94 protein-coding genes and 7 pseudogenes (1 of these 101 running past the window's edge) are annotated in these 115343 nt (G+C 62.4%); 55 read left to right on the top strand and 46 right to left on the bottom strand.

All coding sequences use genetic code 11. The features are described 5' to 3' along the window. Positions 1-259, top strand: partial view of a DUF2865 domain-containing protein gene (locus tag VGV41_RS03565; RefSeq protein ID WP_326862277.1) — the end only. 827 nt of this gene lie to the left of the window's left edge; the window shows 259 of its 1086 coding nt (coding positions 828-1086); the start codon falls outside the window, past its left edge; its stop codon occupies positions 257-259. A 111-nt stretch (positions 260-370) separates the two neighbouring features. On the opposite strand, the gene VGV41_RS03560 is transcribed toward VGV41_RS03565, so the two are convergent. Both VGV41_RS03560 and VGV41_RS03555 read right to left on the bottom strand, forming a co-directional pair. Then, the gene (locus VGV41_RS03560) at positions 371-2134 is read right to left on the bottom strand and encodes an NAD+ synthase (RefSeq protein WP_326862276.1); all 1764 of its coding nucleotides are present in this window, start codon (positions 2132-2134) and stop codon (positions 371-373) included. Positions 2135-2203: 69 nt separating this feature from the next. Next, the gene (locus VGV41_RS03555; RefSeq protein ID WP_326862275.1) at positions 2204-3148 is read right to left on the bottom strand and encodes an omptin family outer membrane protease; all 945 of its coding nucleotides are present in this window, start codon (positions 3146-3148) and stop codon (positions 2204-2206) included. 220 nt (positions 3149-3368) lie between these two features. On the opposite strand from VGV41_RS03555, the gene VGV41_RS03550 reads away from it, so the two are divergent. Next, the gene (locus tag VGV41_RS03550; protein WP_326862274.1) at positions 3369-3860 is read left to right on the top strand and encodes an ureidoglycolate lyase; all 492 of its coding nucleotides are present in this window, start codon (positions 3369-3371) and stop codon (positions 3858-3860) included. A 51-nt stretch (positions 3861-3911) separates the two neighbouring features. Here the strand turns inward: VGV41_RS03550 and VGV41_RS03545 are convergent, their stop codons facing one another. The 4 genes from VGV41_RS03545 to rpiA all read right to left on the bottom strand — a co-directional run bounded on the left by VGV41_RS03545 (position 3912) and on the right by rpiA (position 8065). After that, positions 3912-5300: a class II 3-deoxy-7-phosphoheptulonate synthase gene (locus VGV41_RS03545; protein WP_326862273.1), complete on the bottom strand. Its 1389-nt coding sequence runs from the start codon at positions 5298-5300 to the stop codon at positions 3912-3914. Positions 5301-5385: 85 nt separating this feature from the next. After that, positions 5386-6771 carry a glutathione-disulfide reductase gene (gene gor, locus VGV41_RS03540; RefSeq protein ID WP_326862272.1) on the bottom strand — a complete coding sequence of 462 codons (1386 nt, stop codon included), beginning with the start codon at positions 6769-6771 and terminating at the stop codon, positions 5386-5388. 51 nt (positions 6772-6822) lie between these two features. Next, on the bottom strand, positions 6823-7344 hold the full coding sequence (locus VGV41_RS03535) for a DUF2059 domain-containing protein (RefSeq protein ID WP_326862271.1): 522 nt from the start codon (positions 7342-7344) through the stop codon (positions 6823-6825). A gap of 22 nt (positions 7345-7366) precedes the next feature. Beyond that, complete coding sequence (gene rpiA / locus VGV41_RS03530; RefSeq protein ID WP_326862270.1) at positions 7367-8065, bottom strand: ribose-5-phosphate isomerase RpiA; 699 nt, start codon at positions 8063-8065, stop codon at positions 7367-7369. Positions 8066-8213: 148 nt separating this feature from the next. Between rpiA and VGV41_RS03525 the strand changes: the two genes are divergently transcribed. The 5 genes from VGV41_RS03525 (at position 8214) to VGV41_RS03505 (ending at position 13186) form a co-directional block, all read left to right on the top strand. Then, positions 8214-8885 (top strand): HAD-IA family hydrolase, encoded by a 672-nt coding sequence (locus tag VGV41_RS03525; protein WP_326862269.1) that lies wholly within the window; start codon positions 8214-8216, stop codon positions 8883-8885. 127 nt (positions 8886-9012) lie between these two features. Beyond that, a complete protein-coding gene (locus VGV41_RS03520) occupies positions 9013-9531 on the top strand; it encodes a hypothetical protein (protein ID WP_326862268.1) in 519 nt (172 codons plus the stop codon). Between the two features lie 148 nt (positions 9532-9679). After that, positions 9680-10732 carry a GTP 3',8-cyclase MoaA gene (moaA, locus tag VGV41_RS03515; RefSeq protein WP_326862267.1) on the top strand — a complete coding sequence of 351 codons (1053 nt, stop codon included), beginning with the start codon at positions 9680-9682 and terminating at the stop codon, positions 10730-10732. 186 nt (positions 10733-10918) lie between these two features. Continuing rightward, complete coding sequence (locus tag VGV41_RS03510) at positions 10919-11500, top strand: TRAP transporter small permease subunit (protein WP_326862481.1); 582 nt, start codon at positions 10919-10921, stop codon at positions 11498-11500. A gap of 24 nt (positions 11501-11524) precedes the next feature. Then, a complete protein-coding gene (locus tag VGV41_RS03505; protein WP_326862266.1) occupies positions 11525-13186 on the top strand; it encodes a TRAP transporter large permease subunit in 1662 nt (553 codons plus the stop codon). Positions 13187-13262: 76 nt separating this feature from the next. Here the strand turns inward: VGV41_RS03505 and VGV41_RS03500 are convergent, their stop codons facing one another. The 4 genes from VGV41_RS03500 to apbC all read right to left on the bottom strand — a co-directional run bounded on the left by VGV41_RS03500 (position 13263) and on the right by apbC (position 18228). Beyond that, on the bottom strand, positions 13263-14348 hold the full coding sequence (locus VGV41_RS03500) for a TRAP transporter substrate-binding protein DctP (RefSeq protein ID WP_326862265.1): 1086 nt from the start codon (positions 14346-14348) through the stop codon (positions 13263-13265). A 206-nt stretch (positions 14349-14554) separates the two neighbouring features. Next, positions 14555-15643: a TRAP transporter substrate-binding protein gene (locus tag VGV41_RS03495; protein WP_326862264.1), complete on the bottom strand. Its 1089-nt coding sequence runs from the start codon at positions 15641-15643 to the stop codon at positions 14555-14557. A 169-nt stretch (positions 15644-15812) separates the two neighbouring features. Further along, positions 15813-16901, bottom strand: a complete 1089-nt coding sequence (locus tag VGV41_RS03490; protein ID WP_326862263.1) for a TRAP transporter substrate-binding protein — start codon at positions 16899-16901, stop codon at positions 15813-15815. A gap of 193 nt (positions 16902-17094) precedes the next feature. Beyond that, positions 17095-18228, bottom strand: coding sequence for an iron-sulfur cluster carrier protein ApbC (apbC, locus tag VGV41_RS03485; RefSeq protein WP_326862262.1), 1134 nt, complete (start codon positions 18226-18228; stop codon positions 17095-17097). 178 nt (positions 18229-18406) lie between these two features. On the opposite strand from apbC, the gene VGV41_RS03480 reads away from it, so the two are divergent. Continuing rightward, the gene (locus tag VGV41_RS03480) at positions 18407-19279 is read left to right on the top strand and encodes an NAD(P)-dependent oxidoreductase (RefSeq protein WP_326862261.1); all 873 of its coding nucleotides are present in this window, start codon (positions 18407-18409) and stop codon (positions 19277-19279) included. A 21-nt stretch (positions 19280-19300) separates the two neighbouring features. On the opposite strand, the gene VGV41_RS03475 is transcribed toward VGV41_RS03480, so the two are convergent. Both VGV41_RS03475 and VGV41_RS03470 read right to left on the bottom strand, forming a co-directional pair. After that, entirely contained in the window at positions 19301-20044 is a 744-nt protein-coding gene (locus VGV41_RS03475) for an MBL fold metallo-hydrolase (RefSeq protein WP_326862260.1), read from the bottom strand. A gap of 1 nt (position 20045) precedes the next feature. Next, entirely contained in the window at positions 20046-20657 is a 612-nt protein-coding gene (locus VGV41_RS03470; RefSeq protein ID WP_326862259.1) for a glutathione S-transferase, read from the bottom strand. A gap of 165 nt (positions 20658-20822) precedes the next feature. On the opposite strand from VGV41_RS03470, the gene VGV41_RS03465 reads away from it, so the two are divergent. From VGV41_RS03465 to VGV41_RS03455, 3 genes are all read left to right on the top strand, one after another. Next, positions 20823-22409 (top strand): HAMP domain-containing sensor histidine kinase, encoded by a 1587-nt coding sequence (locus tag VGV41_RS03465; protein WP_326862258.1) that lies wholly within the window; start codon positions 20823-20825, stop codon positions 22407-22409. A gap of 87 nt (positions 22410-22496) precedes the next feature. Further along, positions 22497-22676, top strand: a complete 180-nt coding sequence (locus tag VGV41_RS03460; RefSeq protein WP_326862257.1) for a DUF1289 domain-containing protein — start codon at positions 22497-22499, stop codon at positions 22674-22676. Between the two features lie 196 nt (positions 22677-22872). Continuing rightward, positions 22873-23382, top strand: a complete 510-nt coding sequence (locus VGV41_RS03455; RefSeq protein ID WP_414705057.1) for a TIGR02281 family clan AA aspartic protease — start codon at positions 22873-22875, stop codon at positions 23380-23382. Between the two features lie 9 nt (positions 23383-23391). On the opposite strand, the gene VGV41_RS03450 is transcribed toward VGV41_RS03455, so the two are convergent. Beyond that, positions 23392-24219 (bottom strand): sulfite exporter TauE/SafE family protein, encoded by an 828-nt coding sequence (locus VGV41_RS03450; RefSeq protein WP_326862256.1) that lies wholly within the window; start codon positions 24217-24219, stop codon positions 23392-23394. A 37-nt stretch (positions 24220-24256) separates the two neighbouring features. Continuing rightward, the gene (gene dusA, locus VGV41_RS03445) at positions 24257-25273 is read right to left on the bottom strand and encodes a tRNA dihydrouridine(20/20a) synthase DusA (protein ID WP_326862255.1); all 1017 of its coding nucleotides are present in this window, start codon (positions 25271-25273) and stop codon (positions 24257-24259) included. Between the two features lie 189 nt (positions 25274-25462). Here dusA and VGV41_RS03440 point away from each other — a divergent pair, with 189 nt between their 5' ends. Continuing rightward, entirely contained in the window at positions 25463-26506 is a 1044-nt protein-coding gene (locus tag VGV41_RS03440) for a site-specific integrase (protein ID WP_326862254.1), read from the top strand. A 918-nt stretch (positions 26507-27424) separates the two neighbouring features. On the opposite strand, the gene VGV41_RS03435 is transcribed toward VGV41_RS03440, so the two are convergent. Genes VGV41_RS03435 through VGV41_RS03425 form a run of 3 tightly spaced genes read right to left on the bottom strand, consistent with a single transcriptional unit; the run spans position 27425 to position 30171 of the window. Then, entirely contained in the window at positions 27425-27736 is a 312-nt protein-coding gene (locus VGV41_RS03435; RefSeq protein WP_326862253.1) for a very short patch repair endonuclease, read from the bottom strand. Between the two features lie 2 nt (positions 27737-27738). Continuing rightward, positions 27739-29400 (bottom strand): DUF2357 domain-containing protein, encoded by a 1662-nt coding sequence (locus VGV41_RS03430; RefSeq protein WP_326862252.1) that lies wholly within the window; start codon positions 29398-29400, stop codon positions 27739-27741. A 9-nt stretch (positions 29401-29409) separates the two neighbouring features. Then, positions 29410-30171, bottom strand: a complete 762-nt coding sequence (locus VGV41_RS03425) for a hypothetical protein (protein ID WP_326862251.1) — start codon at positions 30169-30171, stop codon at positions 29410-29412. A gap of 1 nt (position 30172) precedes the next feature. On the opposite strand from VGV41_RS03425, the pseudogene VGV41_RS03420 reads away from it, so the two are divergent. Together VGV41_RS03420 and nucC are read left to right on the top strand one after the other, a co-directional pair. Then, positions 30173-30835: pseudogene (locus VGV41_RS03420) on the top strand (CBASS oligonucleotide cyclase); the annotation flags it as partial. 47 nt (positions 30836-30882) lie between these two features. Beyond that, positions 30883-31594: pseudogene (nucC, locus tag VGV41_RS03415) on the top strand (CBASS effector endonuclease NucC). Between the two features lie 9 nt (positions 31595-31603). Here the strand turns inward: nucC and VGV41_RS03410 are convergent. Together VGV41_RS03410 and VGV41_RS03405 are read right to left on the bottom strand one after the other, a co-directional pair. Continuing rightward, positions 31604-32635: a nucleotidyl transferase AbiEii/AbiGii toxin family protein gene (locus VGV41_RS03410; protein WP_326862250.1), complete on the bottom strand. Its 1032-nt coding sequence runs from the start codon at positions 32633-32635 to the stop codon at positions 31604-31606. After that, positions 32635-33447, bottom strand: coding sequence for a type IV toxin-antitoxin system AbiEi family antitoxin domain-containing protein (locus tag VGV41_RS03405; protein ID WP_326862249.1), 813 nt, complete (start codon positions 33445-33447; stop codon positions 32635-32637). The genes VGV41_RS03410 and VGV41_RS03405 overlap by 1 nt, the downstream gene beginning before the upstream one ends. Positions 33448-33716: 269 nt before the next feature. Here VGV41_RS03405 and VGV41_RS03400 point away from each other — a divergent pair. Continuing rightward, positions 33717-34274: pseudogene (locus VGV41_RS03400) on the top strand (ArdC-like ssDNA-binding domain-containing protein); the annotation flags it as partial. Between the two features lie 760 nt (positions 34275-35034). Here the strand turns inward: VGV41_RS03400 and VGV41_RS03395 are convergent. Further along, positions 35035-36699, bottom strand: coding sequence for a DUF3987 domain-containing protein (locus VGV41_RS03395; protein ID WP_326862247.1), 1665 nt, complete (start codon positions 36697-36699; stop codon positions 35035-35037). 428 nt (positions 36700-37127) lie between these two features. On the opposite strand from VGV41_RS03395, the gene VGV41_RS03390 reads away from it, so the two are divergent. Together VGV41_RS03390 and VGV41_RS03385 are read left to right on the top strand one after the other, a co-directional pair. Next, positions 37128-37424 (top strand): pyocin activator PrtN family protein, encoded by a 297-nt coding sequence (locus VGV41_RS03390; RefSeq protein ID WP_326862246.1) that lies wholly within the window; start codon positions 37128-37130, stop codon positions 37422-37424. 503 nt (positions 37425-37927) lie between these two features. After that, positions 37928-38695 (top strand): hypothetical protein, encoded by a 768-nt coding sequence (locus VGV41_RS03385; RefSeq protein ID WP_326862245.1) that lies wholly within the window; start codon positions 37928-37930, stop codon positions 38693-38695. On the opposite strand, the pseudogene VGV41_RS03380 reads toward VGV41_RS03385, so the two are convergent. Beyond that, positions 38692-39458, bottom strand: a pseudogene (locus VGV41_RS03380) (IS5 family transposase). The gene VGV41_RS03385 and the pseudogene VGV41_RS03380 overlap by 4 nt on opposite strands. 282 nt (positions 39459-39740) lie before the next feature. Here VGV41_RS03380 and VGV41_RS03375 point away from each other — a divergent pair. Genes VGV41_RS03375 through VGV41_RS03365 form a run of 3 tightly spaced genes read left to right on the top strand, consistent with a single transcriptional unit; the run spans position 39741 to position 42307 of the window. After that, positions 39741-40742: an ABC transporter substrate-binding protein gene (locus tag VGV41_RS03375; RefSeq protein WP_326862244.1), complete on the top strand. Its 1002-nt coding sequence runs from the start codon at positions 39741-39743 to the stop codon at positions 40740-40742. A gap of 3 nt (positions 40743-40745) precedes the next feature. Next, complete coding sequence (locus VGV41_RS03370; protein WP_326862243.1) at positions 40746-41537, top strand: ABC transporter ATP-binding protein; 792 nt, start codon at positions 40746-40748, stop codon at positions 41535-41537. After that, positions 41534-42307, top strand: a complete 774-nt coding sequence (locus tag VGV41_RS03365) for an ABC transporter permease (RefSeq protein ID WP_326862241.1) — start codon at positions 41534-41536, stop codon at positions 42305-42307. The genes VGV41_RS03370 and VGV41_RS03365 overlap by 4 nt, the downstream gene beginning before the upstream one ends. A gap of 250 nt (positions 42308-42557) precedes the next feature. On the opposite strand, the pseudogene VGV41_RS03360 reads toward VGV41_RS03365, so the two are convergent. From VGV41_RS03360 to VGV41_RS03325, 8 genes and pseudogenes are all read right to left on the bottom strand, one after another. After that, positions 42558-42743: pseudogene (locus tag VGV41_RS03360) on the bottom strand (glutathione S-transferase); the annotation flags it as partial. Positions 42744-43070: 327 nt separating this feature from the next. After that, positions 43071-45440 carry a xanthine dehydrogenase family protein molybdopterin-binding subunit gene (locus VGV41_RS03355; protein ID WP_326862240.1) on the bottom strand — a complete coding sequence of 790 codons (2370 nt, stop codon included), beginning with the start codon at positions 45438-45440 and terminating at the stop codon, positions 43071-43073. Then, positions 45433-45939 carry a (2Fe-2S)-binding protein gene (locus VGV41_RS03350; RefSeq protein ID WP_326862239.1) on the bottom strand — a complete coding sequence of 169 codons (507 nt, stop codon included), beginning with the start codon at positions 45937-45939 and terminating at the stop codon, positions 45433-45435. Before VGV41_RS03350 ends, VGV41_RS03355 begins: the two co-directional genes overlap by 8 nt. Continuing rightward, the gene (locus VGV41_RS03345; protein WP_326862238.1) at positions 45936-46832 is read right to left on the bottom strand and encodes a xanthine dehydrogenase family protein subunit M; all 897 of its coding nucleotides are present in this window, start codon (positions 46830-46832) and stop codon (positions 45936-45938) included. The genes VGV41_RS03350 and VGV41_RS03345 overlap by 4 nt, the downstream gene beginning before the upstream one ends. Before the next feature lie 109 nt (positions 46833-46941). Further along, positions 46942-47721, bottom strand: coding sequence for an ABC transporter permease (locus VGV41_RS03340; RefSeq protein WP_326862237.1), 780 nt, complete (start codon positions 47719-47721; stop codon positions 46942-46944). A gap of 4 nt (positions 47722-47725) precedes the next feature. Then, positions 47726-48556: an ABC transporter ATP-binding protein gene (locus VGV41_RS03335; RefSeq protein ID WP_326862236.1), complete on the bottom strand. Its 831-nt coding sequence runs from the start codon at positions 48554-48556 to the stop codon at positions 47726-47728. Then, positions 48553-49593 (bottom strand): ABC transporter substrate-binding protein, encoded by a 1041-nt coding sequence (locus VGV41_RS03330; protein WP_326862235.1) that lies wholly within the window; start codon positions 49591-49593, stop codon positions 48553-48555. Before VGV41_RS03330 ends, VGV41_RS03335 begins: the two co-directional genes overlap by 4 nt. A gap of 162 nt (positions 49594-49755) precedes the next feature. Continuing rightward, positions 49756-51483, bottom strand: coding sequence for an FAD-dependent oxidoreductase (locus tag VGV41_RS03325; protein WP_326862234.1), 1728 nt, complete (start codon positions 51481-51483; stop codon positions 49756-49758). Positions 51484-51688: 205 nt separating this feature from the next. Here VGV41_RS03325 and VGV41_RS03320 point away from each other — a divergent pair, with 205 nt between their 5' ends. From VGV41_RS03320 to VGV41_RS03300, 5 genes are all read left to right on the top strand, one after another. Beyond that, positions 51689-52345: a TetR family transcriptional regulator gene (locus VGV41_RS03320; RefSeq protein ID WP_326862233.1), complete on the top strand. Its 657-nt coding sequence runs from the start codon at positions 51689-51691 to the stop codon at positions 52343-52345. A 248-nt stretch (positions 52346-52593) separates the two neighbouring features. Next, positions 52594-53064, top strand: a complete 471-nt coding sequence (locus VGV41_RS03315; RefSeq protein ID WP_326862232.1) for a cupin domain-containing protein — start codon at positions 52594-52596, stop codon at positions 53062-53064. A 103-nt stretch (positions 53065-53167) separates the two neighbouring features. After that, the gene (locus VGV41_RS03310; RefSeq protein ID WP_326862231.1) at positions 53168-54595 is read left to right on the top strand and encodes an aldehyde dehydrogenase family protein; all 1428 of its coding nucleotides are present in this window, start codon (positions 53168-53170) and stop codon (positions 54593-54595) included. Between the two features lie 103 nt (positions 54596-54698). Then, positions 54699-55505 carry an aspartate dehydrogenase gene (locus tag VGV41_RS03305; protein ID WP_326862230.1) on the top strand — a complete coding sequence of 269 codons (807 nt, stop codon included), beginning with the start codon at positions 54699-54701 and terminating at the stop codon, positions 55503-55505. Positions 55506-55515: 10 nt separating this feature from the next. Then, positions 55516-56427, top strand: coding sequence for an alpha/beta hydrolase (locus VGV41_RS03300; protein WP_326862229.1), 912 nt, complete (start codon positions 55516-55518; stop codon positions 56425-56427). 811 nt (positions 56428-57238) lie between these two features. Here VGV41_RS03300 and VGV41_RS03295 read toward each other — a convergent pair. Then, the gene (locus VGV41_RS03295; protein ID WP_326862228.1) at positions 57239-59647 is read right to left on the bottom strand and encodes a glucan 1,4-alpha-glucosidase; all 2409 of its coding nucleotides are present in this window, start codon (positions 59645-59647) and stop codon (positions 57239-57241) included. Positions 59648-61010: 1363 nt separating this feature from the next. Between VGV41_RS03295 and VGV41_RS03290 the strand changes: the two genes are divergently transcribed. Further along, the gene (locus VGV41_RS03290; protein ID WP_326862227.1) at positions 61011-63812 is read left to right on the top strand and encodes a PAS-domain containing protein; all 2802 of its coding nucleotides are present in this window, start codon (positions 61011-61013) and stop codon (positions 63810-63812) included. A 382-nt stretch (positions 63813-64194) separates the two neighbouring features. Here VGV41_RS03290 and VGV41_RS03285 read toward each other — a convergent pair whose 3' ends face one another. The 4 genes and pseudogenes from VGV41_RS03285 to VGV41_RS03270 all read right to left on the bottom strand — a co-directional run bounded on the left by VGV41_RS03285 (position 64195) and on the right by VGV41_RS03270 (position 69049). Then, entirely contained in the window at positions 64195-64548 is a 354-nt protein-coding gene (locus tag VGV41_RS03285; RefSeq protein WP_326862226.1) for a hypothetical protein, read from the bottom strand. A gap of 74 nt (positions 64549-64622) precedes the next feature. Then, the gene (locus VGV41_RS03280) at positions 64623-65090 is read right to left on the bottom strand and encodes an Hsp20 family protein (RefSeq protein WP_326862225.1); all 468 of its coding nucleotides are present in this window, start codon (positions 65088-65090) and stop codon (positions 64623-64625) included. A 456-nt stretch (positions 65091-65546) separates the two neighbouring features. Beyond that, positions 65547-66501: pseudogene (locus VGV41_RS03275) on the bottom strand (IS110 family transposase). A 238-nt stretch (positions 66502-66739) separates the two neighbouring features. Next, positions 66740-69049: an FdhF/YdeP family oxidoreductase gene (locus VGV41_RS03270; RefSeq protein WP_326862223.1), complete on the bottom strand. Its 2310-nt coding sequence runs from the start codon at positions 69047-69049 to the stop codon at positions 66740-66742. Positions 69050-69196: 147 nt separating this feature from the next. Here VGV41_RS03270 and fdhD point away from each other — a divergent pair, with 147 nt between their 5' ends. Together fdhD and VGV41_RS03260 are read left to right on the top strand one after the other, a co-directional pair. Next, positions 69197-70012 (top strand): formate dehydrogenase accessory sulfurtransferase FdhD, encoded by an 816-nt coding sequence (gene fdhD, locus VGV41_RS03265; protein ID WP_414705051.1) that lies wholly within the window; start codon positions 69197-69199, stop codon positions 70010-70012. A gap of 162 nt (positions 70013-70174) precedes the next feature. Then, positions 70175-70420, top strand: a pseudogene (locus VGV41_RS03260) (alcohol dehydrogenase catalytic domain-containing protein); the annotation flags it as partial. A gap of 861 nt (positions 70421-71281) precedes the next feature. On the opposite strand, the gene VGV41_RS03255 reads toward VGV41_RS03260, so the two are convergent. Next, positions 71282-71494, bottom strand: coding sequence for a hypothetical protein (locus tag VGV41_RS03255; RefSeq protein WP_326862222.1), 213 nt, complete (start codon positions 71492-71494; stop codon positions 71282-71284). A 1314-nt stretch (positions 71495-72808) separates the two neighbouring features. Between VGV41_RS03255 and VGV41_RS03250 the strand changes: the two genes are divergently transcribed. Beyond that, positions 72809-73657 carry a cyclopropane-fatty-acyl-phospholipid synthase family protein gene (locus VGV41_RS03250; RefSeq protein ID WP_326862221.1) on the top strand — a complete coding sequence of 283 codons (849 nt, stop codon included), beginning with the start codon at positions 72809-72811 and terminating at the stop codon, positions 73655-73657. Further along, positions 73633-73980 (top strand): class I SAM-dependent methyltransferase, encoded by a 348-nt coding sequence (locus VGV41_RS03245; protein ID WP_326862220.1) that lies wholly within the window; start codon positions 73633-73635, stop codon positions 73978-73980. Before VGV41_RS03250 ends, VGV41_RS03245 begins: the two co-directional genes overlap by 25 nt. A gap of 198 nt (positions 73981-74178) precedes the next feature. On the opposite strand, the gene VGV41_RS03240 is transcribed toward VGV41_RS03245, so the two are convergent. Both VGV41_RS03240 and VGV41_RS03235 read right to left on the bottom strand, forming a co-directional pair. Then, positions 74179-74451 carry a hypothetical protein gene (locus tag VGV41_RS03240; RefSeq protein WP_326862219.1) on the bottom strand — a complete coding sequence of 91 codons (273 nt, stop codon included), beginning with the start codon at positions 74449-74451 and terminating at the stop codon, positions 74179-74181. 710 nt (positions 74452-75161) lie between these two features. Next, entirely contained in the window at positions 75162-75350 is a 189-nt protein-coding gene (locus tag VGV41_RS03235; RefSeq protein WP_326862218.1) for a hypothetical protein, read from the bottom strand. Between the two features lie 1651 nt (positions 75351-77001). Between VGV41_RS03235 and VGV41_RS03230 the strand changes: the two genes are divergently transcribed. Beyond that, positions 77002-78447 (top strand): peptidoglycan-binding protein, encoded by a 1446-nt coding sequence (locus tag VGV41_RS03230; RefSeq protein WP_326862217.1) that lies wholly within the window; start codon positions 77002-77004, stop codon positions 78445-78447. A gap of 372 nt (positions 78448-78819) precedes the next feature. Here VGV41_RS03230 and VGV41_RS03225 read toward each other — a convergent pair whose 3' ends face one another. The 3 genes from VGV41_RS03225 to VGV41_RS03215 all read right to left on the bottom strand — a co-directional run bounded on the left by VGV41_RS03225 (position 78820) and on the right by VGV41_RS03215 (position 81173). Next, complete coding sequence (locus VGV41_RS03225; RefSeq protein WP_326862216.1) at positions 78820-79869, bottom strand: AI-2E family transporter; 1050 nt, start codon at positions 79867-79869, stop codon at positions 78820-78822. Positions 79870-79911: 42 nt separating this feature from the next. After that, entirely contained in the window at positions 79912-80688 is a 777-nt protein-coding gene (locus VGV41_RS03220) for a glycosyltransferase (protein ID WP_326862215.1), read from the bottom strand. Positions 80689-81005: 317 nt separating this feature from the next. Further along, positions 81006-81173: a hypothetical protein gene (locus VGV41_RS03215; RefSeq protein ID WP_326862214.1), complete on the bottom strand. Its 168-nt coding sequence runs from the start codon at positions 81171-81173 to the stop codon at positions 81006-81008. Positions 81174-82105: 932 nt separating this feature from the next. Between VGV41_RS03215 and VGV41_RS03210 the strand changes: the two genes are divergently transcribed. The 3 genes from VGV41_RS03210 (at position 82106) to VGV41_RS03200 (ending at position 86880) form a co-directional block, all read left to right on the top strand. Next, complete coding sequence (locus VGV41_RS03210; protein WP_326862213.1) at positions 82106-82849, top strand: phosphorylase; 744 nt, start codon at positions 82106-82108, stop codon at positions 82847-82849. Positions 82850-83477: 628 nt separating this feature from the next. Beyond that, entirely contained in the window at positions 83478-83840 is a 363-nt protein-coding gene (locus tag VGV41_RS03205) for a hypothetical protein (RefSeq protein ID WP_326862212.1), read from the top strand. A 1438-nt stretch (positions 83841-85278) separates the two neighbouring features. Further along, complete coding sequence (locus VGV41_RS03200) at positions 85279-86880, top strand: NAD(P)/FAD-dependent oxidoreductase (RefSeq protein ID WP_326862211.1); 1602 nt, start codon at positions 85279-85281, stop codon at positions 86878-86880. Positions 86881-86958: 78 nt separating this feature from the next. On the opposite strand, the gene VGV41_RS03195 is transcribed toward VGV41_RS03200, so the two are convergent. The 5 genes from VGV41_RS03195 to VGV41_RS03175 form a co-directional block, all read right to left on the bottom strand. After that, on the bottom strand, positions 86959-87231 hold the full coding sequence (locus tag VGV41_RS03195) for an isochorismatase family protein (RefSeq protein WP_326862479.1): 273 nt from the start codon (positions 87229-87231) through the stop codon (positions 86959-86961). A 154-nt stretch (positions 87232-87385) separates the two neighbouring features. Further along, positions 87386-88249, bottom strand: coding sequence for a sugar phosphate isomerase/epimerase family protein (locus VGV41_RS03190; RefSeq protein ID WP_326862210.1), 864 nt, complete (start codon positions 88247-88249; stop codon positions 87386-87388). Beyond that, positions 88249-89439, bottom strand: a complete 1191-nt coding sequence (locus VGV41_RS03185; protein ID WP_326862209.1) for a dihydrodipicolinate synthase family protein — start codon at positions 89437-89439, stop codon at positions 88249-88251. Before VGV41_RS03185 ends, VGV41_RS03190 begins: the two co-directional genes overlap by 1 nt. 20 nt (positions 89440-89459) lie before the next feature. Next, entirely contained in the window at positions 89460-90611 is a 1152-nt protein-coding gene (locus VGV41_RS03180) for a Gfo/Idh/MocA family oxidoreductase (RefSeq protein WP_326862208.1), read from the bottom strand. Positions 90612-90691: 80 nt separating this feature from the next. Then, positions 90692-91345, bottom strand: a complete 654-nt coding sequence (locus VGV41_RS03175) for a TetR family transcriptional regulator (RefSeq protein ID WP_326862207.1) — start codon at positions 91343-91345, stop codon at positions 90692-90694. A gap of 234 nt (positions 91346-91579) precedes the next feature. Here VGV41_RS03175 and VGV41_RS03170 point away from each other — a divergent pair, with 234 nt between their 5' ends. Next, the gene (locus tag VGV41_RS03170) at positions 91580-92689 is read left to right on the top strand and encodes an NAD-dependent epimerase/dehydratase family protein (RefSeq protein WP_326862206.1); all 1110 of its coding nucleotides are present in this window, start codon (positions 91580-91582) and stop codon (positions 92687-92689) included. Further along, positions 92676-93560 (top strand): GNAT family N-acetyltransferase, encoded by an 885-nt coding sequence (locus tag VGV41_RS03165; RefSeq protein WP_326862205.1) that lies wholly within the window; start codon positions 92676-92678, stop codon positions 93558-93560. Before VGV41_RS03170 ends, VGV41_RS03165 begins: the two co-directional genes overlap by 14 nt. Before the next feature lie 6 nt (positions 93561-93566). On the opposite strand, the gene VGV41_RS03160 is transcribed toward VGV41_RS03165, so the two are convergent. Beyond that, the gene (locus VGV41_RS03160; protein ID WP_326862204.1) at positions 93567-94568 is read right to left on the bottom strand and encodes an ABC transporter substrate-binding protein; all 1002 of its coding nucleotides are present in this window, start codon (positions 94566-94568) and stop codon (positions 93567-93569) included. A gap of 85 nt (positions 94569-94653) precedes the next feature. On the opposite strand from VGV41_RS03160, the gene VGV41_RS03155 reads away from it, so the two are divergent. From VGV41_RS03155 to VGV41_RS03065, 19 genes are all read left to right on the top strand, one after another. Then, positions 94654-95334 carry a TetR family transcriptional regulator gene (locus VGV41_RS03155; protein WP_326862203.1) on the top strand — a complete coding sequence of 227 codons (681 nt, stop codon included), beginning with the start codon at positions 94654-94656 and terminating at the stop codon, positions 95332-95334. 66 nt (positions 95335-95400) lie between these two features. Further along, positions 95401-96462: a dihydrodipicolinate synthase family protein gene (locus tag VGV41_RS03150; RefSeq protein WP_326862202.1), complete on the top strand. Its 1062-nt coding sequence runs from the start codon at positions 95401-95403 to the stop codon at positions 96460-96462. Between the two features lie 29 nt (positions 96463-96491). Continuing rightward, positions 96492-97256, top strand: a complete 765-nt coding sequence (locus tag VGV41_RS03145) for an ABC transporter permease (protein ID WP_326862201.1) — start codon at positions 96492-96494, stop codon at positions 97254-97256. Positions 97257-97266: 10 nt separating this feature from the next. Next, on the top strand, positions 97267-98031 hold the full coding sequence (locus VGV41_RS03140) for an ABC transporter ATP-binding protein (RefSeq protein WP_326862200.1): 765 nt from the start codon (positions 97267-97269) through the stop codon (positions 98029-98031). A gap of 494 nt (positions 98032-98525) precedes the next feature. Beyond that, positions 98526-100832, top strand: coding sequence for a recombinase family protein (locus tag VGV41_RS03135; protein WP_326862199.1), 2307 nt, complete (start codon positions 98526-98528; stop codon positions 100830-100832). A gap of 683 nt (positions 100833-101515) precedes the next feature. Next, positions 101516-102724 (top strand): amino acid ABC transporter substrate-binding protein, encoded by a 1209-nt coding sequence (locus VGV41_RS03130; RefSeq protein ID WP_326862198.1) that lies wholly within the window; start codon positions 101516-101518, stop codon positions 102722-102724. 34 nt (positions 102725-102758) lie between these two features. After that, positions 102759-103622, top strand: a complete 864-nt coding sequence (locus tag VGV41_RS03125; protein WP_326862197.1) for a branched-chain amino acid ABC transporter permease — start codon at positions 102759-102761, stop codon at positions 103620-103622. Then, positions 103619-104566, top strand: a complete 948-nt coding sequence (locus tag VGV41_RS03120; RefSeq protein ID WP_326862196.1) for a branched-chain amino acid ABC transporter permease — start codon at positions 103619-103621, stop codon at positions 104564-104566. Before VGV41_RS03125 ends, VGV41_RS03120 begins: the two co-directional genes overlap by 4 nt. Further along, positions 104563-105297 (top strand): ABC transporter ATP-binding protein, encoded by a 735-nt coding sequence (locus VGV41_RS03115; RefSeq protein WP_326862195.1) that lies wholly within the window; start codon positions 104563-104565, stop codon positions 105295-105297. Before VGV41_RS03120 ends, VGV41_RS03115 begins: the two co-directional genes overlap by 4 nt. A 65-nt stretch (positions 105298-105362) precedes the next feature. Further along, positions 105363-106028: an ABC transporter ATP-binding protein gene (locus VGV41_RS03110; RefSeq protein ID WP_326862478.1), complete on the top strand. Its 666-nt coding sequence runs from the start codon at positions 105363-105365 to the stop codon at positions 106026-106028. Positions 106029-106321: 293 nt separating this feature from the next. Then, positions 106322-107164, top strand: a complete 843-nt coding sequence (locus VGV41_RS03105) for an isocitrate lyase/phosphoenolpyruvate mutase family protein (protein WP_326862194.1) — start codon at positions 106322-106324, stop codon at positions 107162-107164. 24 nt (positions 107165-107188) lie between these two features. After that, complete coding sequence (locus VGV41_RS03100) at positions 107189-107686, top strand: carboxymuconolactone decarboxylase family protein (protein WP_326862193.1); 498 nt, start codon at positions 107189-107191, stop codon at positions 107684-107686. 491 nt (positions 107687-108177) lie between these two features. Beyond that, positions 108178-109794, top strand: coding sequence for a cytochrome c oxidase subunit I (gene ctaD, locus VGV41_RS03095; protein ID WP_326862192.1), 1617 nt, complete (start codon positions 108178-108180; stop codon positions 109792-109794). Positions 109795-110635: 841 nt separating this feature from the next. Next, positions 110636-110950: an HNH endonuclease signature motif containing protein gene (locus tag VGV41_RS03090; protein ID WP_326862191.1), complete on the top strand. Its 315-nt coding sequence runs from the start codon at positions 110636-110638 to the stop codon at positions 110948-110950. 10 nt (positions 110951-110960) lie between these two features. Continuing rightward, positions 110961-111536, top strand: a complete 576-nt coding sequence (locus VGV41_RS03085) for a hypothetical protein (protein ID WP_326862190.1) — start codon at positions 110961-110963, stop codon at positions 111534-111536. 131 nt (positions 111537-111667) lie between these two features. After that, the gene (locus VGV41_RS03080; RefSeq protein WP_326862189.1) at positions 111668-112069 is read left to right on the top strand and encodes a hypothetical protein; all 402 of its coding nucleotides are present in this window, start codon (positions 111668-111670) and stop codon (positions 112067-112069) included. 2 nt (positions 112070-112071) lie between these two features. Then, complete coding sequence (locus VGV41_RS03075; RefSeq protein ID WP_326862188.1) at positions 112072-112842, top strand: metallophosphoesterase; 771 nt, start codon at positions 112072-112074, stop codon at positions 112840-112842. Then, positions 112839-115055: an AAA family ATPase gene (locus VGV41_RS03070; RefSeq protein WP_326862187.1), complete on the top strand. Its 2217-nt coding sequence runs from the start codon at positions 112839-112841 to the stop codon at positions 115053-115055. The genes VGV41_RS03075 and VGV41_RS03070 overlap by 4 nt, the downstream gene beginning before the upstream one ends. Before the next feature lie 45 nt (positions 115056-115100). Next, positions 115101-115343 (top strand): exonuclease domain-containing protein (locus VGV41_RS03065; RefSeq protein WP_326862185.1); only part of this gene is annotated, 243 nt, incomplete at its 3' end.

Here is a 115343-nt window from a genome sequence, read left to right as displayed (position 1 = left end):
CGGCGAGAGTTGGTCGGAGGCGCTCAAGGCGCTCGGCCCGGACAACACCGTGCAGCCGGGCGATGTGGTCGTGACCGACGAAAACGCCAAGCGCTTCTCGCAGCCGCGCGGCGCCGACGGCAAGCCGATCAAGGCGGGGACGCCGCAGGCGACCCAATCGGAGTCCACCCGATCCGCGCTCGCCGACGCGCCCGGCCAGGTCGATCCGACCAAGCGCAAGGTGCGCACGGTCGGGCCGACGTTCCTGCCGTCGAATTGACCCTGTGTCCCGCTCGTCCCCGCGAAAGCGGAGACCCAATTGTGAATCGGCGCCGGATTCCCGCTGTCGCGGCAATGAGCGGAGACATGTCAGCCGGTCGTCATGAATGCGCTACACGTCCGCGGCTTCGCTGCGCGCCGGCTTGCCGGTGACGAGCGAGACATCCGGCATCGGCAGCGGCGTGCCGGGATCGCGGAAGCGGTTGGTGATCGGATAGCGGCGATCGCGGCCGAAATTCTTCAAGGTCACCTTCACGCCGGGCGCCGCCTGCCGCCGCTTGTATTCGGCGATGTGCAGCAGCCGCTCGATGCGTGCGACCGTCTCACGTTCGAAACCGGCTGCGACGATCGCCGAGATCGGCTCCTCGCGCTCGACCAGCCGTTCGAGGATCGGATCGAGGACGGCGTAAGGCGGCAGCGAATCCTCATCCTTCTGGTTCTCGCGCAATTCGGCGCTCGGCGGCCGCGTGATGATGTTCTCCGGGATCACCAGGCCGGAGGGCCCGAGCGCGTCGTGCGGTTTCCATTCGTTTCGTAGTCGCGCCAACCGGAAGACCTCCGTCTTGTACAGGTCCTTCACCGGATTGAAGCCGCCGTTCATGTCGCCGTAGAGCGTCGCGTAGCCGACCGACATTTCCGACTTGTTGCCGGTGGTCACGACCATCAGATTGAACTTGTTGGAGATGGCCATCAGCAGCGTGCCGCGTGCACGCGCCTGCAGGTTTTCCTCGGTGACGTCGCGCGGCAGACCGGAGAACGCCGGCTTCAGCGCCGCCTCGAAGCCTTCGACCGCCGCGGCGATCGGCAGGGTCTCGTAGCGCACGCCGAGCGCCCGCGCGCAGGCCGCAGCATCGTCGAGCGATTCCTGCGAGGTGAAGCGGTACGGCAGCATCACGCAGCGCACCCGCTCGGCGCCGAGCGCATCCACCGCCATCGCCGCGACCAGCGCCGAGTCGACGCCGCCCGACAGGCCGAGCACGACGCCGGGAAAGCCGTTCTTGTTAACGTAGTCGCGCAGGCCCAGCACGCAGGCCGCATAGTCCGCCTGGTCGGCCTCGACGCTGTGCACCACCGGACCGCCCTCGCAACGCCAGGTGTCGCCGCTGCGCACCCAACTGGTGGTCGCGACGCATTCGACGAAGGCGCCGAGCTGGAATGCGAGCGAGCGGTCGGCATTCAGACCGAACGACACGCCGTCGAACACCAGCTCGTCCTGCCCGCCAATCTCGTTGACGTAGACCATCGGCAGGTTCTGCTCGGTGACGCGCGCCACCGCGATATTGAGGCGCACGTCGCTCTTGTTGCGCCAGTAAGGCGATCCGTTCGGCACGATCAGCAGTTCGGCGCCCGTCTCGGCGAGACACTCGACGACGTTCTCGTAAGTCGCCGACTCTTCCGTCCAGATGTCTTCGCAAATCGGAATGCCGAGCCGCACGCCGCGGAAATTCACCGGGCCGGGCACCGGCCCGCGCTCGAACACGCGCTTCTCGTCGAAGACGCCGTAGTTCGGCAGGTTGACCTTGTAGCGCAGCGCGGCAATGGCGCCGCCGTCGAGCAGCGCGACCGCGTTGTAAAGCTTGCCGTTGTCGACCCACGGCGTGCCGACGAGCAGCGCCGGCCCGCCGGACGCAGTCTCCCGCGCCAGGCTCTCGATCGCCGCGCGACAGGCGGCCTGGAAGGCCGGCTTCAGCACCAGGTCCTCGGGCGGATACCCGGCGATGAACAATTCCGGAAAGACGACGAGGTCGGCGCCCTGCCCCGCTGCCTCGTCGCGGGCGCGCAGCGCCTTTGCCGCATTGCCGGCAACGTCGCCGACGGTGGCATTGAGTTGCGCGACGGCGATCGCCAGACGCTGGGATGTGGATGCTGCGGCCATGGCCAACCTGTACCGCCTCGGCCTTGTGCCGGGCAATGGGGAATGGCCGGGACCTGCCCGGCGTTCCGGTCAGAGGTTGTCGAAGCGGTAGCTGCCCTGGAAGAAGACGCCGTAAATGTCGGCCTTGAAGTCGAGCGGCTGGGCCGTGCCGCCGGCGGCGACGTCGGTGAAGTCGGCCGTGCCCTGGCTCTGCATGTGCCAATAGCGGCCGCCGAGGCCGAGGCTGATCGCTTCGGTGAGCTGGTAGGACAGGATCGCCTCGAGCTGGTAGCCCCAACCGTGACCGCTCTGCGGGATGGGGCCGGCGAAGTCGGTGCGCAGCAGATGATTGTCGCTGCCGCTGAGCCAGACGTAAGGCAGGTAGGCGCCCTCGAGATCGATGCGCCACTTGTCGTAGATCGGGAGGTCGGCGTTGAGGCCGACGCGCACGCCCTGCCAGGTGTCGTCCTCCACGATCACCGCCGTGCTGTCGGGAATCGAGGGCGTGCAGACGCTGGTGTTGCCCGCTGTCTGCGTGCAGCCGAACGCCTTCAGGCGCCAGTGCATGTAGTGATAGCCGACGAAGCCGTCGAGGCGGAAGTCGCGGCCGCGCAGGATCGCGCCGCCGATATCGGTGTCGATGTAGGCGAGCGACTGGTTCTGCAGCGTGCTGTTCGTGCTGGAGTACGGCGTGAGCGCCGGCGGAAAGTCCTCGTCCTGCAGACTGCCTTTGGTGAGCAGGCCGCCGCCGATATAGCCCTTCCAGAACAGGCCGCTGTCGTGATCGATGCGGCCGTACAATTCGAGCGAGTGCGACTGCAGCCCGCTATAGGTCAGGCGCGAGTTGAGCGTGTCGCGGGTGAGACCGTAGAGGTCCTTGCTGGTCGAGCCCATGCCGTACCAGTAACGGCCACCGACGGTCGCGGTGAAGGCGGGCTTCTCCGGCTCGAGGATGAACGGATTGGCGGCAGCCGCGCCGATGCCGCCGGCCAGGATCGCCGTCATCAGGCTCAGTATTGCCGCGGATTTGACCATGTGCACTTCCCGTCGCCCATCCATGGGGCCCAAGTGTTGCGGGAAGGCTTTGCGCAGACGTTACAATTTAAGCGGGTTCTGCAAGGAACGCGCCGCATCGCTAATGAACCGATAAGGCGCAGCCGCTAGCGTAAACGCCTGCTGAAAGTAAACGGCCGGCGATCTTGACCGAATGCGCGCCCGTCGTCTTCTATGTCCTCGACAGAGGCCGAGGGACGCCATGCTCGTGCGCGCGCAAGAACTGCGACCGGAGACCTTCGCGCCGTTCGGAGAGGTCATCGAACCGCGGCGGACCGGCGAGCAATTCGATCGCTCGAACCCCTATACGCCCCACACCGAACATGGCCACGTGCCGCTGGTGCTGACGAACGGCGAGCCGGTCTTGCGTATCATGCACCAGCGCCTGCGGGGCCTGAGCTTCGGCAAGATGGCCCGCCACATGCGCGTGAGCCAATGTCTCGGTGCCATCGGCGGCAAAGACTGGTATCTCGGCGTCGCCGCGCCAGGTAACACCGTGACTTTGGACAAAGTCGCGGCCTTCCACATCCCCGGCGATCGCATCGTCAAACTGCATGTCGGCACGTGGCATGCCGGCCCGCACTTCACGCACGACGAGGCGATGTTCCTCAACCTCGAAAACACCGACACCAACTCGCGCGATTTCGGCGAGGCGATCCTGGCGGAAGAGTGCGTCATCACGCCCGCCGCGTGAGTGAGATCGCGGCAGGCGTCATTTTGGCAGCGTCTGAAACGGACGTCGCGCTTAAAGCCCTGCCGCCGCCGGCATCGGCTGGACGCGGTTCGAGCGCTCCTTCTTGAGCAGTCCGGCCAGCAGGAAGGCGAGATCGATCGCCTGCTCGGCGTTGAGTCGCGGATCACAGGCCGTGTGATACCGGTCGTTGAGATCCTCGTCGGTGATCTGGCGCACGCCGCCGGTGCACTCGGTGACGTTCTGGCCGGTCATCTCCAGATGCACACCGCCGGCATAGGTGCCTTCGGCCTGATGCACCTCGAAGAAGCTGCGCACTTCCTTGATGATGAGATCGAAGGGCCGCGTCTTGTAGCCACTCGCCGAGGTGATGGTGTTGCCGTGCATCGGGTCGCTCGACCAGATGACGCGGCGGCCTTCACGCTTCACGGCGCGGATCAGGGTCGGCAGGGAATCGCCGATCTTGTCGGCGCCCATGCGGACGATCAGCGTCAGCCGCCCGGGCTCGTTGTCCGGATTGAGGATGTCGATCAGGCGCAGCAGGTCGTCCGGCTTGCTCGACGGCCCGCACTTGAGCCCGAGCGGATTCTTGATGCCGCGCGCGTATTCGATGTGCGCATGATCGAGCTGACGGGTGCGGTCGCCGATCCACAGCATGTGGCCCGAGGTCGCGTACCAGTCGCCGGTCGTGGAATCGACGCGCGTGAACGCTTGCTCGAAGCCGAGAAGCAGCGCCTCGTGACTGGTGTAGAAATCGGTCGTGCGCAGCTCGGGATGGCTCTCGAGGTCGAGGCCGCAAGCCTGCATGAACTCGAGCGCTTCGCCGATGCGATCGGACAATTCGACGTAACGGCGCGACTGCGGACTGTCCTTGACGAAGCCCAGCATCCACTGGCGCACGCTGGCGAGATTGGCGTAGCCGCCCTGCGCAAAGGCGCGCAGCAGGTTCAGCGTGGCCGCCGACTGGCGATAGGCCTCGACCTGCCGGCGCGGGTCGGGCATGCGCGCCTCCGGCGTGAAGGCGGCGTCGTTGATGATGTCGCCGCGATAGCTCGGCAGCTCGATGCCGTCGCGCTTCTCGACCGGCGAGGAGCGCGGCTTAGCGAATTGGCCGGCGATGCGGCCGACCTTCACCACCGGCAACGCGGCCGCATAAGTGAGCACGACCGACATCTGCAGGAACATGCGGAAGAAGTCGCGGATGTTGTTGGCGCCGTGCTCGGCGAAGCTCTCGGCGCAGTCGCCGCCCTGCAGCAGGAAAGCCTGGCCGTCGGCAACGCGGGCGAGCTGCTTTTTCAGGCTGCGAGCCTCGCCGGCGAAAACCAGCGGCGGAAAGGTCGCGAGCTGCTTCTCGACGTCGTCGAGCGCCCGCAGGTCCGGGTACTCGGGAACCTGCTGGATCGGCTTCTTGCGCCAGCTATCGGGCGTCCAACGCTCGGACATTTCAGCATACTCCAACGGCTTCGGGCGGCCTTATACACGACCCCCGCCCACCGTTACCACAATTTCAGCCGGTCGAATGCAGGCCCTATTCGGCCGCCTGGCGCCGCCAGGTCATGGCCTTTTCGCGCATGGTGACGAGCTCCTCGGCCGCTGTCGGGTGCACGGCCATGGTGGCGTCGAGGTCGGCCTTGGTCGCCCCCATTTTGACCGCCACGCCGAGGAGCTGGATCAATTCGCCCGCGTCGGGACCGACCAGATGGCAGCCGACCACGCGGCCGCTGATGCCGTCGACGAGGATCTTCATGAACGACCGGGTCTGGCGGCCGGACAGGGTCGCCTTCATCGGCCGGAACGAGGTCTTGTAGACGTCGACCACCTCGAGCTGCTCGCGCGCCTGCGCCTCGGTCAAGCCGATGACGCCGACTTCCGGCTCGGAAAACACCGCCGTCGGCACGTCGGCGTGATCGACGCGCGTCGGCTTGTTGCCGAAGACCGTATCGGCGAAGGCGTGGCCCTCGCGGATCGCCACCGGCGTCAGATTGACGCGGTTGGTGACGTCGCCGACCGCGTAGATGTGCGGCACCGATGTTTGCGAATAGGCATCCACTTCGATGCCGCCGTGTTCGTGGATCTTGACGCCGATCTTGTCGAGACCGAGCCCCATCACATTGGGTCGGCGGCCGATCGCGAACATCACCTTGTCGGCGGCGATCTGTGTCTGGTCGGAGAGATGGGTGACGAATTCGTCGCCCTGCTTATCGATCGCGGTCACGGTATGACCGCAGGTGACGGTGATGCCGCGCGTGCGCATCTCATTGCGCAGGTGCTCGCGTACGTCGTCATCAAAGCCGCGCAGGATGTTCTCGCCGCGATAGACGAGCGTCACCTTGCTGCCGAGGCCGGCGAAGATGCAGGCGAACTCGACAGCGATGTAGCCACCGCCCTGGATGACGATGCGCCGCGGCAACTCCTCAAGATGCAGCGCTTCGTTCGAAGAAATCACGTGCTCGAGGCCGGGGATCTTGGGTCCGTAATGCGGCCAGGCGCCGGTGGCGATCAGGATATTCCTGGCGCGCACGCAGGCGCCGCTGGCGGTGAGGCGCACGGTGTGCCCATCCTCGAAGATGGCGCGGCTCTTGACCAGTTCGACCTTGAAGCGTTCGAGCGTCGACTTGTACGCCGCCTCGAGGCGATCGATCTCCCGATCCTTGTTCGCGATCAAGGTCGGCCAGTGGAAGACCGGCTTCTCGACGCTCCAGCCGAAACCGGCGGCGTCCTCGAAATCGTCGGCGAAGCGCGATGCGTAGACCAGAAGCTTCTTCGGCACGCAGCCGCGGATGACGCAGGTGCCGCCGACGCGAAATTCCTCGGCGATCATCACCCGCGCGCCGTAGGAGGCGGCGATACGGGCCGCCCGCACGCCGCCCGAGCCCGCACCGATCACGAACAGGTCGACGTCGCGCTCAGCCATTGCCTGCATCCTGCCTAAAAGAGCATGCGCCGGAACCGTCCGGCGCTGGCATCACATCGGATGACCGCGCTTCTTGAGCTCGTCGCGCATCTTGGCCGTCACTTCCGTCGAGAGCTTGTTGGCCCAATCCTGCGCGAATTTCATGCTTTCGTTCGCGACCGTCGGCTGCTCCTGCAGCAGCTTCTTGCCGACCGGAGTCTCATAGAAGGCCAGAATGGCCTTGAGCTCCGGCTCGGTGAAATGCGTCGCGTATTCGTGCGCCACTTCGTCGGTGATTTCGACGAACTTCGGCGAGAGGTCCGTCCGCAGCTTCGCGGCGATTTCGTTGAGATCCTTCTGCAGCATCGGGTTCTGCTGCAGGTAAAGGAGCTTCGACTGTTCGATGACGCCGGCGATCAGCGGACTGAACAGCGCGGTCGCGCCGGTCGCGGTGACGAGCTGTTTCGCCGTCGCCAGCGCGGCGGCAGAGGGCTTGGCCCCCTGCCCAAAGGCCGCCGGCGAAGTCGCCGCAAGCGCGAGCGCCAGGGCGCCGGTCGACAGCGTGCGGTTTATCGCTCGCATGACGTTTTTCATCTTATCTCCATTGGTCGAGGCCTCAGCGTCGCTCGATCGTTCTGACGCCATCAGGTCCGCCGACGATGACCATCGCGGCAAGCCCGATGAAAAGTCCGTGCTCCATGACACCCGGAACGCCCGCAAGCGCGCGCGCAAGGGCGGCCGGATCCTCGATCCGGCCGAGCGCCGCGTCGACGATCCAGTGGCCACCATCCGTGACGAAAGCATGGCCGTCGCGCCGCTTGCGGAAATCGAGCGGGCCGGCCGTCTGGAGGCCGTCGATGGCCGTCCGCACCGCCCGCAACGTCGCCCCGGCACCGAAAGGCGCGATCTCCACCGGCAGCGGGAAACGGCCGAGGACGGGCACGCATTTGCTCTCGTCGGCGATGACGATCATGCGCGCCGAGGCCGCCGCCACGATCTTTTCGCGCAGGAGGGCGCCGCCGCCGCCTTTGATCAGCGTCAGATCGGGCGCGATCTCGTCGGCGCCATCCACGGTGACGTCGAGCTCGGGCAGTTCGTCGAGCGTGGCGAGCGGAATGCCCCATTGCTGGGCGTCGTCGCGCGTGGCCTCAGAGGTAGGGACCCCGATCACGTCGAGGCCGTTGCGCACCCGCTCCCCGAGAAGCTCGACGAAATGCCGGGCAGTCGAACCGGTGCCGAGCCCGAGCCGCATGCCCGGCCGGACGAAGTCCAAAGCCTTGGCCGCGGCAGCGCGTTTCTGAAGCTCGGCGTTCATGGGCACCGGCAGGGCATTCGTTGAGGATCGGGGCTGATCGCCGCCTATCTAGCCTCGATTGGCGGGCCTGAATAGCCGAAAATCGGCGCTCAGCCTTAACCGCGAAAGGGCTTGCCAGCCCTGCCGACGGCAGGTAGCGAGGCCCCCCATGCCGCTTCCGCTCCTCGTTTTCGACCTCGACGGCACGCTCGTCGACACCGCTCCCGATCTCGTCGACACGCTCAACGTCGTGTTCGAACGCGAGGGCATGCCGCCCGTGCCGTATGACGATGCACGCATGATGATCGGCGGCGGCGCCAAGGCCATGCTGGTGCGCGGCCTCGAAGCGGAAGGCCGCGCGGTCACGTCCGAACTGCTCGACCGGCTGTTCGGCGATTTTCTGGCCTACTACGCCGATCACATCGCGGTGCGCTCGCGCCCTTTCCCCGGTTTGATCGACGCCCTCGACGTCCTCGCCACCCGTGGCCATAGCTTTGCCGTCTGCACCAACAAGCTCGAAGCGCTGTCCGTTCTGCTTCTGAACGAGCTCGGCCTTGTCGGCCGCTTCGCGGCGATCTGCGGCCAGGACACGTTCGGCATTCAAAAGCCCGATCCGGAAGTCCTGCGCCGCACCATCGCGAGCGCGGGCGGCACGCCGGAGAACGCGGTTATGATCGGCGATTCCGCTACCGACATCCGCACCGCGCAAGCGGCCGGAATTCCCGTGATTGCAGTGGATTTCGGCTACAGCGAGCGGCCGGTTATCGAATTCGGGCCCGATCGGGTGATCAGCCATTTCACCCAGTTGCCGGGCGAGATCTCGGCGCTCGCGCGCGCGTAAAATGGGCGGCCGCAATTATGGTTAACGCGGTAAGGTTAATGGCATCCTGAATATTGCTTGGATATGACAAGGTTCGTATCTTGCCGCCGGGCGGGCGGTGTGCACCTGGCGTGGGGACGACTCTGATATGTATCGAGTGATTGCGATCGTTGGCGGTGCGCTTGCTCTTGCGGCGTGCTCGTCGAACAGCGAATTCCTCAATCTCGACGCCTTGAAGCCCGGTCCGGTGATGGACACGGTGCGTTTCGAGTCCGAGCCCCCGGGGGCGGAGGCCAAGACGTCGAACGGCCAGACCTGCCGCACGCCCTGCGCGCTGGCCCTGCCGGCGGATGCGCCGCTCACGGTCACTTTCACCCTCGACGGTTATCAGCCGGAGAGCGACCAGCTCGAGGTGATCAACATGGCCGGCTCGCCGCCGCAACTGCGGCCGAACCCGGTCCTCGCCGAGCTCACCCCTGCCCCGCCGCCGCCGAAGCCGGTGAAAAAGAAGCCGGTCCGGCGCAAGCCGGTGGCGAAGAAGCCGGCCCCGAAGAAGCCTGTCGCGGCCAAGCCGGCGGCAGCCGCACCCGCGCGGGCTCCCGCCGCTGCAGCGCCCGCCCCGGCTGGGTCGCCGTGGCCGTCGGCCCCGCCGCCGCCGCAGCGCTAAGCTCTCGAATACCGCGAATTGCCGACGGCCCGCATGCCAATGCGGGCCGTTTCCTTTCGGATAGAGTCCCGCCGCGCGCTATGGCCTTTGCCCGCCATAATTCCTATATCTGGCGGAGAAGACGACAAAAACGGCCCGGGAACCCGGAATGGCAGCAACGGACACGAATTCGGCGATTGTTCTCGATCGCGCGGCCGCCGCGCCGCAGCCGCTCATCGACCCGTTCGCCCGCGCCATCACCTATCTGCGCGTCTCGGTCACGGATCGCTGCGACTTCCGCTGCGTCTACTGCATGTCGGAACACATGACGTTCCTGCCCAAGGCCGACCTGCTCACGCTGGAGGAGCTCGATCGGCTGTGCAGCGCTTTTATCGCCAAAGGCGTGACCAAGCTGCGCCTGACCGGCGGCGAACCACTAGTACGCCGCGGCATCATGACCCTGGTTGAATCTTTGTCGCGACACCTCAAGAGCGGCGCGCTCAAGGAACTGACGCTGACCACCAACGGCTCGCAACTCGAGAAGTATGCTGCACAGCTCAAGGACTGCGGCGTCGACCGCATCAATGTCTCGATCGACACGCTCGATCCGGACAAATTCCGCGCAATTACGCGCTGGGGCGATCTCGGCAAGGTGCTCGCCGGCGTCGACGCGGCGCAGAAGGCAGGCTTGAAGGTCAAGATCAACGCGGTCGCGCTGAAGGGCGTGAACGAGGACGAACTCGCCGACATGACGGCGTGGGCCAATGGCCGCGGCATGGACCTCACGCTGATCGAAGTCATGCCGCTCGGCGAAACCGGCGAATCCCGCGTCGACCAGTACCTGCCGCTGTCGCTGGCGCGCGCGCGGCTGGCGGAGCGCTATACTCTCGAGGATATCGACTATCGGACCGGCGGGCCGGCCCGCTACGTGCGCGTGAAGGAAACGGGCGGACGGCTCGGCTTCATCACGCCCCTCACCCACAACTTCTGCGAATCCTGCAACCGCGTGCGGATCACCTGCACCGGCACGTTGTTCATGTGTCTCGGCCAGAACGACGCCGCCGACCTGCGTACACCGCTGCGTGCATCGGAAAGCGACGTGCCGCTCTACGCCGCCATCGACGAGGCGATCGGCCGCAAGCCGAAGGGCCATGATTTCGTCATCGACCGGCAGCACCAGCGGCCGGCCGTCGCCCGGCATATGAGCGTGACCGGCGGTTGAATCGCCGGCCCACTGCCGGCCGCACAGCCCAGCCCAATTTGCCATTGACGGCAAAGCCCCCGATCGGATTAGGTGGCTCGCTTGGCTGTGGGGAGCCAAGCCGTGGGGACATAAAGCAAAAATAACCCGCCGGTCGCAGGCCGGCGCGCTGAGGGGAGTATCGTCTTGAGCGCCCTCGACACAGTTCTGAAGGCGTTGCTGCCGCTCACGCGGACGATCGATGCCATCAACACGTGGCTCGGCAAATACCTCGCTTGGCTGATCCTCGGCGCGGTCATCGTCTCGGCGGTCAACGCCACCGTCCGCAAGGTGTTCGACACCTCGTCGAACGCCTGGCTCGAGCTGCAATGGGTGCTGTTCAGCATCGTGTTCCTGTTGTGCTCGCCGTGGACGCTGCTCGCCAACGAGCACATCCGCATCGACATCGTGAACCAGATGCTGCCGAAGCGCGTGCGCGACTGGATCGACGTCGTCGGCCACGCCTTCTTCCTGCTGCCGCTGACGATCGTGCTGATCGTGACCAGCGTGCCGTTCTTCCTCGTGTCGTACGGGCAGGACGAGCAATCGCTGAACGCCGGCGGCCTGCCGCAGTGGCCCTCGAAGGGCCTGATCATGGTCGCCTTCGGCCTGATGTTCATCCAGGGCATCTCGGAATTGATCAAGCGGATCGCGATCATGCGCGGGCTGATGGACGACCCGCACGCGGCGCAGAAGAGCTCGCTCGAGCTCGAGGCCGAAGAGATCATCGAGGCGATGGCAAAGCACTAGTTCCGAGCAGGGTCCGGGGGTCGCATGGAGGCATTTTTCATCGCGAACATGGCGCCGATTATGTTCGGCTCCCTGGTCGTGTTTCTGCTGCTCGGCTACCCGGCGGCCTTCTCGCTCGGCGCCGTCGGCCTGCTCTACGGCATCGTCGGCATCGAACTCGGGCAGTTCGCGCCGAACTTCCTGCAGGCCTTGCCCGACCGTATCTACGGCGTGATGAGCAACGACACGTTGCTCGCGATCCCGTTCTTCACCTTCATGGGCCTCGTGCTCGAGCGTTCCGGCATGGCCGAGGACCTGCTCGACACGATCGGACAATTGTTCGGCACGGTGCGCGGCGGCCTCGCTTACGCCGTGGTCTTCGTCGGCGCGCTGCTCGCCGCGACCACCGGCGTGGTCGCCGCCTCGGTCATTTCGATGGGCTTGATCTCGCTACCGATCATGATGCGCTACGGCTACGACCGGCGCGTCGCCACCGGCGTCATCGCGGCCTCCGGCACGCTGGCGCAGATCATCCCGCCCTCGCTCGTGCTGATCGTCATGGCCGACCAGCTCGGCCGGTCGGTCGGCGACATGTACGAAGGCGCCTTCATCCCGGGCCTCGTGCTTTCGGCCATGTACGCCTTCTACGTCTTCCTCGTCTCGATGATCTATCCGATGGCGACGCCGGGCCTGCCGGCCGAAGCCGTCGGATTTCGCGAGGCGAACGGCAGCCGCGGCTTGACCTCTCTCGGCATACTCGCGGTCGTCAGCGCCGTCATCGGCTATCGCGCCGAAGGCTTTTTCTATCCCGACGCGCACGGCGCCGACTTCGTCGTGCTCTGCATGTTCTTCGGCATCGTCTTTGCGTTCGGTACCGCCGTCGTGAACTGGCTCACGGCCCGGTTCATCGGATTCCGCTTCCTCTCGCACATGGCGCAGCAGACCACCTTCGTGATGGTGCCGCCTTTGTTCCTGATCTTCCTCGTGCTCGGCACGATCTTCATCGGCGTCGCCACGCCGACCGAAGGCGGGGCCATGGGCGCGGCCGGCGCATTAATCCTCGGCGGCATCAAGCGGCGGCTGTCCTGGGATCTCGTCCGTCAGGCCGTCGAATCGACGGCCAAGCTCTCCTCGTTCGTCGTGTTCATCCTGCTCGGCGCGCGCGTGTTCTCTCTCACATTCTACGGCGTCAGCGGCCACATCTGGGTCGAGAACCTGCTGACCTCCCTGCCCGGCGGCCAGATCGGCTTCCTCATCTTCGTCAACGCCTTCGTCTTTGTGCTCGCCTTCTTCCTCGACTTCTTCGAACTGGCGTTCATCGTCATTCCGCTGCTCGGCCCCGCGGCCGAACACCTCGGCATCGACCTGATCTGGTTCGGCGTCATCCTCGGCGTGAACATGCAGACCTCATTCATGCATCCGCCGTTCGGCTTCGCGCTATTCTATCTGCGCTCGGTGGCGCCGCGTGATCCGTACCTCGATCGCGTCACCGGCAAGCGCACCGAGGGCATCACCACCGGACAGATCTACTGGGGCGCCATGCCGTTCGTGGTCATTCAGGTCATCATGGTGCTTCTGGTGATCTCGTTCCCGGCGATGGTGATGCACTACAAGGGCGCGGAGTCGAAGATCGACCCGAACAAGGTGAAGATCGATATCCCGCAGGTCGAATTGCCGCCGCTCGACTTCGGCCCGCCGGCAAAATAACGCCGTCGCAGGGGCAAAAATAGAAAGCGCCCCGAAGCGGGAGGCTTCGGGGCGCTTTCTCTTTTGCAACGGGCGATTAGCTCAAATGGCGGATCATGAACGAGTCGTAGTTCAGTTCGGCCACCCGGAACCAGGGATAGGCCGCGCCCTGGAAGGCCTCCATCGACTCGTAGACCTTCTTGAAACTGGCGTTGGTTTTCGCGATCTCATCGTGCAGTTCATGCGCCGCCTTCCAGCAGGCCTCCATGATCGCCGGCGAGAAGGCGCGCAGCTGGCTGCCGTTGGCGATCAGCCGCTTCAGCGCAGGCGGGTTCTGCAGATCGTAGCGCGCGATCATCCAGTCGTTCGCGTAAGCCGCCGCGTGCTCGACGATCGCCTGGTAATGCTTCGGCAGCGCGTTCCATTTATCGTTATTGATGAAAAGGTTGATCATCGATCCGCCTTCCCACCAGCCCGGCGTATAATAGTATTTCGCGACCTTGTAGAAGCCGAGCTTCTCGTCGTCGTAGGGGCCGACCCACTCGGCCGCGTCGAGGACGCCCTTCTCCAGCGCGGGATAGATGTCGGGAGCGCCTAGCAACTGCGGCACGCCACCGAGCTTCTGGATGACGCGGCCCGGGAAGCCGCCGATCCGGAATTTCAGGCCCTTGAGGTCGTCGACGGTCTTGATCTCCTTGCGGAACCAGCCGCCCATCTGGCAGCCGGTGTTGCCGCACAGGCGCATGGTCACGTTGTATTTCTTGTAGAAGTCGTTGAGCACCTCCTTGCCGCCGCCGCTGTAGTACCAGCCCTGGTTCAGGCGCTGGTTCGGGCCGAAGGCGACCGAGGTGCCGAAGGCGAAGGTCGGGTCCTTGCCGAAATAATAGTAGGATGATGTGTGCGCCATCTCGACAGTGCCGTTCGAGGCGGCATCGAGCGCCTGCAGCGCCGGGACGATCTCGCCGGCCGCGAAGGTCTGGATCTGGAATTTGTTGTCGGTCGCTTCTGCCACCGATTTGGCGAAGACATCGGCCGCGCCGAACAGGGTGTCGAGTGACTTCGGCCAGCTCGCCGTCAGGCGCCACTTCAGCTCCGGCATCGACTGGGCGATGGCAGGCGCCGCAACGGTCGCCGCCGCGGCGGCGCCGATGGCCGATGTCTTCAGGAATTCACGACGCTTCATTTCATTGCCTCCCTTGTCTGTTTCGTGGGGCTGACGCTGCTTGCGGTGCCGCTCTTATTGGCCGATGGCCTTGCCCGCGACAGAACGTCGCCGGTTGAGCCAGTCTGCACCGGTTGCCCGGAGCTTGTCAGTAGGCGGCTACCGCGCGCACCGACAAAAAAGGCCGGCCCGAAGGCCGGCCTCTGGCTCCTGACGCGACCGCGGTCTCAGCTGCGGCTGCGCGTGCGGATCTGGAAGCTGTCGAAGCCGTATTCGGCGACCTGCCACCACAGATACTCGTCGTTGCGGTAAGCGGCGATCGCCTCCAGCACCTTCTTGTAGTTCGGGTTCTTGGCCGACTCCTCGGCGTTCACCTCGTTGGACGCCTTGAGACAGGCTTCCATGATCGGCAGGCTGAACGGCCGCAGTTGCGTGCCGCCGGCCACCAGACGCTTGAGCGCCTGCGGGTTGCGCGAGTCGTAGCGCGCCTGCTCCTCAACATTGGCGAAGCCGCAGGCCGCCTCGAGGATGGCCTTATAGCTCTTCGGCAGCTCGTTCCACTTGGCTAGATTGATCAACATGTGGTTGGTCGTGCCGCCTTCCCACCAGCCGGGATAGTAATAGTACTTCGCAACCTTATAGAAGCCGAGCTTCTCATCGTCGTACGGGCCCACCCATTCGGCCGCGTCGATGACACCCTTCTCGAGTGCCGGATAGATGTCGCCGCCGCCGATGAGCTGCGGCACGACGCCTAGCTTGGACACGGTCTTGCCGGCCCAGCCGCCGATGCGCATCTTGATGCCCTTGAGATCGTCGACCGTCTTGATCTCCTTGCGGAACCAGCCGCCCATCTGGCAGCCGGTGTTGCCGGCAAGCAGCGCCTTGCAATTGTATTTGCCGGCGAAGTCGTCGATCAGCTTCTGGCCGTCGCCGTCGTAGAACCAGGCGTTCTGCTGACGCGAATTGAGGCCGAACGGGAAGGCGCAGAACAGCGCCCAGGTCGGGTCCTTGCCGATGTAATAGTACATCGCAGTGTGACCCATTTCGACGGTGCCGTTCTGCACGGCGTCGAGCGCCTGCAGCGGCGGCACGATCTCGCCGCCGGCGAAGGTCTGGATCTGGAATTTGCCGTCGGTGGCCTCCGATACGTATTTGGCCACGGTCGTGCAGGCGCCGAACAAAGTGTCGAGCGACTTGGGCCAGCTCGCGGTCATGCGCCATTTGAGCGACGGCGATGACTGCGCGATGGCCGGCGCAGCGACGGCGGTTGCCGCGAGGCCTACGCCCGCGGTCTTCAGAAATTCGCGTCTTTTCATTGTGTCCTCCCTTGGAATCCCCTTTTCGGGGGCCGGACTGCTTCAGATTCGGCCTCGGCTGTCGGTAAGGATAGACCGCCAACGGGGGAAAACCAATTGTCGGAAAGCAATGAAAAACCCCGCCGGGGCCACCCGGCGGGGCTGGTTAGCCAGGCTGCAGCCCCGGGGCTCAGCCGTGGGCCCGCATCCGCACCATGAAGGCGTCAAAGCCCAGTTCGGCGACCTGCCACCACAGGTATGCGTCGCCACGGAAGGCCACCATGCTGTCGAGCACCTTCTTGAACTCGGCGTTCTTGGCGCCGACCTCGCTGTAGGTGGCCTGGGTGGCCTTGTAGCTCGCCTCCATCACAGGCTGCGGGAACGGACGCAGCAGCGCGCCGTCCGCGACCAGACGCTTGAGCGCCTGCGGATTGACGGCGTCATACTTCGCCTGCATCCACACATGCGCCCTATCCGAGGCAGAGCGAACGATCTCCTGATAGGCCTTCGGCAGCGAGTTCCATTTGTCCAGGTTGATGAAGTTGTGCAGCATCGCGCCGCCTTCCCACCAGCCCGGGTAATAGTAGTACTTCGCGACCTTATAGAAGCCGAACTTCTCGTCGTCATAGGGACCGACCCACTCGACGGCGTCGATCGTGCCCTTCTCCAGCGCCGGGTAGATATCGCCACCGGCGACCTGCTGCGGCACCGCGCCCATCTTGCTGAAGATCTGACCGTTCAATCCGGCGGTGCGGAATTTCAATCCCTTGAGATCGTCGACGGTCTTGATCTCCTTGCGGAACCAGCCGCCCATCTGCGTGCCGGTGTTGCCCGCCGGGAAGGCGATGAAATTGTATTTCTTGAAGAAGTTGTTGGCGAGATCGAGCGCGCCGCCGAAATACATCCACGACGTCTGCATGCGCGAGTTCAGGCCGAACGGCTGCGCGGTGAACAGTGCGAAGGTCGGGTCCTTGCCGACGTAGTAGTAGGACGCGGTGTGCGCCATCTCGACGGTACCGTTGCCGACGGCGTCCGCGGCCTGCAGGCCGGGCACGATCTCGCCGGCGGCGAAGGTCTGGATCTGGAATTTATTGTCGGTGGATTCGGCGACCGCCTTGGCGAACACCTCGCTCGCGCCGAAGATCGTGTCGAGCGAACGCGGGAAGCTCGAGGTCAGGCGCCACTTCACGGCGGGAGCCGATTGCGCGATGGCCGGCTTCGCGACGGCCGTCGCGGCGAGACCCGCGCCGGCTGCGCCCAAAAATTGTCGGCGTTTCATTGAATTCCAAACTCCGGTTTTTTCTGAGATGCCCGCCGGGACCGGCGGATTGCGCGTGACAAAGCAGGTCGGGGCCGCCGATGCCAGAGGCATCGGTTGCACACAGAGCATGCACGCCATGCAGGATTGAGCGGGCGCGTCGATCGGCGCCCGCGGCGCACTCAGCTACCGCGCATAATTCCGGAGACGGCGCTTACGCTTCGATGACGATCTTCGGCGCCGCGCGCTGCGGCCCGCCTTTGATCTGCGCCAGCACCTTTTCCGCGATCTCACGATAGATCTTCGCGTGCGGCCCATCCGGCTCGGTCGCCACCACCGGCAATCCGGCATCGGACTTCTCGCGGATCGTCATGTGCAGCGGCACCTCGCCGAGGAACGCCACACCCTGCCGCTCGGCCTCGTGCCGCGCGCCGCCGTGACCGAAGATGTCGGAGCGCGTGCCGCACTCGGGGCACAGGAAGTAGCTCATGTTCTCGACTACGCCGAGCACCGGCACGTTGACGCGGCGGAACATGGCGACGCCGCGCCGCGCATCGATGAGCGCCAGATCCTGCGGCGTCGAGACGATGACGGCGCCCTTCAGCGGCACCTGCTGCGCCATGGTCAGTTGCGCGTCGCCGGTGCCGGGCGGCATGTCGACCACGAGCACGTCGAGCTTGCCCCACTCGACCTCGCGCAGCATCTGCGTGATCGCCGATATCACCATCGGCCCCCGCCAGATCATCGGCGTGTCCTCATCGACGAGGAACCCGATCGACATCACGGAGAGGCCGTAACGGTCGATCGGCTTGAGCCGGTTCCCGCCGATCGTCTGCGGTTTCTCCTTGATCGCGAACAGCTTCGGAATCGACGGCCCGTAGATGTCGGCGTCGAGGACCCCGACCTTCAGCCCCAGATCGCGCAGCCCGAGCGCGAGGTTGACCGCCGTGGTCGATTTGCCCACCCCGCCCTTGCCGGAAGCAACCGCGATGATGGCGTCGACGCCGGGAATGCCCGGCTGCGCTTTGTCGGCCGGGTGCGCATGGGGGCGCTGCTGCGGCGCCGCGGCCGGACGCCCGCCCGGAGCAGGCTTGGCCCCACCGGCCTTTTCGGCCGTGAGCGCAACCAGCGCCGACTGCACCCCGGGCACCGCCTTGACCGCGTCCTCGGCGCGCTGGCGCACCGGCTCCCACGCCTTGACCGCGGCGGCATCGACGGTGAGCGAGAAGAACACCTTGCCGTCGCTGACCAGCACGTCCGACATGACGCCGGCCTCGGTCAGCGGCCTGCCGTCGGGCGCCGCCACCTGCGCGAGGGCTGCCAAAACCTGTTCATTGCCGACCGCCATGATGTCCGTTCCTTGATGTTTGCCGCGGATGGCGCCACCCGGGCGCGGCCACCATAGGCGGGACCGCAGGCGGGTCAATCCGCGCATAAAACCCGGTTGACGCGCCGCATCCGGCGATGACCTATTGCGGCAACGGCTGCCGGACAAGGTTCGGCCGACAACGCGAGGGAGAACGACGATGGCGAAGGTGGCGTTTCTGGGCCTGGGCGTGATGGGCTACCCGATGGCCGGGCATCTCAAGGCCAAGGGCGGCCACGAGGTCACCGTCTATAACCGGACCGCCAGCAAAGCCGACGCCTGGGTCAAGCAGTTCGGCGGCAAGTCGGCGCCAACGCCGAAGGCCGCAGCGCAGGGCCAGGATTTCGTGATGTGCTGCGTCGGCAACGACGACGACCTGCGCCAGGTCACGCTCGGCAAGGACGGCGCCTTCGGAATCATGACCGAAGGACAGGTTTTCGTCGACCACACCACCGCCTCCGCCGAGATCGCGCGCGAGCTTTACGATGCGGCGAAGAAAGGCGGCTTCGACTTCGTCGACGCGCCGGTGTCCGGCGGCCAGGCCGGCGCCGAGAACGGCGTGCTGACCGTGATGTGCGGCGGCGACGAAGCGGTGTTCAACAAGGCCAAACCGGTGATCGATGCCTACGCCCGCGCCTGCAATCTGATGGGCGCGCCGGGCTCCGGCCAGCTTGCCAAGATGTGTAATCAGATCTGTATCGCGGGCGTGGTGCAGGGGCTCTCGGAAGCGCTGCACTTCGCCAAGAAGGCGAACCTCGACGTCGAGAAGCTCATCGCCACCATTTCCAAGGGCGCCGCGCAGAGCTGGCAGATGGAGAACCGCTACAAAACGATGGTGGCGGGCAAGTTCGACCACGGATTTGCGGTGGACTGGATGCGCAAGGACTTAAGTATTTGTCTCGGTGAGGCGCGCAAGAACGGCGCCAGCCTCCCGGTGACCGCGTTGGTCGACCAGTTCTACGCCGAGGTGCAAAAGATGGGCGGCAAGCGCTGGGACACTTCGGCGCTGCTGGCGCGGTTGGAGCGGCAGTAGCCGCGCACGAGGCGGCTGGCGTCAGAACTCCAGTTTCCGTCCATCCTCGGCGAGCAAGACACCCCCTGCCCGCACCTCGTCGAGGCGCGCGAGCATGGTCGGATTCATGTGCGTGAGCATGGTCCGCTTTGCACCGAGGTCACCGAGCCGCTCCTTCAGGATCTCCCAGCTCATGTGGCCGGTCAGTTTTCCGGCATGGGCGTAGCATTCGCAGATGAAGAGGTCGGCGCCGCGCGCGATCGGCAATAGCGCCTCCGTCCATTCGGTGTCGCCCGAATAGGCGAACACCCTGTCGCCGTCCGAAAGGCGCAGCGCCGTCGACGGGGCGCCGGACTGGTGGACCACTTCGGCCGTCGTGATCGCATGGCCGAGCACCGCGTCGGCCACCCCGGGCGCGATCTCCTGCACGCTCCAGGCAAATTTCCACTTCGACCCGGTCGACCTGGGGAAGAACACATCCATGAGCGCGTCGAGCCGCGCGCGCGTCCCCGGCGGTCCGGCGATCAAGAGCGGCCGCTCGCGCCGCGACAGGAACTGCGCATCGAGCAACAGGAACGGCAAGCCGCCGAAATGATCGCCGTGCAGATGCGACAGCACCACGGCGTCGATACGGTTCGGGTCGAGCGCAAGCGCCTTCAGCGCCGGCAGCGCCGAGGCGCCGAAATCGACGGCCAGCGTGCCGCGCGCCGTCTCCAGCCAGAAGCAGGTATTGCTGCGCCCTCCCGACCCGAAGGCGTCGCCGCTGCCGACGATGGTGAGCTTCATATCACGCCTTCGCGCTCGGCCGCGCCGCGACCTCGGCGTGCCAGCGCTTCACATTCACCAATTCGTCCGGCACGGCAATGCGCGTCGGCTTCATGAAATCGATCGCGCACAAGGCAGTGATATCCGCGACGCTGTAGTGATCGCCGGCGACGAACGCGTGCCTGGCGAGCTCGGCATCGAGGATGCGCAGGAAGTCGATGACACGCGGCCGGTTGGCCTCTGCCCAGGCGGGCACCTGCGGCACTTCCAGCTCCTTCATCGCTGGATGCGTATGGCGGAAGACGTGCGCGACCGTGAACAAGAGGTTGAGCTCGCAGCGTCGGTTCCACATTTCGACGATGGCGATCTCCTCGGCGCCGGTACCGAACAGCGCCGGCTGCGGCCGCAGCGCCTCGAAATAGCGACAGATGGCGATTGACTCGGAAATGATCGTGCCGTCGTCGAGCTCCAGGGCCGGCATGCGCTGCAGCGGGTTGATGGTCGTATATTCCGGCGTCAGGTGCTGCTTCGCCATCATGTCGACCTGCTCGGTCGGCACCTCGATACCCTTCTCGGCGAGAAAAATGCGAACCCGGCGCGGATTGGGCGCCAACCTGCTGTCGTAGAGCTTCATGTACGGTCCCCGATCCCCATCGCCTGCGCCAAACCGACCATGGCGCACCGGCGCTGTCAAAGCCGCGGTTAAGATTCGTTAACCAGGCGCTTTAGGACCCTCTTAAGCTTGGTCTTAAGGATTATCGGCGAGGGTCAGGCTCCGATCCGTAGCATCGCGTCGATTATGCCCATTCCCGGCGAACAGCCCGATCTGAGCGCCCTGCCCCCGGAGACTTCTCCGGTGAAGCGGCGGCTCGCGGCCCAATACGTGCGCGAGGCGCGCGATCGGCTGACTTCGTCCAGCGGCACGCGACCGGCGTTCGATGTCGAACTGCTGCGGCTCTATGCGCAGACGCGGCTCTCGGCATCGCTGGTCATCCTCCTGCTAGTCGCCACTCTCGGCCTGTTGTCCGCGCTGTGGACCGGCGCGGTCGCCGCCGGCGCCTGGACGGCGTCGGTGCTCGTCATTCATGCAGTCATCATTACCAAGTGCCGGCAGTTTCTCGACACGCCCGCGAGCGAGGTTTCCAGTCACGCAGCGCGCACGCGCTTCATCATTCTCGACCTCTTCTACGGCCTCGCCTGGATGTTCGTTCTCATCCATCCGATCGGCTGGGACGAGAGCTCGAGCACGTTCATGCTCTTCGTCATGCTGCTGGTGGTCGCCGTCTCCAGCATGGTGGCCTCGAGCCTGCCGATCGCGGCCTTCGCGGCGACCTTCCCGGTCAGCTCGGCCGTAGCGCTCGACTTCGCCCTGCAGGGCACGTTGCGCTCGACGATCCTGGCGGTGATGGCGGTGACGGCGCAGGGCTATTTCGCCGTGCTCGCCTACCGGCTCTATTCGACCAGCCTCGCCACGCTCGAGGCGCGGGCGGAGAAGGACGCGCTGATCGGCGAACTGGAACAGGCCAAGGCCATCTCCGACGAGGCGCGCCGGCGCGCCGAGGCCGCCAACATTTCCAAGTCGCGATTCCTCGCGCAAATGAGCCACGAGCTGCGCACGCCACTCAACGCCATTCTCGGCTTCTCCGAAGTGATGAAGACCGAGGTATTCGGCGAACACTCGATCCCCGCCTACAAGGAATATTCCGCCGACATCCATAACTCCGGTGTGCACCTGCTCGGGCTGATCAACGAAATCCTCGATCTGTCACGCATCGAGGCGGGACGCTACGAATTGAACGAGGAATCCGTATCGCTGCCCGGCATCGTCGAGGACTGCCACCACCTCCTGAAGCTGCGCGCCACCAACCGCGGCATCACCATCCACGAGATGTTCGAGACCGAATTGCCGCGGCTGTGGGCGGACGAGCGCGCGATCCGCCAGATCTGCCTGAACCTCCTGTCGAACGCGATCAAGTTCACGCCGCAAGGCGGCGAGATCTGGCTGAAGGTCGGCTGGACGGCGTCGGGCGGCCAGTACATGAGCGTGAAGGATACCGGGCCGGGTATTCCGGAAGAGGAAATTCCGGTCGTGCTCGCCTCCTTCGGCCAGGGCTCCAACTCGATCAAGTCGGCCGAACAGGGCGCGGGCCTCGGCCTGCCGATCGCCAAGAGCCTCGTCGACCTGCATGGCGGCACGTTCCAGCTCAAGTCGAAGCTGCGGATCGGCACCGAAGTCATCGTGACCTTCCCGCCGGAGCGCGTGGTGGCCGCCATGGCGCCGATTTCCGAACAGGCGGCGCCGCCGCTTGCGCCGAATGCGCCGGTCCTGACGCCGGAAGAGAAGCGCCGCCTCAGCCGCCGCCCCCTGTTCCGTGTCGGGACCTGATGCGCGCCACGTTGCGACAATCGCGCGATTGCCTTCCCGTGCGCGCCGATTATGGTCACTGCGGATTCGAAGCTCAGTCACCCGCTTATGCAAACACCCTGCGTCAAAATCTGCACCCTCGACGCCCGCAGCGGGCTTTGTCTCGGCTGCGGCCGCACGCTCGACCAAATCGCCCGCTGGGGAAGCATGAGCGAGGCCGAGCGGGCGCGCATCATGGCGGAACTGGCGCAACGCGCCGCGCGCGGCCCGGTCGCGACTGCGGGGTGATCGCGTGAGCCGGCGTCTCACCTGGTCACTCGTCCTCGGCGTCGCGATGTCGCTGACCGCCTTGATTGCGAGCAGCGATCAGGACGCCATCACCAACCTGCTGCGGCATGACGTCAGCGCGCTGACGCTGAAGGCGGCGCTCATCGTCTGCGCCAGCGGCCTGCTGCTGGTGATCTTCAAGGACCGGCTGTCGTCTGTGATCGAGGCCGCCCTGTTCTGGGTCGTCGTCGGCCTCCTGCTGGTCGTCGGCTACAGTTACCGCCTCGAGCTGCGCCAGGCGGCAGATCAGGTGATCGCCGAATTGATGCCGGGCCATGTCGCCGGGCACGGACGCAATGCCGAGGTCGTACGCGGCCGGCGCGGCGATTTCGCCGTGGCGGTCCACATCAATGGCGCCAAGGTGGCGATGGTGATCGATACCGGCGCCACGGCCGTGGTGCTGACGCAGGAAGCCGCGCGGGCGGCGGGGCTGCCGATCGAGGTGCTCGACTATACGGTCAAGCTCGACACCGCGAACGGCCGCACCCGCGCCGCGCCGGTGACGCTCGACCGGCTCGCCGTCGGCAACCTGACCGAACGGCAGGTGCCGGCGCTGGTCGTGCAACACGGCCAGCTGCACAATAACCTGCTCGGCATGAGCTTCCTCAACCGGCTGGAAAGCTGGGAGGTGCGCGGCGACAAACTGCGCATGCGCGGCTACCCGTGAGCGCCGCGCTCAAAGCAGGCTGACGAAAAACCGTCCGGCGGCGAGCAGTAGGAAAACGCCGAAGGCGATCTCCAGTTTGCGCCGCGGCAGCCAGTGGGCGAGCCGGACGCCCCAACTCGCGGTGAAGCTCGACACCGGGGCCATGAGCACCACGCCGATCAGCGAGACAAAGCCGATCGACAGCGGCGGCAGTTCGGGACGGTACGACCAACCGGCGATCATGTAGCCGATCGTGCCGGCGATGGTGATCGGAACGCCGAGCCCGGACGAGGTCGCGACCGCCTGTTGCAGCGTCACGCCATAGAAGGTCAGCACGGCATTGGAGATCGAGCCGCCGCTGACGCCGACCAGCGACGAGAACAGCCCGGTGAGGAAACCATAGAAGGACTGCAGGCTGCGCCCGGGCAATTCCTTGCCGAGGCTGAAGCGATGCGTGCCCCAGAGCATGCGGGCGGCGATGAACAGGGCAAACAGCAGGAAGGCGATCTTGAACACCGCCGCCGGCGCGAAGCTTGCGGCGATCGCGCCGAGGACGACGCCGCCGACCGCCGGCAGCCACCACAAGCGCAACACTTCCACGAGCACGGCGCCGCGTTGCTTGTGCCCAAAGTAGGAGCGAATCGTCGTCGGCACGATGATGGCGAGCGAGGTGCCGATGCACAGCTGCATCCGCACATCCTCGGGCACGCCGAGCACGCGAAAGACCTCATAGAGAACGGGCACGATGATCGCCCCGCCGCCGATGCCGAACAGGCCGGCAAGGATGCCCACGAGGACGCCGGCGCCGACGATCCAGCCGGCAAGGAGAGTGATCTCGCTGATCGGATAGCCCAGCACGGCGGAAATCCCGGAGCGCCCTGCGACGCGGAAAAGATCAGGCGGCGATGTGCGCCAAATCGGCCCCACTGTCCAGTACGTGCGCCAGTGCTTCCACCAGGACCGCGGCGGAAGCATTCGGCCGCACGCCTTCGGTAGCGAGATGGCGGCGGAAGGCGCGCGCGCCAGGCACGGCGCGGAACAGGCCGAGCACGTGCCGCGTGATGGCGTGCAGGCGCACGCCCTTCGCCGTCTCGCGTTCGATGTACGGGACGAGCGCCAGGGCGGCGTCTTTCGGCGATGCAGAGGGCGCCGCCTCGCCGAACAACAGCGGATCGACGCTGAGCAGCCGCCACGGCTCCTGATAGGCGGCGCGGCCGAGCATCACGCCATCGAGGGGCCCGATTTCGGCTTGCGCCTGCTCGAGACTGGCGATGCCACCGTTGAGGATGATCTCGAGATCGGGATGCGCCGCCTTCAGGCGACGCACCAGCGCGTAATCGAGCGGCGGCACCTCGCGGTTCTCCTTCGGCGACAGGCCCTTCAGCCACGCCTTGCGCGCGTGCACGATCAGTGCATCAGGAGCAGCCGCCCTCACCGTCTCGGTGAAGCCGAACAGCGCCTCCTCCGGATCCTGGTCGTCGATGCCGATGCGGCATTTGACCGTGACCGGAATATCGACGGCCGCCTTCATCGCCGCGACGCAATCGGCGACGAGCCGCGGCTCGGCCATCAGGCAGGCGCCGAAGCGGCCTTCCTGCACGCGATCCGACGGGCAGCCGACGTTCAGGTTGATCTCGACGTAGCCGAAGTCGGCACCAATGCGGGCGGCGCGGGCGAGCGCCTGCGGGTCGCAGCCGCCGAGCTGCAGCGCGACCGGCTGCTCGAACAGATCGAAGCCCATGAGACGCGCACGATCGCCGTGCAGCACCGCGCCCGCCGTCAGCATCTCGGTGTAGAGCAGCGCGCGCCGGGTCAGCAGGCGGTGGAAGAACCGGCAATGCCGATCGGTCCAGTCCATCATCGGGGCGACCGAAAATCGTCGATTCACGGAATTACGCGTTTTTTCGTTCATCTACAGCATCTTGCTTAATTTTTGCGCCCCTCGGAGCCTGCTCGTTTTAGCTCGTTTCCGGCCGGTTTTCTCCCATTTTTCGTCGCTCAGTACGACATCCGGTACGACACGGGGGAAAAGTCGTACCGAAAACCTGTTCATGTCGTACCGCTTTTTGCTAGTCTTAGGAACCAAATCGGACATCGAGTTATGGGAACGATTGTAGAGCGTAAACGCAGCGATGGCTCGACAGCCTTCACCGCCCAGATCGTGGTGAAGCAAAACGGTCGGATCGTCCACCGGGAAGCCAAGACTCTCGATCGCAAACAGGCCGCCTACGCCTGGCTGGAAAAGCGGGAAAAGGAGCTCAAGGCCCCAGGCGGTCTCGACCGGAAAGACGATGTTCCATTCCGGAAAGTGATCGCCCGCTATCTGGATGAATCCGAGGGCAGCATGGGGCGTACCAAAGCCGCCTACTTGAAGAAAATGATGGAGAGCGACCTCGGCTCAATCAACTGCAGCGAGATGACGAGCGACAAACTTGTCGCCTTCTCGCGCACGCTTCCCGTTAAGCCGCAGACGCGGGCCAACTATTTCTCGCACCTGTCCCCCATTTTCGCGATCGCCACGCCGGCCTGGAAATACCCGCTGTCCAAACAGGAATTCGAGAACGCGCTGGAGTCAATGAAGCGGCTGAAGCTCATTGCTAAAAGCGCCGAGCGCGACAGGCGCCCTACTCTCGCCGAGCTCGACCAACTGATGGAGCATTTCGGCGAGAGACGATTCGACTCGGCCCCAATGCAGAAAATCATCGCGTTCGCGATCTTTTCCACGAGACGGCAGGAGGAAATTACGCGCCTGCAGTGGGACGACATGGATGGCGACCGCATCCTGGTCCGGGCCATGAAGGATCCAAAAAACAAGCAACAGAATAACGTTCGGTGCGAACTCACGCCTGAGGCGCTGCAGATTATCAATTCGATGCCGCGCATTGATTCGGCTATTTTTCCCTTCACCGCCGACGCGATCAGCTCTGCCTTCACGAAAGCAAGCAAGATTCTGGGTATCGAAGATCTGCACTTCCACGATCTTAGGCACGAAGGCATTTCACGCTTATTCGAGATGGGACTTACAATCCCGCAGGTCGCCGCCATTTCAGGACATCGAAGCTGGTCGAGCCTCAAAAGGTACACACACATCCGGAGGGGCGGAGATAAGTACGCTGATTGGCGATGGCTATCTGAGAGTGCCTGACGTCCGAGCCAGGCGGCCCAAAACTCGACTGCAAGTCGTAGGCTTGCATGGGCGTAGTGGGTCAGCGCTTTAATGAATCCGCCCGCGGGCGCTGAAAAGACCGGATCCGTCGCGGGACGACGGTGCGGCCTGTCACCGTAACGTCCAAGTAACGGATTCAAAATTGCCGAAATGCATACGATCGACGCCGAATTGCGGACTCGCGGCTGGATGAGTGCCAAATACGATAATCACTTCGGTGACGCTGGGAGTCTTGCTGGGAGTGCCCGCGCTCTATTAGACTTGGCGCAGGTTCATTGGGGCCAAGGTGCAGACGCTGGGCGAATGATCCCCACTCGATCGTCTCAATGCATCGTAACGCGCTGATTTATAAGCGCAAAATATTTCTTCTGACGGTCTAAATTCGACCGTCGGTCCGTCAAATTTCTTCGCTTTTGATTTCAAAGGGAAAAACGCGCGATTCAAATTTCGCGCGGCTTCGACAACTATCGCTATCGATCGGTCGATCGGTCGATTTTCTCTGTCCACCGTCACCAAAGGGCCTACATGCGGCTCAGAGAAAAAGACCGTCAGACACTACCATACCGAGGCGCCTATGTCAGCTTTGATCGGGGCGCTGGCCGGTTCCGCAACGCGATCGACTTTCCTTCCGCCTCGAGCTGTTCCGATCAGCCGCATAATCCAGCGGGAAGGAGAGATGATACATTGCCTCGGACGACTGACTGAGACGATCGAGGAGTCGGATCACCCGAGCTCCATAGAATGCTCTGCTCCGGCCGGCGGGCAGCCCGCCAACTCGGCTTCATGCGCTTCGCCTCTGATGAAGGCGGCGCAGTAATCTATGACTTCCGAGATTGGCCTGCGTGCCGGGCCCTTCACGCTGCACTCCCACACTGTCAGCAGACGCCAGCCGGCACGCTACAGCGCTTGGGCGGTACGAACGTCGCGTTCCCGATTACCGGAAATCTTTTTGGCCCAAAATTCTGGCCGCGTCGCCGGCATTCTGAAGAGTGGGCAGTCATGGCCGTGCCAGAAGCAGCCATGTATCAGGATGACCGCATGATATTTCGGAAACACAATATCCGGCTTGCCGGGAAGCTTTGCCCCATGCAACCGGAAGCGTAGACCTGCCGCATGCAGGCCACGCCGCAGCAGCATCTCGGGTTTGGTATCCTTTCCCCGGATACGGCTCATGTTGAGTCGACGCTGCTCTGAGGTCAGTACATCCACTGTTAAGAAGATCCCGTTGCATCGGCGACGATCTGCCGGAGCGCCGCCGCGATCTCTCCCGCCGTCATGCCGGGACGCAGTGTCACCGCGCCGAAGCGGAAGCCGACGCGGTAATCCGGATGAAACAGTCGCCCCGGCATGGGCGTCTCCCTGTACCCGGTCGCGAGCGCCGGCAGATGCGGCGTCAGCAGATAGGCAGCGGTGACGATACCCGCGATAGCCCCGGATTCGACCTCCCGCACGAGCGCGTCTCGATATGTGTGGATCGAGCTGAGCGCATCATTTAGCCCGTCATCGATCCGGTACTTTGCATCAAGAACGATAAGCCGGCCGGCCACTCCGGCTGTGGCGGGTTCATGCGCAGCGACAACGTCCGGCGCCATGATGCGGCTGTAGGAGCCGCGCCGGTCGGGTTCGATCCAGAATTCCCGATACTGTTTTTGAAAGCAGAGCTTCCAGCCCGAGCCGACGGGTACGGTGACAGCGCCAGCGGCCAGCGTCACACCACCGGCAGCATCGCCGATAAAGAGATCGCGAATATCGAGCCCGGCCGGCCCGTACTCTTCCGCCGCCGCGCGCACGAGGCGCAGGAAACACCACAGCTCGTAAAGCTCGAAGGTGCGCGCAAGCGGCAGGTTGAGAAAATCGCCGAACACGGCGGCGATCCCCAGATTCATATTCTGCCACAGGCGGTAGAAGGCACGGTAAGCCGGATCATTGCGGAACAGCGCCGAGAGTGTCAGCCGCGGTGCGGCATCTCCGGATTCGGCAAAGGGCGCTTCCTTCGCGAGTTGACCCACACGGCGGGAAAGCCGCCGGCAGCGTATGGCCCATGCCGCTGCACCGTGCCGAAGCTCCGTGTCATCTTCGGGCCGGCTGCGCTCGAGCTGTTGCGCCGCCGCTTCCAGCCAACCCGACCAGTTTCGCAGACACGCGCCCATCTGGCGATGTTCGGGGAGATCGAGCGAACTGAGGCGCTGGCGGACGCGAATGCGTTCCGGCAAGGCGCCCTTCAGCGCCGCCGGCAGGCGTGATGGTTTTGCCGATTCATGGACGATCCGCCCCGAGCGGAACGAGCGCAACACTTCGAGCCCGGTGGCGCGATTTGCGCGATGATACGGCAGCACCGTTTCCTCCGCCGTCAGCATCCGGCGCGGATTGCGCGCGATGGCAGCAACGGCGGTGTCCAGTTTCTCGATCCGCGAACGCAGGAATTCCAGCCGGGCGATGGCCGGCGGACGGCCGCCACTCCCGCGCGCGACGGCCTTGCGAAAACTGCTGAGTGAGAACAGCGCAAAGGTATCGTCGAGAATTTCGCGCACCATCGCGTCGAAATCATCGCGGGTGAGCTTGCGCCTGTCCGGGTCTGTTATGACCTCGAAACGACGCGGCGCATGGCCGGCAAATCGCAATTCCGCCTCGACCAGACCGGCATGAAAACCCGGCGACCAGCGCCAGCGTGCCGTGTCCGGCGCGCGGGCGCGGAGCGCTTCGAGCGGAATGTCGTCAATCAGCAGGTCGGCATTTGCCGCGTCAGGACTGTCGTGCAGCTCGAACAGATAGCTGCCGGTTTCCTGCACCGAACCGGGCGCAACCGTTTCGGGGTCCGGCCAAACCCGCCATGCCGCGAAGGTCGTCTCGCTGCGCATGAGCAGAGCCAGCATCGGCGATCCTCACCGGCTGGCTTGAAAGGAGCCGAACTCATCAAGATCGGCGGTCAGCTTCGCAATGAAATCCTGCGAGCGAGGCAGACCGTCCAAGACCTTCGAGAGGCCGGTCAGAAGCGGGCGCTGGCGTTCGCCGCCGCGCAACTTCACCAGCACCTTCTGCACCATCAGATCATCGGTGACGCCGGCGGCGCCGGCCGCCAGATGCGCGGCGCTGAAGGCGTGATACCGCACGGCCTCTTCCGCGACGCGGTAGCCGATGCCAAGCCCGTGCGCGATCATGATTCCCTGCACCGCGACCAGATGGTTCTCGCAGGCGGCACGCGCGTCTTTCAACGCCGGCTCGCGGGCTTCAAGACCGGCAAGGAAACCGGGCAGATCGACCGCCGACATATCGATAACCACCGCCCGATCGAGAACCTTATCGCTGACCGGGTTCGTCGTCTCATCGATGTTGATGGTGCCAGCGATATACAGATTTGGCGGCAGCGGAAGGGCCGCCGGTACAGTCGTTCCGTTTGAGCCTTCTAGCGGCACGCCGTGGGCATGGAGCTGAAGCGCTTCCTCTGTCTCGATCGCCGACAGAACGTCCGAGAAATAGTATTCGACCCGCGCCAGATTCATTTCATCGAGCACGACGAAAACGGGCGAGCGCCGGTGCGCAGTTGCCAGCAGCACCGCTTCAAGGAATGTCGGGACCATGTACCGGTTCGACAGCACGTCGTAATAGCCCGTCAGCCCCGTGGGGTCGGTCCATTCGGGCCGCACGAAGGCGCCGTCGGTCGTCTTGACCGACTTTCACAATGCGCTGGTCGAGAAATACGGCGACAAGGCCAAGAAGCAGAACCGCTCAATCAATGTGGACTTCGGAGTGAAAGCCGACGCCGAGGACAACACCGACTATCGCGTCATCAGCGTCGATGTCGTCCCGGCTTTCGACAAAGACGATGATTTCGAGATTCCCGACAATGAGGTCGGCAAATGGACCGAGACCAACCCGAAGGTCCATGCTGAAAAGGCAACAGCCGCGCATCAGGCCTATTCCAGCGAGTGGAAGGGGTTGGTGCGGATGGTCAAATACTGGAACAACAATCCCAAGCATGGCGAGAAACCTGTGAAACCCTCGTTCCTGCTCGAGGTCATGGCGCTTCAGTGCCTTCATGGCGGCTGGGGCGGCAGTTTCGATCGCGAGATGCAGGGGTTCTTTGCGACGTTTGCCGATCGGATCTTCGATGAATGGCCGGATCCCGCCGGCCTCGGCCCGGCAGTCAGCAATGGGATGGATTCGGCACGCAAGACTCGGGCGCGCGACCTTCTGCGTGCGGCGGAGCGCCAAGCGACGCTCGCGATCGATCATGTCCGCCGCGGCCGGAATGGCGAGGCGCTCAGAGCCTGGCGCGAGCTCTTTGGTCCGAAATTTCCGTTGTCCTGACGGGCGCGGATCAACTCCTGTAGAGGTCTTCGATGTCAGAATAGTCCCTGTCCCAGCTTCTCTCCTCGCTGCACGAAGATATTCAGCAGCGTCTGGCGACCGTGCGGAAGACGTTCAGCCATCCCGGCACGAAGGGTGACGCCAGCGAGAATGTCTGGATCAGCTTGCTGGAGACATACCTGCCGAAGCGCTATCAGGCGGCGAAGGCACATGTGGTGGATAGTCTCGGAAATTTCAGTCAGCAGATCGACGTGGTCGTCTTCGATCGCCAATATTCACCCTTCATCTTCACCTATGAGAATGAGACCATCATTCCTGCTGAAAGCGTTTACGCTGTCTTTGAGGCCAAGCAGACAGCGGACGCCGCTCTCGTCGCTTACGCGCAGGAGAAGGTCGCCAGCGTTCGGCGCTTGCACCGCACGAGCCTCCCCATTCCCTACGCGAAGGGCGTGTATCCGGCCAAACCGTTGATTCCGATCTTGGGAGGCCTTCTGACGTTCGAGAGCGAGTGGAGCCCGGCGCTGGGGCCGTCATTTGGAAAGGCGCTAGCTGCGGAGGTCGGTGACGGACGCCTCGATCATGGCTGCGTCGCATCGCACGGCCATTTCTTCTTCGATCAAACCGCTGCCCGCTACACGTTCGTCAGCGAGAACAAGCCGGCGACGGCGTTCCTGTTCAAGCTGATTTCACAGCTTCAATTTTAGCGGGACCGTACCAATGATCGACGTTGAAGCTTATGGTCAATGGCTGACCAAATAGCTCCCTCCCCTACCGCGAAGACTCTCCGCGTGCCCGCCCGGCTCGTCTCGTACGTGGCGCCAACAACTTGTCGCCCGATTTCCACGCTTTGACGTTCTGTGCTTTCCACCGTAGGGCCGGACTGGCTTCTATCGAGGCGCGCACGTTTTCCGGCACCTCCAGAGCGGACGCGTCTATCTCACCTCGTTCCAGCACGGCATCCAGAAATGCCATCTCCCCGGCCGTGAACTGAAACAGCGGCGCGAGCTTCTCCCGGCATTCTGCCGTGACGCTCTCGATCCAGGCCGCCGGACCGCCGAAGGCATCGAAATACCGATCGTGCAGACACATGGTCAGCTTGCCGGTGATGTCGCCGACCTCGCATCCAATCTCGTCCGGCGAAGCCGTGCGCCAGTCGAAGCTCTTGGCGCTCGCGCCGATCATCAAGGTGGCTACCTTGATCTTCGCCCAGTCGAGCTCCGGCATGGCGATGATGCGGTGCGCATCGAACAGATCGCGCGCGGTGCGCCGCGTGGCCAGCGCGACCATCTTGCCGGCAACGATCTCATGGATGTCGAGAACCGGCACGTTCGTGGCTTGAAAGGGTCCGATAGCCGTTGATGGCATGCGAGCCACACCGTAGAGCGGTCCGCGATAGAGGTAATTGATGTCGATCTCGATGGTCCCCGCCCCGCCGAGCGCGGAGGCATAACGGTAGATCCATTTCCCGCCGGCGTGTTCGGACGGCTCACGCCGCGCGGCATAGCCCTTTGATTCCATCAGCCGCTCGATCCGGTCCTCCAGTCCCGGCCGATCGACATCCATCTGCTCTTTCTCGAGCGCGCCGACATAGTTGACGTCGATATCGACCGAGAGGCGGTCCAGATCGGAATGGAAGACGTTGAGCGCCGTGCCCCCCTTCAAGGCGATCCGCGGACTGATCAGCGTGTCGGCACCGAAGGCGTCAAGAATATCGATCAGCCGGATCACCCGCTCCAGGGTGGCAGGCTGAAGCTGCCGCTCGGCCGCGATGTCCTGGAGGGTTTCTCGCGACGCAGCCATCAGACGCCTTCAAAGGCGGCGTCGACCACCTGCGCCGGGAGAAGCACGCGCCACGGCTCGACGAACACGGCATGACCAGGTTCAGCGCCCAGCGCATAGTGTTTCGATCGCGGAAGCCGTGATCGCAGGCGCGCCAGGACATCGTCGGCAACGCCGAGCGCGCCGCGCCGCCTCTCGAGCCACCAGCCGGAAACGGAGGCGAGCGAGCGGTTGTCCAGCAGTTCGACATAGTCGGCAACCTTCGCCGGATCGAGATAGCGCACCAGGTCCAGCGACTTCAGGACTTCCTCGGCGCCGCCGGCGAGGTCCGGCCGGTGCAGGACGTCGACGACCGTGCGTTCGACCGCGGTCACGCGGACCGTTACCCCCTGCCGATCCATGGTCACGGTCAGATAGTCGGTCTTGCCGGCCGCGGCCAGCGCCTTCGGCGGCGCGACGAAGCGGCAAGCCCCAAACGGCAGATCCACGCGTTCGGTCCGTCCGGCGCTTACGAGCTGGACTTCGCTGAACTCGGAATAGGCTATGCCATGCAGCTCAAGGGCGGAGTGAAACCCCAAGACGCCATCGGGACGCAGCTTGCTCGCCGCGGCGAAGCGGTCGATCACCATCCGCTCCGCCGGCAGATGGGCGGGCACTGCGGCAAACACCTCGCGACTGACGCGCTTGATGTTGCCGGCCCGCAGATGATGCCGCAGCAGGCTCGTAACATTGGCCCCGCCGGCCCGGTGGCCGAAGGCCGCCGCGAACTCAGCCCGGGTGAACACCGGATGAGCCGACAGGAAGCTGGCCGTTTTGTGCTGGCGAGGTTGCATAGCCAGTCTACGATTCTATGCGAAAGAGGGCAATAAATAGCCATTCTGATGCATATTTGTCAACGAACGCTTGTCGCACGGACGGCCCGGCGGCCCGGGCTTATCGTCGCAAAAATTGCGCAATATGGGCTATAAATTACCCTTTCTATCGCTCTTTCTTAAACCAACGCTCACCCCGCAACGCCCCGACAGGGAGAATGCAGACCGGTTTTCCGTGACGGGTTGAGGGCTGGGAGAGAGGCTCCCGGCGCCCGTCGCGGAGATCCGCGATGTCCAGACACACCGCTCGCGCTCGTTCCGGCTCCGACCGGACGAGCCTCTATGACGAAATCACCACCAAGATCATCGCCACCAAGATCATCGGCGAGCTGGAGGCCGGCCGCGTGCCCTGGGTCCAGCAGTGGGGGACGGCAGCGGCGAAGGCGCCGCTCGCCATGTCGGACGCCGCCACCAGCCGGCAATATTCCGGGATCAATGTGCTGATCCTTTGGGGCTCGGTGATCGAGCACGGTTTCCCCGTCCAGGGCTGGGTCACCTTCCGCCAAGCGCTGTCGCTCGGCGGCGGCGTTCGCAAGGGAAGTCCGGCACTACTGTCATCGATGCCGCCGCTTCGTCCGGATGAAAACAATCGCGCGCAGGAGACCGGCGAGGAAGCTCAACCGATCCCTTTCCTGGACCGCTTCACCGTCTTGAACATGACGCAGTGTGTGAGCGTCTGCCCGACGCTCTCGCGGTCACTACGCCGTCGGCGGAGCCGGTCGGATATCGAGCCAACGGTCAAGACGCTGATCGAGGCGACGGGCATCGATTTACGGATTGGCAGCGAGCCTTTCACATGCTCGCGCACGCCCCTCGCCTGTCGAGCGGATGACTGGCGCCGCACCGCGTCCGCAGCACGGGCCGCCCACGCATGAAGTCCAAGAACGTTAAGGATCGACTGAGCTGGCCAGGGTCCGAAACAGACGCGAGTGCGGAACGATTTTTTTTCGGCCCCCCGTTACTACGGGAAAAAGTAACGGTTGGTTTGGGAAAAGTAACGCCAATTTCGCGCGATTCTTCGCCGATTTAGGCGGCATCAAAAAGGCTGTAACGTCTGGTTTGATCGGAAGAAGACACCTTTGCTTCCTCGTTGTGCGCGGCGCCATCGCCTTTCAGCCAAAAGCGGAAGCGCCGCCTCTGCGCACGGACTGGCATAGCGCGCGCAGGCGAGGCCGTTCGTCTTTCTCGCTAATCGCACGACCAGCGCCTAGACGGCCGCTTCACACAATCGATGAGCTTCATTCGCCCCTAGATCGCAGCGCTTTTGCTGCGTCCCTTCCCGAGACCGCCCTTCGGACAGGCGTGGGGGCGGGCACTTGCTCATTGCAAATCGATCGTTCGACATGGCGCCCTCGCTCCCGGGGCAGGCCGCCGCTTGAGCGGCCAAGACGAGAACCCCGCCGCGCAGCGGAATTTCTTATTGGCCAACGAAAAACCCCCGCCGAGCCGGGCGGGGGGAAACGGGTTCGTCCGGAATTGTCAACGGGCCCTGTGGTCCATTTCTACGCGCGGAGCTCGCACGAGCCTCGTTGACAATCCGCCGACGGGTTACGAGCGCCGCGGGTCATCCGCGAGATTCGGCAGCCGGTATTGCGGCGTGAACAACAAGGTGCTCGGCCTCCACCTCTCCGGCCGCTTCGACTCCATCTCGACAAGGCCCAGTTCAGAGAGGAGCTCCAGTCCCTCGTCGACGGCGGCGGTGGTGCCCACGGAGCGCTGCAGACCACGAACGAGCTCGCGGTGATCGAACGCCGTTCGTTTGCTCCCGTGCTTCTGGACCCAGCTGATAACGAACCTCGCCGCGGTCACCTGCGCCGACATGCTCGTCGGGGACAGGACCCGTGTGCCGGCCGCGGCTACATAGTGCGAAACGAGCGTCGCCGCGCGTTCGATCGTGTCGGGGCGCAGTTCAGAAGGGACCTCACCCCCTTCCAACATGTTCTCGGCGACATGCAGCACCGCAGCCAGGCGGACGACGAGGTCGGGTAGCGCTTCCCGCCAAGCCGCGAAAGGGTGCTGCAGATCGGGGCCGAGCTGGTCGAACTTGTCCTTAATGCGCCCGAGAAGTCGCGCCGCACCGGGCTGAAAGACGAGCACCCGCGGCTCGTCCGAGAACATCCGCAAGCGGCCCAATAGCACTGTAAGGGGCTCGATAAACGCGGGCTGCATCGGACCGGTGCCCGTTTCATTGCAGGGCACGAAGACGGTGCTTCGCAGCGCCTCCGGCGCCGCGCGGTGGAGCGTCAGGGCGTCCGCGAAGCTGACCATCCCGATCACGCCCGCATCCGCCGAGCGCACGCGCATAGTTCCGTTCTGGTCCGGGACCAGCAGCCGGTCGCCCCGCGCGGCGGCGTTCAAGAGTTGGGCGACGGCCTTTCCTGTTGCGTTCGAGCGCGTCCCCACAATCGTCGGCAACGTCGATTCCTGGACGACGAGGACACCCCGATCCCCGCCCAGCGCCGCCATCACCTTGTTCGGCCTCGCATCGCTGAGCACAAACGCCGACGGCAGCCGTTCGGCAGCGCCTTCGGAGCGGCACGTGGATACGATCGGCGCCGTCGGCAGTCCCAGGGTTCGCGCATCAAGGGCGGCGCGAAGAACCAATTTCTCCCGGGCGGCGGCGACCGCCTGATCGACGCGCCGCGCCGCCATGGCCGCGCGCCACTGTTCCGTCTCGCGCGCCCCGCATTCGTGCGCCGCCTGCAGGACGGCCGACGTTCCGGACGGCCATCCCGCGCCGTCCTTGACGAGACCGACGCGCAGGACGATCGAGCCGCCTTCGGCCTCGTCGCAGCGCCAGACCGAAGCAGCTGCCGCCGAGATCGTCGCAAGGGCCGGGAACAGGACTTCCGGCGCGGTCCGGCAGGGGCCGAACAGGTTCTGCAACGCCGCCGACAACGTATTCTCCTTGATCACGCCGCCAGCCGGCGGCGAGAAGCACAGTGCGGTCGCGACCGCTTCCTTGCTCGCAAGCAACGGAGTCGCGGTGCTGGCGAGCAGTTCGGACCGGCGCCCTTCTCCCGTCGCGGCGATCACCTCGCGCCCGGCCAAGGGCAGGCTCGGCTTCGTTTCGGGCGCGACGGCAGCGTCCGTGCGGGTGCGGTCCTCCGCGTCTTCCTTGGCAGTGGGCGCCAGCGTGATCGGGTCCTCGCCAACGGCCTTCTCCGGATCGCCGGCCACGAGCGGCAGCGACTCTTGATCTTCGTCGTGCATGCTTCTCTCCTGTGGGATGTGAAACCTTGAGTCCGCGCACGAGCAGGGGAAAGTCGCCACAGGTAGTTTGAGAGCGCCGGGTCTTGGCGCGCGTTGCCGGACGGCAGCGCCGCCTTCGCACCACTGGGCGAGTCGATTTTAAGCTCGCAAAATCGGCGCTCGGCGCGGCCGTGATGAACCAGGCCGGGCCGACACTGTGGCGATCAACGTCGCTGTGGATTGCGATCTGACCAGGACCGCAGAGCACGTCAGACGAAGCCACTCAATTGTGGCAAGTGGATCCGGAAAAACTATGTCGTTGATTCCGATTCATAATTTTGGATTCTGCTCTAATCGGACGAGAGGCGCCATGGTTTTCCCCGTAAATCGTCGCGGGCCGTGAGGTCGAGGCTGGCGCCGTGGGGAGACCTGTGCCCAAGTTAATATGCATGTCGTCGCGCGATATGCACGTGTCCTCAGTCCCGGTCATCTTCCTGCTGCTGGCTCAGTACGGGGGCAGGCCGACCGTGCCGCTCGAAACGGTGGTGGCGGACTACTTCTCGCATCTGACGGCCGAGAAATTCTGCCGCAAGGCCCTGCGTGGCGAGATCGACATTCCGATCATTCGCATTGAGCGCAGCCAGAAATCGCAAAAGCACATCGCCTTGCGCGACTTGGCCGACTACCTCGACAACCGCTGGAACGAGGCGATCAAGGAGCGCGATGCCCTCTGCGGGCAGAAATAGAAGTACGACGCTGGTACGACGCCGCTTCACTAACTCCTGTTGTTTCCAGCGCAGGACGCGCCCCCCGTCCCGTCATCAATTGCGGTCCCGGGACCTGCGCCGCGTCGGCCAGGATGACCGAGGACCGGTTGGGCTCTCGACCACATCGCCCTTATTTCGTTAACAGCCATTAACCGTACTGCGCACCGCCGTGGAATTCCCGACGCCCGCCCTTGACCGCGGAACGATCCGAACTACCTTTAGTTTTGCTGACGAATTTTTCCGCGTTCGCGCGGGTAAACCATAAGGCCGACGTGGCCTCCTCCGCGTTCGCGCGGGTCAACGCGCTCCGCTTTGCTTGCGGGTGCGTGGCAATTCGTCTGGCTAAACCCCGGACAATTTTCGCTGAAGACGAGCCGCTCCCCGGAGCAGCAGTCCTCTGACCGCGCATACGGCAGCTCTGCCGCCAAGACGCGTAACAGGAGTAAGGGAGTCAACTAGTGATCAACTAGTTGGATCGCCACATGGACGCACGGACCGAGGATAAGAATTTTGACAACTTCCGGCGGCGGCTATCGCCACAGGAACTCGATGCCTTGATGCGGGCAAACGACCACAAAAAGGCGACAGCCTACGTCCCTGCTGTTCGCCCGCGTTCGAAGGCGGCGGAGGCGCAGGACGGCTACCGAGTTCGGCAGCAAGCCAAGGCGAGGGATCAATTCAACGTAACGACGACGACGGACCCGCTGAAGCGCGACATCATGCGGAGGTGCATCCAGACGATCGAGTACGACCAAGTCGGCGCCGCCGCGCTTGAGGCTGTGCTCGACGACCCGACGATTGCGGAGCTCGCCAGGCAAATCCGGTCGCGACGGCGGCCTGGAGACACCGCGAACGACAACAACAACCCGGGGGCATCCGGACAGCGACAGGTGACCGATCTCGTTCACGCGCTGCTCGACGACGCTTCGCTCCGCGATCTCGTCCACGACCTCCTGGAATGCGACCGCGCCGCGATCGATGCTGTCGCGCAGACGATCGGGTCGCCGCATGGACCGCAGGTGTTGTCTCGCGTTAATGAACTCGATGAAGAAGAATTCGCGGGGCTTTTGAGGATTCTGAATCATCACCAGCGCGGACCGCTCCTCAAGCACTGCGCGCACCGGGGCATCGGCATGGAGCTGCTCATCGGCATTTATCACCCCGAAGCCCCGGACCTTGGCCGCAAGCTGCAGGAGCTGCCGGCCCTTTGGCAACGGCTTTTCCGGTATTTGACCCGCAATCTGGGCTAGGGCGTGGACTCATAAGTCTTAAGCCAAATTCGGGTTGAGGCGATTAGGACGGCGGCGAGGAAGTTGCGTGCCAGCTTGTCGAAGCGCGTGGCGATACGTCTGAACTGCTCGAGTTTGCAGAAGAAGCGCTCGATCAGGTTGCGTTGTCGATTGATGGCAGGATCGACGCTGCGCCGGATAATGCGTCGTGAACAACTCGGAATGTTGGGCCGGGCTCCCGAGCGCGCAATCAGGTCGAGAACGGCGTTGCTGGCGTAGCCTCGATCGGCCACGACGGCGACCGGTACCGACAGACCTTCCAGGAGTTGAGGCACCGCGCCCATGTCGGAGGCTTGGCCGGGCGAGATCAGCAGGCGCACCGGCAGGCCATCCTGATCGACGACGGCGTGGATTTTGGTGCTCAGTCCTCCACGAGAACGGCCAATGGCGTGATCCGGACCCCCTTTTTTCCGCCCGCGGCGTGCTGGTGAGCTCGGATGATGGAAGAGTCGATGAACTGCATGGACTGAGGCGATTTCGCCGCCAGCGTTTCGAATATCCTCAGCCAGACTCCAGCCTTCGCCCATCTGTTGTAGCGGTTGTAGACGGTCGTGTAGGGCCCATAGCGTTCTGGGAGGTCCCTCCATGGAGAGCCTGTACGCAGAACATAGAAGATGCCGTTCACCACCCGGCGGTCATCCACACAGGCCACCCCGCGTGGTTTGTTCGGCAGCGACGGTTCGATCAGCGGCCATTCCGTTTCACTGAGATCATAGCGTGCCATTGCAAGACTCCCTCTAGGAGCCTTGAATCAACTCGCAGCGCGCTCAGCAAGCGTAATGAGTACAGGACCTAGGCGACGAGCCGGATTGTTTGAATGATTTGGCGCTTATTACCGGCGTGTGTCAGGCGGCGACTTGTCGCAGATGCCCGGCCTCCTCATCCCAATTCGCGCCCCGCGCGCGCGTCCCTCTGCCGCCCCACCCCGTTCAGGTTCAATACGGAACAAAGTCAATTTGGTTATGCTTTCCGGGTCAGGGCCACTGTCTTGGTTCGGATGGTTCACATGCAAATGCGCGCGAAGATGACACTCGTCGGAGCGGCTGTCGGTGCTCTATGGGCGTTCGGAACTCCACAGGCCCACGCACTTGAGACCGTCAAAGTCACACAAGCTGTCGCCAGTTTTTCATTCCTACCAGCGGACTACGCCAAGGCCGCCGGATATTTCAAGAAAGAAGGTTTGAACGTTCAACAGATCGCCACTCGCGGTGGTGGCCCGGATATGGCGGCGCTCGTATCTGGAAACGTCACTTTTAACTTTGGCGTCGGCGTTTACGAGATCAACGCGCTGATCCAAAACCAGCCGCTCGTCAATGTCCTCAATATGGAAGATCGCCCCTCGATCAGCGTGGTCCTAAGCAGGGCGGCCGTAGCAAAAGCCGGCCTGAAGCCGAGCGCGTCTCTCGCGCAGCGCGCCGCCGCACTGAAGGGCCTGAAGATCGGAATTACCCGTCCAGGCTCACTCACCGACAAGGAAATACGCCATCTTGCAAAGATTGGCGGACTGAAGAAAGGAGACATCAAGATCGTCGCGATCGGCCGTCCGCAAAGCATGATCGCCGCCCTGAAGCTCGGGCAAATCGATGGCTTCTCGATTTCCATTCCCTACGATCGCCTGGCCGTCGACAAGATGCTGGCCGTCGAGTGGATCAACAATCCGGCTGGTCAGGACAACTCCGTCGACCCCTTCATGATGTCCAGTCTGGTGACTACGCCTCAAATGGTGAAGCAGCACCCGGACCTTATACGAAAGATGGTCAAGGCACTGCGTCATGCCATGCAGGACATCATCACAAAGCCAGTACCTGCCATCAGGAGCGTGATCGCGCATGAATACTCCAAGATCGATACGCATACCCTCGACGTATCGATCGCCGCGGCCAAGAAGCTGATGAACCCGACCGGTAAGGTAACGCTCCAGATGGCGCAGAACACGGTCGCGTTCGATGGACGCGGGGCCTCGGCCCAGGCGCTCTTCAAGACCTTCGACTCTCAGTTTCTAAAGTAGATTATGGCCGATCGCGCCGCCGTTGAAGTACGCGGTGTTTCACGAACCTTCAGGGGCCCCCGCGGCGAAATGGTGGCCCTGAAGGACGTGAACCTTACTATCGGGGCCGGTGAGTTCGTTACGGTGGTGGGCCCGTCCGGCTGCGGAAAGTCAACTCTTCTCAATCTCATCGTCGGTTTGATCGAGCCCACACAGGGCGAGCTCTGGTACGCGGGCGAGCCCTATCGCGGCATCAACCACGACATCGGCTATGTCACCCAGGCTGACAATCTGTTCCCGTGGCGCACGGTGCTGCGAAACGTAACCTTCGGCCTTGAAATGCGGCACATCGGTACACGGAAAGACCGCCGGCGGCGCGCCCTGGAACTTCTGGACCAAGTCGGGCTGCAGGGCTTCGCAGGCCACTATCGCCACGAGTTGTCCGGCGGGATGCGGCAACGGGTGAACATCGTTCGGACCATCGCCTATAATCCGAAGGTCATCCTCTTGGACGAGCCGTTCGGTCCGCTGGATGTGCAGAACCGGCTGCAGCTTCAGGACCTGCTGCTCAGGCTTTGGCAAAGCCGTCCGGGCACGACCGTAATTTTTATTACGCACGATCTTACCGAGGCCATCGCGCTTGGCGACCGGGTGGTTGTCATGAGCGCGCGACCAGGGCGCGTTCGCGAGGTCTTCCCCGTGACGTTGCCGAGACCGCGGGACATCTACACTATTCATACAAACCAGATTTTCCGTTCCCTTTACGACAAGGTGTGGGCGCACCTTGCCGAAGAAATGCGGGTGACGACGTCGTGAAGGGCGCGAGGCTCATATTCTGGCGCTTGTTGGTCGTCATTATCATTCTCGGAACATGGCAGGGATTGTCCGGGCCGGTTTTCAGCTCATTCTGGGTCTCGCGGCCTTCAACCATCGTCATCTGGCTGCGCAATGCGATATTGAACGGTACGCTTGGCTCCGATCTTCTGATCACGGCAAAAGAGACGGTTTATGGATATCTGGTCGGCGCAGCAGGCGGCCTGATGTTGGCCTTCGTGCTGGCTCAGAGCGAGCGTGCGGCTCTCGTGCTCCGGCCATTCATTCTGGCAATTTACGGGATACCGCGCATCGCGCTGGCGCCGCTTTTCGTTCTCTGGTTCGGAATTGCATTGACTTCGAAGGTCATGATGGCCGCTTTGGTCACGCTGCTGCTGGTCTTCTTCAACACATATGAAGGCATACGCAGCGCAAATCCAGAATTGAGAAATGTCGCTCTGGTAATGGACGCCAACCGGTGGCAGCTTTTCTGGAATGTGACCTTGCCCGATGCGAGCCCCTGGATACTTGCCGGCTTGCGCATCAGCATACCGCAGGCCCTCGTCGGTGCAGTCGTGGCGGAATTCATCGCCTCGACCGGCGGTGTCGGCTATCTCATCATGGACACTACCAGCACGCTGGATTCAGCAGGCACAATGGCCGGAATTATTATTCTAATGCTAGTTGTCCTTCTCCTTGGTACAATTCTGGACCGCATAGAAGGTAGACTGCTGCGCTGGCGGCCGCAGCAGAACGGTACTCGCAAGCGATAGCCCGCATTTGCGAGGCACTCCTGATGTCAACGTGCCGCCAATCGCGCGAGCAGGTCCGATCGGCGCTAGGAAGCGGATTTACGCGCGCGGGCGGCTTAGTCCGGCTCGGGCCATATGCGGACGTGAGCAAGTGCTGAACACGGCTCGCGACGATCCTGATGCACTATCATCCGCGCGCTGATCCGAAGCGTGCGCGCGAACATTGAAATGACACGCGTGACTGTGAATGTCGCAAAACTACTAGGCACCTCTAGGCCGCCGTCACTTGCAGCCCGCGCTGCACCGCCGGACGCGCGAGGCCCCGGTCGAGCCAAGCCTGCACATGAAGAAAGCGAACGAAACCGACAAGTTCGCGCGTTTCGTAAAAACCGATCAGATTGCGCACCCAGCCGAGTAGCGAAATATCGGCGATGCTATAGCCAGCGCCCATCACCCAAGCAAATAGGGGGTAATCGTCCACCCGGCCCACCCGATCGAAGTGTGTAGGCCGCGCCGCAATGGCTGCAGCGCCCTCGCGACGATCGTCGAGTCGATCGACATCATCAGCCAGCGCGAAAGCGACGAACGTGATCACCACGCCGCCGTGAAGGGGTCGGCTCTCGACGCGGGACGTGGACGGCTCGCCAGACAGGCAAGGCACATGTTGGACGCTCATGCGCGTCTCATATCAGCCCGTCGCGACCCGTATGCCTACGAATCCGCAGGGCAGCTCCGCTGGTGTGCTTCGCGGAGGGTATCGTCGTGCGCGACCGTGTGCGACAGGCTACGGTTGGGACGGCCCATTCAAGACTGCTCGAACGATCTGCTCGGGCTTGATCGGCGTGGCGTTGAATTCCACCTTCAGATGCGACAGCGCATCGGCCACGGCGTTGGCGATGACGACAGGCGGAGCGATCGCACTGCCCTCGCCGACGCCCTTTACGCCAAGTGGATTGAGCGGCGACGGCGAATGCATGTGGATGAGGTCGAGATGCGGCGCGTCGCTCGCGCCCGGCACCAGGTAGTCCATGAACGAACCCACCAGCAACTGTCCATCGGAATCGTATGTCAGTTCCTCGAGCATGGCGCCGCCCAGCCCCTGGATCGCGCCGCCGTGAATCTGACCGTCGACCAGCATCGGGTTAACCACCGTGCCGCAGTCGTGGACGATCACGTATTTCTTGATGTCGATGCGCCCGATTTGCGGATCGACCTCAAGAATGGCTGCGTGCGTGGCATAGGCCCAGGTGACGGTCTGCGGCTCGAAATATGCGGTCTCCTCGAGGCCCGCCGGCATGCCGTCAGGACGTCCGTGATCCCAGCCCGGGCGCGCCGCCTTGGCGATCTTCGCAAGGCTGACCTCGTTGCCCGGGACACCGAGGATGCCGACGCCGCCGCTACGCAGCTCGAGATCGCCGGCCGAGCATTCGAGCATGTTAGCTGCGATCGCGAACACCTTCTCGCGCAATGGCTCGCTGGCTCGGTGGATAGCGCCGGAGAGCGTCACCGTGCTGCGGCTGGCGATCGTGCCAAACCCGATCGAGATCGCCGATGTGTCGGCGAGGGCAATGACGACGTCCTTCGGCTCGACTTTCCATTCGTCGGCGACAATCTGGGCGAAGATCGTCTCCATCCCCTGCCCCTGCGGACAAGCGCCGCCGGCGACATAGAGCTTGCCGGTCGGATCGATCCGGACGGTCGCGCTCTCGAAGGGACCGACCCCGGTACCTTCGACGTAGCAACCGAGGCCGAGACCGAGATAGCGGCCCCCGGCGCGCGCGGCGCGTTGCTGCTCGCGGAAAGGCTCGACCCCGCCGATCGCCTCGAGCGCCAGCCTGAGGGATTCCGGATAATCGCCGCTGTCGTAGACGATCGACTCACCGTCGCGATACGGAATGCCGAGATGATATGGCATCTCCGACGCCGGAATAAGGTTGCACCGCCGCACCTCGGCCGGCTCGAGCTTGAGCTCGGCGGCGATGAGATCCATCGCACGCTCCATCGCGAAGCTCGCTTCCGGGCGTCCGGCGCCGCGGTAGGGCGCATTCGGCACTTTGTTTGTCACGACGATGCGAGAGCGGACCGAGAAGTTGTCGAACTTGTACGGACCCGGCAGGTGCACGGCGGTGTTGTAAGCGATGCCCGAGCCGATCGGATTCCACGCGCCGCAATCGACGTAGAAGCTGTCGCGGAAGGCGAGCAGCCGGCCGTCATCGCCGAAGCCGACCTCGACATCGTGAATCTGGTCACGCGAGTGACAGGCGCTGACGAAGTGCTCGTGACGGTCCTCGATCCATTTGACCGGACGACCGATTTCACGCGCCACAAACGGGATCAGGAGATCCTCGGGGTAGACGTGCCCCTTCACACCGAAGCCGCCGCCGACGTCCAGCGCCACGCATCGGATGCGCGCTTCCGGCATGTTCAGCACCGTCGACGCTTCGCGCCGCAGCCAATGCACGACCTGGCAGGAAGACCAGATATTCACACTGTCCGTGCGCGCGTCGTAGCTGCCGACCACTCCACGGCATTCCATCGGAATGGCGGCATAACGGTGATGGTAGAAGCGGCGCTTCAGACGGTGCGGCGCCGCGGCAAGCGCCGCCTCGGTATCGCCCTTCTCGACCGCGAAGTCGCCGATCAAATTGGTCCCGTACTGCTCGTGAAGGACGGCGGCGCCTTCGCCAAGGCCTGCCTCCGGATCGACGACCACGGGCAGCGGCTCAAGATCGACCTCGACCAACTCCGCCGCATCTTCCGCCTGGTAGCGCGTTTCGGCGACGACAATGGCGATTGCCTCACCGACGTGGCGCACCTTGTCGAATGCGAGCAGCGACTGCTGTGGATTGAGGAAGGTGTGTTGCACGCGAGTCGTCCATTTGCGCGGTAGCGCGAGCTGCGTGTCGGGCACTGGCGGCAACAGCTCCATCAGATCGGGACCGGCGATCGCATAGACCACGCCGGGCGCGGTGCGTGCGCGCGACAGATCGACTGAGCGGATGCGCGCATGCGCCACCTGGCTGCGGACGAATGCGGCATGCAGCATGCCGGGCAGTTTGAGATCCGCAACGTACTCGCCCCGGCCGGTCAACAGCCGCTGGTCCTCGCGTCGCAGCATGGATTTGCCGACGAACCCGCCCTTTGCCTCAGACATTGGCCACCGCTCCCGCCGCTTTCTGCGCCCGCATCTCCGCCGCGGCGGCGAGCACCGCTTTCACGATGTTCTGGTAGCCGGTGCAGCGGCAGAGCACCGCGGACAGGGCCTCCCGCACCTCGGCTTCGGTAGGCGACGCGTTCGTATTGAGGAAGTCGATCGCCACCGCGAGCATGCCCGGGGTGCAGAACCCGCACTGCAGCGCGTGGTTCTCGTGGAAGGCCTTCTGCAGCGGGTGGAACGTGCCGTCCTTGGCGATCCCCTCGACCGTCACGATCTCGGCGCCGTCGGCCTGCACGGCGAGCATGATGCAGGAGCGCGACGCTTCGCCGTTGAATAGGATCGTGCAGGCGCCGCACACCCCGTGCTCGCAGCCGACATGCGTGCCGGTGAGATCGAGATGATCACGCAGGAAATCCGCGAGCAACGTGCGCGGCTCGCAGCGCCCTTCGTAGGCGCGGCCGTTCACCGTCAGGCGAACATCGACCGGTTTCGTCATCGCGTTGCCTCCGCATGTTGCGCCGGGCTGGCCGCAGTCATGCCAATGGCTCGTCCGAGCGCCCGCGCCGTCAGCACGCGCGTCAGGTGCCGGCGGTAGTCCGCGCTCGCGTTGCGGTCCTCCAGCGGCTCGATCGCCGCGGCTGCCGCGTGCGCTGCCGCGTCTACCGCGGCGCGGTCCGCGGCCCGGCCTTCCAGCGTCGCTTCGGCTTTGGTGAGACGGCGCGAGCACGCGGACACGCCGGCGGTGGCGATCCGGGCTATTTGGCACACGCCGCCGTCCAGCACGACCATTGCCGCCACAGCGGCGATCGCGAAGTCGCCACGCCGCCGCGAGAATTCCTCGACCGCGAAGCGCGCGTCGCGCGGCATTAACGGCATACGAATTTCGGTGATGATCTCATCGGCATCTATGACCGTCGTCATCGCGTCCTGTATCAAATCGGCGGCCGCGACCGTACGCTTACCTCTGGCGCTCCTCAGGCTCACTTCGCCGCCCAGCGCCTGCAGCACCATCGGAATCTCGGCTGCGGAGTCCGCATTGGCGATCGAGCCGCCGATCGTGCCTCTCGACCGCGTCGGCAGATGGCCGACCATCCGGATGGCCTCGAGCAACAACGGCACGTCGCGCGCGACGATCGGCGAAAACTCGATGGCGCGCTGACGGGTCATCGCGCCGAAACGCACCATGCCGCCTTCGGACTTGATGTAGGACAGCTCGGCCACGCGATTGAGGTCGACGACGATCTCCGGCGTCGCCAGACGGAAGTTCATCATTGGCAGCAAGGTCTGTCCGCCGGCGAGCACACGGGCATCCCCGCCGTGGCGCGCGAGCAGGCTTGTCGCTTCCTCCACGGTTGCCGGCGCGTAGTAATCGAAGAGGGCGGGTTTCATGCGAGCTTATCCAAGACTGCGGCACCTGATGGGAATTGTGTCGGACCAATGTAACTGAATCTGCCTGGGCCGGCGCGTCGATGCACTCGCCCGCATCAGCAGCCGCGGCTTACCGCCCCCTATCACTACGCTGGGATATGTGCCACGGCAGCGTCCACCGCTCAAATAGTTCAACGACGAAGAACACGATCGTGCCGAGGATGCCGAGCAGCAGGATGGCGGCAAAGGCGCGGGCGCTGTTGAAGGTTGCCTGACTCGTCAGGATGACGTTGCCTAGGCCCCGCTCGCCAGCGACAAACTCCCCGACGATGGCGCCGATCAGCGCGAACGAGATACCGATCTTCGCGCCGGCGAACATGCTCGGCAGGGCGTTCGGGAAGCGCACCTTCATCATAATGTCGCGCCGCTTTGCCTTGGCCGAACGCGCGAGGTCGATCATTTCGTCGTCGACGGCGCGCAGGCCGGCCGTGGCGTTGATGACGATCGGGAACACGGCGATGATCGCGGCGATGGCGATCTTCGGCGCGCCACCGGTGCCGAGCCAGATCACGAATAGTGGCGCGAGCGCCACCTTCGGCACCGCGTTGGTCGCAACCAGCAGCGTGTAGAAAGTGCGGTCGAGCCAGCGTGAGGATACGATGGCCATTGCGGAAAGAATGCCGCCGATCAGCGCGATGGCGAAGCCGACCAGCGTCACGTAGAGCGTGTAGACCGACTGCTCGCTGAAGAACAACGGGTGCTGCACTATGTCGGCGACGACGATCGAAGGCGCCGGCAAAAGGAACGAGCGGATGCCGAACAGCCGCACCGAGCCTTCCCAAAGCAGAACCAGCGCCGCCAGAACGATGACGACTGTGCGCGCATATTCCGACCGGCGCCACAGGTTCATGACATCACTCGGCCTTGACGAGCCCCATGGACGCGAAGAGATGGCGGATGTGATGGACATACTTTCCGAAATCCTCGGTTTGACGGATGCTCAGCGGGCGGGGACGTGGAATGTCGATCGGCACGATCTCGGCGATGCGGCCGGGGTTGCGCGCCATCACCACGACGCGATCGGCCAGGTAGACGGCCTCGTCGATGCCGTGGGTGATGAACATCACGGTCTTGCGGGTCTGGTACCAAAGTCGTTCCAGCTCGGCGTTGAGATCGTCACGAGTCATGGCGTCGAGCGCGCCGAACGGTTCGTCCATCAGCAGCAATTCAGGGTCGACGATCAAGGCGCGGCAGATGGCCACGCGCTGGCGCATGCCACCCGACAGCTCCCATGGATAACGGTTTGCGTAGCCGTCGAGGCCGTAGTTCTTCAGGAGTTGGAGCGCCCGTTCCTCGTAGTCCCGGCGGCGCAGTCCGCGAAACTCGACGACGATCAGCACATTGTCGAGGATCGTCCGCCAGTCCAGCAGCACGTCGCGCTGAAACACGACCGCCATGTTGTCCGGCGGCGCGACGACGGGCTGCTGCTGCACCTCAATGTTGCCTGAGCTGATGGGCTGCAAGCCGGCGACGCATTTCAGGAGCGTGCTCTTGCCGCAGCCAGACGGCCCGACCACGCTAATGAATTCGCCGGCAGCGATATCGAGATTGACGTCGCGTAGCGCGGTGATTGGATTGCCATCGACCGCGTAGACTTTATCGACATTAGCGATCGAGATGTACGGCAAGCTGCGGCCCGCATGGGCCGCGGGTGCCGAGTGCTTCGGGACGAGGCCGACTGTCACGACTTGATCAGATCATTGGTGTAAAATTCGGCGATCTTGGCGTCAGTCTTCATGAGGCCCACCTCGGACATCGAGGCGACTGCCTGCTTCCAATCGTCGACCGACTGCCAGCCGAGCGGCTTGCTTACTGTGTGCGGTGTGTTGAGGAACTCTTTGCACAGCACCGTCTGGCCTTTGAGGATGGCCGGATTGAGCTGCTTGTTCGGCCGGTCGGTGATGATCGCCTGCACGGCCTCATCGACATGCGCCGGCGCGGCGAAGATGTAGTTCCAGGCGCGGCTCTGGTTGTTGGCAAGCCTGGCCAGTTCGTCCTTGCGCTTGGCCAGTGTCGCGTCCGTCGCGATGAGGCCATAGCTCGGAAACATGATGCCCACATCGGCGGCCAGGAACGAGCGGGCCGGGCGCGCTTCCGCGACGTAGGGCTCGCCGAATTCCTTCAGCGACATGAAGCCATCGGCGCCGCCCGCGGCGTAGGTCGAGACCATGGCCGCCGGCGACACCATCACGACGTTGACCTTTCCCGGCCCCTCGCCGCGCTCCAGACCAATGCGCTTGATGTAGCTGTCGATGAACGGCGCCCAGGGGCTGTTAGCGAAGCAGACGAGCTTCTTGCCCGCGAGTTCCTTGGCCGACTTCAGACCCTTCTTCTTGTCGACGAGAACGGCGAGGTCGCCTTTACGCAGATACCCGGCAAAGGAGGTCACGGGCAGGCCCTGCGCCCGGGCGATCGCCATCGGGCCGAGCTGCACGAGGCCGACGTCGACCCTGCCGGCGGCAACTAGATTGATGGTGTTCAGGGTGCCAGTACCGTCCTGCAGGTCGATATTGAGGCCATCCTTCTTGAACCAGCCCTTCACGTTCGAGAGATGCAGCGCCGAGTGCACCCCCCAGGGCGCGAAGTCGACCCGCACAGACAGCGCGTCGGCGGCAAAGGCGCGGCCCCCACCAACGAGGAATGGCGCCGCCAGAAGACCGCCCGCGACCGCGCGGCGGGTGAGCCCGATGGCCTGCTTGGTATCGCGATTGTCGGTCGACATTGATGATCTCCCCTTGTGTACGGCGCGTCGCTTGGCTGACGGCCACGGCATTTTCATGCTCTGCACGAAACATAGAAGCTAACTGTCTAGTCAGTCAACTGCAGAGCGTATGCGTCTCAACGAGGCAACAAGCGTGCCAGCAACGGCGCGGCTGGAAGGCGTTCAGGAGCGGCGCGCCAGGCGTGCGGCGATATCGCGCGCGGCGGCGTAACCGAAGGAAATTGCCGGGCCGATGGTGATGCCCGGCCCCGGATAGTTGCCGCCCATCACCGAGTGCATGTCGTTGCCGCAGGCGTACAATTTGCCTATGGCACTCCCGTCGCGGCGCAGCGCCGCGGCGTTCTCGTCGGTCACAAAACCCGTGCTCGCGCCCATGTCGCCCGGATAGAGCCGCACGGCGTAGAATGGCGCCGTTTCGATCGGCCCTAGGCAGGGATTAGGCGTGTGCGCTGGATCGCCGGCGGTGATGCGCTGGTAGTCCGTCGTGCCGCGGCCGAAATCCTCGTCGACCCCATTCCGCGCGAGGCCTTTGAAGCGCGTCACCGTGGCGCGAAGATTGGCGGCATCGATGCCGAGCTTGCGCGCCAGCTCTTCGAGCGTCTGCGCCTGCGTGAGATAGCCGTCCTTCAGGTACGGCCCGCGCCCGCTGCGTCCCGGCCGCACCATGCCCAGACCGTATTTGCGCAGCGCCGTCTCGTCGGCGATCAAATAGGCGGGAATGCTCGGCGAATTGGCATTGCCCTCGAACAGCCCCTGCCCGAACGGATGATACGACAGCGCCTCGTTGAGGAAGCGGTTGCCGGCCTGATTGACGGTGATGATGCCGGGCCGGCCGCGATCGAAGATGAAATGCGGGAACACCGCGGTCGTCCCGTCCGGCCGCTGCCGTACCGAAACCGGCGTCCAGAACGCGGAGTCGCGGCCGTCCTCGCCGTAATAGGCGCCGGTCTCGAGCAGCAGATCGTGCAGCTGACCGGTGTGGCCGGGCGCGCCGGGGCAATAGTCCGGGACCGGTTTGCGCAGCATTTCCTGCCGCCGCACCGGGTGGCGGTTGAACCCGCCGGTCGCGGCGATCAGGCCGCCATTGACCGTGAGGCGGCGCCTCGAGCCGTTCTGCGCGACCGTCACCGCGTCGACGCCGTCGGCGCCGCAGGCGATCTCCTCGACCGACGCGTTCAGCAGAATCGGCACGTTGCGCTCGCTGAGCGAGATCAGCAGCCGTGCGATCAGCGCATTGCCCATCATCAGCCGCGTGCCGCGCTTGTGCGTCAGCCGGTCCATGGCATGGCGCGCGAGGATGCCGGCCGAATGCCGCAGCGCTTTCACCGAGCGCGTCATCGCCAGAAAGCTCAGCACGTCCTCCTGGTTCACCATCATGCCGCCGAGGATCGTGAACTCGGGAATGGGCTCGCGCACGATGCCGAGCAAGCCTTTTAGCGCACGCCCGTCATACGGCACCGCCTCGAGCACCCGCCCCTTCAGCGTCGACCCGGGCAGGCTGCTGTTGTAGTCGGGATGCAAGGTGCGGGCGCGGAAGCGCACCTGCGAGTTCTGCTCGAGCAGGGCGACCGCCTTCGGGCCGTGCTGCAGGAACGCCATGCGCATCCATTCCGGTGACTCGTTACCCACCGAATGCCGCAGATAGAGCGCGGCTTTCTCGATCGAATCGTCCGCGCCGACCTCCGCGGCATGATGCGTATTCGGAATCCAAGCGCTGCCCGCGGAATACGCACTGGTGCCGCCGACGCGATCGGTGCGCTCGATCAGCACCACACTCAGCCCCGATATCGCGGCGACCAAAGCGGCGGTCATGCCAGCCACGCCGGAGCCGACGACGACGACGTCGAAGGCCTGGCCGTCATCAAAGCCGGTCAAATTCGCAGGAATCATCGCTCTCTCCCCGTGCCGCCCGGCCTTGCCGCGGCCTCCGCTGTTGAACAGACATTCAACATATTTCGCCAGTCTTGGTAAAGGCCGCCGGCGCAAATGCGCCGCCGCGGGCGCCGGCGGACGAAACATTTGCACCGAGCACACCAAGATTGATATGGAAGAGCAGCATTCCCGTGCCAACTGACAATCATTGGGGGATACCGGCGTGGCACCTCGGCACAACGATCCCGCTCGCACCCGCGAACAGATTCTCATCCGAGCGACCGAAGAATTCGCCCGGCTCGGCTTCGAAGGCGGCCGCGTCGACCGGATCGCGGCGCGCTGCCGGCTCAGCAAGAACATGCTGTATTATTATTTCCAATCGAAGGAACGGCTGTTTGTCGCCGTACTCGAGCGCATGTACGAAACAATGCGCAACCAGCAGAAGGACCTGGCCCTGCGCACCAGCGACCCCGTGGTCGCGCTGGAGCAACTCATTCGCCATACCTTCATGGCCATGCAGAGCGATCCCTCGGTCATCCGCCTGATGAACGAGGAGAACAAGCACCGCGGCAAATATCTGAAGAAGTCGCACCGCGTACGCGAGCTATACGAGCCGTTGCTCGAAACCATCGCATTCATTCTTGATCGCGGCAGCAAGGACGGCGTGTTCCGCACCGGCCTGGACCCGGTCACCGTCTATCTGACGTTTTCATCGCTTTGCTACCATTACCTGTCCAATCAATACACGCTCGAGGTCGCTCTTGGCCGCGACATGGAGTCGGACGCCGCGCATGCGCGCTGGCTGAACCATGTCGTCGAGGTGGTGATGCTGCACTGCTTGACCTCAGTGCAGACCCTGCCCTCGCGCAAGATCGCCTGACCCGCATCTGTCCGCTGGGCGTGCCGAAGTTGCCTACTGCATCGGCTATCGACGCGCATGGCGACGCCTGACCGCGGGCAGCGCCGGCACTTCTGCGCACAATTCACGCGTCCTTCGACACGCCGGCTTCTTGACTAGATAGTCAAGACGGATATGCTCACGGCCACACCAACACGAGGAGTCCTTCGATGGGCATTGCCAGACATCCGCTTCCACCAGAGCTCGTAGGCGTTTCGATGGAAGACGTCATGTCGCGCTACACCGCGCGCTTCGCCGATCGTAAGGCCGATTGGGCCGCCTTCGAGGACGCGAAGATCGAAGGCTACAAGCGGGCGCAGCATCGCTTCATTGGCGCCGGCGGCTCCGGCAAGCACGGCGACCCGAGCGTCATCCCGGCAAAGAACTTCACGCTTTCGATCATGTTCGTGCCGCCGGGCCAGGGCAACGCCGCGCACACCCATGAAGTCGAGGAAGTATTCTTCGTGCTCCAGGGCCATCTCGACGTCTTCGTCGAGGACGGGAAAGGACACCGCGTCACCAAGCGGCTCGGCCCGTGGGAATGCGTCTCCTGCCCGGCCGGCGTCATCCACGGCTATCAGAACGACAGCCTCGAGCCGGTCTACTTCCAGGTGATGCTCGGTCGCGGACAGCCCGAGACGATGGGTTACGCCGACGACGAACTCTACAAGCGGCGTGACGCCCACCTGAAGTCGGCCTGACGCGCCGATTGCGCGATACGAGACAAGTGCTTCGAGCGGTCTGCGCCCGATGCATCGTTGGAAGCCCGGCGTCCTGCGCCGCCGCGGCCGCACGGAGGGATTCATGAGCACTGTTCCGGACATCACCTCCTTCGTCGGCGGCGAGCCCCTCACCGGTACCGGGGGCTTCGATTTCGTGCGTCCCCTCGACGGCAAGGTCATCGGCCGGATCGTCGAGGCGGGACCGGATGGCGTCAAAGCCGCCGTGCGGGTGGCGTCGGCGGCCTTCGCGGCCAACCGGAAGGCGCCGGTGCATCAGCGCGTGGCCTGGCTGAAGGCCGCGGCCGCAGCGCTGCTCGGTTCGGCCGAGGAGATCGCCGCGGTGATTTCCGAGGACGTCGGCAAGCCCATTCGCAGCTGCCGCTTCGAGGTGCGGCGCGGCGCCGAGTTCTTCGAGGTCTGCGCCGCCGCCCTGCCCCAGCTCAATGGAGAGGTGCTACCGCTCGACAGCGCCGCCGCCGGCACCGGCCTGTTCGGCTTCACTCGTCACATCCCCTACGGAGTTGTCGCTGGCGTCACGCCGTTCAATGCGCCGGTGAACCTGCTGGTGCAAAAGGTCGCGCCGGCCATCGCTGCGGGCAACGCGATCATCGCCAAGCCGGCGCCAGCCGGCACGCGCACCGCGCTCATGCTGGCGCAATTGTTCGAACAGGCTGGTTGGCCCAAGGGACTGTTCACCGTGCTCACGGGCGACAAGGCCACGGCCGGCGCCCTGTGCGCGCATCCCTTAGTGCGGGCCGTTTCCTTCACCGGTGGCACCGCCGGCGGCGAGGCACTGGCCCGCCTGGCCGGAGCCAAAAAGTTCGTCGCCGAACTCGGCTCCAACGCGGCCAATATCGTCCTCGCCGATGCCGACATCGTCGATGCCGCGAAACGCATCGCCGCGGCCGCCTTCGAAGCCAGCGGCCAGCAGTGCATTTCGGCGCAGCGCGTGCTGGTGCACGAGAGCATAGCCGACGCCTTCCTCGCCCGCTTCGTCGACGCCGCCAAAGCCATGAAGGCCGGCCACCCCGACGATCCGCAGACCGACCTTGGGCCGATGGTCAACAGGGCCGCCGCGCAACGCGTTATGGAAGTATGCGGTGACGCGATCGCGCACGGCGCGGTCTACGCGCTCGAACCGCGCCGCGACGACGCGCTGGTGACGCCGGGCATTCTCTGCAAGGTGCCGCAGACCGCCCGGCTCTGGCGCGAGGAGATCTTCGGACCCATCGCCTTGGTCGTTCCCTTCGCCACTATCGAGGACGCGCTCCGCCTCGCCAACGACTCCCCGTTCGGGCTTCAAGGCTCCGTCTTCACGCGCGATATCAAGTCGGCCTTTTCGTTCGCGGACGACTTCGATGTCGGCGCGTTGTGGATTAACGAGGCCAGCCGGTTCCGTCTCGACGTCTATCCGTTCGGCGGCGTGAAGCAGAGCGGCGTCGGCCGCGAAGGCGCACGCTATGCGATCGAAGAGTTCTCGCAGATCAAGTTCGTCGGAATTCGCCCTTGACGCCGCGTAGCGTCAGGAGTGGCTTGGTTGCCCGCGCTTCCGGTCAGCACGACGGATTATAGTGGCGTGGGCTTAAGCGGCGGCAGGTAGGATGCAAGCTCACATGGACAAGCGCACCCGTGTCGTCTTCATCGGCTGGGGCGCGATCAATTCACGCGTGGGCGCGCTGCTCGCCCAGCGCAGGACCGCGATCGACATCGCCGGCATCGCCACCATCGACACGCCGGAGGGCCGCGCGGCCTTGCCGGCCGGCGTTCGCTTCATCGGCTCGCCCGATGATCTGACCGCGGCGAACCCGGATCTTGTCGTCGAAGCTGCGGGCCGGGCCGCCATCGAGCAATGGGCGCCGGCGGCGCTCGCCGCCGCGCCGGAACTGATCATCGCGTCGACCAGCGCCTTCTGCGACGATGGCCTGCTAATGCGGCTCGTCGATCTCGCCGAGAAGACGGGCAGCCGCATCCACGTGCCCTCCGGCGCCATCGGCGGCATCGACGCGCTCGCCGGCGCCGCCGTGCTCGGCCTCGACGAGGTCGTCCACCAGATCGTCAAGCCGCCGCGAGCCTGGAAGAACACGCCGGCCGAGAAGCTGCTCGATCTCGATGCGCTCGGCGAGCGCAAGGTGTTCTTCTCCGGCACGGCGCGCGAGGCGGCCGCCTCCTATCCGCAGAACGCCAACGCGACCGTCGTCACCTCGCTCGCCGGCCTCGGCCTCGACAGGACGCGCGTCGAGCTGGTCGCCGATCCTACCGTGAGCCTGAACGGCCATCACATCGCCGCGCGTGGCGCCTTCGGCCGCATGACGATCACGCTGGAGAACCGGCCGCTCGCGACCAATCCGAAGTCGTCCGAGCTGACGGCGCTCAGTCTGGTGCGGCTCATCGAGCAGCACGTGCATCGGCTGGTCGTCTAGGCAGCCGCGCATGGCCGACATAGGACAACCGGAGATTCCCGCCGCGCTACGCGCTTACATGGCGGACGTCGGCCCGCACTGGTCGCCGGCGGCGCACGTCAAACCCACCATCGAGAAATTCAGCGCCCTCCATCGCTCTCGTCCAGAGGACCATCTCACCGTGCGCCGCGACATCGCCTATGGCAACCACGAACGGCAGCGATTCGATATCTATCTCCCGAACGACGGCACCACGGCACGCGCTGCGCTGCTGTTCGTGCACGGCGGCGCCTTCCTCGACGGCCACCGCAACCGCACCGAGGAGATTTACGCCAATGTGCCGCGCTATTTCGCGCGCCACGGGATCGTCGGCATCAATATCAGTTATAGACTCGCCGACGCAGTGCAGTATCCCGGTGCGAGCGAGGACATTGCTGCCGTGGTGGCCTGGACGCGCGCGCATGCGCGCGAGTTCAGCATCGACCGGAACAGACTGTTCCTGATGGGGCACTCCGCCGGCGCCGCGCATACCGGTAGCTATGTCTACGACAAGAGGCGGCATCCTTCGGATGGTCCGGGCGTTGCCGGGCACATCGTGCTGAGCGGCCGCGTGCGCGCCGAGGCGAGGCCCGAAAATCCGAACGCAAAAAAGGTCGTCGCCTATTACGGCAGTGACGACGCCGACGTCCTCGACAATCTGTCGCCGGTGAGCCACGTCGGCGCAGGCAGCGTCTCGACCTTCGTCGCGTGGGGCGAGTTCGAGAACCCGCTCATCGACCTGCACTGTGCCGAATTGGTCTACCGGCTCGCGGATGCGAAGCGGCGCACGCCGCCGCTGATGTGGCTAGCCGGGCACAACCACACCACGACCATGGCGCATATCAACACGGCCGAGGACGCGCTCGGCTGTGCCTTGCGCGCGTTCATCGCCGACCCGCGCTAGTCGCTACTGCGACGGTGGGCGGGCCTCGCATGCGCTAACCTGTCCCGGTTCTTTATAAGGCTCGTGACCATGCCGGCACTACAGAAAGGTGCATCGGGGATGTACAGCATGCGTGCGCAATGACAGAGGCGATCGCGGAGGCAAGCATAGGTGACACCGAGCGGCGTGCGCCCAACTCTCGCGAGGGGACCTCTCGTACTTCGGCGCCTTGGTCCGCCTCGGGTCAAACCCAGACATTCGCACGTACGCTTCATAGGTCCGCAGTGACCGCGGTAGCAGACCTGTTCGCTATTCATCCAAACCGGCAGTCAGGGGATCGCCGCGGGTCCACTGCAGCTTGAAGAAGCTGTTGGCGCTCTCGACGAGCGGGCCACTTCCCCCGTCTGCAATCGCAGCCGAATAGACTAATTCGCCTTTGTGCCTCTAGATCGGGCCAAGGTTATGCACGGTGGCGCGGGCTATTCGTACGTAATCAGTCCTGCAAAGCCCTCATCCACATGATCCTGATGATGGCAGTGGAAGAAGTCGGCCCGGGAACGCTGGCGATGAAATTCACCTCGGCGAACGAATGTCCCCGTATGCTTAGCGTGTCCTTCATCAGTCCGGACATCTCAGTGTCGTACGGGCGCCCCTCCCGCAGCCGCAACACGGGGCCCGGCTCCTTCCTGACTTTCGGCCCCGGCGCCAGTTCGAGATTGGTCGGAGCGATTCGGGCGGTGGTCGGCTTTGGGTGCGGGCTGGGCTCGGCCCATGCCGCTCGCCAGCATAGCTGCACCGGCCCCAGTACCAGCCTTTCTGGCCACGGTCGGCATCAGGCCATTGCGCTTGCAACACGAACAACAAAATTCGTCCCTTCCCAGCTTTTGCGGCCGCTCCAATAAATCGTGAAAACTACGTCTTTCTCTGCGCGCAAGGCCCGCGTCGGCAGATCGCAAATGTATGTTCCGAATCCGGTTGCTTTTGCGCTCACTTCGTCGAAAGTCCGCCAGCCATCCGAGGACCACCGGACGGTGCCAGACTCTAGCAATTCGACGCGCAAAATACGCCCTTCGACCAAACTCTCGATTTTCGAGGTCATTCGCCACGACTGCGCAAAGAGCTTTTGGTTATTCTGAATATATCGCCGCGCGGCCTGCAATGGCATATCGAAGACTGCGCCATCTCTGATCGACCTTAGCAACTTTATGTGCTCGGCATGCGCCCATGCGAGCGGCATGGCGCTGCCGGCGGGGCGACCGAGAAACAGTTCCCGCTCTGGTATATCTTTGGCGTCCCATATTTGCTCCGGTATCAACCCGCCATCGCTGCTGGACGCCTCCAAGGCAGCGAGAAGCCGTCGCGCCTCGTCGATACGGCCGAGGGCCAATTCGTAATGTGCGCGCTCTCCCGTCAGCAAAGGCCAGAGGCGCCCAGTGCCAGTTCCATCAAACGGCGAACCGTCCTCATGTTCGCCGTAGCCGTCATCGTTATAGCGATACCAATACGGCCCGGCGGGAAGTTCGCGCTTTAGGACCGCGTCGATGGCGGTCACGGTATTCCGGATGCGCGGGTCGTCTGCTGCGCGCAGCCCGAAGCGAACCAGCGCCAGTGCATCCGGACTGATGAGGCTATCCGCTTCCAGAGACGCATTGGTATCAGCGCGATTACGGATCGCGACCCGGCCCCGGAGAGGGTCGGCACCGTTGCCAGTCGAGTCACCGATGCGGATGTAATATCCTTCGATGCCCAGCCTGCGCGACAACTCGGTATCCGTGGCGTAGGTCCACGTCTCGATTTGCTCGTTCCACCCGTCCGCCACCTCGCGCAGATATTGCGCCGCAGAGGGATCGCCGGCGGCCTCGATCGCGTCAGCCGCCACCAGCAAGGCGGTAACTTCGACAGCGAGTGTAAAAGGTGAATATCCGCCGTCTTCCTCCCAGCGATCCTGATTGGTTGCGGGGCCGTGACGAACGATATAGCCGGCGGCGGCTTCAATCATCTTGCTGTAACGAGCGGTCGCGGACGCATCGATGGCGCCGGCGCGCAGCAACATGTCGTAAAGCAGGATAGGGAAGCCGGTCTCGTCCATCTGGATGCCTCCCCAATAAGGCCGGCCGTCCAGCCATGAATTTTGCGCCCAGTGTCCATCGGCTTCCTGCACGGCCATCAGGTAACCGAGAACGGCTTCCGCCGCTTCAGTCGCACCGGCAGCGAGGAGCCCGCCTGCGACTTCCACAAGATCCCGCGGCCAGACCAGATGATAGCCGCCAAGGTCGTCGTCCCCTTTGGACGAACCCCAAGGGACCGACAGGCTCGCAATGATCGCGCCCGATGCTGCGTCCCGGTGGGAGGCTAAAACCAATGTGCTGACGCGGTACCGATTGAGCCCTTTTGCATCGCGCGGCTGGTCGAGCGGTATGAGCTTGCTCTGCCACTGCCGCCAACCGGTTCGGAAAGCCTCCAGCGCAGCGGGCGCACCGCGCTGAATGCTGATCAAAGAGCGGAACGCGGCCTCTTCGGCTTGTGCCCCAAAGCCGATCGCAAGCAATGCACGGCCATTGCCCGCGGTGAGGTCCAGGGTGCCAGATATGGCGACATTGCCGTTTTCGCCGCGCTGATATTCGGACCGCAAACCTTCGCCCCGGCGCAGCGTCTGCCAACCGTCCGAGACTCCGACAAAACCGGCGGAGCGCGCCAGCCAAGGCACCGACGATGCCACCGCCAAGAAGGTTCCGCGCCCTTCTGCGAAAAGCATCCCGTGGCCTTTGAAATCACCATACCACGCTGTATTGCCAGAACCGGCATTCACCAGATGCGGCGCGACAAGCGCATGCAGAGCGTAGTCAGATGTTTTGCCGATCAGCGCTTCAAAGACGATGTCCTGGAGAACCACCTCGCGGTCGGGATCGGAAAAAATGGTCTTGGTGATACGGTACCGTCCGTCGCGAGCGGTATGGATCAACCGATAGGCGGGAACGCCATCCTCAAGCATTTCACCGGTTTGAATGGTGTCCCGCTTCTCCTCGGAAAAATAGCCGTCCGAAGTGACGATGAAGCCGAAATCGCGGATGCACGCTGTGTCCAGCCGAGGGGCATAGATTTCATTGAGGATGCCATGACTGATGGTGAACCAGACGCGGCTTTTTGCGTCGGCCGCGGTCCCCACGGCACTCTTGGCGCTCGACGTCCAACGGGAAGAAATGCCCGGAGCTCCCGGCGGCACAATAATACGATCTGTCATGTCGATCTTGCTTTATGTCTGATAGAATGTGCGGGTCTGGTGTGCGGCCATACAGGCCTCAAGCAGCTACGCGAATGAAATGTAGAGCACGAACACTGCAAAAGACTACCTAGCAGCCCAGGTTCGCTCGAATAATTAAAGATAAGTAATGACCAATTCCGTTACTCGCGCCCCCGCGTCTCCTGCCGATCCCGACACGCGGCCGTTGCCGCGCGTCCCTTATCGAATCGTGCTCACACTTGAAAACATCGAACGACGGATTGTTCCGGGTCGACGAACCGACGGATTGGATGTGCGGGGCGCTCGGTGTCTCGCGCGGCGGGTTCTATGCGTGGCTCAAACGCCCTAGCCAAACACCACGTGACATCGAGCGCTTCTACAATGCAAGACGCCGACACTCGGCGATCGAGCTATCTAAGCCCTATGGAATTCGCGCGCAGGGCCGGGGTCGCTTAGGTCGGTGTCATCCAAACCGGGTACAGGCCAAATGGGGCTGGTAACCGTCGCAGAGACGCGACAGCTGCTCATGCAGAACGGGGCACGATAACCGGTGCCGCTGCCACAACAAGAAATTTGAAACAAACGATCAAAGCACCGAGGCCGAACGCAACGAAGCCTCCGGTAAGCACTTCGTATAAAATACGAAGATGGTCGAGCATGGGATAAGTCATTTTGATGTACCTCTGCCGCATCAACTTGCCAACAACTATAAAGTTCCACGACGGATGCGAGGCTGTCGCACAGCACGACGTATAGCTCCAATCTCAAGAATCCCGCGCCGTACCGAAGACGAGATCGTCCTTATCGCCCCGAAAGGTAGAACGCCTACTCGTCGAGACGCTTATCCTTATGTAACTAACGGGAGGTCGTTGAGCGGCCGGCCGCTTTGAACGGCCCAAGCGCCGTTCCCGGTCGTAGAGACCGGCAGTGGCCGAGCGAAGCGCCCTCCCCGCGAAGGGGGTCGGCGCTTGTTAGACAATTTCGCCACCAAATCGGTATTCAGCAAACGTTTCCAAACCAAGATCCGAACTTTCCACATCGATCCGGCCACCGAGGCTACCGACAACGGCGCTCTGAAAGCGGGCTTCTTAGGGCCTTGGCCGGGCGCCAGTTCCCGATCGCGCCCGTTGGTCCAGAACTCCGGTTCCGCTGCGCGTCGAACCGGTAGGGTTTCCGCTGGAAAGACGGCTAATAATTCGTAAAACTGCGTCACTTAAGACCAAATCAATTCCTGATCCCATACGATCGCGCGTGCGCCGTTCCTAAATAGAAACGGCCGCTGGGATCGCATATGTCGAGGGCGAATCGAACCATTCAACACCCGTTCGAAAGCTGCACGGACGTGCCGCTCTTGCGAGACGCCTTGAACAGCATCTCGCACGGCCTGGCGGCCTTCGACCGCAGGGAGCGGCTACTTTATTGCAATGACAGATATATTGAAATCTACGGTCTTTCGCCTAGGCAGATTAAGCCTGGCATTGCTCTGAGTGAGCTCATCGTCCTCCAAATTAAAGCTGGCAGAGCGGCGCCATCGATCAGCACTGATGAGTATCTTCGATCACGGCTTAAAATCGCACAGGCGAACCGCTACTCGGAGACGATGGTCCCCCTCCGAAACGGCCAAACCATATGTATCCGCCACATTCCGCGCGCTGTCGGTGGGTGGGTCGCTACGCACGAGGACGTTACTGACCAACAAAACTGGGCACATGCTCTTGCCACTGCCAATGTAGATGCCGAGGAAGCTCGGGAGAAAGCCCAGGCCGCACACTCGCTTCTGATAGATGCGATCGAAATGATTCCTGAAGGGATCGCAGTTCTGGACAAAGACGATCGGTTTGTTCTCTGGAATTCCAAATATCGCGAAATGTATGGCATCAGCCGCGATACGATCGCTGCTGGCGCGCGCTTCGAAGATGTGTTGAGAGCCGGCCTTCAGCGCGAGCAATATCCCGATGCAGTCGGACGCGAGGATCAGTGGCTTTCAGAACGACTGGCCCGCCATTTTCAGTCCGCAGCTACGCATGAGCAGCAGTTGGCTGGCGGCGCCTGGGTCCGGGTCCATGAGCGCCGAACGAGCAACGGAGGAAGCGTCGGCATCCGCGTCGACATTACTGACCTCAAAGCGCGAGAGCGGTCACTTAAGCTCCTATTCGAAAGCAACCCGCTGCCCATGTGGGTCATCGAGGTCAATACGGCCCAATTCCTTGCTGTTAATGAGGCAGCCGTCCGGCACTACGGCTACAGCCGGGAGCGCTTTCTGCAATTAACGTCCATTGAACTTCGCCCGGCGGACGAGCGCGACCAATTCACGGATTTCCTGCACTCAGGCGAAATGAGCGGCGGACGACGGATATGGCGGCATCTGAGGGCCGATGGGTCTGAGATGCTCGTCTCGGTCTATTCGACGGATCTCGAATTTGAGGGTCGACAAGCCAGGATCTGCGCCATCATCGACGTTACCGAGCTTAAGCGCGCCGAAGCTGACCTCGTTAGGCAGAAAATGCTTACCGAGGCAGCAATCAGCAATATGTCTCAAGGCCTGCTGATGTTCGACGCTAGCGGTACTCTCGTCCTCTGCAACTCCCGCTACATCGAAATGTATCGGCTTTCACCAACCGTCGTAACGCCCGGCTGCGCTTTCCGTGACCTCGTCCGCCACCGCAAAGAGCGGGGCGTGTTCAACGGTGATATCGGCACGTACTGTGATGAAATTATACGTGCGATGACAGATGGGAAGACAATCGCCCGCACGATCGAGCTTCCGGACGGCCGCTGCATTCACGCCGTCAGCACACCTATTCCAGGCGGCGGCTGGACCGCGACCCATGAAGACGCGACCGAACGACACAGGGCGCAGGAGCGTATCGAATACCTCGCACAACACGATACGCTCACCGGTTTGCGAAACCGGGCTTGTTTCAACGAATTCCTGGCCCAATCACTCGACAATGCCTCCAGAATGGGCGAGGGAGTCGCGGTCCTTTCTATCGACCTCGATCGATTCAAGGAGATAAACGACGTATTCGGCCACGCGGCTGGGGACGAACTTCTCTGCAAGGTGGCCGCGCGGTTCCAGAATGCCGCTGAAGGAGCATTCATTGCCCGTTTGGGCGGCGATGAATTCAGCATCGTTTTGGACAAGGACCAGAATGCGGACAAGGCGCAGTATGTTGCATTTAAACTGCAGAGGGCCTTCGCCGAACCCGTCGAGGTTGCCGGAAGACCAATCCGGATCGCGATCAGTATTGGCGCGGCGATCTACCCGAATGACGGCTGTGATGCGGCCGCGCTCCTGGCCAATGCTGATGCCGCGCTTTATCGCGCCAAACGAGAGGGCCGCGATTCCGTACGTTTCTTTGCGCCGGAAATGGACGCGAGACTTCGCGAAGATCGGGTGCTGCAGCTCGAGCTTAAGTCCGCGATCGAGCGAAACGAACTGGAGCTTTTTTATCAGCCACAAGCCAGACCGAACCACGAAATAGTCGGCTTTGAGGCTTTGGCGCGTTGGCACCACCACTCACGAGGTGCGATTTCTCCCAAGGTGTTTATCACGCTCGCGGAAGATAGCGGGTTGATTTTATCGCTTGGTGAGTGGGTGTTGCGAGAAGCCTGCCGAGAGGCCGCGTCGTGGAAGAATCCGCTCCGGCTATCGATCAATCTCTCTCCCGTCCAATTCCAGCACGGCGACATTGTGGCTGCCGTCCATCTGGCACTGCTGGACACTGGACTGAGTGCCGACCGGCTGGAATTGGAGATCACTGAAAGCGTTTTGATTGGAGACTTTCAAAGAGCAATCTCAGTTTTGCGGCGCTTGAAGGCACTGGGAGTACGGATTGCGATGGATGACTTCGGGACGGGATACTCTTCCCTTTCCTATCTGCAGTCATTTCCCTTCGATCGCATGAAGATTGATCGGACATTCGTCAGCCGGTTATCGGATGGAGCCCAATCAGCCGCTATCATCAAAGCCATAATCGGACTCGGACGCAGTCTTTCGCTGCCAATAACGGCGGAGGGGGTTGAAACTGCGGAGCAATTTCGGTTCCTCGCCGCGGAGGGATGCAGTGAAATGCAGGGCTACCTCATTGGCCGCCCAAGCCGCATCGATAAGTATGCGGACATAGTCGGAAAGCCAAGGCAGGCAGCAGCCAAGGCTAACTGAGTCGTAAGGGCAGCCTCGACGGAGCAGGTCCATCCGCGCGCAAATATCCATAACTGGACGTCACAGCTCAGCTAGCGTTTAGATCCTCCGCTGAGGACGCCCTGGGCACGTAATAACGCTCGGAGCCGCTGCTGGAACCACCGGACAAAGATGTAAGCGGCCTAGCCCCACCTGGGTCAGATCCGGGTGTTGGCGTTGAGGACGTACGGGTCTCCAGTGCTCCAATTGCGGCTGCCGGCTCTTGCATGCGCAAGTTCGCCTTGCGCCGAAGCGGAGGGCAAGTCCTCCGGACGTTCCTCAAACTGATGCAGCCTGTCATATGGAGTTGATGGCTCACGGCCGTTCCGCATCGGCGGCGTGCGGCCGTGACCCACCGCGTTTCCTAGGAGACGAAAATGCCGCCGCTGCCGCTCTCTCCACGACCGTAAAGATCGCGGATACGGCGAACCCGATTCACAAGCTTGCCATAGTCCGTGCGAGCATGCGCCTCCCCGTCGAGGACCTTCAGCGCCTCCATGATATCGTCGAAGGAGACGAGTTGTCCGTTGCCGTGCTGCCGCAGCCCGGGCGCAGCCTCGACCGCACAGGCGTCTGAGGCCCAAGACGCGAGAACCGCCCGCTTCTCGTTCAGCGTCAGATCGCCGTCCCGTAGGACCTCGCTTGGGTGGCCATAGGCGGCCGCCGGATGCAGCAGACTGTTGATGTCGAAAGTCGTGTCGGATTTGTTTTCTGCCATAGTCATCTCTCCACAGCGTGGGAGCGTGCCCGGGCATCGGCCGGACCCGCCCCGTTCGGCCATCGCAGCCACGCTCAGGCGTCCTGGTGCTCGATGGTGCGGACGTTATCCTGCGGCGCGGCCGCGCTGGTGATTGCGATCCGCCGCGGCTTGAGGGCCTCCGGCAATTCACGGACCAGCTCGATCTGCAGCAGACCGTCATTCAGCGAAGCCCGTTTCACCTCGACGTATTCGGCCAGGTTAAATCGCCGCTCGAATGGCCGCGCGGCGATGCCGCGATAAAGGTACTCGCCGCCGGCGACATCCTTCTCCATGCGGCCGGTCACGATGAGCGTGTCGCGATCGAGGGTGACCGTGATCTGCTCGGGCTTGAAGCCGGCGACCGCGAGCGAGATGGAGTAGGCGTTCTCGCCGGTCCGGGTGATATTGCAGGGTGGATAGTTGCCCTCCGGCTCCAGCCGGAGACTTTGATCGACCAGGTCAAACAGACGATCGAAGCCGACGCTGGTGCGCCAGAAGGGATCGAGATTGAGGGTTCTCATGGCCATATTCTCCATTGAGCAACATGGGAATGAGCAGCGCGCCGGACCCTGCCGGCGCCCGCGCCGGGCCCGGTGGGCACCCGGCGGGCGACGATTTGGGTTCACCTTGCGGGATTTCAAGGGTTGCCGTTCAAAAAACTTCTCCGGGCCGGCGCTCTGGAAGACGCCCAGCCGGTCGGCACAAGCCGCTCGCTCCCAGAGCTAAATTCGGCGGCCGCGAGATGGGCTTATACCGGCTGTCGCCAACCAGGGTGAGCAGGTCTGATCTTCGCGAAGGAGCGGACCTCACGGCATCGGCGTCTTGGTCCGCCTCGCGGCCGCGTGTGGACGGCTTCGAGTCGGCAATGGTGCGGCCCGAGTGGGTTGTCCTGATCGCCGGATCGAGCGGCTCTGCATTACGTGCTGTTAGCCCTCCCCAGCCTTCACATCACGCCGAACGACCCGGCGCGATCGCGTTCAGACTGCTAGAGCAGCCGGCTCACTGTGCCGCTCACCTTTGACCATCAGCGCCCAAGCCATCCTCGCGATCTTGTTCGCCAGCACGATAGCCGCGACCTTCTTCGGCCGGCGCGTCAACAACGCCGCGAGCCAAGGTCGACGTTGAGTGCCGTGGATCTTGGCGTATCGGATGACGGCAAGGCTCCGATGGTGGACAGGGTTTGCAAGTAACGATCACCTTGTTTGGTGACCCCGCCCAGCCTCGGATTGTGCCACTCGAATGCTGCGTCGGCACCAAGCCGATCAAGGCCGAGAAGTCACGCCCTGAACGGAAGGACCTCGGATCAGCGATACTGGCCGCCAGTGCTGTGGCCAGCGCGGGACCCATTCCCGGGATCTCATTGAGGCGCCTACTGGGGCTCATTCGGGCGATGCCACTGTAAGATCTTTCCGTCGAACTCCAGAATATGCGCTTTCAATGCGCGCAGTTGATCAAGTGCTACTATTGGTGCGCGAACGGTCCTTGCAAGTCGAGTATCATCTTTGCTGGCGACTACGCCGAGCAGGGCGTTGATCACTGAAGTCCGCTGACGGATAAGCGAGCTGCGCGTCCGATGAAGGACAAGCTCACTCTGCTGCTCGATCGTCTTCTTCGGCGCAACCCGCATGTTCGGCCGCACGACCGCTTCGCAGATCGCTTCGCATTGGTGCAATTATTCTTCTGCCGTTTGACATTCGGTCTCACGTAGGCTGGCGGGATCAACCGCTCCGTATGGCCTAGCGCCTGCAGCTCCCGCGATCAATGATGCGAGGTCGCGCAGGCCTCTCTATTCCAACTAAGCAGGGAGGCAGTTTCGCAAAGAATCCAAGCACATAGCGCCGCTTCAACTGGCGCCGGATGATCACGGTCCCTGCCGTGGAGCTGAAAGACTTATTTAGCGATATCGAGACCAATTGTCGTGATCGTCTGCATCAGCTACTCCGGAGGGTGAGCGTTTAAAAACATCCACTTTGATGCCACCGAAGTGCCGGTGGAGGAGCCGTCCACAGCATCAGGAGGTGACATGATATCGAATCGAGAATTACCACTGATGCGATCGACTAAAGATCGAGCAGTCTCACTACCCGGCGAATAGGACCGCTCTTGCGGACCATCCGCGCGAAACTCGGCAGAGCTGACCGACCTCTCGAATCGCTGCGCCTTCCGTCTCCTAGCCGTCGCTGCGATGCTGGAGCGCGATGCGGACGGGAACGGACTTTGCGGCAGGGACCTTGCTTTCTTTCGCATAGTGCCAAAGCGGAATAAGGACATTGCATTCTGGATAATAGCCGAGGACGCACTTTTCCGGGATGTCATACTCCATGACTTGCAGATCGCCGTACTTGCGTTCGATTCCGTCATTGGCAGCGGTCGAAAGCATGACGCGGTCGCCGACGCGAAGTCCGAGCTTAGAAATATCGGCTCTGTTCATCAGAACCACGTTGCGGCTACCTTTGACGCCACGGAATCGATCGTCCTCCGTATAGACGGTGGTGTTGAATTGACCGTCGGCACGAGTAGTCATCAGTTGATAGATATCCGGCCCCTGCTCGACGCGATTATTGAGACTCTCGGGAACCGTGAAGTTCGCCTTGCCGTTCGGAGTTTTCCACTTGCGTTCGCGCGCCCCGAGCGGGCGTGGAAACCCTCCTGGTGTGAACAGGCGATTGTTGAAATCCTTGAACTGATCCGGATAGGTCGCCTCGATCGCGTCGCGGACGAGTGAGTAGTCGCCGACCCACTTTTCCCAATCCACGTTCGGGTTCGTCGACAGCGTAGCCTTGGCGAGACCGGCAATAATCGCGGGCTCGGAGAGGACGTGTTCGCTCACCGGCTCGCGCATGCCCCGCGAGCCGTGGATGCATGCTGTCGAGTCCTCCATGGACACCGCCTGGGGGCCCGTCGCCTGGTTGTCGATCTCGATGCGACCGAGACAAGGCAGGAGGAATGTGACCTCGCCGGGAAGCAAGTGCGTCCGATTCAATTTGGTGGCGATCTGCACCGAAAGCCGCATTTTCATCCATGCGGGCTCCATCAACGATCGCTCGGGGATGGCGCGTGCGAAGTTGCCACCAAGGCTGACAAAACCTTTGACGCTGCCGTCGAGGATACCCTTGCAGGCATCAACCGTCGTCAGACCGTCCTCGTGCGGCGGCTCGAATGCGTAAAGTTCCTTGAGTTTGTCGAGCGGCACCAGCTTGGTCTTCTCCGATATGCCGACAGTGCGCTGACCCTGCACATTGGAATGGCCGCGGACGGGAGAGATGCCGGCCCCCTCCTTGCCGATATTACCGCGTAGCAGCAGGAAGTTCACGATCATCTTAACCGTCTCGACCCCGAACTCGTGCTGGGTAATACCCATACCGTAGTTAGCGATTACAGCATCGGCATTCATGTAGGTAGTCGCTGCATCCCGTAATTCGGCCTCGGTCACACCGGATGCTTGCTCAAGTGTCTCCCAATCTTGGGAGCGACAGAATTCTGCAAACTCCTCGAATCCATGCGTATGGCGCGTTATAAACTCGACGTCGATTTTGCGCGCACCGCCCGCTGACCTTGCCGCATCGTCGGCCTCAACGACCGCTTTGCAGATGCCAATAATGGCCGCGATGTCGCCGCCGCAGCGAACCTGGCAATATTGCGAGCTGATCCGTGTGCCGCCTGCCACCATCTGCATCGGGCTTTGTGGATTGACGAAGCGTTCCAGACCGCGTTCTCGAAGCGGATTGAAGGTCACGATGGGAACGCCACGCTTCGCCGCTCTCTGCAACGGGTGAAGCATCCGAGGAGCGTTTGTTGTGGTGTTGTGGCCGAAGAAGAAAATGCAGTCCGTTTTATCGAAGTCGGGCAAAAGCACGGTGCCGACGGGAACGCCGATCACTGGCGGCAGTCCGACGGACGTCGACTCGTGACACATGTTTGAGGAATCGGGGAAATTGTTCGTGCCGTACATCCGACCGAACAACTGATACATGTAGCTCGCTTCGAGTGAAGCGCGTCCCGACGTGTACATGATGACCGATTTCGGGGCAAGCTTCTTGAGCTGCGCGCCGATTTCGGTAAACGCACTATCCCAGCTCACCGGCAGATATTTGTCGGTTCCTGCGTCATAGCGCAGCGGGTGCGTCAGCCGACCATGCTCTTCGAGCATGTGATCGGACCACTCACGCAGTTCCGCGACGGTATGTTTGGCAAAGAATTCGGGTGTAGTGCGCTTGTTGGTGATTTCCCACGCCGTTGCCTTGGCGCCGTTTTCGCAGAATTCGAATGTGTGAGGCTCGGCCGGTTTCGCCCATGAGCAACTGACACACATAAAGCCGTCCGGCTTGTTCTGCTTCATCAGAATTTCGGGTCCGAGAAGCGGGATCTCCTCCTGCGTCAGAATGCCCGCCAGCGCTTCCACGGAGCCCCAGCCGCCGGCGGCGCTCGGTTGGCTTTCCTGTTCCGCTTTGCGCGGCGGCCTTTTGGCTTTCGGCGCCATGGTCTCGACCTCGTCGCTTTTTTTTGGCGTCGCCCTCCGATAACGACGTCTTGTGGCGAATAAGGTTTCGGATGGCTGGAGACCAATAATGGGAACTTGCTCCGGCGCTCGCGCGTCGAATAGACGGCGACGATTCAATGGCCTCTCATGCAACCCGTCGGCGTTCCGACTGCCACCTTGCTCGCCCCTTGCGTAGAATACCGCGCCTCCGCGGCGAAACGGCGGACGCGGGAGCTTGCCGAGGAAACTCCGGTGGCCCTCGTCTACGACGGCTCGACTGAGGCCGTCATGATGGCAACCCCAGCAGATCTCGAAGACTTCGCGCTCGGCTTCAGCCTGACGGAAGGACTGATCGAAAGCCCCTCCGAGATCGGCGAACTCACGATGCTGCACAGCGAGGCCGGCATAGAGCTGCGAATGTGGCTCGCCGGCCCCAGCGCGAATGCCTATCGCACGCGCCGACGGCGTCTCACGGGTCCAACTGGCTGTGGGCTCTGCGGTATCGAAAGCCTCGCCGAAGCAATCAGACCCTCACGCGTTGTCGGCAAAGGTCGTCATTGGCAAGCAGCCGACGTCGCCGCAGCGATAACGATGCTCGCCGAGGGGCAAACGCTGCACCGACAGACCCACGCCACCCACGCAGCGGCCTTCTACAGGCACGGTAGCGGAACCGCCATCACTCGGGAGGACGTCGGCCGCCATAATGCGCTCGACAAGCTCGGTGGTGCCATCGCGCGCAGTCGCGCTGACGCAAGCCAAGGCGCGCTCGTAATCACCAGTCGCGTATCGGTCGAAATGGTACAGAAGGCGGCTGCCATTGGCGCCCCGCTTCTCATCGCGGTTTCAGCGCCAACTGCGCTTGCGGTTCGTACGGCAGAGGCCGCCAATATTACCCTCATCGGGGTGGCGCGGCATTCCGATTGGGAACTGTACACCCATCCCCACCGCGTTCTGCTCGAATGACACCGCAACCGAACAGCCGGCCTGAACGCGCTTATCAGAACGCACCCGGCTCCAATGTGCCTTCACCGACCCACCGCGACGGTGCACCCTGCCTTGTTGTCTCTCCGGAACGATCTCGGGGTCGCTGACTTTGCCAGAGAGGCGATCGACGACAGAACCCAAGTGAAAGCACTCGCCTGGCACGGCAAGCATGACATCCGTTGCGAAACAGCTCCCGATCCGAAGATCGAACACCCGCGCGACGCCATCATCAGAGTCACCTCCTGCGCCATTTGCGGCTCCGACCTGCATATCTTTAACGGCATCATCCCACGCATGGAGTCGGGTGACGTACGCGGGCACGAGACCTTGGGCGAAGTGGTCGAGGTCGGCGCCGGCAATGCGAAGCTCAAGGTCGGCGACCGCGTCGGGCTGGCCCAGTAACCCCTGCCACACGCCGTATTCGTGGAGAGTCCTACTGATTTCGCTCCAGTTGCCCGGAAAGACGGTATTGAGCAGTTCGTGTGATCACACCGCTTCGTCAAAGCCATAGAGTTCCTGAGCGCCCTCCGCCAATAAACGGTTTCCCCGCCAAATCGGCGGACGAGCACTGGCGCGTGCGATATGTATTCAGCACCGTTTCCAAACCAGTCTCCGAGTTTCCGCTTCGACCCGGAGGCCCGGCGGGAACTACCGACAACGCCACCCGGAAAGTCACGGTTCCGCTCCGATTCCCCGCAGCAGTTAAACCCTTTTCCTCATTACGCATCTCATACAGCTTCGGAACCAGGGAGTGACCTGTGTCGGCTCGACCGGCGGCCAGATCGTCGTCCAGGCTGTCGCATGTCCCGGTGAAAAGCCGGACGTACGACCAGTACGTACCTCCATCCTAAAATGGCGTGACAAGCGGGCAGCCAAAGGGGTTACACGGGAATCGGGGGCAGGCGCGAGCTTCGGCCGAAACGGGCAAGACTGACAACCGTGGAACCGAACTATTTCGCGGCTGTTAGCTGGTGGCGCTGATGAACCCGATTTTTCAACTCCACCAACGCAACAGCGGCGCTATCAATGACACTGTCCCGCGTCAGCTTCTCCAAACGCGGAGCGAAGTGCGGCCAACGCAGGATAGCGAGCAAGGCAACCACCGTTATAAGTACTATGGCAATGCCGAGCATTACTAGGTCTTCCACGCGCTGCCATCGGCTCTGCTGTTTCGCTCGCATAGAGGCTGGTCCCGAAACGCACTTGCGCGATCAAGCCACATTTACAATTAGACAGCAGGAAGAAAGTTCAAGGCAAAATAGTTTGTCTGACAGTTTTAGCGTGTGCCTGCTGGCCCACCCTCAGATGAGGGAGGGGGCCAGCGGGCGAACCGCGCCCGAGCCGCAAGCGCAGCGGCACCACTTTCTGCTCCCAAATCAAGGTGGTCAGGCTCATTTGCCGTGGCTCGATAGCCACGTTGACATGCAGATGTTGTCCTTCGCAGAAGTCGTTGAGACGCATTAGGCGCGTCGCTAGGCGCTGCCGGATTGAGTGCTTGGCGTTACAAGCGGCTCTCTGTTGGGCCTGAAAAAGCATGTAATGTTCATGCCGACATATTAGTTTTCGCAACAACTTATGCTTGCCTGCCGTTTCAGCCACCATTTGTGAGAGCGCAGGCCAGCCTTCTCCCGATATTTGAACAGTGCAGTTGCTCAGGTGAGCTTTTGCGCCAAAGGCCGCTGGCCCGCCCACTACGCGGTGGCGGCCATAGAGACCCACTTCGATGTTGCTGCCATCAGCGAGGGCCGCGCCATCGAAATAAGATTACCGGAGACCGGAAAGACCAGCGACGCTAAGGACCTCCGGCCTCAAACAAAACGTCGCCTGCGTAGTAGTCTAATTGTGCGCACGCTTTGATGCTAACCGGCGGTACTGCGCGCAATTATTGAATGATCTGGCTTCTGAGGATGTATGTTCCGCTTCAGGCGAGCGAGAGAAGTGAAGCCGACGCCAACGATCGCACATATCTTATTCCTAATTCAAAGCGGCAAGGCTACGGTCTGTGTGAACTGCTAGCATGGACATCCAACGGGGTGTCGGTATGATTTCGCACTCTGCGCTAGTTGCTAATTCGCCTCCTATTGCGCGCCTCAGTATTCTAATTTACGTCAAGGTTCAGGTAGACGCCGCTGAACTTCGATGCTTCAATGGCAACAGAGACCAGCAATGATTTGGCGCTAAGAGGGGTGCGCGAATGCCACAGATATTCGCGGGTGCAGCATTTGATCCCGATGCGATCGAGAGCCTGTCTTTCGCATATAAGTTGGCTGCCACGCTCTGTCCGACCCCGCTCGCCACTCTGGCGTGTCCACGAAGTCATCGCTCGTCAAATTATTCCGATTGTCAAAACTGGCGAGCGGGATCCTCACACTTTGGCGGCAGGTGCGCTAAAAGAAGTCTGGGGCTAAGAGGCGAATAGGTTTGCGGGATCGCCCGGTCGGTGGGCAGACTCGTATCGTGAGCGGGTGTCTCGTCACCGCGTGCAGATCAGCGTCTGTACGTCTAGCTCGCCGGCGACATCCTCTACGACATTCCGGCGTTGTCATTGAGGTTCCGTTCGCGCTGACGGACAAGGCTATCCTGACCCAGCTTTGTCGCAGTCGGGGCGCCGTTCGGCGCTGACGTGGGACCAAAACGCGCGCGCCGCGTTAGCTCTGCGGGGCCCCTTTGTCTCGCGAGCAGATTATGTCGCTGCGCCGGCGGCTACTGTCATTTCTTCAAAAGCGTTTTGCCGACCGGCCACCGCCACTAAGGCTGGCATTCTGGGACGGTGAGGTGTTCGATTTCTCCACTTCGCCGACGGTGACCCTCACCTTGCGCGCGCCACGAATGGCGCGCGACCTCCTGCTCGGCCGCTTGGACCGGCTCGGCGACGCCTACGTCGCCGGCGACATTCTTGTTGAGGGGGCCGCGACCGACATTTTGCGCACCGGCATTGATCTCGCCGAACGAGTCGGCAAGGCGCCGTGGCTCGCGCCGCTCGTGCGCGGCACGGGGCTTCTTTCGTTTCGTCACACGAAGGCGCATGACGCACGCGCCATCGCCTACCACTACGACGTCTCCGACGATTTCTATCGCGCCTTCCTCGACGCCGCGATGATCTATTCCTGCGCCTATTTTTGCACCGGCGCCGAGGACATCGAAGTGGCGCAACAACAGAAGCTTGCGCACATCTGCAACAAGCTGCGTCTGGCTCCCGGGGATCGTCTGCTCGACGTCGGATGCGGCTGGGGCGGACTCCTGCATTTCGCCGCCAGCCACTACGACATTTCCGCACTCGGCATCACCAACAGCGAGACGCAATGCGCCGGCGCCCGCGACCGTATTGCCGCGGCCGGCCTTTCCGACCGTGTCGAAATCCGGCTTTCTGACTATCGCGATGTACCCGGCGAGGACTGCTTCGAGAAGATCGTCTCGGTCGGCATGTACGAACATGTCGGCAGGCGCAATTGGCCCACCTATTTCCAAAGTATCAGGCGGCTGCTCAAGCCAGGCGGTACGCTCCTTAATCACGGCATCATCACAACCGACGCGGATGGCCGGCCGCAAGGGCCGCCGGCGGCGAGTTCATCGACCGCTACGTCTTTCCCGGCGGCGAGTTGGCCAACCTGCCGCGGCTACTGACCGAAATTGCACGACACGGGTTGGAGACCTCCGATGTCGAGGATCTGCGCCCGCATTACGCTCGCACCCTGACGCTGTGGAGTAATCGGCTGGAGGCCAGCCGAGACGCGGTGATCGCTGCCGGTGGCGTCGAGCGCTATCGCATCTGGCGCATCTATCTCGCGGGCATGGCGCAAGCGTTTGATCGTGGGTGGCTGTCGATCGCACAAATCGTCGCGCACAAGCCGATTGGCGGCCACCCCGCACCGCGTCCCTGGACGCGCGACTATCAATATTCGCCGGAGGCTATCCCAACCCTCTGTCCGCCGCCCGACGCAACGTGAGTTGCGGCAACCGCGGAAAGCAGAGCGGCTCCGACGATAAACCTTCGGAGCCGCTCGAATAAGAGACAAGAAAGACGACTCAGATCTAGGTGCGCTCAGGTTGCGCTTGGAAGCAATTCGGCTACGGCCGTAGCACGTGCAGCGGTCGAGGCTTCATGCGCAAACCACGCCGACTGCCCGCAACATAAACGGCCACAACTACTTCTTGATGACCGTCGTGCTGCTATCGTGATCGCCATCGCCGACAGTATCAGTGCAGACCTTCGTGGTCTTGATCCGATTTTCGGCTTCTTCTCGCGTCGTAAAGGCCAATGGACCAATTTGAGTGACGACCTCTTTGCCGGCGGGTTTGCTCGTGGTCACAGTACAGTGGTGGCTAGTCGGGTTCTCGACCACATAGTACTCGTCTGCCATTGCAGATCCGGCGAAACCGATGATCATAGCTCCGGCAAGGAACAGTTTGAATTTCATGCTGGCCTCCTTTGTTTGCCGGAAAACGAACGTTCCGACTGAAGCCTTGTTCCGCTCATAGCCGCGGAAACACGCGACGCCCTGTCGCAGGTCTGTCCGAATGATTGGCCCGGAACGGCTTTCCCGTGGAGTGCTTATTCGAGTGAAGAGCCAGCACCCCTCCTGATGCTGGATTGCGAAGGCCGCACTTTCCACGGAGTGCGGCCTTCTTCTTTAGAGACTGGTGCCAATCCTATGATATGGTCGACCGGCGGAGGCACGCCGTTTGCAGGTGCCTCGCCCGAAGTCCGCCCGTCGTCTTAACGTGTCTTGACTTTTATCTTGCCATAAGCCTCGCCTTGGCCTCGTCTAGGTGGGAAGCATTGCCGCTGTTTGCCGCCGAACTTGGGAACTGCTTTAGTCCCCTGAACTAGGCTTTGCCCTGTCGGTTCCGTGATTTCGAGATGCGGCCGATGACTTCTTTGCCATCGAGATCACGGGCCACTCCTCCACGCCGGCACCGGGCCACTGCGTTCGACGAAACGTCTTTGGCTTGTTGCCTAATCTCATTCGCCTTCGAGCTACAGCCTGAACCAGCAGCCTAGAACCACGCGGCAAGGCTAGAGCAAAAGACTAACGCCCCGGCGCGACTCCTAGAGACTAACCAAACGCCTGCGCTCCGCTTCCTGCGCGGTGGCCCACGCGGTGCGATAATCTGAAACGCCGCGACCTCAGGGCGTAGGCGTGGCTCCATCCGATTTGCCGCCCGGCTTCTTCTTGCTTGCAGCTTCAGCAATTTTTGCCTGTTGCTCCCACGCTTCCGCGATCTTCAGCAGTATGAGCTTGTCTTTTGCTGACGCGGTCGCCGCCAGGCGCACGCACTCTCTGACATATTGCCGGTACTGTTGGACCTCCTGCATGTCGTCCTCCTTCGTCTCGCGGTTAAACCCCGGCGTGTCGGAACTCGTTGCAGCCACCACCTCTGATGTGAATAACCGTGAAGATTGGAACCTAGGCTCGGACGAAGGCATTTTTGGTAGTTGCGTGTTGTTCGGGCGAGCCGTGGCGACGCCGGACGAACACCGAGAATGGGCAGCGGCTTGTCTCAGGCTCGCGCGAAATGCGCCTGACGAGCGAACGCGGTCGCTCTGCCTGACGATGGCGGAGGCTTCACGCACGCTGGTTCCTAGACACCGCTGTAAATTTCGTAGCGGCGGCCTCTCTGAAGGGGATTGACGCTGACCTCACGGTCACACCTCAGGCGCTTAGCGCGGGCCTCGGCCGACCCGAGCCCGGGCGCCGTCTCACGTTTGCGCCGCCTCAATCGAGTGCCGCCTTGTCTGCATGTCGTGCTGAGCGATTGGCGCCGTCGATGCTCGGCCGGCTGGAGCGAAATACAGTCTCCAACGCACGTCCGCATTGGATGGCGCGCCACGCTCCCCAATAGTGTCGTCTTTTAGGAGCACTCCCACGCGAGCTTTGGGAAGTGACCTGCGAAGCTCAGTTGTTGCTGGAGCGTGAGTACCGGCCCGGAATTAGCATGTCCGCTGCGAGCGGATGCGACGCGGCAAGCTCGAGCTTAAGGGCTTGGATTTCGGTCATCTTGATCCGTAGCGCGTGCTCGATACGCCGCAGCTCAGCCGGCTCCGTTATGTTACGACGCGCTTCGGCCCTGAGGGCATCAATCTCATCCCTCAAATCGAGTGCGCGTTTGCGCATTTCGTCCAGGGTATGCACAACTCTGTTTCAGTGTTCCGCTGTCGCCCTGCCTCCACCTCAGCCCCCGTCATTGGAGGGGCCCTTGGGCCGCCGGGTTCACGATGTCGCCTATGCTTCATGCGTCTCGTTCAAGACGGTGATCTGACGCACCTCGTCGCTGACCTCTGCTAGGGGGTTCACCACCCGACCAAAGTGAGACGTCTGAGAAGCAGAATCCTCGCGCTGATAAGCCTGTGCTTGCGCTTGACCGGAAGCCGCAGCCTCTGCCCAGTTTAAATCGGGCGCGGCCAGCCGGAGCCCCAACACGGGGGGCAACAATGTGCCGGAGCTTCGCGCTGGCTGCGAAAGAGAAACATTGAGTGATGAAAACAGTTCGAAAGATCACAAAATATCGTATTGAGATATATTGTCGCGGTGCTGGTGAGCGAGCGACCTGAGGCGACCGACTGTCCTCACACTGCACACGCCATTGTCGGGATCGTTCTTGCTGCGCCGATCGGCGGAAAGAAGAAGTCGTCAGAAATGCTGGCGCAATTTGGACTTTGGCTCAGAGATCAGCAAGAGTGAGCGGTCGTTTGTCCCCGGTTGGGCCTAGGTCTGCCCTGCTCCCGCAAGCAGACCTCAAATCGCCTAAGAGCTTGGTCCGCCTCAGGCCATGAGCGGCTGTTTGGCCTATACCGGATGGCGCCGCACTCGCCGGCAGCAATGGGAACTGAGCTCGCTCCGGCCGCCCGTACCAGATCGACCCGGATCGTGAACTCCAAAGTTTCGCAGACCCGGAACGTCTGAAGCCTCCACGGCATATCTCGGCAGGACAGGGGCCATTCGGGCGGTCACAACCGGGAGAGAAGCATGTTGAAGCGTACGCTCTTATCGAGTGCCGCGGCCGTCGTCTTGATCTGCGGGGCGCCCGCCGCGATGGCGAAGTCGAGCCATGATCAGAAAGCCAAAACAGGCCAGGAGATGAGCCAGCCGCAAAAAGCAGGTCAGCATGAATCCAGGGACCTTCAGTCCCGTCCAAGAGAAGCGCAGAAGGATAAACGAGCGGGTTCTTCGCAGGCATCCGAGAACAAGGCAGGACAAGCTGCTAATCAAAGTGCGAAAGCACCCGAAAGCCAGGCCAAACCGAGTACGACCGGCCAAGCGACGCATGAAGAATCGTCCTCTCCGAGCAAGAACACCGGCTTGAGCGAGAAGCCCAGCAGAGCCACATCAGACAGCCAGAAGAGGCCGGAGAAAGCATCGAAGTCCTCACAATCGAAGCAGGCTCAGCCGGACAGCAAAGCGGCCCAGACCCCAGCTAACAGAGCGGCTCAGGCACCAGCCATAGGCACGACTGACAAGCAGACGGGCGAGGAGAAATCCAGCAGCCCGAACGCGCAGAAGAACGCTGTTGCTCCGCAAAACAACGGTACGGCATCGAACTCGGCACAACCTTCCAACGCCGAGTCGAAGAAGGTCGAGGTGCAGGGCGCAAACCTGTCGTCCGATCAGCGCACGAAGGTCACTCGGTTAAGCCAGTCGATCGTCTCGCGGAACGATGCGCCGCGGATCGGCAATCCCGACTTCTCGGTCAGCATCGGCACGGTTATCCCCGCGCACGTGCATTATGTCCGGGTGCCAGAGACACTCGTCGAGGTCTATCCGCAATGGCGGGATGACGACTACTTTGTCGTGCGCGATGAGATCGTCATCGTGGACCACTCACGGCGAATCGTCGCGGTTATCCCCGCCGGGTCCGAACGGGCAAGCAGCGAGGCCACAACGGTCGTCGATCTGAGCCCGGCCGAGATCAGAGAAGTGCAGACGGTCCTTATCGAGAAGGGCTACCTGCACGGCCACGCGGATGGCGAATGGGGCTCCCGTACCCGTGATGCGCTGATCAGCTTCCAGCGCAAGGAAGGCGTGGACCCAACCGGCCGGATTGATGAGCGCACGGTCCAGTCCCTTGGGCTCTCCGGAAAGATCAAGACCAGTTCGAAGCAAGGCGGCAACGAAAACGCCGGCTCGCAGCCCGAGAACGCGTCTAACGGCGCTGGCTCGCAAGCAAAACGCAACGGAACGCCAGCTCGCGAGAGCACTGGCTCCGCGAGCGGCAATACGAATGGCACGGGTAAATCCAGTGACACGGCTGGCCGGAAAGCGAGTTCACCAAACGGAACGAGCGGCCAAGGGACGAAAAACGGTGCGCCTCCGAATGCGACTGAGCAGAAAGGCTCGGTCGGGCAGACCAACGATCAAGGCACGACGCCCAAGACGGAGAAGCGCAGGGAGCGCTACGACAACGGGGCAAAGTAGCCAGCCAATTACTGGAGCCACGGAGCAGTGCAGAGCGTCTTCTCTGATGCCGCTTTCTCGTGATGGCGGGCCATCGAATCCCCGCTTGCGAAGTGGGTCCGAAGGACCTCTCTCCCGTCAGGAGAACTGCCGGCCCGATCGGCCCGGGCCGCGCCATTGGAAGGCGCAGCGAATCAGCTCTCCAAGGCAGCTTACGGGCCGATGATGTCGGCCGTGCAACGAAGGAGAACTGCGACGGATCGCCGTGCGGCGCGTGGCAATCGTCCTTCCTTGATCTCAGACCGGATTGAGGCTCGGTAGCGGGATCAGCTCTGCCAGCTTCCTGAGGTTCTGGGCGGTGGCTGCGAGCAGAGCCGGTCCCTTTCTTAAATATCAAGCGGGCCCGCTTTTGGTCTCTAGTTCCAGCGGGTCCTCGACGTAGCTCGCCTTGATCAGGATATAGACCACCACCGTGATCGGAGCCGCGAGCACGATCCCGGGGGCGCCGAACACGAGATCGACAGCGACGATGCCGATCAGGATTAGCGCCGGCGGAATGGTGATGAAGTGTCGCTCAAGCAGCGGTGCGGCGATATAGCCTTCGATTAAATGCACGAGGAGATAAAGCCCAGCCGTCCACAGGATCGGCCACCAGCCAAGCGTCAGCGCGACGAGCAGGGCCGGAAAAGCGCTGACGAATGGCCCGACATACGGAACGATCTCGGCGATCCCGGAGATGAGCGCAAGCGCGGCCGGGTCGGGAAGGCCAATGATGAGCAACCCGACGGCCGTTAGGGCGCCAACGATGAGCATCAGCACAAGTTGGCCGAGCAGCCAGCGGCGCAACGCCGTTTCGACGAGGTCGATCATCTCCCGCACGCGCGGTCGCGATTCCGTACTGAACATCGCGATAATGCCGCCACTGTAGAGCTTCGGTTGCGCGGCAAGGTAGATCGCGGTGATGACGAGGACGATCAAAGCCTCGAGGAAGTGCAAGCCGAGGGAGGCAAAATCGGTGACGAACGAGGTGATGAGCGATGAGCCCTTCTCGGCCATCGTGGTGCCGAGATCGCTGCCGCCGTGTTGCGCCAGCATGTTTTGCAGCGATCGCTGGCCTGCTTCGACCTGTTTCATCACTCCGCTGAGCTGGGAGGCGAGTTGCGACCCGAATAGGCATGCCGTCCCGACAAATACGACAATGACCAGCAGCGTGGCCAGGCCGAGCCCGATTTTTTCCGAACAGCGCGTCCATCGCGCGAGGATGCGACCGAGCGAGCCGAGCAGGATCGCGGTCAGGAATGCGCCGAAGGCGAGCAATAAGGCGAGCCGTGCATCCCACAAAACCCAAACGAGCAGCGCCGCGGCGCCCCATGTCAGCGCAACCTGAAACTGTCGGCGGTTGCTTCGCCTAGCCATGAATACAGCATATGCCTGCGCGCCCATGTTGAGCGCGTTCGTAGCTGAGTGAACCGGTTGCAACTGCGGTCATTTCTGACCCGATGGTATGCTCCACGCCATTATCTTGCCACGTCTCCAGCAGCATCGGCGCGCACTTAAGCAAAGCTGACGTGTGCGGGGAGCGGAGCGCTGCCGCTGCCCTGCGCGAGTGCGCGCAGCGCCAGCTTGAGCAACCGACGATGAGCGTCTTGCAGCGGGGTTGGTGGTGACGTTGCGCGCGTGGCCGAGCGGATCGACCGACTTGATTGTGCGGGCCAACCGCTCATGCTTCTTGGCAAGCTGCCGCGCGGTGGTCTCTGTCTGCACATGGCCGACCGCGAAAGGCGCCACCGCAACCATGTAGCTGGCGCCGCGGATCGCATCGCCGATCGAGCAGTTGTCCCAGAGTTGGTCGGCGAAGGCGTCAAAGTCGCCGATCCGCCCTAGGATGAGCGCGATGGTCGAGCGGGAGCCCGGACGCACGAGCCCGAGCGTCAGGCCGCCAGTCACGCTGGGCAGGAAGTGCATGTTGACGCTCGTCGCCCGGAGCCGCGACCATAGATTGCTCTCGGCAATGCGGCAGAAAAGGCAGGTGACAGCCCCGAAGCCTGCGCGCTGTAATTCGGCTACCATGCCGGTAAGATAGCCCAGCCCGACGGTGGGGCTGTCGATCAGCACCAGAATTTCGTGCCTGGAGTGGTTGCCGACATTGGCGAGGTTCCTATTCTTGAGGTCGGGACCGGCTACGTGCGAGTCGACATGGGCGACGAGGTGCCCGTTATCGCGCTCGGCAGCGGCCGGCTCGAGCCGAATATCGGCGCGCAACGGTTCACCGGGCGGTAGGCAAGTTCCGTCTGCCAGTACGAACTCGGAATCGAGTTGCGCGGGCTGAACTCGGACCAGACAGTTCGGGTCGTTGGTAAACTCCGAAACGCGCTGCCGTAGACTAGCCCCGCGAACCAGACGGTACACCGCGGGTTCGATTAGCCGACTATAAGCCGAATGTTGCGAGTACAACGGCGGTCATTCCCTAAGGGCCCCATAGAAGTGACGCCGTCATAATCTTGGCGTTCCCGCGAATCGAAAAATCACACTGGACTTTCGCACGAAATGCTTTCCGCCGGTCGAAACGTCCGATCGGGCTATACGATATGAAGGTGGAGGATGGCTTTCCCATCATCGTCAATGGCAATATCGCCGATCGCCACATGTACTTGAGCAAGGGCAATACCGATAATGGCATGTGCAGCGTGAGGACAGTCGGTCGCCTCAGGTCGCTCGCTCAGCAGCACCGCGACGATATATCTCAATACGATATTTCGTAAGTTTTCGAACCTTTCTCGTCCTTCAATGTTTTTCTCTCGCAGCCAGCGCGAAGCTCCGGCACATTGTCGCCTCCGTGTTGGGGGCTCCGGCTGGCCGCACCCGTCCTCTGTAGTATTTCGAACATTCGTTGACCAGATGAAATCAGTGACCGGCTACTCCGCCTGCTTGCAATATCGGTCCACTCAGTGCCGAAAGTAATCGGGCGATGAGCACAGCCCCCGCCGCTCCTGAAGTGTTACTGATCACGAAAGATAATCGCCTCTTTCATACACTCGAGCCAGACTTTGTGCGATCGGGCCTGTTCCTTACTCGCCTTGGGTCATTGGCACAGGCAATCAATTACGAGATCGCAGAGTCGGTAATCGCAGCGCTGTTGGATGTCGGGCCGGAAGATAAGGATGCTGTTTCAGCAATTGCGTCGATAAAGGCGAAGCACGCCGAAATAAAATGCATCATACTAAGCAGTTATGCAACGATAGCCATGGCGGTCGCAGTAACGAAAGCAGGCGCCTCAGACGTAATCCCGAGGCCGGGATGTTCTGAGCATCTTCTGAACCATATCCTTGGCCGAAACATTTATAACTCTCACGCGCTGACGGCAATGCACCCGGATTTAGTTCAATTGCATCACATCTTGGATTTTTATGAAGCGTGCGGATGCAATAAGGCGGAGACCGCCAGACGTCTTCGTATGCACGTTCGTACTCTTGGCCGAATTTTAAACCGGGGAGAGGCTGCGGCTTCGGATCAAGCGCAAGCACCGGCTCATCAACGCAGAGGTTCTGCTTCGCAGGCATCTCCCTTGCACAGGTTCTACAAGTCGCCCCCTTCGGGATCTGTCAGTCGGCTGCCTAAGCAAGTGGCCGCTAGCGATGGGTGTCAAGCTGAAGCATCGGCAGCGCACCGCGACTTATGAATGCCTTCAACTCGCCCATTTATACTTGTCGTGGTGGGGCTTGCTTTCGAGGCCCGTATTGCCCGGGCCAGCAAGGGAGCCACTGTCTGCTGCCGGCGCGGCAGCGAAGCGGAAGCCGCAATGGAGCGGGCGCTCCACGACCCGCGCTGCCGCGGGGCCATCAGCTTCGGTATTGCAGGGGGGCTCGACCACAGGCTGCGGACTGGCACGCATCTCGTCGCCTCCGAAATCGCGACCCCGAAGGGTCCGGTACCGACCGATGCCCGTTGGTCGCAGCGGCTCATGCAAGCCAGCAGCCGGTCGCGTCGTGCCCGCATTCTCGGCGCCGACCGCGTGATCATCGACCCCGAGGATAAGCGCGAACTGTTCGAAACGACCGGCGCCCTCGCGGTCGACACAGAGTCACATATAACCGCGCTGATAGCGCGGGACCGCGGTCTGCCCTTCGCCTGCCTGCGGATCGTTGCCGATCCGGCGCATCGCCGTGTGCCGGAAGCAGCGCTGTGCGGCCTCCATCCCGACGGGCGCGCTAATCCGCTCGGCGTCATGCGCGCGCTGATGCGGCGGCCGCATGATGTGCCAGTGCTGCTCTCGATCGCGCGCGACACTTGGCTGGCGCGCCGCAGCCTGTCGCGGGCGATGGCTATGCTCGGCGACGACCTCGGCCTGCCGGGGCTCGAGGCCGCCGCGCCCGCGCAGGTCATCGAGATCGTAGGCGACGAACTGCTCGCCGGCGCGCCCTGAGGCTCCGTGATCTGGAAAATGGCAGTTCTCACGATCACCCTAACTGGTACCCTGCTTATCATCAGCGCCGCCAAGTGCACTCACGTTCTGCCGCCGTACTGAGCTTTTCAGGCCAATCGCTCGACCCCGCCGCTGTCGCTTTCTTTGCTCATGGCCACCGGCGAAAAATTCCTGTAGTCAGTATCAAGCGGGTTGAGAGCACCGCGCCCGTCGCCCTTTCAACTTTTAGCTCCAGATCTGTCGAGCATCATTGGGCCGTTCTGGATTATACCCGGCCAGGGCTCATTGCGGACGCGAATTAGGACCACGTGAGACTCTCTCCGGGACAATTCACTCCTGTGATCAACAGGATCTCCGCGGCGCAATCCCCGCACGCAGATTCAGCACTCGATAGAAGACGCCATCTCGTAACCTGCGGACGCGGCGCCCTCCACCTCGCATGTTGCCGGAAGGGCCAGGCTTTCAAATTTCTCCTTCGCGCGCCAGCTTCGATATTATTCGTCGTCCCTGCGGCTACATGCCGCAATTTAGATTTGCGATATAGCCGTTCGCTCAAGGCGGCAGCGACGGAACGATCCCAACGTGGCCAATGTTCACATTCTGGAGCGACGACGAAGGAGCAAGCACGATGCGGAAATTGATCATCACAACGGCCCTGGTGTGCGCGGTTGCGTCGCCAGCCATCGCCGCAAATCTTTCAACCAACGGGGCTAGCACGCCGACGAATTCCGCTTCCACGCAGTCGCCCCAGAACCTACCCAGCGAAATACGCTCTAAGCTGCAGCAGGACGGCTTTACCAACGTTCAGATCGTCCCTGGATCATTCCTCGTCAGCGCAAAGGACAAGAACGGGGACCCGGTCAACATGGTCATCGGTCCGAACTCGATGATGATGCTCACCGAAGTGCCGAATTCGAGCAAGTCGGGAAGTGGCACGACCGGCAGTGCCGGCTCCCAAGGCTCGGCCGGAACGACTTCCGGGTCGAAATGACGTCTTGCTGCTCGTGGCGGACGCCGGCGTGCGCATCGGCCTCGCTGCGTGCCGGCGGGCAGCGGCTCCAACCAATGCGCTGGCTGACATGGCCGATTGCTGTATATTCTCTCTCCAATTCCTCTGCTCAATTTCCAGCAGAGGAGCCGTGAACGTTTCGGCCGGACAATGAAGCAAGAATTCCCGAAGGTCATGTGCCCGGGATGCAAGGTCGAAATGACCGCAATTAGATCAGAGCCAGGCAAATACAAGGGGCTCGGCGAGGTCACCTATCGATGCCCTCAATGCGGGACCATTACACCTCGGCAGCTACAACTTCGGCCACGGGATAAGAGCCAGAAGCAGCCTTAGCGGCTGCAGATACCCGAGCTTCCCTCAGCGCTCAAGCTGCAGTCCGATTGAGCAAAATGTAATAGCGCTTAGCGGCAGCATCTTAGCAATGACGGAGGTTCACGTCCCGCCACTCGCCGAGCGGCTGTCGCAAGCAGGCTTCGCGACTTTCGACGCCCTAGTCAGCTTCGGGCCATGAGCGGCTGTCGCCCACGACGCTGCGCAGGTCCGATCACCGCTCGGAAGCTGACCAGACGCGCTCCGGCGGCCTGGTCAGGCTCGGGCAAAAGGGGCCCCGGCGTCTGGCCTTGCAGCAAAATTCCTCGCAATGCCTCGGGGCACCACCGCCCCCCCGTAAATTTACGTATTTGCCGTGGCAATCCGAGCAATAGGGTGCGCGGCGGTTCCCCCCATTATTCCCGCCAGCCGTCGCCCCCCAGAATGAGCCGTCACAGAGGCCGTCGCAGCGACCTGAGCATCGAGCGCGACTTTCCGCACGCGGTTGAAATCGATGTCCTACCAGGTGGGTTGGGCAAGCGAATGGATGCTATGAATGACTGGCATCGGCAGCGCGGGATTGCGATCGTCAACGGGCGCAATCGCCACGACGGATCGATTTGGCATTCGCACTGGTGCTTTGCCCGACAGGCAGACGCTGCAGAGTTCGCCGCCCGGTTTCACGGCCGATTGATCTAAACGCGGCGCGTTCCCAGCGCCTCGGTGTGCCGCGGTGGTCACGTCCGGCCGTCACGAACCAAGCTGGGGATGTCCGATCTATGGTGAGATGGGGACCTCGCGCGCTTCGGCGCCTTGGTCGGTCTTGGGACAGGTCCGGCTCTGGCCGAGCTGATTGAGCAGCCCCGATCTACGCGAGGAACCGGACCTCACGCCCGCCAGCAGCTTAGTCCGGGTCAGGCCATCGGCCGTCGGGAATTCGCATGAACGCGTCCGCTCTAATCCGAAAACCCGAAGTCAGATTTGACCGGCTCAATTTGAGCGCAGGAAGTTGACCGATTCGACCGGTCACTCCGGCAGAATCGCAGCTATCGGCTCGGCTTGCCACTGGAGCACCGATTGTGCAGAGATTCTCCAGGGAAGGAGCGGCGCAATGCCCAGTTATGACGGGGTGCTCTTGGGCGCCGGCCACAACGGACTCATCCTGCAAGCCTATCTCGGCATGGCGGGGCTGAAGACCGTGGCTCTGGAACGGCGCCAGATCGCCGGCGGCGGCCTCAGCACGATGGAGGACCCGCGCTTCCCTGGCTTCCTGCACAACACACATGCCTTCTTTCAGCGCGCAGTGACCGGGATGCCCTGGTATCACGACCTTGACCTTGCCGCGCGCGGTGCCGAGTACATAGAGCCTGAGCTCAACGTCGCCATGCTCACCCGCGACGGGCGAGCGCTCGAATGGTGGACGGACTTCGAGCGTACGGCGGAGTCCTTCAAGGTCTTCGATGCAGATGATGCTGCCACCTTACGCCGGTGGCATGACGACTTCATCCCGATCGTCGAGAACATTCTCATGTGGGAAAGCCGGTCCCCTCCCCTGCCGGCGCACGAGCGACGGGCGCTGATTGAGCGCAGCGCGATGGGGCGCAAATTGCTGGAGGCAAGCGCGCTTTCGCCCCTCGAATTTGTGCAGCGCGAATTCAAAAATCCGGTGATCCAGGCCGGCCTCCTGTTCTTCAACGGGCTTCGCGAGGTCGATCTTCGCCTTCGTGGCTTCGGTCACCACATCGCGGCACTGCTCGCGAGCCCTGCGAAGGCACAGATGAGCCGCGGCGGCACGGCTGCGCTCGGCCGCGCATTGGAGCGGGCCGTGCGCGAGACAGGCGGCGAGATCCGTCTGCTGACCGAGCCCAAACGGATAGTTGTTGAGAACGACAAGGTCACGGGCGTTGAGACGGCGACTGGCGAATTCATCCGGGCCAACTTCGTCGCGTCCTCGCTCAATCCGCACCAGACCTTTCTCGATCTGCTGGACCAGAGGCTTCTGTCGAAGAGCTACGCTGAAAAGGCGGCCGCCTTCGCCTACAATCTCATTGCGCCGCTGTTCGCATTGAACGTCAATCTGTCCGAGGCGCCCGCGTACCGAGCCTCCCAGGCGCATCCGGAGCTTACACGGGCCTTCATGGTCATTATGGGGCTTGATCACGTCGATCAGTTCTCAGACATTGTTCGTCACCACGAGGCCGGCACGATCCCGCCGACAGTGATGTGGGGCGCCTGCCCGACCTTGTTCGATCCCTCGCAGGCGCCGGCCGGCAAGCACACGGCCTTCATGTGGGAGAAGCTCCCCTATCGTCTGCACGGCGACGCGCAGAATTGGGACCGCGAACGTGATGCTCACGGCCAACGCATGCTTGCGGTCTGGCGCGAGTTCGCGCCGAACATGGCGGATGCGGTGCTCGGCTCGTTCACGCGCTCAGCGCTGGATGTCGAGCGCTGCTTGCCGAACATGCGCGAAGGCGACCTGCTGGTCGGTGCCTTCGCCAACGGACAGATCGGCTACGACCGGCCATTTCCAGGTGCGGGCGACTATCGCGGTCCCTTCCGTGGACTTTATCTCTGCGGATCGAGTAGCCATCCTGGCGGGAACGTCACCGGTCTGCCGGGATACAACGCCGCGCAGGTCGTTCTCGCGGACCTCGGCCTCAGAGCAGACTGGGCGCCGCCGCCCCTGTCCGACCGCTTGGCGCGATTATAACGTTCGAGTTGCGGTGCCGGGCGCACCGCGACTACCGATTGCGTCGGTTCGAAAATCCTGTGGCCGGACAAAGTCCGCTCAAGCGCGAACGTGGACGGCCGTCAGCCGCGCGATCAGATCGCCGGTCGAGGCCACGTCGCTGAATTTGCTGCAGAAAGCCACCAGAGTCGCGTTGTGCTGGTCTTCGGTGTGATCGGCATTCGCGTCACTGACCATTGTGGTCCGGAAGTCCAGCAGCATCGCGTCGCGGGCCGTACACTCGCAACAGGTGTTGGTCGTCGTCCCACCGACCCAGACGGTGGTGATGCCCCGGGCACGTAACTCCTGTTCGAGAACGGACGACCCCTGGATAAAGGCGCTTTAGCGCGTCTTCTCGATTGTCAGGTCGACAGGCCGCACGTCGAGTCCCGGCCAGAGTTGCGCTCCGAAGGCCTTAGGCGCCAGCGCGGCAGCACGCCGGGCGCTTCGCTCAAGCTTATTCAGAACCGTGTGGCATGCCGCCTTATCACACAACCGTCTTCACGCGTTCGATACAGGTAGAGATGACCTCGTCCATGGGCAGCGACCACCAACGCTGCGAGAACAGCTCGACCTCGACATAGCCCGAGTAGCCCAGTTCCTCGACCGCAGCCCGGGCGCGCGGGATATCGACGACGCCGTCGCCCATCATGCCACGGTCGTTCAACATGTCCGTCGTCGGCACGAGCCAATCGCAGACGTGGAACGCAAGCATGCGCTCGCGACCGCAGCGGCCGATCTGGCGATAGAGCTCGTGATCCCACCAGGTATGGTACAGATCGAGTGCGATGCCGAGCATGCCGCTGCGCGCCGGATCGATGCGGTCGCACAGGTCGAGAGCGTGTCGCATCGTATTTACGCAGGCGCGGTCGGCCGCGTACATCGGATGCAGAGGCTCGATGGCGAGTGGCATGCGCGCGCCGCGGGCATAATCGAGCAGTTCGGCGATCGCATCGGCGACCTGTTCCTGGGCCGCAGACAGGTCCTTCGATGCCGCACTTCCTGGACGCGAATATTGCGGCAGGCCCCCAACGACCAGAATGAGACAGGAGGCGCCCAAGGCCACCGCCTCGTCGACCGCCCTCCGATTGTCGTCGCGCGCGTCCGTGCGGTGTCCGGCATCGCACGGGAACATCCCGCCGCGGCAATAGCCGGACAATTCCAGCCCCGCGTCGCGCACCGCTTTCACTGCGGCCTTGAGCCCGACCGCGGCGACCTGGTCGCGCCAGGGATCGATGGCGCGCACGCCATGCCGGGCACAGGCATCCACGATCTCGATCAATGAGCCCTGTCGACGCACCGTGGCCGTGTTCAGAGAAAACCAGCGGTGGTCCTTGGAGAGGTCGCGCATCAACCGCCCACGCCTCGGCTCGCCATGACATGGCGCATCCGCGCGGCCGCCATGTCAGGGTCACGCAGCAGGCCGGCCGCATCGGCGAGCCGAAAGATTTCGGCCAGATGCAGCGTCGACCGCGCGCTTTCCTGCCCGCCGACGACAGTGAAATGATCCTGATGACCGTTCAGATAGGCCATGAAGACGACGCCGGTCTTGTAGAACCGCGTCGGGCTTTTGAAGATGTCGCGCGAGAGCGGGACCGTCGACGCGAGAATCTGCTCGAAGCTCGCGCGGTCGTTGGCAGCAAGGCGGACCAAGGCCGCCGAGGCGGCAGGCGCGATGACGTCGAAGATACCGAGCAATGCATGCGAATAGCCCTGCGCATCGCCAGCTATGAGTTCCGCGTAATTGAAGTCGTCGCCGGTATACATCAGAACGCCGGGCTTCAGCCGTCGGCGCATGGCGACCTCCCTGTCTTTGTCGAGCAGTGAGACCTTCACCCCGTCGACCTTGGACGCGTGCGCATTGATGATCGCGGTCGCCGTGTCCATGGCCTCGGTCAGATTAGACGAGCCCCAGTAACCGGCCAGCGCCGGATCGAACATGTCCCCGAGCCAGTGGATGATGACCGGCTCGCGAACGCTTTCGAGAATCCGTCCATAAACCGCAGCGTAGTCGTCAGGCGAACGCGCGACCCTGGCCAAGGCGCGCGAGGCCATCAGCACGATGCGACCGCCGATTCCCTCGATCGCCTCGATCTGCTCTTCGTAGGCGCGGATAACGTCATCGATGCTCCTGGCATCCGCCGGAGCGAGCTGATCGGTGCCACAACCGGAGAAGACGAGCCCGTTGCAGGCACGCGCGGCGGCCACGGACCGGCTGATGAGTTCGAACGAAGTCGGCCAGTCGACGCCCATTCCGCGTTGCGCGGTGTCCATCGCCTCGGCGACGCCAAGCCCGAGGCCCCACAGATGCTCGCGAAAGGCGATCGTACGGTCCCAGTCAATCGCGCAATCGAGCCAGGGATCGTTATCCGCCAGTGGGTCGGCCACCACGTGCGCGGCGGCGAATGCAGTGCGGTTGAGCTCGCCGGCGGCCCGCGATGGGAAATCAGACGGGGCCGAAAGCCGAAAGCGTTCGATCGTTCGGTCCGCCCGCGGGAGATCGATTGCAATTGCCTGCAAGGGCCTGTCGATGCGGTTCATGCGGAAACCTCCTCCGCCATTCAGAAAGAAAGCGCCGGGATGTCGACCCATCGCCGGTCTTTCCAGCTCTGCATCGCCGCTTCGACGAGCTGGAGGCCCTTCGCGCCCTCGCGCAACGTGTATTTGTACGGAGCATCCTCGACGAGGTGGCGGATGAACATCTCCCATTGCACCTTGAAGCCGTTGTCGAAGTTGGCGAAGTTCGGCACCGGCTGCCAGGACGCGTAGAGGTCGAGAGTCTGCTTCTGGTCCGGATTCCACACCGGCCGCGGCGTCGCCTGTCGCGCCTGCATCATGCAGTCGTGGAGACCGGCAATGGCCGAACCGTGCGTGCCATCCACCTGAAAGGTGACGAGATCGTCGCGGTACGGCCGCACGCACCAGGAAGAGTTGATCGTGGCGATCACGCCACCTTCGAGCTGGATCGTGGCATAGGCGGCGTCGTCGGCATCCGCCTTATAGGCCCGGCCGCCTTCGTCCCATCGCTGGGGAATGTGGGTCGTGCCGAGGCACGAAATCGACTTCACCTCGGCGAAGGTGTTGTCGAGCACGTAGCGCCAGTGGCAAAGCATGTCGAGAATGATGCCGCCACCTTCGTCCAATTTATAGTTCCATGAGGGGCGCTGCGCGGCCTGCCAGTCACCCTCGAAGACCCAGTATCCGAACTCGCCGCGCACGGAGAGCATGCGGCCGAAGAACCCCGAATCGCGCAACATCTTCAGCTTGAGCAGGCCCGGCAAAAATATCTTGTCCTGGACGACACCATTCTTGATGCCGGCCTCCTCGGCACGACGGCAGGCGACCAGCGCCTCCTGAAGTGTCGTGGCGATCGGCTTTTCGCAATAGACGTGCTTGCCAGCGGCGATGGCCTGCTCCAGCAGCTTCGGCCGCATCTGGGTTGTCGCGGCGTCGAAGAAGAGCTCGTCTTCCTTGTTCGCGAGCGCTTTGTCGAGATCGGTCGACCAACGTTCCACACCGTATTGCTTGGCGAGCGCCGCCACCTTGTCGGGGTTACGGCCGATCAGGATCGGGTCCGGCATGACCCTGTCGCCGCTCGCGAGCCTGACGCCACCTTCGGTCCTGATCGCGAGCACGGAACGAACCAGATGTTGGTTGGTACCCATCCGGCCCGTGACGCCGTTCATGATAATACCGAGTCTACGCGTCGCCAACGGCAACCTCCCGAATACGAGCTTTTAACCAGACAGTTAATTTAGTCGGACGCGTATTTGCGGTCAAGGCAGCGAGACGTTCAGGCGGGCCGCAGCGCGGCCAAAAGAAAAACGGTCATATGGGCCAGGCGGCGCGCTTTGGCGCGGCGCGACAGCAGGTCCCGGCCGAAGACGATACTCAGGGTCGCGCTGTTGGATTGATAGAAATAGCAGAGCCCGGCGATCGAGATATAGAGCTCGATCGGATCAATCCCTTCCCGCAGCTCGCCGCTGGCAGCGCCACGCTTCAGGATGTGGGAAAGAAGCGAGACGAAGGGGGAGCGCATTTCCCGAATCCGTTTCGACTTGCGCAGAAAGTTCGCTCCCATCTGGTTCTCCTCATTCAGTAGCGAAAGGAACTCAGGATGACGGAGGTAGTATTCCCACGTGAAGGTGAGCAGCTTGAGGATCGCCTCCTTCGGACCAAGCGCCTCCAGGTTCAGTTCGCGCTCGGCCTGGCGAATTTGCGCATATGCCGCTTCCAGCACGGCCAGATAGAGCGCTTCCTTGTCGCCGATGTGGTAGTAGACCATCCGCTTGTTTGCGCCGGCGAGGTCTGCGATCCGGTCGATGCGCGCCCCGCCAAAACCGTGTCTGGCAAACTCCCTCGTCGCCGCGGCCAGGATGCGGCTTCGCATGCCAGCGGGATCCTGCAGCCAGCCCGACGCCCGCTTGTTCGCTCGTTTCTTCGCCACACTTTTGCTCATGCAGGGGAGATGATGTCGGCCCGGAAGGACGGAATTCCAAGTCAATTGCCTTGTTAGAACCCAGCGACCGGACGAGCGCAATGCCATTGACGCGAGGGGCGTCATGTCACGACGGGCGCGGGTCTTTGCCGCTGGCCGGCAACGAAGCGTCCGACAACTGTCTTGATCGCGTCAGAGCACGGCGATAGCATGCGTCGTCCTTAAGTATCCGGATGGTTACTTATGGCGGCTCGACGCCAAGCCGGCCGGCTTTCCGATGACCGGAGACGCCAAAACCCACACACCGCGGACACGATGACCAATCCACCTACCGCCTGGCCAGAACGCTTCGCCGATGAGGACGAACTCGAAGAATTCATGACGAGGCCGTCGGCGTCGCTGGAAGCCTCGCTGCAAGGCGTGGCCGGCGACCTCATGATCCTCGGCGTCGGCGGCAAGATGGGGCCGACACTCGCGCAGATGGCCCGCCGCGCGGCGCCTGACCGGCGCATCTACGGTGTCGCCCGGTTCAGCGAGTCCGGGCTGAGAGAAAAGCTGGAGTCGCTGGGCGTCGAATGCATCGCCGCCGACCTGCTCGATCGCGACGCCATTGCGAAGCTGCCGAAATCGTCGAACCTCATTTTCATGGCGGGCCGCAAATTCGGCACGACGGGCCGCGAGGATCTGACCTGGGCGATGAACGTCATGGTGCCGTCGCTAGTGGCCGAAGCGTTCAAGGAGTCCCGCATTGTCGCCTTCTCGACCGGCAATGTGTATCCGTTTGTGAATATCCTGCACGGCGGCGCGACCGAAGCGACGCCGCCGGACCCGCGCGGCACATATGCCAATTCCTGCGTCGGTCGCGAGCGGATGTTCGAATATTTTTCGCGTCTGCACGGCACGCCGGGGCGGCTGATCCGCCTAAACTACGCGATCGACATGCGCTACGGCGTTTTGCACGATGTCGCTCAAAAGGTGATGACCGGTCAGGAGATCGACGTCACGGCCGGCCACGCCAATGTCATCTGGCAGGGCGACGCCAACAGCATAGTCCTCCAGTCGCTGGCGCACTGCACTAGCCCGACCGAACCGCTCAATGTAAGCGGCCCGGAGACCATCAGCATCCGGGCCTTGGCCGATGCTTTCGGTCAGCGCCTTGGAAAGACCCCGCGCTTCGTCGGTACCGAGGCCACGATGGGATGGTTGATCAACTCGTCGCACGCGCATCGGCTGTTCGGCTATCCAGCCGTTCCGCTTCCGCGCATGGTCGATTGGGTGGCCGACTGGGTCAGCCGCGGGATGCGCAGCCTGGGCAAGGAAACACATTACGATAGCCGCGATGGCAGTTTCTGACCAAGTTTTGCCATCCGGCGTCGCCGCCCGGGAGTTGAGCGAATCCGACTTGGCCGCGGCGATGGCGCTGTCGCAGGAGGCAGGCTGGAATCAGACCGCCGCTGATTGGCGATTATTTCTGGAACTCGGCCACGTCGTCGGACTGACGCGCAGCAGTGGCGCTTTGATAGCGACCGCCGCGACACTGCCCCACGGCGGCGGTTTCGGCTGGATCAGCATGGTGCTGGTGACGGCGTCCGAGCGGCGTCGGGGGCTCGCTCGCTGGCTCCTGCGGCGCTGCATGGACGACTTGATCGCGAAAAAGCTCGTCCCCGTGCTCGATGCCACGCCCGCCGGCCGGATGGTCTATCTCGGTCTCGGTTTTAACGACTGTTGGGCCATGCGCCGTGCGGTGGCCCAACAGGTGCGGTCGTCGAGCCAACGCGGTGCGCAGGAGGGTGCGACTATCCGTCCGATCGCCGAAGAGGATTGGTCTGCGATCATCGCGCTCGACACCGATGTGTTCGGTGCCGACAGAAGCCGGCTTTTGCGCCGCCTCGCCGCCCGGCTTCCAGCGGCTGCCCTGGTTGCGGAGCGTCATGGGCGCGTCGTCGGCTTTTTGCTGGGCCGGGACGGCCGCACGATGAACCAGCTCGGCCCGTTGGCTGCCGGTGATGAGAGCGTAGCCGGCGCGCTTCTGAGCCACGCGCTGCATACCATCTCTGCCCCGCTCGCAATCGACCTGCCCGACCGGCACAGTCGGCTCGGCGAATGGCTCAGCACACTGGGCTTTAAAATCGAACGGCCGCTGACCCGCATGGTCTACGGCCGCTCGCACGCTTTCGATGACACGGCCCGGCTGTTTGCAATCGCCGGGCCTGAACTCGGTTAAACCGCCTCACGGCGTCATAGGCACGACCTTCATCTTGATCGACTTATCGAGAAACTCGTTCGTGTAGTACTTGCTGACGTCGAACGGCTTGTCGAGGCCGACGTACTGCTTCACGAGGTTGTACGTGTCCTGCATGCGGTTCGGATCGAACCAGCCAAGTCCCTGCGTCTGCGAAGTCTTGTCGCTCATCAGTTGCTCGACCTCTTGCCAGTTGACGAGCTGATCTTTGGCTTGCAGACCGGAATTGGCTTCGACGAGCGCCTGAATGCACGGATCTGGCTTGGTCACGCAAGCGGCGAACGCCTTCTGGGTCACTTTCACAAAAGCAGCCACCGTAGCGCGGTGCGCCTTGAGATAAGCCCCGTTGACCGCGATCGCATTGCCGTACGGATTGACGCCAGCATCCTTCCACGCCAGGTAACCCATATTCGCGCCGAGCGTATTCTTGTAGACATGGTGGAGGTTATAGAATTCGGTCACCGCATCTACCGTACCGGCCTTGAGCGCCGCCAGCTTCGCGTTCGGACTCAGATTGACCCAAGTCACCGAGTTCGGATCAATGCCATTCGCCTTGGCAAGCGCGGGCCACAGTGCTCGCGCGGCATCGCCGGGAGGATTGCCGATCTTCTTGCCGGCGAGATCCTTGACCGATTTGATGCCGGAACTCTTCAGCCAATAGAACCCGCCTGGGTAGTTCGCATAGACGTCCATCACGGCAACCGCATCACCGCCTTTGCCAATCGCGACCATGATCGTGGCCATGTCCGCCAGGCCGAACGTATCGACGCCGGCCGCGGCGGCTTGCGCCGCGACGACCGAGCCCTTGCCTTGCAGAAGTGTCAGGTCAATGCCTGCATCTTTGTACCAGCCCATTTTCTGCGCATAGTAGTACGGGGCGTGATCACCGCCGGCGACCCAGTTCAGCAGAAAGCTGACTTGCTCGTTCGCGTGTGCAACGCCTGCGGAGGCGAGCACCGCCAGAGCCAAAACTGACATACGAAATTTCATGAACGACCTCCCAGGACGGTCCGATGTGCAGGGCTTTCGTCCACATTGCGGATGAGCCCGGTTTCTAGTAACTGGTTGGTTACACATGACGCTACGAACCTCCTCCAGGCTTGTCAACTCGCGCTCGCGTCGCGCCGCACCGGGTTCGCCGCAGCGGCGCCAGCCTGCGGTGACGCAGCGTCGCATCTTGAACGCCGCAACTCTCGAATTTTCCGGCAAAGGCCTGGCAGGCGCGCGCGTCGACGAGATTGCGCACCGCGCCGGCGTCAGCAAGCGCATGCTGTACCACTACTTCGGTAACAAGGAGGCACTCTGGCTTGCGGTGCTCGAGCAGGCCTATTTGCACATCCGCAGCGAGGAAAGGGCGCTCGATGTGGTCCATCTGTCCCCCATCGACGGAATGCGACGGCTGATCGAGTTCACGATCCAATATGATTCCGCACATCCGGAGTTCATCTCGCTGCTCGTTGGCGAAAACCTGCAGCGTGCGCGGTATCTCCGGCGCTCAAAGAAAATTCGAGAGGCTCATACCTCCTTGCTGGGCGTGATTGAAGATCTTTTGGATCGAGGCCGCCAGATCGGCGTCTTCCGCAGCAGCGTCGACGCGGCTGAGCTCTACATCACGATTGCAGCACTGGGGTTCTTCTATTTCTCGAACCTTCACACCTTGTCGGTGATTTTCGGCCGCGACTTCGACGCGCCTTCAGCGCGACAAGCGCACCTTCGCCACACGGTGGATGTTATCCTGGGCTACCTCAGACCATGAAACAGATCTCTACAACGGAGCCGCGTTCCGGGCTGGCATCCGTGCAAGTTAGGCAAGGCAACCACAATGGCACTCAACTGGACGAATTGGCCCCGCGAGGTACTTGAGACATTTCGCCGCGGCACCGTCATTCCCGCGCATCTCCTCGCGCTCGACTCGCATTGGCAACTGGATGTGCGCCGACAGCGCGCGCTCACCCGGTATTATGTCGATGCGGGCGCAGGCGGGATGGCGGTCGGCGTGCACTCGACTCAATTTGCGATCCGGGACCGCGGGCTCTACGAACCCGTGCTGAAGCTTGCCGCCGAGGCGGCGGCGGAGTGGGCGAACCGTCCCTTGGTTCTCATCGCCGGTCTCGCCGGCCAGACAGTGCAGGCGCGGCGCGAGGCGGAAACCGCGGTCGGCCTAGGCTACCATGCCGGACTTCTCAGTCTCGCCGCCATGAAGGGTGCGAGCGAAGATGAACTGATCGCCCATTGTCGGGCAGTCGCCGAGGTAGTGCCACTGGTCGGTTTTTATCTGCAACCCGCGGTCGGCGGCATTTTGCTATCGCGGAATTTCTGGCGGCGCTTCGCGGAAATCGAGCAGGTGATCGGGATCAAGGTGGCTCCGTTCAACCGGTACCGCACGCTGGACGTAATCGAAGGCGTAGTCGCTGCCCGCGCTGAAGACCGCATTGCACTTTACACCGGCAACGACGACGCCATCGTAATTGATCTGCTGTGTCCGTATGTCCTGCGCCGCGACGACAAGCATGTCACCGTGAGGATCGTCGGCGGCCTTCTCGGACACTGGAGCGTATGGACGCGAGGCGCCGTCACGCTCTTTGCTCGCATCAAGCGCGCGGTCGAAGCGGAGCTGATCGACGACGACCTCCTTGAGGTCGCGGCCAAGGTGACCGACTGCAACGCGGCCTTCTTCGATGTCGAGCATGACTTTCGCGGCTGCATCGCCGGATGTCATGAGGTCTTGCGCCGCCAGGGTCTTCTGGAAGGAATTTGGTGCCTCGACCCGAAGGAGGGCCTGAGCTCCGGCCAAGCGGAAGCGATCGAGCGGGTTATGCGGCTCTATCCCGAACTCGGAGATGACAGCTTCGTCGCAGAAAACCGGGAGCGCTGGTTGTCATGAACGGAGACCGAACTACGCCGCGAAGGGCTTTGCTGCCGCCCGACACCGTGCGGCGTTACGGCTTGCCGGTGTTGTCGCATCTGGCGCTGATACTTGTCTGGTATCTGGCCGTCGCTTACGGTCATGTGCCAAAGTTCATCGTGCCGTCGCCGATCGCGACCGCAGCGTCGCTCGGCGGGCCGAATTACCACTGGATCAGCAACACCCTCGTCACCGCTAGCGAGATTTTCGGCGGTTACTTTCTCGCTGTCGTTATTGGGGTGGCTATCGCGATCTCGTTCTCGTGGTCGCGGACCGCCGAGCAGGCGGCATTGCCCATCCTTGTCACGTTTAACATGATCCCGAAGGTCGCACTCGGGCCGCTCTTCATCGTCTGGTTCTCGTACGGCATCATGCCGAATATGATCATGGCCTTCGCCATCAGCTTCTTTCCCATTCTTCTCAACACCGCGCGGGGGTTTCGTGAGGTGGAGCCGGAGTTGCTGGAGCTGGTGAGATCGCTGCACAGCTCGAAATGGCAGATATTTACGAAGATCCAACTCCCGAGTGCACTGCCTTACATCTTTTCTGGCATGAAGGTCGGAGCCATCCTCGCGGTGGCGGGCGCCGTCGTCGGCGAGTTCCTGGGTTCCGCGCGGGGGCTCGGCTACCTGATGTTGCAAGTACAAGTCACGCTCGATACCGCCGCCATGTTCATGGCCGTCATTTTGATTACCGCGCTAGGGATCGTTCTTTACGGCGCCGTGCTGGCACTTGAGCGGTTGACGGTCGTTCGTGACGCTCGGGTGAACTAGGAACACCGCCGTGCCTGAACCATTTATCCGCGTCAGCGGGCTGCGCAAGGTCTACCGCAAGCGGGAGCAGGAATTTCTTGCGATATCCGACGCGAGCTTCGAGGTGGCCCCTGGAGAATTAGTCTCGCTGGTGGGGCCATCGGGGTGCGGGAAGACAACTCTGCTGAAGGTCCTTGCAGGATTGCAGGACTACGACGCCGGAGAGGTCCGGATCGGCTCCGCCTCTCATTCGTTCGATCCGTCCCGTGACATTGGAATGGTGTTTCAGCAGGCCCTGTTACTCAAATGGCGGCGCGTGCTCGAAAACGTGCTATTGCCCGCAGAAATCCTCGGCCTGCCCATGCGTGAGAGCCGCGAGCGCGCGCGTGACCTGCTGGCGATGGTCGGCCTCTCGGGCTCCGAAGATAAGTATCCATACGAGCTTTCAGGCGGCATGCAGCAACGCGCCGCGATCGCTCGTGCGCTCGTTCACGACCCGAAGCTTATACTGATGGATGAGCCGTTTGGCGCCCTCGACGCGCTTACCCGCGAAAAGATGAATCTTGAGCTGCTCAGAATCTGGAAACAGAGTGGCAAGACTATCCTCTTCGTGACCCATGGCATCTCAGAGGCCGTGTTCCTAGGCACGCGAGTGATCGTGTTTACGGCTGGACCGGCGAGGATGGCGGCGAACATCCCGATCAAGCTGCCGGAACCGCGCCGGCTCGATGTGAAGACGACCGAAATGTTCGGTGACTATAGCCGGCAGATTTATCATCTTCTTGGGATGGAATAGGTCGAATCGGCGAACAGAACTTGCTTCGGCCTATTCCGGGAAATTAAGCGTTTCAAAAGGCATGGCTCCCGCCGCTCCCCTCAAGCCGGCTCTACCAGCTCATAAATAGCCTGCGTCAGATGCGGCTCTTGCCACGCGCGGAATGGAAGCGCGCGCCGCCGGCCCCGCTCAGGCCCGATCTACGTTAAGAAGCGGACCTCACGCACTTCGGCGGCATAGTCCGGCTCGGGTCGGATCCGGCTGTTGGCGTTCCGGACGTGCGCGTCTGCCGTGCTCCGGAAAGCGAACTTCGCACCGCCCGACTGCTTGGTGCGGCTCGGGCCAGAACCTGACTTTGAGTCTAAATCAGCCCCCGCGGCGCAGTGTCGCGGAATGCCAAAATCAAGGAACTGGAAGCTTGCTCATCGCGGTTCTCCGATCCGAGGCCACCAATGCATAGGACCGGGCGTCCATAGGAGGCCCGCCCGTGAGGTGCGCCCCGCTCGGAGCTCGTCATGAACATAGGTATGGCAGGGCGTACCGCATGTCCGAGGGCGGTTCAGTATGTTCGCATGTCCACGGACATGCAAAAATACTCGACCGAAAATCAGATAGCTGCAATCGCGGTCTATGCAGCCCGTCACGATATCGAAATCGTCAGGACCTACCTCGACGCAGGCAAGAGTGGTCTCACAATCAAGAGCCGCCATGGCCTTCAGCAACTCTTAAAGGACGTCCGCTCGGCTCATCCTGGCTTCGATATGATACTAGTCTATGACGTCAGTCGTTGGGGCCGGTTTCAGGATGCTGACGAGAGCGCACATTACGAATTCACCTGCCGTGAGGCCGGAATATCCATCCGGTATTGCGCCGAGGAATTTGAAAACGACGGCAGCCTCGGGGCCACGATCATCAAGGCCATTAAGAGGGCCATGGCGGCCGAGTATAGTCGCGAACTCTCGAGCCGCGTGTTCGCGGGCAAATGCCGCATGACCATGCGGGGCTTCCACGCCGGAGGTCGCGCAGCGTACGGCCTTCGGAGAATGCTGGTCGATGAGCATGGGTTGACGAAATCATTACTTCAAGAAGGAGAAAGGAAGTTCCTGCACACCGACCGTACGGTCCTGGTGCCGGGGCCACCGAAAGAGGTCGAGACCGTGCAGTGGATATTTGATCAGTACGTCCGTCAGGAAGCCCCTATCGCGAGCATCGTGCGCGGCTTGAACGCCCGCGGCATTCCGAATATCGACGGCAAGCGTTGGCAGAAAACTGCCGTCCACACGTTACTCGTCAACGAAAAGTACATCGGTAATAGCGTCTTCAATCAGAGCTCGATTCGGCTCAAGTCCAAGCGCGTGACCATTCCGCAGGAGCAATGGATCAGGGCAAGAGGAGCCTTCGAGGCGATCATAGAAGAACCGGTGTTTGCCGCGGCCAAAGCGCGGCTCTCAAACAATTTACATCGCTTCAATAGGTTCGAACTCCTTGATCACCTCACCGCTGTTTGGTGCAAACACGGCAAGTTGTCATCCTGGCAGCTTAATCACTCTCCGATGTGCCCGGGGCATACCACTTTTCGGCGCGTGTTCGGCAGCCTATTGGAGGCTTTCGAAATGGTTGGCTACCGCCGCAGCGGTCGGCGGCCAGTCTATGCCTCGGTCGAACGGACAGTGGCCGAAGCGATTGTTGCTGACGTGAGAGCAGATGGCGGCGTCGCTGAGCACGCCGGACGCTGTCGACGTCAGAACGGCGTTCTGGTTGATGGCACAGTAACGGTTTCGATTCACTTGGCGCACGGCCGTTACAAGAACTCTCGTGGAAGGTCGCGCTGGAAGCTTCCCTACGGTGTGCGCCACGCTTCTGACATCACGATCCTCGCGCCCTACGATGAAAAGCGCCAGCGGATTTTGGCCTACTACCTTGTTCCAGGCTTCTTGTTAGAAAATCCGCGGCCATTCCTATTCGATGTAAATCCCATTGAATTCGAAGCATTCAGAACCGATACGCTGAAGTCCCTGTCTAATTTGCTCTGCCGAGAATCCTCTAGTTCGACCACTTTTGCCCTAGCCCACGCGTTACCCTCTTTGGTCTTCACCTCATTACAGGCGTTGCATTTCAAAGCCACGAAGCGGCCGCTTGGATCGGCGGCGCTGCTCCGCAGTTTCGAACGTCGTAGCGAGCGGGTGGCATCGTTCGTTGCAACGTGCGCGAGCTTCATTAAAGCCGAGCATGCCTTTCGCCGCGATTTGGCCGGCCTGCTAAACGACAATGGCTTTTGTAGCCTACTTAGAGATGAAAGGCTCGAACCTCTGCCGGCGCTTGCGCATGGAGGGTGCGCATGCAATGATCATTCAAAGCGCGACAGCTTGGCAGACGCGTGGCAGCTACCATCTAATGCCTTCGGCATTCGTGGTTCATTACGCCACTTGCGCCCCGAGCGCTTGCGCCAAGTTCAGCAGATACGAACCGCCTTCGCCGATTTCTCTCCTACCTTTTCGAAGTTGCTGATCGCCGCTTCGAGGCCAGATGAGTTCAGCATCAATGCACCGAAATTCGGCGTTCTCACTCGCAATGAGGCAACGCGGGTCTTAAAGCTGTTCCGGCCAATCGAGGACAGAGCACGCTCAATGCTGCCCGTATTTGCCGAGCAAGCATATCACCACGCCTTAACTCGGGCCTGTATCCGAAAGCTGCAAAGCAACGAGCACGTCGTCGGCTACATTCGTGCGGTCCACCCCAGAGTTTACCGGCGGCTGATCACAATACCACTAGAGCCGGGGAGACCCAGGCCGGTTCATGTGACGCCGAACAAGACCGAATGAACGAACGCGTCATAGTAATGGCCTATTACGTCAATATCCGAGAAATTTTGGATAGAAATTGACCAGGCCAAAGAGTGATAGAGTCGGGGCCGACTGGTCACGGCCGCTAACGCCACTATGAACAAAACATGAATTTGAACAAAATCAAAATACCACTTCTTGAGTATAGATGGTGAACACAAATGGTAGGGGCGCACTGCGATTTAGCCCCTTTTTGCGGATCAAGCACCAAGAACGGTCGCGCTATGACCACAAATTATGATTGCGCGCTTATGTCCGTAAATTTGCGGGGGGCTGCCCCCTACTCCCCATTGCCTCCAACCGCATCGGCGCAAAGAAAGGCGCGTGCAGTGTCGATAGTGGCCTCGACGTCCTTTACCAGTCTTCAGTTGCGCACGATCCGAACGAAGAACGCTTTACGAGCATTTCTCCGACGCCAAATCAAATGAGAAGAACGCAAATGAACCGCGTCTTTGCACACTCAGACCGCAAACGAACGTCGTCTGCCGGTGGCGGCTTCCTGAGACCAACCGCCCGGACCAAGTGGCTGGTGGTGCCATCTCGGGATATGCGGAACACACGCAGCTGCCATCACGGCGATAGCCTACCATAACATTGACAAAGCGTGGATTGAAGCGACAGTAAAATATAAAGGCGACCCACGGTTCTCAAGGGAGGTTGTTATGGCACGTACTGCCCTACGCGCGTCGGGCGCGCTTTTTGCCCTTGCTCTGGCGCTGTCAGCCACACCGACATTTGCCCAGGATATTGTCCTCGGTGCGTCGGTTCAGCTTACCGGCCCGGTCGCCAATACCGGCCGGTACTATAAAGATGCCTACGACTTTGCCATCGACAAAATTAATGCCGCCGGCGGCGTCAAGGTCGGCAACACGAAACGTAAACTCGCTCTCAAGCTTTATGACAATCAATCCGATGTCAATCTGAGCGTGCGTCAGTACACGCAGCTCGTCTCACAGGACAAAGTGAACCTGCTGCTTGGTCCCTTCGCCAGCAATTTTGCACTCGCCGATTCTGCCGTATCTGAGAAGTACCGGATTCCGATGGTGCAAGGCGGCGGCGCTTCCGATCAGATATTCTCCCGCAAGTTCAAGTATATCTTTGGCACGCTTGCCCCAGCCAGCAATTATTTCGCGTCCACCATCGATATGCTCAAACAGTTGGAGCCAGCACCGAAGTCCGTGGCGCTGCTTTATGCCGATGACGCATTCGACGTGTCTGTGGCGCAAGGTACGCGTCCTCTGCTCCAGAAGGCCGGACTAAAGATCGCAATCGACGCGCGCTACAGCTCGAATGCGAGCGATTTCAATTCGCTGCTGTCGCAAATCAAGAGCGTAAATGCCGACGTCGTGCTGGTCGCCGGACATGAGACCGAAATCTTGAATTTTGTTCGCCAGGCCAAGAGCCTCGCAGTTGCACCGAAGATGTATTCGTTCACGGTAGGGGTGCCGAGCGAGGATTTTCGTAAGGCGCTCGGCAAGGACGCCGACTATGCCTTCGGCATGACCGCGTGGCTGCCAAACGCCAACCTGAAGGACCGATGGTTCGGCGATGCCGCGCAGTTCGCGACAGCATATAAGGCCAAGTACGGGTACGATCCGGATTATCATGCGGCGTCTGGCGTGGCCGATGTCGAGGCCGTGGCTCAGGCCATCGAGAACGCCGGCTCCGTCGAGCCTCAGAAGGTTCGCGACGCCCTTGCCAAGCTCAATTTCCCGAGCCTCTACGGCACGATCGCATTCGCCGCCAATGGCCAGATCGACCTGCCGCAGGTTGTGATCCAGGTCCAGGGCGATAAGCTGGTGGCGGTCTATGGTGGCAAGGGTTTCATCGTGAAGCCTAATTATCCAATGCCGGCATGGAATGCCCGCTGAGTACCAAGGCGCCGGCCAACGGGCGGAGTAACGCGTGGATCTGCTGGCGCAAGTCTTGATCAACGGCGTGTTGCTGGGCGGGCTCTATGCCGTCATGGCATTGGGGCTCGCCCTTGTCTGGGGCGTCCTCAACATCGTGAACCTCGCCCACGGCGCCTTCATCATGCTGGGCGCATACTTGGCCTGGCATCTCTACACGTATCTTGGCATCGACCCGTTCCTCGGTCTGCCGCTAACGGCGATCGTGATGTTCTGTGTTGGCTATGCGTTGCAGCGGGGCCTTCTGAACCTCATCGTTCGTGCACCGATGTTCAACACCTTGCTCATCACCTTCGGCCTTGAGGTCGTGCTGACCTACCTGGCTCAGCTTGCCTTCTCGGCCGATTTCCGCACCATCAATCCGCCTTACGCTGGCAACAGCATCGCACTGGGACCGCTGGTGGTGCCGTTGGCGAGGTTGATGGCATTCGGTGTTGCGGCTGCCTTGACGGTCGGCATGTGGCTGTTCCTGTTGCGTACCACACTTGGTCGCGCCATCCGGGCCACAGCACAGAATCTCGTGGCAGCCCGGCTGTATGGTGTTGCGCCGCGACACCTCTATGCCGTTACCTTCGGAATCGGAATCGGACTCGCGGGCGCGGCTGGCAGCCTCTACGGCACCGTATCCCAGATCAATCCTTATATCGGTGCAACGCTGACGGCGAAATGCTTCGCAATCGCGATCATTGGCGGGCTAGATAATCCTCTTGGCGTGCTGGTCGGCGGCCTCGTGCTCGGGATTATCGAGTCACTGACGGTCCTCTACATCGGCGCGACATATGACGACGTGGCAAGCTTCGGCGTCTTGGTTCTCGTCCTGATTGTTCGACCGACCGGCTTACTCGGAAAGACAGCATGAGCGCCTTTCGGATCGGCCTTGCCATCGTAGCCGTGGCCGCGCTGGCGGCCTTGCCGCTGTATGGCTCCGACGTAGTGATTCAATTTGGCATCAATACGCTTCTGCTTGCTGTGCTCGCGCAGGGCTGGAACATCATTGGCGGTTACGCCGGCTATGCTTCGTTCGGCAACTCCGCATTTTACGGTCTTGGCAGTTACGGCGTCGGGATCGCAATGGTGCAGTGGGGCCTGCCATTCCCGGTCGGAATGATTTTCGGTGTCGTGCTCGCAGTTGTTTTCGCCTTCTGTCTCGGCATTCCAGTCCTCCGTCTCAGGGGGCACTATTTCGCCATTGCCACGCTGGCGCTCGCACAGGTGATGAGCGCCATTGTATCCAATGTCAGCCTTGCCGGTCAGAACATTGGTCTCGTGCTGCCGCCGCTCAACAATGATCGTCTCTTCTACGAGCTTTCCCTCGGCTTGCTAGTAATTGCAACTTTGACGATATTTTGGCTAACCCGCAGTCGCTTCGGCTTCGGACTCATCGCCATCCGCGAGAATGAAGAAGGTGCGGCGGTAATGGGCGTCAACACCACCCTGTATAAGGTGCTGGCTTTCGCATTGTCCGGGGTATTTACGGCGCTTGCTGGCGGCATTCATGCCTACTGGATCACTTTTCTTGATCCAGAGAGTGCGTTTGACATCAGCCTTAACGTCAAGATGATCATCATGGCCGTATTCGGCGGTCCAGGCACCGTATTCGGGCCAGTCGTTGGCGCTTTCGCGCTTTCGGCGGTATCAGAAGTCCTGTCCAGCGAAGCCACCAACGTCGCCGGCTTGTTCTTTGGTGTCGTTGTCGTCGCGGCCGTTGTGCTGATGCCCCGCGGCATCGCCGACGTGATACGGAGGTTTCGCACTTCCGGCTGGCACTACTTCATCGAAAACCTGAGAGCGCATCGGATATGAGCGCGATCCTTAAGGTCAGCCATGTCACCCGCCGCTTTGCAGGACTGGTCGCCGTCAATGACGTCAGCTTTACCCTCGGCAAGGGCGAAATCCTCGGTGTGATCGGTCCAAATGGGGCTGGTAAGACGACATTGGTGAGCTTGATCAGCGGGACGCTGTCGCCGAGTGAAGGTGATATTTTTTTTGAAGGCAGCAGTATCGCCAGGCTTCCCGCGTTCCGCCGCGCCCGTCTTGGCATCGGCCGTACATTTCAGATTATGCGACCGTTCCCCGGCCTATCGGTCCTCGATAACGTCGCCGTTGGCGCTCTGTTTGGTCATGGCGCGGGCGAGAGCGAGTTGGCCAAGGCTCGAGAAAAAGCTCTCGCCCAGCTCGATTTCGTCGGGCTTGGAAAGTTCGCGGCGCAGCGCGCCGAGGAGCTCGGCGGGCCTAATCGCAAAAGACTCGAACTTGCCAAGGCGCTCGCCATGCAGCCCAAGGTGCTGCTGTGCGACGAGGTTATGGCCGGATTGAATCTGGTCGAGATCGATGAAGTCATCGAGGTCTTGAGAAAGATCCGCAAAAGCGGCATCAGCATTCTCGTCATTGAGCACGTAATCAAGGCCATCAAGAGTCTCTCCGACAGACTGGTTGTTTTGCATCACGGCGACAAAATCGCAGACGGCCCGACCGACGCGGTGCTATCCAACAGCGAGGTCATAGAGGCCTACCTCGGCAGGAGGCGTTCGTGACGGCCGGAGCTGCTTCAAACGATCGGCTATTGGTCGTCGGCGGGCTGAGCGCCGGCTATGGCGGCATGCCTGCTCTGCGAAACATTTCCCTGGAAGTGCGGCGCACCGAAATAGTTGCTCTTGTTGGCTCGAATGGCGCCGGCAAAACCACTTTGCTGCGCGCTTTGTCGCGCGTCATTCCCTGCGTCGGCTCTATCGAATTCAACGAATACGATCTGATGCCTATGACGCCAGACGAAGCTTTCGGCACCGGCCTGGTTCAAGTGCCGGAAGGCCGTCAATTGTTCGATCGCATGACGGTTGCGGATAATCTATTGATGGGCGCCTATCGCCGGGATGATAAACCCGCTGTCATCAGCGATCTCGAACGGATGTACGGGCTGTTTCCCCGTTTGGGTGAACGACGCGCGCAACTTGCTGGCTCAATGTCCGGCGGCGAGCAGCAGATGTGTGCGATGGCCCGCGGTCTGATGGCACGGCCACAACTGCTGATGATCGACGAGATGAGCCTTGGTCTTGCCCCGGTTGTGGTCGACCAATTAATGGATGTGCTCCAGGCGATCCGCAAAGATGGTGTTACTGTTTTACTGGTCGAGCAGGACATTCATCTTGCGTTGTCTGTTGCTGATCGAGGTTACGTTCTGGATACCGGCTCGATTGTTCGTAGCGGAATCGGCAAAGATCTGATTGACGATCCCGCAGTACGCGAGGCCTATCTCGGTCTTGCATGAGATTGCCATCAGCAGACTCACCGTACGCCAACTCATGCCGCGACTCACGTTCACTCGCGTTGAGATCACAAGCGATTAAGTGGATCGTAAGCGGCCATCCGAACAGAGGTTAAGTGCCGGCATGTCCCAGCTTGAGGCCGAGTCTCAATGCCTTCACTTTCAATGACGGAATCGGCCATTTGAGATGTGCGGCTTTCTTCTGCAGCGCGAAAGAAGACGAAGACTTTCAACTGTGATACAAGCGCCTCATCGCGCACTGTAGGCCGTCGCGACAATACAGGGCCCGCTCAATCATGAACAAAGCCAATCAAGCCAAGGCGGCGGACGCGTTTCGGCGCGCGCATCACGGCCCGCGGCTGCTGCTGCTCCCAAATGCTTGGGACAGCTTGAGTGCGCGACAGTTCGAGGCCGCCGGCTTCGAGGCGATCGCGACCACGAGCGGTGGCGTCGCTTGGGCCCTCGGCTTTGCCGACGGCGAGCACGCGCCCTGGTCAGAGCTGGTCGCGGCCACACATAGAATTGTCCGCACCGTCCGGGTCCCGGTGACCGCCGATATAGAAGCCGGCTACGGCGCGACGCCCGCCCAGGTGGCCGCAAACGTGACTGAGATCCTCGCTGCCGGCGTTGTAGGCTTCAACATCGAGGACGGCACCTCGCGTTCGGACGAACCGGTGCGGCCGGTCGACGATGCGGCCGCCCGCATCCGAGCCGCACGCGAGGCGGCAGATGCAGGCGGAATACCGGCGGTCATCAATGCTCGCGTTGACCTGTATATCAAGAATGTCGGCGAGCCTGCGAAGCGGTTCGAGGAAGCCGTGCGGCGGGGCAAGGCCTACCTCGCAGCCGGCGCCGACTGCATTTATCCCTTCGGTTTGACCGATATGGAAACAATAGCCCGTCTGGTGAAGGCGCTGGATGCCCCCGTCAACATCGTGGCGCGGGCAGGAACGTGCCAAGCGGCAGATCTCGAACGGATCGGCGTGGCCCGGGTCAGCATAGCGTCCAGCGCAATGCTCGCGGCCGCGTCACTGATAAAGACCATCGCTCAGGAACTGCACGATCGCGGGCGCTTCGACCTGCTGACCCACGCTGTGAACCGTTCTGAGGTGCAAGCACTCTTCGCGCAGCGCGATTGACCAATCCGAGAAGCGGAGACGATCATGAAAGCTCGGCTTGATTTCCGGAGCGCTTCTCCCGAGGCCAACAAAGCGATGTCGGCTTTACACAAGTTCGTGCAGCAATGCGGGCTCGAGCACAACCTGCTCGAGTTGGTAAAGCTTCGGGTCTCGCAGATCAATGGTTGCGCTCACTGCATCGACATGCACACAAAGGAACTACGCGCAGCAGGTGAAAGCGAGCAGCGGCTATATCTACTTAATGCCTGGCGCGAATCGCCCTTTTACAGCCAGCGCGAGCGCGCGGCGTTGGAGTGGGCCGAAGCGGTGACGCGACTGCGTGACCAGGACGTGCCGGATGACGTCTATGACGCCGTCATGTCAGAATTCAACGAGACGGACCTGGTCAATTTGACGCTTGCACTCGTTGCAATCAACGGTGCCAACCGCCTCAATATCGCCTTCCGCACCGTGCCGGGGAGTTACCGGCCGCAGACACGCTTCTCCGCAGGCGCAAGCGGGACCGCCCTGCCGGGTCGGTGACTTGCGTGTGTTTGTGGTGGCCCTCGTCGGGCAACGCCTGCGCTTGCGTCGCAGTCGACACGGAATGCAGCGGCTATTCTGCATTCTGACGAATATTCGCCAGAACCAATGATGCGGCTCGGCAGAACAGAGCCTGGCACGAATCGACAACCGTCCACTCATTTAGGGACGAACGCGCGCCTTTGGACCATCGCTTAGGTGCCGAGCGGCGAGGCTCCTCGGCCAGCATCCTCTCGACGATGTCCCCGCGCGTCAGCAGCCGGTCTGCGGTGGACGCGGCAGGATGTCATTACCAGCGAAACCCGGTCGACGCTCGCTCGGTCAGATCCGTCCCGGGCCTCCGGATCCGCATCAAAATGCCGCACATTGTTTTCCCCGATTGCCATGCGCTCACCAAAATAGACCGATCGTCTTTGATCTGTAACCGTGATCAGAACGTCTAGGCCGTGGAAGCTCAGACGTCGTCCCGTGCGCTGCGACGCAGGCTCAAAATGATTGCCTCTCAAATTACCTCTCAAGGGGTGACCGCCACTTCAGAATCCGATCATCCGCACGGGTGGCGGCGATTCGTGTACTCCACCAACCACAAAGACATCGGGACAATGTACCTTGTCTTTGCCCTGGCCGCGGGGATAGTCGGCGCAACGCTCTCAATTGCTATGCGGTTGGAGCTGCAGAATCCCGGAATACAGTTCTTTCCCTCACCACACGAATACAACGCGTTCGTGACGGCGCACGGACTGATCATGATCTTCTTTGCGATCATGCCGTCAATGATGGGGGGATTCGGGAACTGGTTCGTACCCCTAATGATCGGCGCGCCGGACATGGCATTCCCGCGCATGAACAACGTTTCGTTTTGGCTACTGCCCGCATCGTTCGCCTTGTTGATCACGTCAATGTTCGTTGGCGGCGAGCCGGGGTCTCTCGGTCCCGGCACCGGCTGGACACTCTACCCGCCCCTGTCGACCTCGGGCCATCCAGGACCGGCGGTCGATTTCGTGATCCTGTCAATCCATTTGGCCGGCGCCTCATCGATCCTGGGAGCGATCAACTTTATCACGACGATCTTCAACATGCGCGCGCCGGGTATGACCCTGCACAAGATGCCGCTATTCGTCTGGTCCGTACTTGTCACCGCATTTCTGCTGCTGCTTGCACTGCCGGTTCTCGCTGGTGCTCTCACCATGCTGCTCACCGACCGTAACTTTGGCACCACTTTCTTCTCCGGTGACCATGGCGGCGACCCGCTGCTGTTCCAGCACCTGTTCTGGTTCTTCGGCCACCCCGAAGTCTACATCATGATTCTTCCAGGCTTCGGCATGATCAGCCAGATCGTTTCGACCTTCTCGAAGAAGCCCGTGTTCGGCTATCTCGGGATGGCCTATGCGATGGTGGCGATTGCCGGCATCGGCTTCGTCGTTTGGGCGCACCACATGTTTACAGTAGGCCTGTCGACTGGCGCACAGGCTTACTTTGTTGCTGCCTCGATGGTGATCGCGGTACCGACGGGCGTGAAGATCTTTTCGTGGATCGCCACGATGTGGGGCGGCTCGATCGAATTCCGCGCGCCGATGCTTTGGGCAACAGGCTTTATTTTCGTGTTCACCATCGGCGGCGTTACCGGCCTCGTGCTCGCCAACGCCGGCGTCGACCGCGTGCTCCATGACACCTATTACGTGATTGCCCATTTCCATTACGTGCTGTCCCTCGGCGCGGTCTTCGCTCTTTTTGCAGGCTGGTACTACTGGTTCCCCAAGATGAGCGGCTACATGTACAATGAGACCATCGCCAAGCTGCACTTCTGGCTGATGTTCATCGGCGTGAACCTCACGTTCTTCCCGATGCATTTTCTGGGGCTGGCCGGCATGCCGCGACGGACGGTCGACTATCCGCTGGCGTTCCATGGATGGAACGAAGTGGCCTCGATAGGCGCCTATATTTCCGCGGTAGGCTTTTTGGTCTTCTTCATCGGCGTCATCGAGGCCTTCGTGCGGAAGCGCGTAGCCGACGACAATCCGTGGGGTGCCGGCGCCACGACCCTGGAGTGGACGCTACCCTCCCCGCCACCGTTTCACCAGTTTATGACGCTGCCTCGCATCCGGTGAGCCGCCGCCGTCGGGTTATTTTCTTGGAAGCCTTGAGCGGCGCCATTGTCGGCGGCCATCGCCGTCGCGACAGTGTTTGTTTTTATCGCCTTTGGCACTCATGTCTTGCTAGGTGGCACCTTTGAGACGAGAACGGTCGGGGCGATGACACTTCGGAGCATTGTGTGGATTGCTATTGCGGCAGCGGCTTGCCGTACGCTCGGATGTTCACTAGGTCAGACGAAAAGCTGACTGTAAAAATCACCGTCTGTACTAAAGGATATATATCTCCTTCCTCGAAGTTTGGCTGATTGGGTCAATTCCGGACCCAAGAAATGCCCTGCCCTAATGTCTGCTCAGAGGTCGATCGCCGACATCTTCTTGTAATGTTGATCTCGCCACCGGCGAGAACGGTATGCTGGCGAGATCTGACCTGACGTGCGGAGCTAACGTCCCCGGCCCACGCCACCAGCTCGGTCTTATTTATGTTCGACTAGCCGTCCGGTGAGCGGAAGCGTACGCCGATGCCGGCGCGGCCACGGTGGAGGAATTCGATTCCAAACTTCGTTTCGAGTGCGGCCTGCACCTTCCGCAAAACCTCAAGCCGCCGGTAGTCTATCGCCTCACCCTCGTGTCCCTCTAGAGACATGACTGCATGACGGCTGACACCCGCCTGCGCCGCTAAGGTTGCTTGATCGATTCCAACCAGACCGCGGGCAGCGCGAATAAGCGCCGGGCAAGGCCATATAGGGTCGCTGGAATTCTTAACCATGTGTCGACTTCGGCAACATTTTGTCGCTGACGGCCCTTCCCAAAGCGCCCTTTGTCGGCTACTTATTGTAGCCGAGGAGGCACAAGAATCATGGACTACCAAGCCTACATCACCAGCAGCCGGTGGCGGAACAGCCCGGCTCGCATCGCCGAGCTCTGCGCCGCCGGCTACCGCTGCAGGATCTGCAATCAATCCGATGCCGAGGTCGAACTCCAGGTCCACCATCGCACCTACGAGCGCCTCGGCTGCGAGCTTCCCGGCGATCTGCTCTGCGTATGTGCCGAATGCCACTACGAGGTGACGTCGTTCATGCGTCGGCGGCGCTATCTCCGGTCGACCCCACGCGTCCTCGACCTCATCCCCGCCCTTGAGGGCGTCAGCACCCTCTACGATCCCACGCGCTGAGGAGTAGCCCATGAACGCGGACACGATGAGGCTCCGGATCGTCGGCGAGCGCCCGCTCCTCATGCACAGCTCGCGCCTGGCCGACCCGCTCGACCCGGCGGCGATCGATCTCGCTCGCGTGACGTCCAAGCGGCACAAGACCAAAGCCGATCACGAAGAGGTCGCCCGGCTCGAGTGGTATGGCGGCCTCTGGGCCGTCGGCGGCGTCCCATGCCTCCCCGCGGAAGCCCTTGAGGCGTCCTTTGCGAAGGCCGCTGCCTTGAGGCGCAAGACGCGCCAGGCCCGCGCCGGGTTCATGGTCACTGAGCCTGCGGTAGTCGTCTTCGCTGGACCGACGACAATCGACGAGCTTTGGGCAGACTCCAGGTTTCGGCTGCGTCGGTCGGTCGCCGTCGGCAACGCCCGGACGATGCGCACGCGCCCGATGTTCCCCGTTGGGTGGAGCGCGGACGTGACCGCCTCCTATCTCCCGACGCTGCTCGACCGCAGCGAGGTCCTCGAAATCTTCCAAATCGCCGGCGCGCAGGTCGGCATTGGCGACTGGCGGCCGCGGTATGGCCGCTACAAGGCGGAGTTGATCGACTAGCCGTCGCGGGGCGTGGCCCGGTGAGCCATGGCAGCGCCCGGCGTGGCGAGGCAGGGCGAGCGCCTCCTCTTTCGAGGAGGCGTTCATGCCCAGCTCAAGTGAAAGAGCTCCAACATTTTTACGAGCAAACGATGAACGAGCGTAAGACGATGCATGGCACCGGAGCCCGGGGGCTCGCCACCGCCGATCACACTCAATGCCGCCGCAGCGCCCCGTTGCAATGGTGGCGGGCGGACCGCTGCCCGCGACTTGATGCAGTCGCCACCGCGGAGCTCAGAACTGCGCTCTCGCAGCTTCACCTGCTCGCTCATCCGACCTGGCCCGACGCCGTCGCCGGCGATCCCTCAGCCGTGGTGCGGATCGCCATGACGATTCGCTACGACATCACAAGTCCGACCTGGCTCATCGATTGCGCGGGCTCGCTTGCGCTCCTGTCCGCCGCCGAGGGCTCCGAGACCGGGGCTGCGGTCCTGCGTCACCTCCGAAGGCGGTACGTCGTCCCGGCGCGCTGCCGCTTGCAACGGAGCGCCTGATCATGCGTATCCAGGTGTTCACCGATCTGCACGTCGACGTCGCGGCAGCGAAGCCGATCACGATCGGCGCGGGCGTCGACGTCGTCGTTGTCGCCGGCGACACCTGCCAGGGCGCGCAGGAAGCGTTCGCGCATATCCGCCGGCTCGTGCCGATGAGCATGCCGGTGGTGATGGTCTTGGGCAATCATGAGCACTATGGACGCTGCCTGCCGGAAGAGCTCGCCGTCGCGCGCGCCGAGGCTCCCGCCTACGGCATCCACCTTCTCGAAAACGACACCGCCTTGATCGGTGATGTCCGGTTCGTCGGCTGCACGCTGTGGACGGATTACAGAATTTTCGGCTCGGCTAACGTGCCCGCTGCCATGCGCGCCGCTGCGCAAGGGCTGAACGATCACCGGCGCATCACCTGGTCGAAGCAGCCTTGGGCACGCTTTCGGCCAACGGAGGCGCTGTTACTGCACAGCCGCTCGCGGAAGTTCCTTCAGACCGTGCTGCAGGCTAAAGACCAGACGCCAACGGTCGTGATCACCCATCACGCGCCGTACCCCCGGTCGCTGCATCCGAAGTACGCGAAGGACCTGCTCTCTGCGGCCTACGTGAGCGATCTCGAAGACCTGATCGTCGCCACCGCGCCGGAGCTTTGGGTGCATGGGCACGTTCACACGAGCTTCGATTACTCGGTCGGGAGGACGCGCATTCTGTGCAACCCGCACGGCTACGGCAGCGAGAACCCCGATTTCAATCCCGGTCTCGTCGTGGAGGTCGGGGCATGAGTGCGCTTGTGTTGCTGTCTCAAAGCCGCCGGCTCGCCGCGTCTGCGCAACCGATTGCGGAGGCGCTGATCGACCTCCTTCGTAGGTCGAAAGTCGCGCCACGGCGACCGGCCGGCCAGATCGACGAACGCGGTCAAGGCGAACTGCGCCTGGACGATGGACAAGAGGATGACGTCTCCGCGACACCCGACGACGACGTTCTGCTCCCGGTGGACGACGCCGCCGGGGCTGTCCTGCTCGGACGTGCTCTTGACCAGGACCGCGACGCGCTTGCGCGACTGCAGGACCGGGACGCCTTCACCGTTATCGAGGTCGCCGACCCCGATCTGGTTCGGCCGATCGCTTCCATCCTGCGTCTTTATGTCTTTGGCAAGGAGCGTACCGTCACAGGCGAAGGGCACGGCTCGAAGGACGTGCGCGTCCTGCCGGCCGGCACGGTGGCGCTGTTCGATGACCACGGCGACACGAAGAAGAAGGACGTCACCCCGGACGTGGTGGCTGCGGTGGAGAGCCGCTGCGCGGTGGTGGTGGTGTCGGCTGCGCCGGGCCGCTACCTGACGCCCGAGCTGTTGCGCCTCGTCAACATCAGGATCGCCGTCCCCCGGTTCGATGCCAACGCGGTCGCCGATGTTATCGCCTCCATCGCCGGGCGGCACCCGGCTAGCATAGACGAAAGCCTCGCGAAGGAAGTGACGCTCAACGCACTCAGGCTCGCGGTGCGAGCCGATCTCGGTCCCGCCGCATCGCTTGCGCGACTTGCGCGCCTGCTCGGCGACACAGAGCGCGACATTAGCAAAGGCCCTACTCTTTCCGAGCTGCACGGCCTCGGTCGCGCAAAAGAGTGGGGCTTGAGCCTCGCCGCCGATCTTCGCGAATATCGCTCAGGGGCGTTGCCATGGCACGCCGTGAGTGGCCATGCCATTTTGCTGAGCGGACCGCCAGGGACAGGAAAAACATCGTACGCGCGGGCTTTGGCGCGAGAATGCGGCGTCGCGTTCGTGTCAACGAGTTACGCCGACTGGCAGGCCTACAGGGAGGGTCACCTCGGCAATGTCGTCACCGCGATCCGCAAGGTGTTCACTGAGGCGCGGGCGAAAGCGCCCTGCATCCTTTTCATCGACGAAATCGACGCGCTCCCTGCAAGACGCTCGGGAGACAAGCACGATTCGTGGTTTACAGCCGTGGTCGATTGCCTCCTAATCGAGATGGATGGCGCCGAGCGACGTGAAGGCGTGATCATCATTGCTGCAGCCAATCATCCGGCTGCGCTTGATCCGGCCCTTGTTCGCTCAGGCCGCCTGGACCGCCATATCGAGATCTCGCTGCCCGACGTTCCGGGCCTGGTGGGCATCTTCCGCTCGCATCTCGGTCAGGGTCTCGCCGGCGCGGACCTGCTGCCGGCTGCGCTTGCCGCACGCGGCCACACCGGCGCCGACGTCGAGCGCTGGGTACGAGAAGCGCGCGGGAAGGCACGCCGTGCGGGACAGCCACTGACAATCAACCTGCTGGTAGATACAGTTCGCGGGAGCACCCCCGCTCTGCCCGAGCAGGTATGTCGCCTAGTTAGCTACCATGAGGCCGCTCATGCCCTAGCCAATATCTCGCTTCGCCTCGCGAAGCCTGTCTCGCTGTCGATCGGCGCTAGCGGCGACGGGGAAACCAACAGCGTCATCGACGAAATCCGAGCGCAAACGCGACACGACATCGAGCAATGTCTCGTCTCCCTGCTCGCGGGCCGTGCCGCGGAAGAGATCGCCTGTGGCATCACCACCGCCGGCGCCGGGGGCGGTGCGGCCAGTGACCTTGCGCACGCCACCCGGATCGCGGTGCGCCTTGAGACGGTTTATGGGCTTGGCGCATCGGGTCTCGCACACATCCCATGCGAGCCGGACCGCCTGCTGTTGATGCGGCCGGACCTGCTTGCGGCCGTGCAAACTTCACTCGACAGGGCTTACGCGAGGGCCAAGGACCTCCTGAATGGCAACCGTGCCTCGCTCGATGCGCTTGCGAACGCGCTTTTCGAGCGAGGCTATCTCGACGCCGCGGAGATCGAGGCGGTACTTCAGGCCACGCCCCTCGCGCGTCCCGCGTCCGTCGCCGAGGAGGGCGCGATCATGCCGCCCTCGACCGCCGGCTCGCAGGAACCGCTCCAGGACGCGACCGAGCAGGAACTCGGCGCCGAGGCGACTGAAGTTGAACCGGCCACGAGCTAAGCCACGCCACCCGAATCCGTGACGACGCGCACCAGAGTGAGCAGCATGCAAGACCAGCCCGCCTTCGAACAGATGGCCGCGACGCTTGAAGCGAGCGGCGACTACAAAATCTTGCGGCGCCTTGTGCCGCGTTCGATCTCGACCGCCCCCTTCAACCCGGCCGACAAGGTCGCCGTCGTCCTCGACGTGGAGACCACCGGGCTCGACCACACCAAAGACGAAGTGATCGAACTGGGAATGCTTCGGTTCAGCTATTCGGAAGCGGACGTCGTCACCGGTGTCACCGAC

It is taken from the genome of Pseudolabrys sp., assembly GCF_035943735.1.
Taxonomy (GTDB): Bacteria; Pseudomonadota; Alphaproteobacteria; order Rhizobiales; family Xanthobacteraceae; genus Pseudolabrys.
The sequence above is the reverse complement of the archived record's forward strand: the minus strand, read 5'-3'. Positions and strand labels throughout refer to the sequence as shown.

What these genes read in the sequence shown, in the direction of transcription:
- VGV41_RS03560 (WP_326862276.1), bottom strand. Translation starts at nt 2,134, where the DNA reads ATGGCCGCAGCATCCACATCCCAGCGTCTGGCGATCGCCGTCGCGCAA.
- VGV41_RS03555 (WP_326862275.1), bottom strand. Translation starts at nt 3,148, where the DNA reads ATGGTCAAATCCGCGGCAATACTGAGCCTGATGACGGCGATCCTGGCC.
- VGV41_RS03550 (WP_326862274.1), top strand. Translation starts at nt 3,369, where the DNA reads ATGCTCGTGCGCGCGCAAGAACTGCGACCGGAGACCTTCGCGCCGTTC.
- VGV41_RS03545 (WP_326862273.1), bottom strand. Translation starts at nt 5,300, where the DNA reads ATGTCCGAGCGTTGGACGCCCGATAGCTGGCGCAAGAAGCCGATCCAG.
- gor (WP_326862272.1), bottom strand. Translation starts at nt 6,771, where the DNA reads ATGGCTGAGCGCGACGTCGACCTGTTCGTGATCGGTGCGGGCTCGGGC.
- VGV41_RS03535 (WP_326862271.1), bottom strand. Translation starts at nt 7,344, where the DNA reads ATGAAAAACGTCATGCGAGCGATAAACCGCACGCTGTCGACCGGCGCC.
- rpiA (WP_326862270.1), bottom strand. Translation starts at nt 8,065, where the DNA reads ATGAACGCCGAGCTTCAGAAACGCGCTGCCGCGGCCAAGGCTTTGGAC.
- VGV41_RS03525 (WP_326862269.1), top strand. Translation starts at nt 8,214, where the DNA reads ATGCCGCTTCCGCTCCTCGTTTTCGACCTCGACGGCACGCTCGTCGAC.
- VGV41_RS03520 (WP_326862268.1), top strand. Translation starts at nt 9,013, where the DNA reads ATGTATCGAGTGATTGCGATCGTTGGCGGTGCGCTTGCTCTTGCGGCG.
- moaA (WP_326862267.1), top strand. Translation starts at nt 9,680, where the DNA reads ATGGCAGCAACGGACACGAATTCGGCGATTGTTCTCGATCGCGCGGCC.
- VGV41_RS03505 (WP_326862266.1), top strand. Translation starts at nt 11,525, where the DNA reads ATGGAGGCATTTTTCATCGCGAACATGGCGCCGATTATGTTCGGCTCC.
- VGV41_RS03500 (WP_326862265.1), bottom strand. Translation starts at nt 14,348, where the DNA reads ATGAAGCGTCGTGAATTCCTGAAGACATCGGCCATCGGCGCCGCCGCG.
- VGV41_RS03495 (WP_326862264.1), bottom strand. Translation starts at nt 15,643, where the DNA reads ATGAAAAGACGCGAATTTCTGAAGACCGCGGGCGTAGGCCTCGCGGCA.
- VGV41_RS03490 (WP_326862263.1), bottom strand. Translation starts at nt 16,901, where the DNA reads ATGAAACGCCGACAATTTTTGGGCGCAGCCGGCGCGGGTCTCGCCGCG.
- apbC (WP_326862262.1), bottom strand. Translation starts at nt 18,228, where the DNA reads ATGGCGGTCGGCAATGAACAGGTTTTGGCAGCCCTCGCGCAGGTGGCG.
- VGV41_RS03480 (WP_326862261.1), top strand. Translation starts at nt 18,407, where the DNA reads ATGGCGAAGGTGGCGTTTCTGGGCCTGGGCGTGATGGGCTACCCGATG.
- VGV41_RS03475 (WP_326862260.1), bottom strand. Translation starts at nt 20,044, where the DNA reads ATGAAGCTCACCATCGTCGGCAGCGGCGACGCCTTCGGGTCGGGAGGG.
- VGV41_RS03470 (WP_326862259.1), bottom strand. Translation starts at nt 20,657, where the DNA reads ATGAAGCTCTACGACAGCAGGTTGGCGCCCAATCCGCGCCGGGTTCGC.
- VGV41_RS03465 (WP_326862258.1), top strand. Translation starts at nt 20,823, where the DNA reads ATGCCCATTCCCGGCGAACAGCCCGATCTGAGCGCCCTGCCCCCGGAG.
- VGV41_RS03460 (WP_326862257.1), top strand. Translation starts at nt 22,497, where the DNA reads ATGCAAACACCCTGCGTCAAAATCTGCACCCTCGACGCCCGCAGCGGG.
- dusA (WP_326862255.1), bottom strand. Translation starts at nt 25,273, where the DNA reads ATGAACGAAAAAACGCGTAATTCCGTGAATCGACGATTTTCGGTCGCC.
- VGV41_RS03440 (WP_326862254.1), top strand. Translation starts at nt 25,463, where the DNA reads ATGGGAACGATTGTAGAGCGTAAACGCAGCGATGGCTCGACAGCCTTC.
- VGV41_RS03430 (WP_326862252.1), bottom strand. Translation starts at nt 29,400, where the DNA reads ATGCTGGCTCTGCTCATGCGCAGCGAGACGACCTTCGCGGCATGGCGG.
- VGV41_RS03410 (WP_326862250.1), bottom strand. Translation starts at nt 32,635, where the DNA reads ATGGCTGCGTCGCGAGAAACCCTCCAGGACATCGCGGCCGAGCGGCAG.
- VGV41_RS03405 (WP_326862249.1), bottom strand. Translation starts at nt 33,447, where the DNA reads ATGCAACCTCGCCAGCACAAAACGGCCAGCTTCCTGTCGGCTCATCCG.
- VGV41_RS03395 (WP_326862247.1), bottom strand. Translation starts at nt 36,699, where the DNA reads ATGCACGACGAAGATCAAGAGTCGCTGCCGCTCGTGGCCGGCGATCCG.
- VGV41_RS03390 (WP_326862246.1), top strand. Translation starts at nt 37,128, where the DNA reads ATGTCGTCGCGCGATATGCACGTGTCCTCAGTCCCGGTCATCTTCCTG.
- VGV41_RS03385 (WP_326862245.1), top strand. Translation starts at nt 37,928, where the DNA reads ATGGACGCACGGACCGAGGATAAGAATTTTGACAACTTCCGGCGGCGG.
- VGV41_RS03375 (WP_326862244.1), top strand. Translation starts at nt 39,741, where the DNA reads ATGCAAATGCGCGCGAAGATGACACTCGTCGGAGCGGCTGTCGGTGCT.
- VGV41_RS03370 (WP_326862243.1), top strand. Translation starts at nt 40,746, where the DNA reads ATGGCCGATCGCGCCGCCGTTGAAGTACGCGGTGTTTCACGAACCTTC.
- VGV41_RS03355 (WP_326862240.1), bottom strand. Translation starts at nt 45,440, where the DNA reads ATGTCTGAGGCAAAGGGCGGGTTCGTCGGCAAATCCATGCTGCGACGC.
- VGV41_RS03350 (WP_326862239.1), bottom strand. Translation starts at nt 45,939, where the DNA reads ATGACGAAACCGGTCGATGTTCGCCTGACGGTGAACGGCCGCGCCTAC.
- VGV41_RS03345 (WP_326862238.1), bottom strand. Translation starts at nt 46,832, where the DNA reads ATGAAACCCGCCCTCTTCGATTACTACGCGCCGGCAACCGTGGAGGAA.
- VGV41_RS03340 (WP_326862237.1), bottom strand. Translation starts at nt 47,721, where the DNA reads ATGAACCTGTGGCGCCGGTCGGAATATGCGCGCACAGTCGTCATCGTT.
- VGV41_RS03330 (WP_326862235.1), bottom strand. Translation starts at nt 49,593, where the DNA reads ATGTCGACCGACAATCGCGATACCAAGCAGGCCATCGGGCTCACCCGC.
- VGV41_RS03325 (WP_326862234.1), bottom strand. Translation starts at nt 51,483, where the DNA reads ATGATTCCTGCGAATTTGACCGGCTTTGATGACGGCCAGGCCTTCGAC.
- VGV41_RS03315 (WP_326862232.1), top strand. Translation starts at nt 52,594, where the DNA reads ATGTCGCGCTACACCGCGCGCTTCGCCGATCGTAAGGCCGATTGGGCC.
- VGV41_RS03310 (WP_326862231.1), top strand. Translation starts at nt 53,168, where the DNA reads ATGAGCACTGTTCCGGACATCACCTCCTTCGTCGGCGGCGAGCCCCTC.
- VGV41_RS03305 (WP_326862230.1), top strand. Translation starts at nt 54,699, where the DNA reads ATGGACAAGCGCACCCGTGTCGTCTTCATCGGCTGGGGCGCGATCAAT.
- VGV41_RS03300 (WP_326862229.1), top strand. Translation starts at nt 55,516, where the DNA reads ATGGCCGACATAGGACAACCGGAGATTCCCGCCGCGCTACGCGCTTAC.
- VGV41_RS03295 (WP_326862228.1), bottom strand. Translation starts at nt 59,647, where the DNA reads ATGACAGATCGTATTATTGTGCCGCCGGGAGCTCCGGGCATTTCTTCC.
- VGV41_RS03285 (WP_326862226.1), bottom strand. Translation starts at nt 64,548, where the DNA reads ATGGCAGAAAACAAATCCGACACGACTTTCGACATCAACAGTCTGCTG.
- VGV41_RS03280 (WP_326862225.1), bottom strand. Translation starts at nt 65,090, where the DNA reads ATGAGAACCCTCAATCTCGATCCCTTCTGGCGCACCAGCGTCGGCTTC.
- VGV41_RS03270 (WP_326862223.1), bottom strand. Translation starts at nt 69,049, where the DNA reads ATGGCGCCGAAAGCCAAAAGGCCGCCGCGCAAAGCGGAACAGGAAAGC.
- fdhD (WP_414705051.1), top strand. Translation starts at nt 69,197, where the DNA reads ATGCAACCCGTCGGCGTTCCGACTGCCACCTTGCTCGCCCCTTGCGTA.
- VGV41_RS03255 (WP_326862222.1), bottom strand. Translation starts at nt 71,494, where the DNA reads ATGCGTCTCAACGACTTCTGCGAAGGACAACATCTGCATGTCAACGTG.
- VGV41_RS03240 (WP_326862219.1), bottom strand. Translation starts at nt 74,451, where the DNA reads ATGAAATTCAAACTGTTCCTTGCCGGAGCTATGATCATCGGTTTCGCC.
- VGV41_RS03235 (WP_326862218.1), bottom strand. Translation starts at nt 75,350, where the DNA reads ATGCAGGAGGTCCAACAGTACCGGCAATATGTCAGAGAGTGCGTGCGC.
- VGV41_RS03230 (WP_326862217.1), top strand. Translation starts at nt 77,002, where the DNA reads ATGTTGAAGCGTACGCTCTTATCGAGTGCCGCGGCCGTCGTCTTGATC.
- VGV41_RS03225 (WP_326862216.1), bottom strand. Translation starts at nt 79,869, where the DNA reads ATGGGCGCGCAGGCATATGCTGTATTCATGGCTAGGCGAAGCAACCGC.
- VGV41_RS03210 (WP_326862213.1), top strand. Translation starts at nt 82,106, where the DNA reads ATGCCTTCAACTCGCCCATTTATACTTGTCGTGGTGGGGCTTGCTTTC.
- VGV41_RS03205 (WP_326862212.1), top strand. Translation starts at nt 83,478, where the DNA reads ATGCGGAAATTGATCATCACAACGGCCCTGGTGTGCGCGGTTGCGTCG.
- VGV41_RS03200 (WP_326862211.1), top strand. Translation starts at nt 85,279, where the DNA reads ATGCCCAGTTATGACGGGGTGCTCTTGGGCGCCGGCCACAACGGACTC.
- VGV41_RS03190 (WP_326862210.1), bottom strand. Translation starts at nt 88,249, where the DNA reads ATGCGCGACCTCTCCAAGGACCACCGCTGGTTTTCTCTGAACACGGCC.
- VGV41_RS03185 (WP_326862209.1), bottom strand. Translation starts at nt 89,439, where the DNA reads ATGAACCGCATCGACAGGCCCTTGCAGGCAATTGCAATCGATCTCCCG.
- VGV41_RS03170 (WP_326862206.1), top strand. Translation starts at nt 91,580, where the DNA reads ATGGCGGCTCGACGCCAAGCCGGCCGGCTTTCCGATGACCGGAGACGC.
- VGV41_RS03165 (WP_326862205.1), top strand. Translation starts at nt 92,676, where the DNA reads ATGGCAGTTTCTGACCAAGTTTTGCCATCCGGCGTCGCCGCCCGGGAG.
- VGV41_RS03160 (WP_326862204.1), bottom strand. Translation starts at nt 94,568, where the DNA reads ATGAAATTTCGTATGTCAGTTTTGGCTCTGGCGGTGCTCGCCTCCGCA.
- VGV41_RS03155 (WP_326862203.1), top strand. Translation starts at nt 94,654, where the DNA reads ATGACGCTACGAACCTCCTCCAGGCTTGTCAACTCGCGCTCGCGTCGC.
- VGV41_RS03150 (WP_326862202.1), top strand. Translation starts at nt 95,401, where the DNA reads ATGGCACTCAACTGGACGAATTGGCCCCGCGAGGTACTTGAGACATTT.
- VGV41_RS03135 (WP_326862199.1), top strand. Translation starts at nt 98,526, where the DNA reads ATGAACATAGGTATGGCAGGGCGTACCGCATGTCCGAGGGCGGTTCAG.
- VGV41_RS03130 (WP_326862198.1), top strand. Translation starts at nt 101,516, where the DNA reads ATGGCACGTACTGCCCTACGCGCGTCGGGCGCGCTTTTTGCCCTTGCT.
- VGV41_RS03120 (WP_326862196.1), top strand. Translation starts at nt 103,619, where the DNA reads ATGAGCGCCTTTCGGATCGGCCTTGCCATCGTAGCCGTGGCCGCGCTG.
- VGV41_RS03115 (WP_326862195.1), top strand. Translation starts at nt 104,563, where the DNA reads ATGAGCGCGATCCTTAAGGTCAGCCATGTCACCCGCCGCTTTGCAGGA.
- VGV41_RS03110 (WP_326862478.1), top strand. Translation starts at nt 105,363, where the DNA reads ATGCCTGCTCTGCGAAACATTTCCCTGGAAGTGCGGCGCACCGAAATA.
- VGV41_RS03105 (WP_326862194.1), top strand. Translation starts at nt 106,322, where the DNA reads ATGAACAAAGCCAATCAAGCCAAGGCGGCGGACGCGTTTCGGCGCGCG.
- VGV41_RS03100 (WP_326862193.1), top strand. Translation starts at nt 107,189, where the DNA reads ATGAAAGCTCGGCTTGATTTCCGGAGCGCTTCTCCCGAGGCCAACAAA.
- ctaD (WP_326862192.1), top strand. Translation starts at nt 108,178, where the DNA reads ATGATTGCCTCTCAAATTACCTCTCAAGGGGTGACCGCCACTTCAGAA.
- VGV41_RS03090 (WP_326862191.1), top strand. Translation starts at nt 110,636, where the DNA reads ATGGACTACCAAGCCTACATCACCAGCAGCCGGTGGCGGAACAGCCCG.
- VGV41_RS03085 (WP_326862190.1), top strand. Translation starts at nt 110,961, where the DNA reads ATGAACGCGGACACGATGAGGCTCCGGATCGTCGGCGAGCGCCCGCTC.
- VGV41_RS03080 (WP_326862189.1), top strand. Translation starts at nt 111,668, where the DNA reads ATGAACGAGCGTAAGACGATGCATGGCACCGGAGCCCGGGGGCTCGCC.
- VGV41_RS03075 (WP_326862188.1), top strand. Translation starts at nt 112,072, where the DNA reads ATGCGTATCCAGGTGTTCACCGATCTGCACGTCGACGTCGCGGCAGCG.
- VGV41_RS03070 (WP_326862187.1), top strand. Translation starts at nt 112,839, where the DNA reads ATGAGTGCGCTTGTGTTGCTGTCTCAAAGCCGCCGGCTCGCCGCGTCT.